The 110557-nt window shown below is 72.0% G+C and carries 110 protein-coding genes, 2 tRNA genes and 2 riboswitches (2 of these 114 running past the window's edge); of the genes, 58 read left to right on the top strand and 54 right to left on the bottom strand.

Annotated features, from left to right (window positions below):
* Positions 1–324 carry the beginning of an arginine/lysine/ornithine decarboxylase gene (locus tag G5B56_RS03085; protein WP_206023472.1) on the bottom strand. It extends 1944 nt beyond the left edge of the window, so the window shows 324 of its 2268 coding nt (coding positions 1–324); it begins with the start codon at positions 322–324; its stop codon lies beyond the left edge, outside the window.
* A gap of 113 nt (positions 325–437) precedes the next feature.
* Between G5B56_RS03085 and G5B56_RS03080 the strand changes: the two genes are divergently transcribed.
* Both G5B56_RS03080 and G5B56_RS03075 read left to right on the top strand, forming a co-directional pair.
* The gene (locus G5B56_RS03080) at positions 438–812 is read left to right on the top strand and encodes a DUF2237 family protein (protein ID WP_164962290.1); all 375 of its coding nucleotides are present in this window, start codon (positions 438–440) and stop codon (positions 810–812) included.
* 17 nt (positions 813–829) lie between these two features.
* Positions 830–920 (top strand) — tRNA-Ser (locus tag G5B56_RS03075).
* 51 nt (positions 921–971) lie between these two features.
* Here the strand turns inward: G5B56_RS03075 and G5B56_RS03070 are convergent.
* Positions 972–1913: a DMT family transporter gene (locus tag G5B56_RS03070; protein ID WP_009859067.1), complete on the bottom strand. Its 942-nt coding sequence runs from the start codon at positions 1911–1913 to the stop codon at positions 972–974.
* 138 nt (positions 1914–2051) lie between these two features.
* Between G5B56_RS03070 and G5B56_RS03065 the strand changes: the two genes are divergently transcribed.
* On the top strand, positions 2052–2861 hold the full coding sequence (locus G5B56_RS03065) for a helix-turn-helix domain-containing protein (protein WP_164962289.1): 810 nt from the start codon (positions 2052–2054) through the stop codon (positions 2859–2861).
* Positions 2858–3946, top strand: coding sequence for an FUSC family protein (locus G5B56_RS03060; protein WP_164962288.1), 1089 nt, complete (start codon positions 2858–2860; stop codon positions 3944–3946). The genes G5B56_RS03065 and G5B56_RS03060 overlap by 4 nt, the downstream gene beginning before the upstream one ends.
* On the opposite strand, the gene G5B56_RS03055 is transcribed toward G5B56_RS03060, so the two are convergent.
* Positions 3947–4858, bottom strand: coding sequence for a TIGR01212 family radical SAM protein (locus G5B56_RS03055; protein ID WP_164962287.1), 912 nt, complete (start codon positions 4856–4858; stop codon positions 3947–3949).
* A 183-nt stretch (positions 4859–5041) separates the two neighbouring features.
* Between G5B56_RS03055 and G5B56_RS03050 the strand changes: the two genes are divergently transcribed.
* The gene (locus tag G5B56_RS03050) at positions 5042–6877 is read left to right on the top strand and encodes an AI-2E family transporter (RefSeq protein WP_164962286.1); all 1836 of its coding nucleotides are present in this window, start codon (positions 5042–5044) and stop codon (positions 6875–6877) included.
* A gap of 113 nt (positions 6878–6990) precedes the next feature.
* Entirely contained in the window at positions 6991–7155 is a 165-nt protein-coding gene (locus tag G5B56_RS03045; protein WP_009859075.1) for a hypothetical protein, read from the top strand.
* 216 nt (positions 7156–7371) lie between these two features.
* Here G5B56_RS03045 and G5B56_RS03040 read toward each other — a convergent pair whose 3' ends face one another.
* The gene (locus tag G5B56_RS03040) at positions 7372–7698 is read right to left on the bottom strand and encodes a hypothetical protein (protein ID WP_164962285.1); all 327 of its coding nucleotides are present in this window, start codon (positions 7696–7698) and stop codon (positions 7372–7374) included.
* Complete coding sequence (locus G5B56_RS03035; protein WP_009859077.1) at positions 7695–7880, bottom strand: DUF1328 family protein; 186 nt, start codon at positions 7878–7880, stop codon at positions 7695–7697. The genes G5B56_RS03040 and G5B56_RS03035 overlap by 4 nt, the downstream gene beginning before the upstream one ends.
* Positions 7881–8201: 321 nt before the next feature.
* On the opposite strand from G5B56_RS03035, the gene G5B56_RS03030 reads away from it, so the two are divergent.
* Genes G5B56_RS03030 through G5B56_RS03015 form a run of 4 tightly spaced genes read left to right on the top strand, consistent with a single transcriptional unit; the run spans position 8202 to position 9374 of the window.
* A complete protein-coding gene (locus tag G5B56_RS03030) occupies positions 8202–8366 on the top strand; it encodes a DUF1328 domain-containing protein (RefSeq protein ID WP_009859078.1) in 165 nt (54 codons plus the stop codon).
* An 11-nt stretch (positions 8367–8377) separates the two neighbouring features.
* Positions 8378–8761, top strand: coding sequence for a hypothetical protein (locus G5B56_RS03025; RefSeq protein ID WP_009859079.1), 384 nt, complete (start codon positions 8378–8380; stop codon positions 8759–8761).
* 8 nt (positions 8762–8769) lie between these two features.
* A complete protein-coding gene (locus G5B56_RS03020) occupies positions 8770–8937 on the top strand; it encodes a hypothetical protein (protein WP_164962284.1) in 168 nt (55 codons plus the stop codon).
* Positions 8934–9374 carry a BON domain-containing protein gene (locus G5B56_RS03015; RefSeq protein ID WP_009859081.1) on the top strand — a complete coding sequence of 147 codons (441 nt, stop codon included), beginning with the start codon at positions 8934–8936 and terminating at the stop codon, positions 9372–9374. The genes G5B56_RS03020 and G5B56_RS03015 overlap by 4 nt, the downstream gene beginning before the upstream one ends.
* Positions 9375–9423: 49 nt before the next feature.
* Here the strand turns inward: G5B56_RS03015 and G5B56_RS03010 are convergent, their stop codons facing one another.
* Both G5B56_RS03010 and G5B56_RS03005 read right to left on the bottom strand, forming a co-directional pair.
* On the bottom strand, positions 9424–10788 hold the full coding sequence (locus G5B56_RS03010) for a CHASE3 domain-containing protein (RefSeq protein WP_164962283.1): 1365 nt from the start codon (positions 10786–10788) through the stop codon (positions 9424–9426).
* 87 nt (positions 10789–10875) lie between these two features.
* Positions 10876–11283, bottom strand: coding sequence for a response regulator transcription factor (locus G5B56_RS03005; RefSeq protein ID WP_009859083.1), 408 nt, complete (start codon positions 11281–11283; stop codon positions 10876–10878).
* Positions 11284–11569: 286 nt separating this feature from the next.
* Between G5B56_RS03005 and G5B56_RS03000 the strand changes: the two genes are divergently transcribed.
* The 10 genes from G5B56_RS03000 to G5B56_RS02955 all read left to right on the top strand — a co-directional run bounded on the left by G5B56_RS03000 (position 11570) and on the right by G5B56_RS02955 (position 22464).
* Positions 11570–11791, top strand: coding sequence for a hypothetical protein (locus tag G5B56_RS03000; protein WP_009859084.1), 222 nt, complete (start codon positions 11570–11572; stop codon positions 11789–11791).
* Between the two features lie 94 nt (positions 11792–11885).
* On the top strand, positions 11886–12467 hold the full coding sequence (locus G5B56_RS02995; protein WP_164962282.1) for a 2-oxoacid:acceptor oxidoreductase family protein: 582 nt from the start codon (positions 11886–11888) through the stop codon (positions 12465–12467).
* Positions 12461–13714: a transketolase C-terminal domain-containing protein gene (locus tag G5B56_RS02990; RefSeq protein ID WP_164962281.1), complete on the top strand. Its 1254-nt coding sequence runs from the start codon at positions 12461–12463 to the stop codon at positions 13712–13714. Before G5B56_RS02995 ends, G5B56_RS02990 begins: the two co-directional genes overlap by 7 nt.
* A 2-nt stretch (positions 13715–13716) precedes the next feature.
* Positions 13717–14703, top strand: a complete 987-nt coding sequence (locus tag G5B56_RS02985; RefSeq protein ID WP_009859087.1) for a thiamine pyrophosphate-dependent enzyme — start codon at positions 13717–13719, stop codon at positions 14701–14703.
* 2 nt (positions 14704–14705) lie between these two features.
* The gene (locus G5B56_RS02980) at positions 14706–16331 is read left to right on the top strand and encodes an NAD(P)-binding protein (protein WP_164962280.1); all 1626 of its coding nucleotides are present in this window, start codon (positions 14706–14708) and stop codon (positions 16329–16331) included.
* A 152-nt stretch (positions 16332–16483) separates the two neighbouring features.
* The gene (locus tag G5B56_RS02975) at positions 16484–17773 is read left to right on the top strand and encodes a toll/interleukin-1 receptor domain-containing protein (RefSeq protein ID WP_164962279.1); all 1290 of its coding nucleotides are present in this window, start codon (positions 16484–16486) and stop codon (positions 17771–17773) included.
* Positions 17774–17784: 11 nt separating this feature from the next.
* Complete coding sequence (locus G5B56_RS02970; protein WP_230247796.1) at positions 17785–20139, top strand: PAS domain-containing protein; 2355 nt, start codon at positions 17785–17787, stop codon at positions 20137–20139.
* 1 nt (position 20140) lies between these two features.
* Positions 20141–21775, top strand: a complete 1635-nt coding sequence (locus G5B56_RS02965) for a CHAT domain-containing protein (protein WP_164962278.1) — start codon at positions 20141–20143, stop codon at positions 21773–21775.
* 296 nt (positions 21776–22071) lie between these two features.
* Entirely contained in the window at positions 22072–22227 is a 156-nt protein-coding gene (pufB, locus tag G5B56_RS02960) for a light-harvesting antenna LH1, beta subunit (RefSeq protein ID WP_009859092.1), read from the top strand.
* A 21-nt stretch (positions 22228–22248) separates the two neighbouring features.
* A complete protein-coding gene (locus G5B56_RS02955) occupies positions 22249–22464 on the top strand; it encodes a light-harvesting protein (protein WP_009859093.1) in 216 nt (71 codons plus the stop codon).
* A 583-nt stretch (positions 22465–23047) separates the two neighbouring features.
* Here the strand turns inward: G5B56_RS02955 and G5B56_RS02950 are convergent.
* Both G5B56_RS02950 and G5B56_RS02945 read right to left on the bottom strand, forming a co-directional pair.
* A complete protein-coding gene (locus tag G5B56_RS02950) occupies positions 23048–24460 on the bottom strand; it encodes a PucC family protein (protein ID WP_029718315.1) in 1413 nt (470 codons plus the stop codon).
* 216 nt (positions 24461–24676) lie between these two features.
* Complete coding sequence (locus G5B56_RS02945) at positions 24677–26704, bottom strand: diguanylate cyclase domain-containing protein (RefSeq protein WP_240920636.1); 2028 nt, start codon at positions 26702–26704, stop codon at positions 24677–24679.
* Positions 26705–26981: 277 nt separating this feature from the next.
* Here G5B56_RS02945 and G5B56_RS02940 point away from each other — a divergent pair, with 277 nt between their 5' ends.
* Both G5B56_RS02940 and G5B56_RS02935 read left to right on the top strand, forming a co-directional pair.
* Entirely contained in the window at positions 26982–27683 is a 702-nt protein-coding gene (locus G5B56_RS02940; RefSeq protein WP_164962276.1) for a glutathione S-transferase N-terminal domain-containing protein, read from the top strand.
* A gap of 56 nt (positions 27684–27739) precedes the next feature.
* Positions 27740–28102 (top strand): hypothetical protein, encoded by a 363-nt coding sequence (locus G5B56_RS02935; protein WP_009859097.1) that lies wholly within the window; start codon positions 27740–27742, stop codon positions 28100–28102.
* Position 28103: 1 nt separating this feature from the next.
* Here the strand turns inward: G5B56_RS02935 and G5B56_RS02930 are convergent, their stop codons facing one another.
* The 3 genes from G5B56_RS02930 to G5B56_RS02920 are packed head-to-tail and all read right to left on the bottom strand — an operon-like array spanning position 28104 to position 32607.
* A complete protein-coding gene (locus tag G5B56_RS02930) occupies positions 28104–28730 on the bottom strand; it encodes a response regulator transcription factor (RefSeq protein ID WP_009859098.1) in 627 nt (208 codons plus the stop codon).
* On the bottom strand, positions 28727–30484 hold the full coding sequence (locus tag G5B56_RS02925; RefSeq protein ID WP_164962275.1) for a PhnD/SsuA/transferrin family substrate-binding protein: 1758 nt from the start codon (positions 30482–30484) through the stop codon (positions 28727–28729). Before G5B56_RS02925 ends, G5B56_RS02930 begins: the two co-directional genes overlap by 4 nt.
* Before the next feature lie 53 nt (positions 30485–30537).
* Positions 30538–32607, bottom strand: a complete 2070-nt coding sequence (locus tag G5B56_RS02920) for a c-type cytochrome (protein ID WP_164962274.1) — start codon at positions 32605–32607, stop codon at positions 30538–30540.
* A gap of 156 nt (positions 32608–32763) precedes the next feature.
* Between G5B56_RS02920 and murI the strand changes: the two genes are divergently transcribed.
* Positions 32764–33588: a glutamate racemase gene (gene murI / locus G5B56_RS02915; protein ID WP_164962273.1), complete on the top strand. Its 825-nt coding sequence runs from the start codon at positions 32764–32766 to the stop codon at positions 33586–33588.
* Positions 33589–33704: 116 nt separating this feature from the next.
* Positions 33705–34328, top strand: a complete 624-nt coding sequence (locus G5B56_RS02910; RefSeq protein ID WP_009859102.1) for a YitT family protein — start codon at positions 33705–33707, stop codon at positions 34326–34328.
* A gap of 2 nt (positions 34329–34330) precedes the next feature.
* On the opposite strand, the gene G5B56_RS20010 is transcribed toward G5B56_RS02910, so the two are convergent.
* The 7 genes from G5B56_RS20010 to G5B56_RS02880 form a co-directional block, all read right to left on the bottom strand.
* Positions 34331–34465 carry a hypothetical protein gene (locus tag G5B56_RS20010; RefSeq protein WP_009859103.1) on the bottom strand — a complete coding sequence of 45 codons (135 nt, stop codon included), beginning with the start codon at positions 34463–34465 and terminating at the stop codon, positions 34331–34333.
* Positions 34466–34476: 11 nt separating this feature from the next.
* Positions 34477–34779, bottom strand: coding sequence for a hypothetical protein (locus tag G5B56_RS02905; protein WP_009859104.1), 303 nt, complete (start codon positions 34777–34779; stop codon positions 34477–34479).
* 96 nt (positions 34780–34875) lie between these two features.
* Positions 34876–35877: an aminotransferase class I/II-fold pyridoxal phosphate-dependent enzyme gene (locus G5B56_RS02900; RefSeq protein ID WP_009859105.1), complete on the bottom strand. Its 1002-nt coding sequence runs from the start codon at positions 35875–35877 to the stop codon at positions 34876–34878.
* Positions 35865–36785: an adenosylcobinamide-phosphate synthase CbiB gene (gene cbiB, locus G5B56_RS02895; protein ID WP_164962272.1), complete on the bottom strand. Its 921-nt coding sequence runs from the start codon at positions 36783–36785 to the stop codon at positions 35865–35867. The genes G5B56_RS02900 and cbiB overlap by 13 nt, the downstream gene beginning before the upstream one ends.
* Complete coding sequence (locus G5B56_RS02890) at positions 36782–37669, bottom strand: ABC transporter substrate-binding protein (RefSeq protein ID WP_164962271.1); 888 nt, start codon at positions 37667–37669, stop codon at positions 36782–36784. Before G5B56_RS02890 ends, cbiB begins: the two co-directional genes overlap by 4 nt.
* Positions 37666–38985, bottom strand: coding sequence for a cobyrinate a,c-diamide synthase (locus tag G5B56_RS02885; protein ID WP_164962270.1), 1320 nt, complete (start codon positions 38983–38985; stop codon positions 37666–37668). The genes G5B56_RS02890 and G5B56_RS02885 overlap by 4 nt, the downstream gene beginning before the upstream one ends.
* A 17-nt stretch (positions 38986–39002) precedes the next feature.
* Complete coding sequence (locus G5B56_RS02880; protein WP_240920630.1) at positions 39003–40844, bottom strand: TonB-dependent receptor domain-containing protein; 1842 nt, start codon at positions 40842–40844, stop codon at positions 39003–39005.
* Positions 40845–40914: 70 nt separating this feature from the next.
* A riboswitch (cobalamin riboswitch) is annotated at positions 40915–41152 on the bottom strand.
* A gap of 153 nt (positions 41153–41305) precedes the next feature.
* Between G5B56_RS02880 and G5B56_RS02875 the strand changes: the two genes are divergently transcribed.
* From G5B56_RS02875 to G5B56_RS02865, 3 genes are read left to right on the top strand one after another with little or no spacing between them, the layout of a single operon-like run.
* On the top strand, positions 41306–42421 hold the full coding sequence (locus G5B56_RS02875; RefSeq protein ID WP_230763308.1) for a YeeE/YedE family protein: 1116 nt from the start codon (positions 41306–41308) through the stop codon (positions 42419–42421).
* Between the two features lie 46 nt (positions 42422–42467).
* Positions 42468–42794, top strand: coding sequence for a cytochrome C (locus G5B56_RS02870; protein ID WP_230763306.1), 327 nt, complete (start codon positions 42468–42470; stop codon positions 42792–42794).
* 10 nt (positions 42795–42804) lie between these two features.
* The gene (locus G5B56_RS02865) at positions 42805–44091 is read left to right on the top strand and encodes an NAD(P)/FAD-dependent oxidoreductase (protein ID WP_164962267.1); all 1287 of its coding nucleotides are present in this window, start codon (positions 42805–42807) and stop codon (positions 44089–44091) included.
* Positions 44092–44134: 43 nt separating this feature from the next.
* On the opposite strand, the gene G5B56_RS02860 is transcribed toward G5B56_RS02865, so the two are convergent.
* The 3 genes from G5B56_RS02860 to soxY form a co-directional block, all read right to left on the bottom strand.
* A complete protein-coding gene (locus G5B56_RS02860; RefSeq protein ID WP_164962266.1) occupies positions 44135–45277 on the bottom strand; it encodes a branched-chain amino acid ABC transporter substrate-binding protein in 1143 nt (380 codons plus the stop codon).
* A gap of 166 nt (positions 45278–45443) precedes the next feature.
* Positions 45444–45543, bottom strand: a riboswitch (glycine riboswitch).
* A 103-nt stretch (positions 45544–45646) separates the two neighbouring features.
* Positions 45647–45961 (bottom strand): thiosulfate oxidation carrier complex protein SoxZ, encoded by a 315-nt coding sequence (soxZ, locus tag G5B56_RS02855; protein WP_164962265.1) that lies wholly within the window; start codon positions 45959–45961, stop codon positions 45647–45649.
* Positions 45962–45971: 10 nt separating this feature from the next.
* Positions 45972–46448, bottom strand: a complete 477-nt coding sequence (gene soxY / locus G5B56_RS02850) for a thiosulfate oxidation carrier protein SoxY (protein WP_009855963.1) — start codon at positions 46446–46448, stop codon at positions 45972–45974.
* A 153-nt stretch (positions 46449–46601) separates the two neighbouring features.
* On the opposite strand from soxY, the gene G5B56_RS02845 reads away from it, so the two are divergent.
* Entirely contained in the window at positions 46602–46766 is a 165-nt protein-coding gene (locus tag G5B56_RS02845; protein WP_009855964.1) for a DUF3149 domain-containing protein, read from the top strand.
* A gap of 61 nt (positions 46767–46827) precedes the next feature.
* On the opposite strand, the gene G5B56_RS02840 is transcribed toward G5B56_RS02845, so the two are convergent.
* The 3 genes from G5B56_RS02840 to G5B56_RS02830 are packed head-to-tail and all read right to left on the bottom strand — an operon-like array spanning position 46828 to position 50505.
* Complete coding sequence (locus tag G5B56_RS02840) at positions 46828–47808, bottom strand: 2-dehydropantoate 2-reductase (protein ID WP_164962264.1); 981 nt, start codon at positions 47806–47808, stop codon at positions 46828–46830.
* The gene (locus tag G5B56_RS02835) at positions 47805–48818 is read right to left on the bottom strand and encodes a YafY family protein (protein WP_009855966.1); all 1014 of its coding nucleotides are present in this window, start codon (positions 48816–48818) and stop codon (positions 47805–47807) included. The genes G5B56_RS02840 and G5B56_RS02835 overlap by 4 nt, the downstream gene beginning before the upstream one ends.
* A 13-nt stretch (positions 48819–48831) precedes the next feature.
* On the bottom strand, positions 48832–50505 hold the full coding sequence (locus G5B56_RS02830) for a formate--tetrahydrofolate ligase (protein WP_164962263.1): 1674 nt from the start codon (positions 50503–50505) through the stop codon (positions 48832–48834).
* A 183-nt stretch (positions 50506–50688) separates the two neighbouring features.
* On the opposite strand from G5B56_RS02830, the gene G5B56_RS02825 reads away from it, so the two are divergent.
* Positions 50689–51306, top strand: coding sequence for a UPF0149 family protein (locus G5B56_RS02825; protein WP_009855968.1), 618 nt, complete (start codon positions 50689–50691; stop codon positions 51304–51306).
* A 4-nt stretch (positions 51307–51310) separates the two neighbouring features.
* Here G5B56_RS02825 and G5B56_RS02820 read toward each other — a convergent pair whose 3' ends face one another.
* Positions 51311–53992 carry a response regulator gene (locus G5B56_RS02820; protein WP_164962262.1) on the bottom strand — a complete coding sequence of 894 codons (2682 nt, stop codon included), beginning with the start codon at positions 53990–53992 and terminating at the stop codon, positions 51311–51313.
* Positions 53993–54075: 83 nt separating this feature from the next.
* On the opposite strand from G5B56_RS02820, the gene G5B56_RS02815 reads away from it, so the two are divergent.
* Complete coding sequence (locus tag G5B56_RS02815; RefSeq protein ID WP_164962261.1) at positions 54076–54378, top strand: ATPase with chaperone activity; 303 nt, start codon at positions 54076–54078, stop codon at positions 54376–54378.
* A gap of 9 nt (positions 54379–54387) precedes the next feature.
* Here G5B56_RS02815 and glgA read toward each other — a convergent pair whose 3' ends face one another.
* Together glgA and glgC are read right to left on the bottom strand one after the other, a co-directional pair.
* The gene (gene glgA, locus G5B56_RS02810) at positions 54388–55863 is read right to left on the bottom strand and encodes a glycogen synthase GlgA (RefSeq protein WP_164962368.1); all 1476 of its coding nucleotides are present in this window, start codon (positions 55861–55863) and stop codon (positions 54388–54390) included.
* Positions 55864–55874: 11 nt separating this feature from the next.
* On the bottom strand, positions 55875–57140 hold the full coding sequence (gene glgC / locus G5B56_RS02805; RefSeq protein ID WP_009855972.1) for a glucose-1-phosphate adenylyltransferase: 1266 nt from the start codon (positions 57138–57140) through the stop codon (positions 55875–55877).
* A 345-nt stretch (positions 57141–57485) separates the two neighbouring features.
* On the opposite strand from glgC, the gene G5B56_RS02800 reads away from it, so the two are divergent.
* The 4 genes from G5B56_RS02800 (at position 57486) to malQ (ending at position 65732) form a co-directional block, all read left to right on the top strand.
* Entirely contained in the window at positions 57486–59930 is a 2445-nt protein-coding gene (locus G5B56_RS02800; protein ID WP_164962260.1) for a glycogen/starch/alpha-glucan phosphorylase, read from the top strand.
* Positions 59931–59993: 63 nt separating this feature from the next.
* A complete protein-coding gene (glgB, locus tag G5B56_RS02795) occupies positions 59994–62165 on the top strand; it encodes a 1,4-alpha-glucan branching protein GlgB (protein WP_164962259.1) in 2172 nt (723 codons plus the stop codon).
* Entirely contained in the window at positions 62153–64219 is a 2067-nt protein-coding gene (gene glgX / locus G5B56_RS02790) for a glycogen debranching protein GlgX (protein WP_009855975.1), read from the top strand. Before glgB ends, glgX begins: the two co-directional genes overlap by 13 nt.
* A 13-nt stretch (positions 64220–64232) precedes the next feature.
* Positions 64233–65732: a 4-alpha-glucanotransferase gene (gene malQ / locus G5B56_RS02785; RefSeq protein ID WP_009855976.1), complete on the top strand. Its 1500-nt coding sequence runs from the start codon at positions 64233–64235 to the stop codon at positions 65730–65732.
* Positions 65733–65795: 63 nt separating this feature from the next.
* Here the strand turns inward: malQ and G5B56_RS02780 are convergent, their stop codons facing one another.
* From G5B56_RS02780 to G5B56_RS02770, 3 genes are all read right to left on the bottom strand, one after another.
* Positions 65796–66938: a branched-chain amino acid ABC transporter substrate-binding protein gene (locus G5B56_RS02780; protein WP_009855977.1), complete on the bottom strand. Its 1143-nt coding sequence runs from the start codon at positions 66936–66938 to the stop codon at positions 65796–65798.
* A gap of 172 nt (positions 66939–67110) precedes the next feature.
* Complete coding sequence (locus G5B56_RS02775; RefSeq protein ID WP_009855978.1) at positions 67111–67545, bottom strand: DNA polymerase III subunit chi; 435 nt, start codon at positions 67543–67545, stop codon at positions 67111–67113.
* A 14-nt stretch (positions 67546–67559) separates the two neighbouring features.
* Positions 67560–69029: a leucyl aminopeptidase gene (locus G5B56_RS02770; protein ID WP_164962258.1), complete on the bottom strand. Its 1470-nt coding sequence runs from the start codon at positions 69027–69029 to the stop codon at positions 67560–67562.
* 27 nt (positions 69030–69056) lie between these two features.
* On the opposite strand from G5B56_RS02770, the gene lptF reads away from it, so the two are divergent.
* The 5 genes from lptF to G5B56_RS02745 are packed head-to-tail and all read left to right on the top strand — an operon-like array spanning position 69057 to position 73750.
* On the top strand, positions 69057–70151 hold the full coding sequence (gene lptF / locus G5B56_RS02765) for an LPS export ABC transporter permease LptF (RefSeq protein WP_029718308.1): 1095 nt from the start codon (positions 69057–69059) through the stop codon (positions 70149–70151).
* A complete protein-coding gene (gene lptG, locus G5B56_RS02760; protein ID WP_009855981.1) occupies positions 70148–71260 on the top strand; it encodes an LPS export ABC transporter permease LptG in 1113 nt (370 codons plus the stop codon). The genes lptF and lptG overlap by 4 nt, the downstream gene beginning before the upstream one ends.
* Entirely contained in the window at positions 71257–71628 is a 372-nt protein-coding gene (locus G5B56_RS02755) for a sirohydrochlorin chelatase (protein ID WP_009855982.1), read from the top strand. The genes lptG and G5B56_RS02755 overlap by 4 nt, the downstream gene beginning before the upstream one ends.
* A 17-nt stretch (positions 71629–71645) precedes the next feature.
* Entirely contained in the window at positions 71646–72590 is a 945-nt protein-coding gene (locus tag G5B56_RS02750; protein WP_164962257.1) for a CysB family HTH-type transcriptional regulator, read from the top strand.
* Positions 72590–73750, top strand: a complete 1161-nt coding sequence (locus G5B56_RS02745) for a pyridoxal phosphate-dependent aminotransferase (RefSeq protein WP_164962256.1) — start codon at positions 72590–72592, stop codon at positions 73748–73750. Before G5B56_RS02750 ends, G5B56_RS02745 begins: the two co-directional genes overlap by 1 nt.
* Before the next feature lie 22 nt (positions 73751–73772).
* Here the strand turns inward: G5B56_RS02745 and G5B56_RS02740 are convergent, their stop codons facing one another.
* Positions 73773–75509 (bottom strand): hypothetical protein, encoded by a 1737-nt coding sequence (locus G5B56_RS02740; protein ID WP_164962255.1) that lies wholly within the window; start codon positions 75507–75509, stop codon positions 73773–73775.
* Positions 75510–76047: 538 nt separating this feature from the next.
* Between G5B56_RS02740 and G5B56_RS02735 the strand changes: the two genes are divergently transcribed.
* Genes G5B56_RS02735 through G5B56_RS02725 form a run of 3 tightly spaced genes read left to right on the top strand, consistent with a single transcriptional unit; the run spans position 76048 to position 79113 of the window.
* Entirely contained in the window at positions 76048–76752 is a 705-nt protein-coding gene (locus G5B56_RS02735) for a Crp/Fnr family transcriptional regulator (RefSeq protein ID WP_009855919.1), read from the top strand.
* Between the two features lie 59 nt (positions 76753–76811).
* Positions 76812–77861, top strand: a complete 1050-nt coding sequence (locus tag G5B56_RS02730; protein ID WP_164962367.1) for a phosphotransferase — start codon at positions 76812–76814, stop codon at positions 77859–77861.
* Positions 77862–77883: 22 nt separating this feature from the next.
* Complete coding sequence (locus tag G5B56_RS02725; RefSeq protein WP_164962254.1) at positions 77884–79113, top strand: acyl-CoA dehydrogenase family protein; 1230 nt, start codon at positions 77884–77886, stop codon at positions 79111–79113.
* Here the strand turns inward: G5B56_RS02725 and G5B56_RS02720 are convergent.
* On the bottom strand, positions 79110–79814 hold the full coding sequence (locus tag G5B56_RS02720; RefSeq protein ID WP_164962253.1) for a hypothetical protein: 705 nt from the start codon (positions 79812–79814) through the stop codon (positions 79110–79112). The two genes, G5B56_RS02725 and G5B56_RS02720, sit on opposite strands and share 4 nt — an antisense overlap.
* 52 nt (positions 79815–79866) lie before the next feature.
* Here G5B56_RS02720 and G5B56_RS02715 point away from each other — a divergent pair, with 52 nt between their 5' ends.
* Positions 79867–80559, top strand: coding sequence for a glutathione binding-like protein (locus tag G5B56_RS02715; protein WP_164962252.1), 693 nt, complete (start codon positions 79867–79869; stop codon positions 80557–80559).
* A gap of 57 nt (positions 80560–80616) precedes the next feature.
* On the opposite strand, the gene G5B56_RS02710 is transcribed toward G5B56_RS02715, so the two are convergent.
* Both G5B56_RS02710 and G5B56_RS20060 read right to left on the bottom strand, forming a co-directional pair.
* On the bottom strand, positions 80617–81405 hold the full coding sequence (locus G5B56_RS02710) for a MetQ/NlpA family ABC transporter substrate-binding protein (protein ID WP_164962251.1): 789 nt from the start codon (positions 81403–81405) through the stop codon (positions 80617–80619).
* A 142-nt stretch (positions 81406–81547) separates the two neighbouring features.
* Positions 81548–81931: a flagellar basal body protein gene (locus tag G5B56_RS20060; protein WP_310733796.1), complete on the bottom strand. Its 384-nt coding sequence runs from the start codon at positions 81929–81931 to the stop codon at positions 81548–81550.
* A gap of 249 nt (positions 81932–82180) precedes the next feature.
* Here G5B56_RS20060 and G5B56_RS02700 point away from each other — a divergent pair, with 249 nt between their 5' ends.
* Both G5B56_RS02700 and G5B56_RS02695 read left to right on the top strand, forming a co-directional pair.
* Positions 82181–82393 (top strand): cold-shock protein, encoded by a 213-nt coding sequence (locus tag G5B56_RS02700; protein ID WP_009855926.1) that lies wholly within the window; start codon positions 82181–82183, stop codon positions 82391–82393.
* A 98-nt stretch (positions 82394–82491) separates the two neighbouring features.
* Entirely contained in the window at positions 82492–83490 is a 999-nt protein-coding gene (locus G5B56_RS02695; protein ID WP_206023471.1) for a trypsin-like peptidase domain-containing protein, read from the top strand.
* 13 nt (positions 83491–83503) lie between these two features.
* Here G5B56_RS02695 and G5B56_RS02690 read toward each other — a convergent pair whose 3' ends face one another.
* From G5B56_RS02690 to G5B56_RS02670, 5 genes are all read right to left on the bottom strand, one after another.
* Complete coding sequence (locus G5B56_RS02690) at positions 83504–84880, bottom strand: diguanylate cyclase domain-containing protein (protein ID WP_164962250.1); 1377 nt, start codon at positions 84878–84880, stop codon at positions 83504–83506.
* Between the two features lie 477 nt (positions 84881–85357).
* Positions 85358–85786, bottom strand: a complete 429-nt coding sequence (locus G5B56_RS02685; protein WP_164962249.1) for a hypothetical protein — start codon at positions 85784–85786, stop codon at positions 85358–85360.
* Positions 85787–86272: 486 nt separating this feature from the next.
* A complete protein-coding gene (locus G5B56_RS02680; RefSeq protein ID WP_164962248.1) occupies positions 86273–86614 on the bottom strand; it encodes a type II toxin-antitoxin system RelE/ParE family toxin in 342 nt (113 codons plus the stop codon).
* Positions 86614–86889, bottom strand: a complete 276-nt coding sequence (locus G5B56_RS02675) for a type II toxin-antitoxin system Phd/YefM family antitoxin (RefSeq protein ID WP_164962247.1) — start codon at positions 86887–86889, stop codon at positions 86614–86616. Before G5B56_RS02675 ends, G5B56_RS02680 begins: the two co-directional genes overlap by 1 nt.
* A 118-nt stretch (positions 86890–87007) precedes the next feature.
* Entirely contained in the window at positions 87008–87898 is an 891-nt protein-coding gene (locus G5B56_RS02670; RefSeq protein WP_164962246.1) for a restriction endonuclease, read from the bottom strand.
* Positions 87899–88274: 376 nt separating this feature from the next.
* Here G5B56_RS02670 and G5B56_RS02665 point away from each other — a divergent pair, with 376 nt between their 5' ends.
* Entirely contained in the window at positions 88275–88592 is a 318-nt protein-coding gene (locus tag G5B56_RS02665; protein ID WP_164962245.1) for a nucleotide pyrophosphohydrolase, read from the top strand.
* A 252-nt stretch (positions 88593–88844) separates the two neighbouring features.
* Here the strand turns inward: G5B56_RS02665 and G5B56_RS02660 are convergent, their stop codons facing one another.
* From G5B56_RS02660 to G5B56_RS02650, 3 genes are all read right to left on the bottom strand, one after another.
* A complete protein-coding gene (locus G5B56_RS02660) occupies positions 88845–89798 on the bottom strand; it encodes an IS1595 family transposase (protein WP_164962244.1) in 954 nt (317 codons plus the stop codon).
* Positions 89799–89952: 154 nt separating this feature from the next.
* Complete coding sequence (locus G5B56_RS02655) at positions 89953–90342, bottom strand: hypothetical protein (protein WP_164962243.1); 390 nt, start codon at positions 90340–90342, stop codon at positions 89953–89955.
* Positions 90343–90554: 212 nt separating this feature from the next.
* Entirely contained in the window at positions 90555–90746 is a 192-nt protein-coding gene (locus G5B56_RS02650; protein ID WP_164962242.1) for a hypothetical protein, read from the bottom strand.
* 659 nt (positions 90747–91405) lie between these two features.
* On the opposite strand from G5B56_RS02650, the gene G5B56_RS02645 reads away from it, so the two are divergent.
* Positions 91406–92920: a DDE-type integrase/transposase/recombinase gene (locus tag G5B56_RS02645; RefSeq protein ID WP_206023470.1), complete on the top strand. Its 1515-nt coding sequence runs from the start codon at positions 91406–91408 to the stop codon at positions 92918–92920.
* A gap of 253 nt (positions 92921–93173) precedes the next feature.
* Here G5B56_RS02645 and G5B56_RS02640 read toward each other — a convergent pair.
* Both G5B56_RS02640 and G5B56_RS02635 read right to left on the bottom strand, forming a co-directional pair.
* Positions 93174–93250, bottom strand: a tRNA-Arg gene (locus G5B56_RS02640).
* A 78-nt stretch (positions 93251–93328) separates the two neighbouring features.
* On the bottom strand, positions 93329–93790 hold the full coding sequence (locus tag G5B56_RS02635) for an Lrp/AsnC family transcriptional regulator (protein WP_164962364.1): 462 nt from the start codon (positions 93788–93790) through the stop codon (positions 93329–93331).
* Between the two features lie 163 nt (positions 93791–93953).
* Here G5B56_RS02635 and G5B56_RS02630 point away from each other — a divergent pair, with 163 nt between their 5' ends.
* Positions 93954–94670 carry an aspartate/glutamate racemase family protein gene (locus G5B56_RS02630; RefSeq protein ID WP_164962241.1) on the top strand — a complete coding sequence of 239 codons (717 nt, stop codon included), beginning with the start codon at positions 93954–93956 and terminating at the stop codon, positions 94668–94670.
* A 6-nt stretch (positions 94671–94676) separates the two neighbouring features.
* On the opposite strand, the gene G5B56_RS02625 is transcribed toward G5B56_RS02630, so the two are convergent.
* Both G5B56_RS02625 and G5B56_RS02620 read right to left on the bottom strand, forming a co-directional pair.
* On the bottom strand, positions 94677–95702 hold the full coding sequence (locus G5B56_RS02625; RefSeq protein WP_164962240.1) for an AraC family transcriptional regulator: 1026 nt from the start codon (positions 95700–95702) through the stop codon (positions 94677–94679).
* Positions 95703–95710: 8 nt separating this feature from the next.
* The gene (locus G5B56_RS02620) at positions 95711–96619 is read right to left on the bottom strand and encodes a diguanylate cyclase domain-containing protein (RefSeq protein ID WP_164962239.1); all 909 of its coding nucleotides are present in this window, start codon (positions 96617–96619) and stop codon (positions 95711–95713) included.
* A 271-nt stretch (positions 96620–96890) separates the two neighbouring features.
* On the opposite strand from G5B56_RS02620, the gene G5B56_RS02615 reads away from it, so the two are divergent.
* The 7 genes from G5B56_RS02615 (at position 96891) to G5B56_RS02585 (ending at position 105922) form a co-directional block, all read left to right on the top strand.
* A complete protein-coding gene (locus G5B56_RS02615) occupies positions 96891–99365 on the top strand; it encodes a TonB-dependent receptor (protein ID WP_164962238.1) in 2475 nt (824 codons plus the stop codon).
* A gap of 80 nt (positions 99366–99445) precedes the next feature.
* Positions 99446–101329, top strand: coding sequence for a phytase (locus G5B56_RS02610; protein ID WP_164962237.1), 1884 nt, complete (start codon positions 99446–99448; stop codon positions 101327–101329).
* A 36-nt stretch (positions 101330–101365) separates the two neighbouring features.
* Positions 101366–102043: a response regulator gene (locus G5B56_RS02605; protein ID WP_164962236.1), complete on the top strand. Its 678-nt coding sequence runs from the start codon at positions 101366–101368 to the stop codon at positions 102041–102043.
* Positions 102040–103431: an ATP-binding protein gene (locus G5B56_RS02600; RefSeq protein ID WP_164962235.1), complete on the top strand. Its 1392-nt coding sequence runs from the start codon at positions 102040–102042 to the stop codon at positions 103429–103431. The genes G5B56_RS02605 and G5B56_RS02600 overlap by 4 nt, the downstream gene beginning before the upstream one ends.
* A 69-nt stretch (positions 103432–103500) precedes the next feature.
* Positions 103501–104718 (top strand): hypothetical protein, encoded by a 1218-nt coding sequence (locus tag G5B56_RS02595; protein ID WP_164962234.1) that lies wholly within the window; start codon positions 103501–103503, stop codon positions 104716–104718.
* A 90-nt stretch (positions 104719–104808) separates the two neighbouring features.
* Entirely contained in the window at positions 104809–105204 is a 396-nt protein-coding gene (locus G5B56_RS02590; protein ID WP_009856444.1) for a GFA family protein, read from the top strand.
* Positions 105205–105229: 25 nt separating this feature from the next.
* Entirely contained in the window at positions 105230–105922 is a 693-nt protein-coding gene (locus G5B56_RS02585; RefSeq protein WP_164962233.1) for a hypothetical protein, read from the top strand.
* 37 nt (positions 105923–105959) lie between these two features.
* Here the strand turns inward: G5B56_RS02585 and G5B56_RS02580 are convergent, their stop codons facing one another.
* The 3 genes from G5B56_RS02580 to G5B56_RS02570 all read right to left on the bottom strand — a co-directional run bounded on the left by G5B56_RS02580 (position 105960) and on the right by G5B56_RS02570 (position 106887).
* A complete protein-coding gene (locus G5B56_RS02580; RefSeq protein ID WP_164962232.1) occupies positions 105960–106247 on the bottom strand; it encodes a type II toxin-antitoxin system HicA family toxin in 288 nt (95 codons plus the stop codon).
* Positions 106248–106309: 62 nt separating this feature from the next.
* A complete protein-coding gene (locus tag G5B56_RS02575) occupies positions 106310–106639 on the bottom strand; it encodes a type II toxin-antitoxin system RelE/ParE family toxin (protein ID WP_164962231.1) in 330 nt (109 codons plus the stop codon).
* The gene (locus G5B56_RS02570) at positions 106636–106887 is read right to left on the bottom strand and encodes a type II toxin-antitoxin system ParD family antitoxin (protein ID WP_164962230.1); all 252 of its coding nucleotides are present in this window, start codon (positions 106885–106887) and stop codon (positions 106636–106638) included. The genes G5B56_RS02575 and G5B56_RS02570 overlap by 4 nt, the downstream gene beginning before the upstream one ends.
* 187 nt (positions 106888–107074) lie before the next feature.
* Here G5B56_RS02570 and G5B56_RS02565 point away from each other — a divergent pair, with 187 nt between their 5' ends.
* The 3 genes from G5B56_RS02565 to G5B56_RS02555 all read left to right on the top strand — a co-directional run bounded on the left by G5B56_RS02565 (position 107075) and on the right by G5B56_RS02555 (position 109126).
* The gene (locus G5B56_RS02565) at positions 107075–107938 is read left to right on the top strand and encodes a hypothetical protein (RefSeq protein ID WP_164962229.1); all 864 of its coding nucleotides are present in this window, start codon (positions 107075–107077) and stop codon (positions 107936–107938) included.
* 24 nt (positions 107939–107962) lie between these two features.
* Positions 107963–108733 carry a hypothetical protein gene (locus G5B56_RS02560; RefSeq protein ID WP_164962228.1) on the top strand — a complete coding sequence of 257 codons (771 nt, stop codon included), beginning with the start codon at positions 107963–107965 and terminating at the stop codon, positions 108731–108733.
* Between the two features lie 69 nt (positions 108734–108802).
* Positions 108803–109126 carry a hypothetical protein gene (locus G5B56_RS02555; RefSeq protein WP_164962227.1) on the top strand — a complete coding sequence of 108 codons (324 nt, stop codon included), beginning with the start codon at positions 108803–108805 and terminating at the stop codon, positions 109124–109126.
* Positions 109127–109140: 14 nt separating this feature from the next.
* Here the strand turns inward: G5B56_RS02555 and G5B56_RS02550 are convergent, their stop codons facing one another.
* The 4 genes from G5B56_RS02550 to G5B56_RS02535 form a co-directional block, all read right to left on the bottom strand.
* Positions 109141–109539, bottom strand: coding sequence for a PIN domain nuclease (locus tag G5B56_RS02550; protein WP_164962226.1), 399 nt, complete (start codon positions 109537–109539; stop codon positions 109141–109143).
* Positions 109536–109730 carry a type II toxin-antitoxin system VapB family antitoxin gene (locus G5B56_RS02545; protein ID WP_132646477.1) on the bottom strand — a complete coding sequence of 65 codons (195 nt, stop codon included), beginning with the start codon at positions 109728–109730 and terminating at the stop codon, positions 109536–109538. The genes G5B56_RS02550 and G5B56_RS02545 overlap by 4 nt, the downstream gene beginning before the upstream one ends.
* Positions 109731–109815: 85 nt before the next feature.
* Positions 109816–110466 (bottom strand): tetratricopeptide repeat protein, encoded by a 651-nt coding sequence (locus tag G5B56_RS02540; protein WP_164962225.1) that lies wholly within the window; start codon positions 110464–110466, stop codon positions 109816–109818.
* Positions 110463–110557: the 3' end of an SDR family oxidoreductase gene (locus G5B56_RS02535; protein ID WP_009856452.1), read on the bottom strand. It continues 676 nt past the right edge of the window; 95 of the gene's 771 nt are visible here — the last part of the coding sequence; its start codon lies off the right edge, out of view; the stop codon is at positions 110463–110465. The genes G5B56_RS02540 and G5B56_RS02535 overlap by 4 nt, the downstream gene beginning before the upstream one ends.

The raw sequence follows: 110557 nt of genomic DNA, 5'->3' as shown, positions 1-110557 counted from the left end.
GCTGGTGCGCGTCTCGCCGTACAGGTAGATCGGGATGTCCGCGTTCTTGAAGCGGATCTCCTCGATGAACTTGCGCAGGTTCAGCACCGCCGGGTCGAGCTCGGGGCCGGGCGTGAACTCGTTGTCGTCGATCGACAGGATGAAGGCGCTGGCGCGGCTTTGCTGCTGCGCGAACTGCGACAGGTCGCCGTAGCTGGTGGCGCCGACAACCTCGAAGCCCTCTTTCTCGATGGCCTCGGCGAGCGCGCGGATGCCGAAACCCGAGGTGTTCTCGGAGCGGAAGTCCTCGTCGATGATGACGATGGGAAAGCGAAAGCGCAGCATGGGCCGGGGCCTCGTCGGAGCGACAGGGGTGAAACGAGGCGCGAAGTGTAGAGGCCGACGGGGACGAACGCCGTGACGAACAATCGGCGCGTCTGCATGACCCGGCCCGCACCATGCCCCAAGACATCAACGTGCTCGGCAGCAAGCTCGTGCCCTGCTCCTACGACCCGCTGACCGGCTGGCGCCGCGACGGCTGCTGCCACGGCGACGCCGACGACCCCGGCCGCCACCTCGTCTGCGCGCGCATGACGCTGGCTTTCCTGAACTTCCAGATGGAACAGGGCAACGACCTGATCACGCCGCGGCCCGAGCTGCGCTTCGCCGGCCTGAAGCCCGGCGACCGCTGGTGCGTCTGCGTGCTGCGCTGGCGCGAGGCCTACGAAGCCGGCTGCGCGCCGCCGGCGGTGTTGGAAAGCACGCACGCCGCAGCGCTCGATTTCGTACCGCTTTCCTGGCTTCAGCGCAGCAACGCTGCGGAGCTGAGGTAGACTCCCGGGTTCTTTCCGGAAGGGTGGATGAGCGGTTTAAGTCGCACGCCTGGAAAGCGTGTGTGGGTTAACAGCCCACCGCGGGTTCGAATCCCGCCCCTTCCGCCAGATCGAAGCAAAACGGCCCCTCTGCGGGCCGTTTTGTTTTTCCGGGCCGGCTCAGCGGCTCGCCGCGCCGCGCGACGCCCACCCGCGCAGCAGCCCTTCCAGCCAGCCGTGCGCGCTGACGACCAGCACCCCGGCCAGCACCAGCCCGGCGCCGGCGACGAAGGCCGCGTCCAGGCGCTCGGCGAGCAGCCAGGCGCCGAAGACGACACCGAGGATCGGCGTCAGGAACGCCAGCACGCCCAGGCGCGACGCGAGGTAGTGGCGCAGCAGCCAGAACCAGACCAGGAAGCTGGCGAACGAGACGATCAGCGCCTGGAAACCCAGGTGCGCCCAGAACGCCGGTGTCGCCTGCAGCGCGGTCTGGCCGGTGACGAGCGCGCCGGCGCCCAGCAGCACGCAGGCGCCGAGCAGTTGGTACAGCAGCGTCTCGGTGGCCGGTGCCTCGCTGAGCCGCGAGCAGCGGATGACGACCGTCGTCGCCCCCCAGGACGCGCCGGCGGCCAGCGCCAGCAGGTCGCCCCAGAGCATCGTCATGCCCATCGCCGTGCCGCCACCGCGCCCGCCGAAGGCCAGCGCGATGCCGCCGAAGGCGATGGCGATGCCGGCCCACTGCAGCGGCCGCAGCCGCTCGGCCGGCAGCCGCAGGTGCAGCCCGACCGCGGCGAAGATCGGCGAGGTGTAGAGGAAGACCACCACGTGCGAGGCATGCGTGTGGCGCAGCGCCTCGGCGACGAACAGGTACTCCAGCGCGAACAGCAGCCCGACCACCAGCCCGGCGCGCCAGCGCCCGGTCGCCAGCGCCACACGCTCGCGCCGCCAGGCCATCACGCCGGCCACCAGCAGCGCCGCGACGGCCGAGCGCAGCGCCACCATCAGCATCGGCGAGACGTCGGCCGCGGCGGCCTTCAGCGAGATCTGCTGCAGGCTCCACAGCATGCAAAGCAGCACCATCACGCCGACGGCGAGGCCGTCGAGGTTCTTGCGGGAATCCATCGGGGGGAGCAGCGCGTCGCACGCGCAAGGCGGGAGAGAACGCCCCCAGTGTCATGCTGTCGGAAGCTCGACGCATAACGAATATCGGACAATGTGCAGCGAGGGCCAGCCAGCCGCGCCACGCCCGCCACCTCCGCAATGGACACCGAAGACCCACCGCGCCACCTGCTGCAGCCCTACGCCGGCACGATCGACACGCCGGTCTGGTTCCGCGCTGCACGCGTGCCGGCCGACGCCGGCTATCCGGCGCACCGCCATGACGGCGGCGAGCTGGTCTACGCCTTCAGCGGCGTGCTCGAGATCGAGATCGCCGGCGCGCTGTACCTCGCGCCGCCGCAGTACGCGCTGTGGCTGCCGCCGGGCGTCGAGCACCGCGCGCTGAACCGGCGCGAGGCGCACCACGCCTCGGTCTACGTCGCCGCTGCGCTGTGCGCGACGATGCCGGGCGAGGCCGCGGCGATCACCGTCGACCCGCTGCTGCGCGCGCTGCTCGCCCATCTGGACCGCCATCCGCCGGCCGAGCCGCCCACCGAGGCCGAGGCCCGCCTGCTGCAGGTGCTGGTCGACCGCCTGGTCGCCGCGCCGCGTTCGGGCAGCTACCTGCCCGTGTCGCGCGACCCGCTGCTGGCGCCGGTGCTGCAGGCGCTGCAGGCCGACCCGGCCGACGAACGCAGCGTCGGCGAACTGGCCGCCGCCGTCGGCACGACCGAACGCACGCTGGCGCGGCGCTGCCAGCGTGAACTGGGCATGCCGCTGGCCGCCTGGCGCCAGCGCCTGCGCGTGCTGCGCGCGCTGGCGCTGCTCGACGACGGGCGCAAGGTCGAGGCCATCGCGCTGGACCTGGGCTACGCCAGTGCGTCGGCCTTCATCGCGATGTTCCGCCGGCTGATGGGCACCACGCCCGACGACTACCGCAGCCGGCGTGCCGAGCCGGGGACCTGCCGATGAGCGCCTGGCCCACCCGCCTGGCCGAGCTGGCGCGTGCCGAATGGCAGCACCTGACGAAGATCCAGCGCAGCGACCGCCTCTGGCAGATGCCGGTGGCCGCGGCGCTGGCCACCGGGCTGCCGCTGCTCGTCGGCGCCTGGTTCGGCCACCTCGAGTTCGGCCTCGTGTCCTCGCTCGGCGGCCTGGTCTTCGTGCACACGCCGAACACGCCGATGCAGCACCGCATGGTCGTGCTGATGGCCTGCGCCTTCGCGATGACGGCCTGCTACGCCACCGGCGTCCTGTGCCACTTCGCGCCCGGCTGGGCGGTGCCGGCGATCGCCTTCCTCACCGCCGTCGTGACGATGCTGGTGCGGCTGTACGCGATGGGGCCGCCGGGCAGCCTGTTCTTCGTGATGGCCGCGGCGATCGGCGCCTACACGCCGGTGCAGGTGGAGGACCTGCCGCGTGCGGTGGGCCTGCTGTTCCTCGGCGCCTTGCTGGCGGTGCTGATCGCCTTCGTCTACAGCCTCTGGGCGCTGCGGCTGCGTGCGCCGCAGGCGCCGCCCGCGCCGGCGCCGCCGAGCTTCGACGACGTCGTCTTCGACTCGGTCGCCATCGGCGCCTTCGTCGGCCTGTCGCTGGCCCTGGCGCAGGTGCTGGGGCTGTCGCGGCCGTACTGGGTGCCGATCACCTGCCTGGCGGTGATCCAGGGTGCGTCGCTGCGCGCGGTGTGGATCCGCCAGCTGCACCGCGTTCTGGGCACCGCCGCCGGGCTGCTGGTCGCCTGGGCCATCCTGTCGCTGCCGCTGGGGCCGTGGAGCGTGGCCTTCGTGCTGATGGGACTCAGCTTCGTCATCGAGATCTGCGTCGTGCGCCACTACGGGCTGGCGGTGATGTTCATCACGCCGCTGACCATCCTGCTGGCCGACGCCGCGCACCTGGGCGCGGTGGCGCCGGGGCCGCTGGTGCAGGCACGCTTCATCGACACCGCGCTGGGCTGCGCCGTCGCGCTGGCCGGCGCGGCCTGCCTGCACGACCGGCGTCTCCGGGTGCTGGTCGGGCGGCCGATGCGGCGGCTGATCCCGCCGCGGCTGCTGCGCTGATCACGCCGGGGCGGGCAGATGCGCGCCCTGGCCGCCGTGCAGATCGAGGTCGGCGCGGATCGCCTGCATCGCCGGCCAGACCGTGCTGCACCAGGCGGGCGCGACCAGCGTCGGCGCGCGCGCGGTGGCGCTGACGCGGTGGAACACCAGCTCCGGCGGCGTGCGCCGGATCAGCTCGCCGACCAGCGCCGCGTAGGCCGGCAGCTCGGGCGGCGCGATCTCGCCGCGTTTGTGCGCCACGGCCAGCCGGCTGCCGCGCGTGATCATCAGCGGGTGCAGCTTCAGACCCTCGGCGCCGGCGTCGAGCACACGCTCCAGCGTCGTGAAGGCGTGGGCGTCGGTCTCGCCGGGCAGGCCGAGGATCAGGTGGGTGCAGACCGGCACGCCGGCGGCGCGCGCGCGCGCCACCGCATCGGCATAGGCTGCCCAGCCGTGGCCGCGGTTCACACGCGCCAGCGTCTCGTCGTGCGCGCTCTGCAGGCCCAGCTCCAGCCAGACCTCGTAGCCACGTTCGCGGTAGCCGGCCAGCAGCGCCAGCACCGCGTCGGGCACGCAGTCGGGCCGCGTGCCCACCGCCAGGCCGACGACATCGGGGCTGGCGGTGGCCTCGGCGTACAGCCGCGTCAGCGTCTCGACCTCGGCATAGGTGTTGGTGTAGGCCTGGAAGTAGGCGATGTAGCGCGCCGCACGCTTCAGCTCGGCGCGGCGTTCGGCGAGCTGCTGCGCCAGCGGCGCGTCACCGTCGTCGGCGGCGAAGGACAGCACGCTGCAGAAGGTGCAGCCGCCGCGGCCCAGCGTGCCGTCGCGGTTGGGGCAGCCGAAGCCGGCGTTCAGAGACAGCTTGCGCACACGTTCGCCGTAGCGCGCCTTCAGGTGGCGGCCCAGCGTGTTGACGAGGTCATCGAGGTTCACGGCCGCGATTGTCCGCCGTGGCGCGGCACGCCCCGGTCGGCAACGCCGGGGCCGAGCCGGCGCCGCGGAGCGCGGCGCGCCTGATCCGCGCCCGGGGCGCCGTCCTACAGCACCCGACGCGCTGCGCCGACGCGGCCGGCCCGCCCCCCGGCGCCCAATCGGAGCGCCACGACCGGAGCCCCGATGCCCGCCGACGACGCCGCCGAACCCGCCCGAGGCGAACGCCTCGTCGCCCTGCCCGCCGCGCTGGCGATGGCGATCGCGATCGCGCTCGTCGTCGCCGCGCTCTATCTGGGCCAAGCGATCCTGGTGCCGTTCGCGCTGGCGGTGCTGCTGGCCTTCGTGCTCGACCCGCTGGTCACGCGGCTGCGCCGGCCCTGGCTGCCGCGCGCCGCGGCGGTCGGTCTGGTCATCGCGACGATGGTCGCGCTGCTCGGCGGGCTGTCGCTCTACGTCGGCTCGCAGGTCGCCGAACTGGGGCGCGACCTGCCCCGCTACCAGAGCACGATCCAGAAGAAGCTGCGCATGCTGCGCCAGGCGGTTGTCGACCGCGGCGGCTCGCTGGGCGGCGCCTCGCGCGTCGTCGACGTCGTCGAGCGCGAGTTCGACGCCGCGCGACGGGCGCTGCAGCCGGGCCCGGCCAGCGCCGGCCGCACGCCGCTGCCGGTGCGTGTCGACCCGACACCGGCCTCGCCGCTGCAGGCGCTGGCCGACGTCGCGCTGCCGGTGCTGACACCGCTGGCCACCGCCGCCATGTCGCTGGTCTTCCTGATCTTCATCCTGATCGACCGCAGCGACCTGCGCGAGCGCCTGCTGCGTTTTGCCGGCGCCGACCTGCGCCGCGCCACCGCCGCGGTGGACGAGGCGGCACGCCGCGTCAGCCGCTATCTGACGGTGCAGCTCGGCCTGAACCTGGCCTTCGGCTGCGCACTGGGCCTGGGGCTGTGGTTGATCGGCGTGCCGGGTGCGCTGCTGTGGGGCGTGCTCGGCGCGGTGCTGCGCTACGTGCCTTACGTCGGCGGCCTGGTGGCCGCGGTGTGCCCGGCGCTGATGGCCTTCGCCGTCGACGACGGCTGGAGCCTGCTGCTGTGGACGGTGACGCTGGTGCTGGTGCTGGAGATCCTCATCAACAGCGTCGTCGAGCCTTGGCTGTACGGCGCCAGCGCCGGCATCGCGCGTGTCGCGCTGCTGCTGTCGGCGGCGTTCTGGGCCGCGCTCTGGGGCCCCGTCGGCCTGCTGCTGGCAACGCCGGTCACGGTCTGCCTGGTCGTCATGGGCCGGCATCTTCGGCCGCTGCGTTTCCTCGACCACCTGCTCGGCTCGACGCCGGTCTTCGACGCGCCGACCCGTCTGTACCAGCGCCTGCTGGCCGGCGACGTCGAGGAGGCGATCGAGCTGGCCGAGCAGGAGCTGCGCAGCGGCTCGCTGAGCGGCTTCCTGCGCGACACCGGCGTGCCGGCGCTGCAGCAGGCGAGCCGGGCACACGCACGCAGCGGCGCCGAGCACCGCCACCGCGTCGTCTCCGGCATGGCCGCGCTGCTGCGCGAGCTGCGCCAGGCCTCGCCGGCACCGGCCGCCGGCGCGGCGCGTGTGCTGTGCATCGGCCTGCGCTGCGAACTCGATTCGCTGGCCGCGGAGATGCTCGCCCTGGCGCTGGCCGCGGCCGGCACCGACGCGCGCCATCTGCCGGCAGCGGCGCTGGGCGTCGAGCAGATCGGCCGCCAGCCGCTGGACGGCGTCGACGCGGTCGTGCTGTCGAGCTTCAACCCGGCGCCGCAGACCAACACACGCCTGGTCTGCCGGCGGCTGCGCCGCCGCCACCCCGGGCTGCGCATCGTGCTGGCACCGTGGAACGCGCCGGCCGCGCTGCGCACGCCGGAGGCCGCGGCCGAACTCGGCGTCGACCACGTCGCCGCGACGCTGGACGAGGCCGCGCTGCAGGCCCGGCCGCCTTCACGCGCTGCCGCGGACCGCGGCAGCGCCACGCCGGCGACGCTGGGCGAGCCCTCGCCGGCCTGACGGCGTCTTGTCCGACAAGGCACGGCGGCGCCTCCCGACGCCGGCCACCCGGCCTGGCCGCCGACGATGTGCACCACCGTGGCCCGTCCGGGCCCGCAGCAGAGGAGCCGCAGATGAACGAGGGCCAGCACGACGACCCCCGCCCCGCCGACGAGCCCTGGGACCCTGAAGACGCCGCCTGGGCGCTGGGCTGCGAAGCCGCCCTGCCCTTCCTGACCGACGCCGGCGCGCCGCAGGACGACGGCCGCGGCGCGCAACGGCTGCCGCACCGGGACTGAAACCCCGCACCCGGCGCGACGAAGCGGCGGCAGACGGCTCCCATCACGCTTGCAGTCGCAGCCGGCAGCGTTCAGCGGGGCCACCTGCGGCCTGGCGGCCGGCCCCGGGGCACGTGCCGGCAAGCGGAACACAACGCGCGTCATGCGCCGGGCGACCCGGTCGCCCGACTGCCCCCGCCCGGCCTCCGGTGCGGGGGCCTTTTTTCGCGGGGCCGCTCAGAAGCGCTTGCGCCAGGCGATCGCCAGGCCGTCGCGGCGCGGCCGCAGCGTCAACGATGCGTCACCCGACAGCTGCACCCGCAGCGCGCCACGCGGCAGCACGACCGGCCCCTCGCCGTCCTCGAACGCGAGCACCGGGCGCGCGGCCAGCGCGGCCTGCGGCGATGCGAATGCCGGCTCGGGCACGATCATCAGACGCGGCCCGGCAGCGGACGGATGGCGCGACGTGCGCAGGTCCGGCACCGCGCTGCGCGGCTCGGCGGCCAGCGTGGCGCCCGCCAGCGGCAGCAGCAGCACGATGGCCAGGCGGCCGGCGGCGTTCATCGCGACACCTTGCGTGCCCGGCGCCGGCGCAGCAGGTCAAGCGCGAAGCTGCCCAGCGCCAGCACCAGGAAGAGCACGAACAGCAGCTGCGCCACCTGCGCGGCGCCGACGGCCACACCGGTGAAGCCCAGCGCGCCCGCGACCAGCGCGATGACGAAGAAGACGACGGCCAGTTGCAGCATGAGCCACCTCGCGTCCGGCTGGGGCCAGGGTGTCCGGCCCCGGGTCGACAGCGTAGGCAGCGCCGGCGGCGGCCCGGGTGGGAAGCGGCCACACGCCGCTGTCGGTGGCCTACGAGCGGCCCTGTAGGAGGCGGCCGATCACGCGGCCGAGGGGCGGGGCCGGCGGGTCGAGCGCCGGCGGCGAGGTAGTCCGCCTCCTACCGGCGGCCGCTTCGCGCGCCGACACGGCCGCGGGGCCGAGGCCGCTGCCGCGCCGGCGGCGGCGCTCCAAAAATGGTTTCACCGCGGCAGCCTGCCGCATGACGCACAGAGGAGACCCCGATGCTTCACTACGCGCTCGCCTTCCTGGTCGTGGCCCTGATCGCCGCGGTCCTCGGCTTCGGCGGCATCGCGGCCGGCGCCGCCGGCATCGCCAAGATCCTGTTCTTCGTCTTCCTGGTGCTGGCGATCGGCGGTTTCGTCGCCAGCCTGATGCGCAAACCCTGAAGGAGACCCCGATGAACCGACACGAGCACTCCAACCGCACCGACGAACTCGCTTCGCGCGCGCAATCGGCCTGGGACGAAGGCCGCCGCTTCGCCAGCGAGGCGCACGAAGCCCTGGACGACGGGGCACGCGCGGCACGCCAGGAGGCCGCCGAGGCCTTCGGCCGCGCCCGCAGCCAGGTCGGCGACGCCGCCCGGCGCGGCTGGGACAGCGCCCGCGAACTCGGCGCCAGCGTGCGCCACCGCGTCGACCTGGCCGGCGAGCGCACGACGGCGAAGATCCAGGAGCAGCCGGTGAAGGCGGTGCTGGTGGCCGCGACCGCCGGCGCCCTCGTCGCGCTGCTGCTCGGCGCGCTGGCCTCCCAGCGCCGCGACGGCTCGCGCCACCTGCGCTGAGGCCGCCGATGCAAGACGACCGAGACGCCTGGCTGGACGACGTGCGCCGCTGGTACTACGGCGGCTCGCCGCCGGCCGGCGACCTCCTGCCCGCACCGGCCACGCGCGACGCCCCGGCGGCGCGCCGCAGCCCGCCCGCATCCGATAGCGCCCACCAACGAAAGGAAGCCCGATGAACACCCCCCGACGCCCGCTCGCCGCCACCGTGATCGCCGCCGCCGTCGCAGCCCTGGCCCTGACGGCCTGCGGCCGCCAGGACGAGCAGACCGCCGGCGAGAAGCTGGACTCGGCCACCGCCGCCGCCGGCAACGCCGCCGAACGCGCCGGCAACGCCATCGAGAACGCGGCCGAACGCACCGGCGAGGCGATCGGCAACGCCTCCGAGCGTGCCGGCGCGGCGATCGACGACGCGACGGTCACCGCGCGTGTCAACGCCGAGCTGGCCAAGGACCCCGACCTCAGCGCGCTGCGCATCGACGTCGACACCGAGTCCGGCCGCGTCGTGCTCAAGGGCAGCGCACCCGACGTGGCGGCACGCGAACGGGCGACGCAGATCGCCGCCCGGGTCGACGGCGTCAAGGGCGTCGACAACCGTCTGGAAGTGAAGAGCTGAGGCCGCAGGCGGCGGCCCGCCGCCGCCCCGATCTGGCGGACTCCGCGGATCAGGCGGTGGCGGTCTCGGCGGCCAGCGGCAGCCAGGCCTCGATCAGCGTGCCTTCGCCGGGCCGCGAGTGCACGCGCATCGCCCCGCCCTGCGACTCGACGCGATAGCGCATGCCCATCAGGCCGTGCGCCGTGCCGCTGACGGTCTCGGGGTCGAAGCCGCGGCCGTCGTCGCGCACGGCGATGCGTGCGCGGTCGCCGTCGCGCGCCAGCGTCAGCGTCACGCGGCGCGCGGCGGCGTACTTCGCGATGTTGGTCAGCGACTCCTGGACGAGGCGGAAGGTGGTGATCTGCGCGCTGTCGGCCAGCGGCACGTCCTCCAGCTCGACCTGCACCGGCAGCTCCGAGCGCTGCGAGAACTCGCGCGCCTGGATCTCCAGCGCCGCGACCAGGCCCAGGTTGCTCAGCGACGAAGGCCGCAGGTCCTCGATGATGCGGCGCTTCAGGCCGATGCCGTCGTTGATCGTGTCGTTGAGGTGCTTGAGCCGCGCCTCGGCCTCGGGCGACATCGTGCCGAGGCTGCGCTTGAGGCGCGCGGCGTCGAGCTTGGCCGCCGTCAGCAGCGCGCCGAGTTCGTCGTGCAGCTCGCGCGCCAGGCGGCTGCGTTCGTCCTCGCGTGCGGTCTGCAGGTAGTTCGCGAGGTCGGTGAGGTCGCGGGTGCGGCGCGCGACCTCGGTCTCGAGATGGTCCTTCTCGGCCTGCAGCGCCAGCGCATGGCGGCGCTGGACCTCGTCGAAGCTGGCCGTCTGGCGCAGGAACAGCATCAGCGCCAGCAGGCTCAGCGCGGTCATCGCGTTGACGCCGATGCGCTGCAGGCGCAGCGTCTCGTAGACGTCGGCCCGGTCGGCGCGGATCAGCTGCGACTCGTGGTCGAGCAGCTGCTGCCCGAGCGTGCGGATGCGCTCCATCTTGTCCAGGCCGATGTTGGACATCAGCAGCTCGTGCCAGGCCTCGTGGCGGCCTTCGTCGTACAGCCGCACCGCGGTGGCCAGGTCCGACAGGCGCTGGTCGACGGTGGTGACGATGCCCTGCATCAGCGCGGTGGCCTCCGGGTCGCCGGCGAAGTAGGTGCGCAGCCGCTCGACACTGGCCGGCACCGAGGCCGCGGCCTTCTCGTACGGGTCCAGGTACTCCTTGCGCCCGGTGAGCAGGTAGCCGCGCTCGCCGGTCTCGGCATCGACGAGCGCGCCGCGCAGCATCTGCAGCTCGACGCGGGCGCTGCCGCGTGTGCCCAGCTGGTCCAGCGAGGCCACCGAGTCGCGGTAGGCGAGTTCGTTGATGAAGAGGATGACCAGCGCCGCCACCGCCGCCAGCGGCAGCGCCAGCGCGCTGCGGCGCAAGCGCGAGACCAGACCGAAACGCATCGCCACATCCTCCCGCGCCGCCCTGGCGCCCGTTCGTGTTGTACGCGCCGCGGCGCCGTCCGGGTGGCGGACGGTGCCGGCGCCAGCTCAGTTCAGCGCGCCGGGCACCGTCGCGCCGCCGCCTTCGGACAGGCGCAGGCAGTAGCTGATCAGTTCGTCGAGCTCGTTGGACTTGTCGAACACGCGGTGCGCGCCGAGCGCCTGGCACTTCTCGCGCATGTCGGGCGTGGCGTAGTTGGTCAGCACGACGCGGCGGCCGCGAACGCCGGACTGCGCCGCCTGGCGCAGCACGCCCAGGCCCGAGCCCGACTTCAGGAAGATGTCGATGATCAGCAGGTCGCAGTCCTCGGGGCGGGTGCGCAGCCACTGCAGCGCGCTCGACTCGTCGGCGGCGGTGCCGACGACCTTCACCGGCGCGAGCTCCTCGAGCGTGGCGACGAGGCTCTCGAGGATGATGGGGCTGTCTTCGACGATGAAGGCGTTGACTTCGGGCATGGGGGGCCGGCAGCTCGCGGCTGCCGCAGGGTCGGGAACGGGGCTCCGGGGCACTCGGACTGCAGTGTGGCGGATGGCGGCCGAGGCGGCCATCACCACCCGCCGCCATCGGATGTCGGAAACGTCCTACGTCAGCGCGGCCACGGCGCAGGCGACGGCGGCAAGGCGGCGGGTTCGGCTCACGGCGGGCTCCGGGGCTTCCGCTCGTCCTACACGCCGCCGCGCCGGACTCCGATACGGCGGCCGCGGCCGCGGCGCGACAGTGCAGGCGCCCATTGGAGCCGCCATGAACCTGCACCTGATCCGTCTGCACGCGACGACGCCGTGGCTGCTGTTTGGCGCGGCCCTCGTGCCGGCCCTGCTCGCCGCCTGCGTGCACCTGCTGATCTCGGCCGTCGAGCGCGAAGCGGCGCCGCGGTCGGGCGCCGACCGGCAGGGACCACCCGCCGCGCAGGCGCCTGCGGCGTCGATCCCGGACTCGCACCTCGCCTTCATCGTCGTGCCCTGATCCGGGGCGCCGCCCCGGGCCGCTTGACGTCGCTCAAAGTCAAGCCCCGAGACCGGCGAAGAATGGCCCGCGGATCCATCCGCGGAGGAGCGACATGCTGCAGATCCGACTGCACGGGCGCGGCGGCCAGGGCACGGTGACGGCAGCGGAGATGCTGTCGCTCGCGGCCTTCGAGCAGGGCCGCCATGCCCAGGCCTTCCCCAGCTTCGGCTCCGAACGCACCGGTGCGCCGGTCGTCGCGTTCTGCCGCATCGGCGAGCGCGAGATCCGCTCGCGCGAGCCGGTGATGGCGCCCGACGTGCTCGTCGTGCAGGACCCGACGCTGCTGCACCAGGTCGACGTCTTCCAGGGGCTCAAGCCCGACGGCTGGGTGCTGATCAACTCCGGCCGCGACCTCGCCGCGCTGGGCCTGGCCGAACTGGCCGCACGGCTGCCGCCGGGCCACGCGGCCACGGTGCCGGCCAGCGACATCGCGCTGGCGCGCCTGGGCCGGCCGCTGCCCAACGCAGCGCTGCTGGGCGGGCTGGCGGCGCTGGCCGGCATCGTCTCGCTGGAGGCGGTGGCGCAGGCCATTCGCCACACCTTCGCCGGCCGCGTCGCCGACGCCAACATCCTGGCCGGCGCCGAGGCCCATGCCTGGGTGCTGGAGCACGCCGAAGGAGCGGTGCCATGCTGAAGCAGATCGAAGGCTCGCGCGCCGTCGCGCAGGCGGTGGCGCTGGCCCGCCCCGAGGTCATCTGCGCCTACCCGATCTCGCCGCAGACGCACATCGTCGAGGGGCTGGGCGAGCTGGTGAAGTCCGGGGCGCTGGCACCGTGCGAGTTCGTCAACGTCGAGAGCGAGTTCGCGGCGATGAGCGTGGCCATCGGCGCCAGTGCCGCTGGCGCGCGCAGCTACACCGCCACCGCCAGCCAGGGCCTGCTGTTCATGGCCGAGGCGGTCTACAACGCCTCGGGCCTGGGGCTGCCGATCGTGATGACGGTGGCCAACCGCGCGATCGGCGCGCCGATCAACATCTGGAACGACCACAGCGACTCGATGAGCCAGCGCGACTGCGGCTGGATCCAGCTCTTCGCCGAGACCAACCAGGAGGCTGCCGACCTGCACCTGCAGGCCTTCAAGCTCGGCGAGGAGCTGTCGATGCCGGTGATGGTCTGCATGGACGGCTTCATCCTGACCCACGCCGTCGAGCGTGTGGACCTGCCGGAGCAGGCCGAGGTCGACGCCTTCCTGCCGCCCTACGAGCCGCGCCAGCTGCTCGACCCGGCCGAGCCGGTGTCGATCGGCGCGATGGTGGGCCCGGAGGCCTTCATGGAGGTGCGCTACATCGCCCACGCCAAGCAGACGATGGCCCTCGACCGCATCCCGCAGATCGCCGCCGAGTTCCAGGCACGTTTCGGCCGCGACTCCGGCGGCCTGGTGCGCGGCTACCGGCTGGACGGCGCGAAGACCGTCGTCGTCGCGCTCGGCTCGGTGCTGGGCACGCTGAAGGACGCGGTCGACGTGCTGCGCGACGACGGCGTGGCGGTCGGCGTGCTCGGCATCACGTCGTTCAGACCCTTCCCGCTGGCCGCGGTGCGTGCCGCGCTCGAAGGCGCCGAACGTGTCGTCGTGCTGGAGAAGAGCTTCTCGGTCGGGCTGGGCGGCGTCGTCTCGACCGACGTGCGGCTGGCGCTGTCGGGCCTCGCGCTGCACGGCCACACGGTCGTCGCCGGGCTCGGCGGGCGGCCGATCACGCAGGCTTCGCTGGAGCGCACGCTGCGCGACGCGGTCGCCGGCAAGCTGGGGCCCCTGACCTTCATGGACCTGGACTGGCGCATCGTCGAGCGCCAGCTGGCACGCGAGGCCGCGGTGCGCCGCAGCGGCCCGATCGCCGAGAACCTGCTGCGCGACCTGGGCGCCGCCGCGCCGCGTGGGAGCTGAGCATGGACGAGCCCGTCAAGTTCTACCAGACCGGCACCTTCACCGTCGGCAACCGCCTGCTGCCGAAGGAGCAGCGCACCGTGCAGGCCTCGCGCCAGCGCGGCAACGCGCTGAACTCGGGCCACCGCGCCTGCCAGGGCTGCGGCGAGGCGCTGGGCGCACGCTACGTCGTCGACGCCGCGCTGCGCGCCGCCGAGGGGCGGCTGATCGCCGCCAACGCCACCGGCTGCCTGGAAGTCTTCTCCACGCCCTACCCCGAGACCTCGTGGCAGCTGCCGTGGATCCACTCGCTGTTCGGCAACGCCGCCGCGGTGGGCACCGGCATCGCCGCGGCGCTGAAGGTCAAGGGCCGGCGCGACGTGCGTGTCATCGCCCAGGGCGGCGACGGCGGCACCACCGACATCGGCTTCGGCTGCCTGTCGGGCATGTTCGAGCGCAACGACGACGTGCTCTACGTCTGCTACGACAACCAGGGCTACATGAACACCGGCGTGCAGCGCAGTTCGGCGACGCCGCCGGGCGCCCGCACCGCGACGACGATGGCCGTCGGCCCCGAGCCCGGCGCGCCCTTCGGCCAGGGCAAGAACCTGCCGCTGATCGCGATGGCCCATGCCATTCCCTACGTCGCCACCGCGACGGTGGCCGACCTGCACGACCTGGAGGCCAAGGTCGAGCGCGCGATGGCGCTGCACGGCGCGCGCTACCTGCACGTGCTGGTGCCCTGCCCGCTGGGCTGGGGCGCGGCCAGCCACGACACCGTGCGCCTGGCGCGGCTGGCCAAGGAGAGCGGCATCTTCCCGGTGTTCGAGGCCGAACATGGCGAGCTGACGGCGGTCTCGAAGATCCGCCGCCGCGTGCCGGCGGCCGAGTACCTGCGGCTGCAGAAACGTTTCGCCCACCTGTTCGGCGAGCCCGGCCACCCCGAGATGCTGGCCGCCATCCAGGCCGGCGCCGACCGCAACGTGCGCCGTTTCGCGCTGGAGGACTGAGCATGGACAAGCCCTTCGCGATCACGCTGGACCCGGGCTCCTCGCTGGCCAACAAGACCGGCAGCTGGCGCACCGAACGCCCGGTCTACACCGACCGCCTGCCGCCCTGCAACGCCACCTGCCCGGCCGGCGAGGACATCCAGGGCTGGCTGTTCCGCGCCGAGAGCGGCGACTACGAAGCCGCCTGGCGCCATCTGGTGCGCGACAACCCGCTGCCGGCGGTGATGGGCCGCGTCTGCTATCACGGCTGCGAGGGCGCTTGCAACCGCGCCAAGCTCGACGAGGCGGTGGGCATCAACTCGGTCGAACGTTTCCTCGGCGACGAGGCCATCCGCCGCGGCTGGGCCTTCGAGCCGCCGGCAGCCGAGAGCGGCAAGCGTGTGCTCGTCGTCGGCTCCGGGCCTTCGGGGCTGTCGGCCGCTTACCACCTGCGCCGGCTGGGGCACGCGGTGACGATCGCCGAAGCCGGCGCGGCGGCCGGCGGCATGATGCGCTACGGCATCCCCAAGTACCGTCTGCCGCGCGAGGTGCTGGACGCCGAGGTCGCGCGCATCGTCGCGCTCGGTGTCGAGCTGAAGCTGGGCACCCGCGTCGACCGCATCGCCGAGGCGATGCAGGCCGGCGGCTACGACGCCGCCTTCCTCGCCGTCGGCGCGCACATCGCCAAACGCGCCTTCATCCCGGCCGGCGACTCGGCACGCATCCTCGACGCGGTGGCCGTGCTGCGTTCGATGGAAGACGGCGAACCGCCCTTCCTGGGCCGGCGTGTCGCCGTCTATGGCGGCGGCAACACCGCGCTGGACGTCGCGCGCACCGCCAAGCGCCTGGGCGCGACCGAGGCCGTCATCGTCTACCGCCGCACGCGCGAACGCATGCCGGCGCACGACCTCGAGGTCGAGGAGGCGCTGGAGGAAGGCGTGCAGGTCAAGTGGCTGTCGACTGTCGCCCACGCCGAAGCCGGCGCGCTGACGATCGAGAAGATGCGCCTGGACGAACACGGCAAGCCGCAGCCGACCGGCGAGTACGAGACGCTGGAGGCCGACTCGCTGGTGCTGGCGCTGGGCCAGGACGTCGACCTCGGCCTGCTGGCCGGCGTGCCCGGGCTGGAGTTGCGCGACGGCGTCGTGCAGGTCGACCCGGCGACGATGATGACCGGCCACCCGGGCCTGTTCGCCGGCGGCGACATGGTGCCGGCCGAACGCAACGTGACGGTCGCCGTCGGCCACGGCAAACGCGCCGCGCGCCACATCGACGCCTGGCTGCGCGGCACGGTGCTGGAGCCGGCGGCCAAACACGGCCCGGCGCTGTTCGAGCGCCTGAACCCCTGGTACTACAGCGACGCGCCGAAGACCGAACGCGAGCAGCTCGAACTCGCCCGCCGCACCGACGGCTTCGACGAGGTGCAGCATGGCCTGACCGAGGAGAACGCGCTGTTCGAGGCGCGGCGCTGCCTGAGCTGCGGCAACTGCCTGCAGTGCGACAACTGCTACGGCGTCTGCCCCGACAACGCGGTGAAGAAGCTCGCTCCCGGGCGCTACGCGGTCGACTACGACTATTGCAAGGGCTGCGGCCTGTGCGCCGTCGAGTGCCCTTGCGGCGCGATCGACATGGTGGCCGAGAGCACCTGAGGCAGCCCCTGAAGCCGGGCCAGGCGGCGTCGGCCGCGCCTGCGGCAACGGCGGCGCGCTGACGCACTCCGTTACCTTTGTTCCCTACGCTCGCGGATGTCGCGTCAAGCGGCACGGCGGTTCAATGCCTTCATCACTCCGATGGAGAGTTCATGGACCCGGCCGAAACCACCGCGATCGTCGCGGCACTGCGCCGCCTGCAGGACGACCTCGGGCAGCCGCTGGCCCGCCGCGCCGCGCTGATGCGCCTGGCCGACGCGCTGGAGTTCCTCGCGGCGACGCTGGCGCTGCCGGCACAAGGCGGGCCCGGCGCCCATCCGGCCCAGGCGGCGCAGCGCGAGTGCAGCCGCGCCTGGCAGGCGCTGCAGGACACGCTGCCGCCGCCGCTGCAGGAGCGCGTGGCGGCGTGGCTGGCCGCCGCCGCCCGGGCCGCGGCGGTGCTGGCCGGACACGGCCGCGGGGCCGAGCCGGCGAGACGTTCGCCCCCGCCGTCGGCAGCGCCGCCGATGCCCTCGCCGCCGCCGCAGTTCGCCTACCTCGCCACCGCGCCGGTCTTCGAGCTGCCCGAGGCGGCGGCCGACCGTGCGCCGCCCGAGCCGGCGGCTCCCGAGACCGCGGTGCCGATGGACGACGCCCGCTTCGGCGCCAGCGCACCGGCCGTCGTGCCGCCCGGCCGCGAGTTCATCGCCGAGTTCGTCGCCTACCCCGCCGGGGCGCAGGAGCAGGCGCGTGCGCTGCTGTCGCGGCCGCACGCGACGCTGGAGGTCGGCGCGGCCACGCCGCTGCAGCGCGGCACGCGCCTGGACGTCGAAGTGCGCGGCAGCGGCTTCATGCCGGCCGACGGCGAGAGCGCACGCCAGTCCTTCGTCTGGCAGGGCACGCCGGTCAAGCTGGCCTGGGCGCTGCAGGCCGCGGACGGCGCGCACGGCGAGTCGCTGCTGCGCCTGGACGTCGCGATCGACGGCATCGTCGTCGCCCGCGTGCGGCTGCCGATCGAGGTGGCCGCCGCCGCGCCGGCAGCGCCGCCGCCGGTGCAGGCCGAGGAGGCGGCGATCGCCCGGCGGGCCTTCGCGTCCTACGCCTCGGCCGACCGGCTGCGGGTGCTTGACCGCGTCGCGTCGATCCGGCTGGCCGCCGGCATCCGCGTCTTCCTCGACTGCCACGACCTGCACCCGGGCAAGGCCTGGCAGCCGCAGCTCGAGCGCGAGATCGACGCCAGCGAGCTGTTCCTGCTGTTCTGGTCGGCGGCGGCGGCCAAGTCGGGCTGGGTGCGCTGGGAGTACGAGCGCGCGATCGAGCGCCTGGGCGAGCAGTGCCTGCAGATCCACCCGCTGGACAACGGCGTGGCGCCGCCGCGCGCCCTGGCCCACCTGCACCTGGGTGACCCGATGATGGACCTGCGCCAGGCCGAGGCGCAGCGCCGCGGCAGCAGCCCGAGCTGAAGGGGAAGGCGATGGACGATGGAGCCGGGGACACGATGCTGGGCCTGCGCGTGCGCGCCGACGCGCTCGACGACCTGCCGTTCGGCGTGCTGCGCCTGGGGCTGGACGGCCGCATCCGCTACGTCAACCGCGCCGCCGCCCGCCTCGCGGGCCCGGAACTGCAGCCCGGCGCGGCGCTGCGCGGGCTGCCTTTCGACGCCGAGAGCGCACGGCGGCTGGACAGCGAGATCGAGCGCCGCCACCGCGCCCAGCGCGCCGGCAGCTACGCGCTGACGCTCGAACGCCCGGATCTCGGCCCCGGGGTGCGGGTGCACCTGGGCGTCGTCGGCGTGCCCGAGTACGACGCGGCCGGTGCGCTGGCCGGCTCGCTGGGCTTCATCGAGGACCGCACGCTGGAGCGCGCCACGCTGGCGATCCACGAGGCGATCGGCATCGCCGACGACTGCGAGCGCCTGCTCGACGCGCTGGCCGCGCGCCTGGGCGAGGTGATGCACTTCGACGCGATGCTGGTCAGCATGATCAGCGAGGACCGCGCCGCGGTGCGCCTGCTGCACGCCCATCCCGGCGTCGCGGTGTCGCCGTCCTGGGGCTGGTGGCCGATGCCGGCGATGGTGAGCGCCGACCTGGACCGGCTGCTGCTGCCGCGCGCCGACGCCGTCGCCGAGCTCTTCGCCGAGGAGCCTTACGCCGCGCTCGCCCGCGACGACGACGCGACCCGGGAGTTCCTCGCACAGGGCTGGCGCCACCTGCTGCGCCGGCCGGTGTTCCGCGACGGTGCGCTGGCGGCGATCCTGACGCTGCTGCGGCGTGACGACCGGCGTTTCGACGAACGCGAGACCACGCAGCTCGGCCGGCTGCCGGTCGGCGAGGCTGTCAACATGGCGCTGGCGCTGGACCGCCAGCGCGCGCTGGAGTTCGAGCTGGAGCTCATCGGCAGCATGGGCCAGGCCGCGGGCAACCTGTCGGACGTGGCCCGCGTGCTCGTCGACGGCCTGCGCCACACGCGCGGCTGGGACCACGTCTCGCTGTTCCGGGTCGACCACGACGAGGGCCGCGTGTCGCTGGTGCACCAGTCGGCGCTGCCGGGCGCCGAACTGCCCGCCGACTACCGCCAGGACCTCGGCGAAGGCGTGCTCGGCGAGGTCGCGCTGTGGGCGCGCGCGGTGCGGCTGGACGACGTGCGCACGCGCCAGCGCTACACCGGCAGCGTGGCCGGCACGCGCTCGGAGATGTGCCTGCCGGTGCCCGGGCAGCCGGTGCGCTGGATCCTGAACCTGGAGTCGTCCAAGACCCACGCCTTCGCCGCGGCCGAGCAGCACTCGATCGAACGCACGCTGAAGGTCGCGGGGCTGATCCTCGACCGCTCCTGGGCGCTGGAGTTCAACACCGCGGTGCTCGACACGGTGGCCGACGCGGTGATCCAGACCACCGCGCGCGGCGAGATCCAGGCCGTCAACCCGGCCTGCGAGGCGCTGCTGGGCTTCGAGCCGGGCTCGCTGCCGGGCCGCCGGCTCGCCGACCTGATCGGCGCCCCGGGCGCCGACCCCGACCCGCCCGGCTACGCCGAGCGCCTGGTGGCGATGCCTCGCCTGCTGTCCAGCGAGGTGGAGCTGCTCGCCGCCGACGGCAGCCACCTGCCGGTGCTGCTGTCGGGCGCGTCGCTCCCGCCGCAGATCGGCGGCAAGGTCTACGTCGCCAGCGACCTGCGCTTCAGGCGCGAAGCCCAGCGCATGGACGCGCTGCGCCACGTCTACGCCCAGGTGGCCAACGAGATCCGCGTGCCGCTGTCGCTGGCCGCCACCTACCTGCGCACCCACGCCGGCGAAGGCGGCCACGGCGCCGACGTGCTCGACAAGTCGCTGCGCCAGCTGGTGCGTGCCGACCTGTCGCTCGAGCGTGTCGCGCGGCTGGCCTCGACGCCCGAGGACGGCGAGCTGCCGCTGCGCATCGTCAGCCTGGACCAGCTCGCCGCGCAGCTGCACGACGACCTGCCGCGTGGCCAGCAGAAGACGGTGGACGTGCTGCCCGATCCGCTGGCGCCGCCGGTGCTGGCGGCGCCGCCCGAGCTGGCGTTCTGCGCCTCGAGCCTGCTCGCCTTCCTGCTGCGCATGCGCGCCCAGGACGACCGCATCCGCATCCGCGTCGACGCCAGCCATGCCCAGCCGCGGCTGTGCTTCGAGCTCGCCGACGAACGCGGCGACCCGAGCCCGACGCGGCTGGCGCCGCGCAGCGACGACGAACGCGAGTTCGCGCTCGCCGAAGGCGTGGTGCGCACGCTGATGCGGCGCATGCGCGGCCAGCTCGTGCTGCAGCAGCACGCCGGGCTGTCGCTGGCGCTGCGGCTGAGCGCCGCCGAAGGAGCCTGAGGTGCTGTGGCAGCTGATCGTCCACCACGACGAGGACATGCGCGAGATGCTGGAGGACGGCGTGCGTGCCGCCTTCGCCTCGCTGCGCCTGCCCGCGCGCCCGATCGACAAGGGCAACATCGAACGCGCCGGCCGGGCGCTGGAGGACCACGGGCTGGACACCTGCAGCCTGGTCGTCATCGGCTCGAGCACGCCCGCGGATGCGGCCTCGAGCATCGGCCTGACCGGGCGCGATCCGACGATGCAGTTCGTCCGCCAGATCAAGGGCTTCTGGCAGCAGCTGCCGGTGGTCGTGATCTCCAATGCGCCGGACGAACGCCTGGCCGGCTTCCTCGAGGCCTACGACCGCACGGCGCTGCTGGCCGCCGACGCCCGCCTGGCCGAGACCCTGCGCGAGGCGGTGCGCACGCTGGTCGGCGGCCAGCCGCGGCTGAGCTCGGCCTGCGTGCGGCTGCACATCCACCTGCGCGACCGGCGCAGCGCGAGCTGGGAGATGCTGCGCACCGGCGGCGCCAAGCTGCGCACCTTCCGCGCCAGCGGCACACTGGCCATCGACAGCCGCAAGCTCGAGGACATCCTCGACGAGTCGGCGCGGCTGGACGCCGAGGTCTCGCAGAACAGCTTCCGCCCGCGTTCGTTCGCGCGGCTGTCGCGCGACCTGTCGGATCTGCTGTTCAGCGGCGCGGCCGACAACGCCGACTGCTGGAGCAAGTTCAGCCGCCAGCGCGAGGAAGCCGGCGGCATGGGCCACATGCGCGTGCGCGTCACCGTCGACGACGAGATGCACACGCTGATGCTGGAGGCGCTGCGCGACCCGAGCGCCGCCAGCCTGGCCGACTGCTGGATCCTCAACGCGCCGATGTACCGCCACGCGATGCCGCGCGGCAACGAGCCGCTGTTCCGCGACGCCGAGAGCCGCAACGGGCCGGTCAACGCGCTCGTCGTCCAGGCCGACGCGGCGCCGGGCAACATCCCGCTGGGCGACGACCGCGTGCTGGAACTCGACGAGCTGCCGCACGCCGCGACCGAGGCCGCCGAACTCGAGGCGCTGTTGCGCCGGCATGCCGGCGGCAGCGTGCGCCGGCTCGACCTCGGCGACGCCGACCCGGCGCCACCGGCCGAGCGGCTGCTGCGTGCGCTGGTCGACGAAGCGCCGCCGCAGGGCTGGCATCTGGTGCACTTCTGCGGCCACGCGGTCAACGTCCGGCCGCTGGGCGCGAGCCTGGTGCTGCGCGCCGACCGCGGCGGCGCGCTGCCGGTGCACCGCCTGGCGACGGCGCTGGCCCACACGCAGTTCCTGTTCCTCAGCGCCTGCCACAGCACCAAGGACCCGACGGTGCTGCGGGCCCTCGAACAGCAGGTGCCGGCGGTGCTGGGCTACCAGTGGAAGGTGCGCGACGAACGCGCCTGCAACTTCGCGCGCCTGTTCTACGGCGCGCTGTTCGAGCGCGGTGCGCCCTCGTACCGCTACCTCGAGTACGCCTTCATGCGGGCCCGTCGCCGCGCCTACGAGGAAGCGGTGCACGACGCCGAGGCACGGCTGATGGCCGACGGCGCGGACCCCGGCGCCGGGATCGAGGACGCCTTGCGCGACCACTCCTGGATCTCGCCGGTGCTCGTGATGCAGATGGACTGACGCGGCCCGGCCGCGGCGGTTTCCGCGCCGTCACGCGCCGTGCCCGCGACGGGCTCGCTGGGCGCGTCCGACACCGCCGGAAAGCGCCAAAACGGCGCTTGTGACCCCGGCACTTTGTGATAGATCAGTTTCGCGACACATTCAGCGTTGCGGGGGTGTCACGGCATGTTGACGCCTCCACCCTGTCAGCGTAGCGTTACACATGTCGGTAGGGAGTGATCCCCGAGGGCTACAGAAGCCAACCCACGTGCGGGTAGAGCACGGAAACTGGTCCATGTCTCTGAAGGAGAAACGCAATGGCAGATGATGCAAACAAGGTTTGGCCGTCCGGCCTGACCACGGCGGAAGCCGAAGAGCTGCAAAAGGGTCTGGTTGATGGCACCCGTGTTTTCGGTGTCATCGCTGTTCTGGCTCACATCCTGGCGTATGCCTATACGCCGTGGCTCCACTAAGTCACTAGCAGGAACTAAAAAATGAACCAAGGCAAAATCTGGCGCGTCGTCAAGCCGACCGTTGGTATCCCCGTCTACCTGGGCGCCGTCGCCGTCACCGGCCTGATCCTGCACGGCGGCCTGATGGCCAACACCGACTGGTTCCCGGCCTACTGGAACGGTGGCAAGAAGGCTGCCGCGGCTGCTGCCGCCGCCGCCCCGGCCCCGGTCGCGGCCCCGCAGGCCCCGGCGCAGTAAAAAGCGTCTGTCAGCGTATGTCCGGCATGGGGCTGAGGTTCGCGGACCTCGGCCCCATGTAGTTTCAAGAGCGGCGCAGTGCCCCTGGCTTCTGTGAAAAGGCGCCGCCACATGAACCGGACACGTTTGGCGGGTTGAGCCCGGCAAACGAAGTTCTCCCCACCATCGCCCTCGGTAGCGCCGGCCTCGTGCCGGCGTTTCTGTTTCCGCGTCTGACCGCCGTCCGGCGCCGAAGCGCGCCCGCCGGTCGACGATCACGGCGCAGCCTGCGCCGTCGGCGCGCTCCCGGCCCCGCATCCGGACACGGCCCCGAGGTCAGCGGGCTGGCCGACGGGAGGCGAGTCCTCCAGGGCCTTGCCCCGGACCCCGGCCCTTCATCGCGCCCGGCGCGTGCCGCAGACCTGTCGCGCCACCAGGCGGGCCGCCGACACACGGCCACTCCCGACGATCGGCCACCGCCGCTGCCCCCGCCGGCGCCGACCAGGACTCCGCGCGCGGCGAACCGCGGGAACCAGCTGCCCCAAAACGAACGCCCCGCACGAGGCGGGGCGCCGGCAGTGGAAACGGGAGACTCAGGCCGCCATCAGGCCGGGGCGCGCCGCAACGTGCGGCCGATCAGCGGCACCATCGCCGCCAGCGTAGCGAACAGCAGGCCGAGCTCGATCACGTAGACGACGACATAGCCGGTGGCCGGCACCGAGATCCAGTGCGTCAACGGGTGGTCGTTCACCAGCGCCTGGACGACGTCGCGCAGGATGCCGCCGAGCGCCATGCCGAGGCCGGCCGCGGTGGCCTGCACCGCACCCCAGGCGCCCAGCGCCAGGCCGGCCTGGTTGGGCGGCGCCATGTTCATCGTCGCGGTCAGCGTGCCGTGGCCGAACAGGCCGCCGCCGAAACCGATCAGCGCGACGCCGGCGGCGAACACCAGCGGCGAGTTCAGCGGCGCCGCGATGATCACCAGCACGAAAGCCGGGATGCCGACCAGGGCGCCGTAGCAGGCCATGCGGAACGGGTCCATGCCGCGGCTCAGCACGCGCGAGGCGAGGCCGAAGCCGAACAGGCCGCCGAGCGCCAGCGTCGCCGTCAGCCGGGTCGTCTCGCCCACCGCCATGCCCAGGACCTCGCCGCCATACGGCTCGAGCAGCACGTCCTCCATCGTGAAGGCTGCCGTGCCCAGGCCGATGGTCAGCAGGCGGCGCACGACCTGATCGCCGCTGCCGACGAAGTGGCGCCAGGCCTCGAGGAAGGACGGGTCGTCGTCGCGCCGCTGCGCGCCGCGGCGCGGGAAACGCGACTCCTGCTTCCACAGCGCGATGACGTTGAGGATCATCGTCGTCAGCGCCGCGCCCTGGATCACCTGGATCAGCCGCCCGGGCGTGAAGTCGACGAGGATCCAGCCGAAGAAGAACGCGCTGACGATGGTGCCGACCAGCAGCATCACGTACATCAGGCCGACGACCTTGGGCCGCGCCTCGGGCTCGGCGAGGTCGGTGGCCAGCGCCAGGCCCACCGTCTGCACGGTGTGCATGCCGGCGCCGACGAGCAGGAAGGCGATCGCCGCGCCGAGCTGGCCGATCCACGGCGGCAGGTGCCCGGACTCGCCGCCACCGGAAAGCACCAGCAGCGCGAACGGCATCATCGCGAAGCCGCCGAACTGCAGCAGCGTGCCCTTCCAGATGTAGGGCACGCGGCGCCAGCCCAGCGCCGACTGGTGGTTGTCGGACTTGAATCCGATCAGCGCGCGGAACGGCGCGAACAGCAGCGGCAGCGCCACCATCACCGCGACGATCGTCGCCGGCACGCCGAGCTCGACGATCATCACCCGGTTCAGCGTGCCGACCAGCAGCGTCACCGCCATGCCGACGGTGATCTGGAACAGGGACAGCCGCAGCAGCCGGGACAGCGGGAGTTCAGGCGTCGCCGCGTCGGCGAAGGGCAGGTAACGGGTACCGAACCCCGTCCAGACCTGCATCAGTTTCCGGCCAATCGTGCTCATCGGGTGAAGCGCTCCGCCAGCACCAGCGCCGGCATGGACAACCGTCGGACGCTAACCCGGGCCGGCCGCGACAGGCATGCTTTTTGTCAAACCGAGACGGAAGGCCGACGCGGCCGGCCCGTCGGGCGTGCCGGGGCGAGTCGTTCACGCGACACGGTGCCGCGCGTGGCGCGGGGCCGCCGCGGCGTCGCCGCGCTGCAGCCGGTACGCAGCCGATCAGGCCATCGCCACGCCACCGCCGGCGCGCTTGGCGTCGTAGCAGGCGGCATCGGCCGCCGCCAGCCACTGGTCGGCGCTGCTGCCGGCGCACAGTTCGGCCACGCCGAGGCTGGCGCCGACCTGCAGCGGCTGGCCGTCGTGGACCAGCTGCAGCGCGCAGATCGCCCGGCCGACCTTGGCGGCGACGGCCTGCCCCTGGCGGCCGTCGCAGTGCGGCAGCAGCAGCGCGAACTCGTCGCCGCCGATGCGCGCCGCCGAGTCGCTGCTGCGCACGCTCTCCAGGATCGCCGCGGCGACTCGGCGCAGCATGGTGTCGCCGGCGGCATGACCGGCCAGGTCGTTGACCGGCTTGAAGCGGTCGAGGTCGATCATCACCAGCGTCGCCGGCCGGGCGTCGGCGCCGGCCTGGGCGCGCGCGGCGAGCACCTGCTGCACCGCCTTGGCCAGGCCGTCGCGGTTGAGCAGGCCGGTGAGCGGATCGTGGCGGGCCGCGTGCTCCAGTTGCTGGCGGGCGTCGACCTGGCCGCTGATGTCGTACATGCACCAGATCGTGCCGGCGCGGGGGTCGGCAGCGTCGACCGGGCGGGCACGCAGCCGGCTCCAGAACAGCAGGCCGTCGGCACCGACCAGGCGCCACTCGCCTTCGTAGACGCCGCCGGCGGCAAACGCGGCGGCGGCCTCCTGGCGCATCGTGCGGTCCTCGGCCGGCACGGCGAACAGAATCTCGGTCGAGGCGCCGATCAGGCGCGACTCGTCGCGGCCCAGCAACCGGCAGACCTCGGCGCTGACGAGTTCGAGCCGGCCGTCACGCTCGAACATCAGGCCCACCGGCGACGCCTCCAGCACCGAACCCAGACGCCGCAGCACGACCGCCCGGGCCTCCTCGGCGCGCATGCGCTCGGCGACGACCTGGCGCAGCGTCGCCGCCAGGCGGCCGATCTCGCCGTCGGCCTCCGGCCAGGCGGCACGCTGGTCGCCGGCCAGCAGCCGTGCGGCGCGGCGCTGCAGGCGCTCCAGCGGCCTGAGCTGCAGACTCAGGAACCACACCAGCAGCAGCGCCATCGCCAGCGAGAACAGCATGCCGACGCGGAAGGCCTCGGCGCGCGCATCACGCAGCGGCGCCTGCAGCTGCGCACGCGGCAGGACGCGCCAGACCTGCCAGCCGGTCTCGGGCTCGCCAGCCATCGCGACGACCCCCGCCTCGTCCGACCAGGTGCCGGCCTGGGCCGACAGCGGCCGTCCGGCCTCGACCCAGCGCGCATGGGCCGGCGCCAGCCGGGGTTCGGCCGACGCCGGCCGCAGCACGAAGGCCGGATCGGGATGCGAGACGATGCGGCCTTCGGCGTCGGTGACGACGGTCACCTCGCCGTCTTCGGTGTTCGAGCCTTCCGAATCAGCGAGGTCGGCAGCCAGGCCGCCTTCCATCAACGCCAGCGAACCGAACAGCACGCCGTACACACGGTCCTCGGCATCGATCAGCGGATGCGCCAGCACGACCACCGGCCGGCCGCTGACCACGCCGAGCGTGGGGCTGGAAATCACCGGCCGGCGCAGGCGCCGGGCCCGCTCGAAGGTCGCCGTGCGGGCGACGTCGGCCTGCGGCACGGCGACGCCGTCGCGCGTGGCGGCCAGCACGACCCGGCCCTCGCCGTCGGCGACGACGACGGCGACGAAGCTCGCGCGCAGCGAGGCCTGCGAGAGCAGGAACTCGCGCAGCCGGCGGGTGTCGGCCACCAGCTCGGGCGACAGCAGCGGCGCCGTCGCCGACAGCGCGAGCTGCATCGAACGCACCCGGCGGCCGACGATGTCGGCGTTGTGCTGCACCTCGAACTGCTGCTGCTGCTCGACCGCGGCCTCGGTGTGCTCCTCGGCCACCCGCAGCATCTGCGCGAGCGTCAGCACGATGGTCGCGAACAGCACCAGCGTGGAGCCGACCGCCAGTCGCGCCTTGAGCGTCGGCAGCCAGCGCGCGACAACGCCGACGCGGCGGCCCTGCACCGCCCGCGCCGCGTCATCCGCCGCCACCGAGGAACCCGCCCAAGCCTGCAACCGTCGCCTCCCACGCTCCTGCCCGCGCCGACCGGACGGCCCACGCGTGCCGCGATTCTGGACAGATGCGGCCAGACTGCGGCGGCGAAAAGACGGCAGGCGACCCGCCATCTCGCCGGCCGGAGGGACGTGGTGCGACGAAAGTCTCGTTTGCCGCCCCCCGGCCGCGGCCAAGGTCGGCCCGGGACGCCGGGCCGGCCGCCGAGACGGCGGGCAACTCGCGCGCCAGAATGGCTGCACAGGAGATGCCGACATGACGCTGCACGACTTCCCGATCACCACCAAGTGGCCGCCCCGGCACCCCGAGCGGCTGCAGCTGTACTCGCTGCCGACGCCCAACGGCGTGAAGGTCTCGATCATGCTGGAGGAGACCGGCCTGCCCTACGAGGTGCACCGCGTGTCCTTCGACAAGCAGGACCAGCTCTCGCCCGAGTTCCTGTCGCTGAACCCGAACAACAAGATCCCGGCGATCCTCGACCCCGACGGCCCGGGCGGCAGGCCGCTGGCGCTGTTCGAGTCGGGCGCGATCCTGCTGTACCTGGCCGAGAAGACCGGTCAGTGCCTGCCGCGCGACCCGGCGGCCCGGTGGCAGGCCGTGCAGTGGCTGATGTTCCAGATGGGCGGGGTCGGGCCGATGTTCGGCCAGCTCGGTTTCTTCCACAAGTTCGCCGGCAAGGACTGGGAAGACAAGCGCCCGCGCGAACGCTACGCCAGCGAGTCGCGCCGCCTGCTCGCCGTGCTCGACGGCCACCTCGCGGCCCGCGCCTGGATGATGGGCGACGAGTTCAGCGTCGCCGACATCGCGATCTTCCCGTGGGTCAACAACCTCGTCGGCTTCTACGACGCCGGCGACCTGGTCGGCTTCAGCGGCTTCGCCAACGTGCAGCGGGCGCTCGAGGCCTTCATGAACCGGCCCGGCGTGGCGCGCGGCATGAAGGTGCCGGCGACACGCTGAGTCCGCTCGGGCTGGCGGCGCTAGCATCGGCAGCACCGCACTTCGCCGAGCCCGCCATGTCCCCGCGCCGCCTGTTCACCACCCTGCTCTGCGCCGCCCCGCTGGCCACGATCGCGGCGCCGATCTGGCAGCAGTCGGCCAGCGCCGAGGTCGAGCTCGGCGTGCGCGACAAGTACGGCGAGACCCCGTTCCGCGCCGAGTTCGTCGTCGTCGGCCCCGAAGGCCGGCGCGAGACGAAGGCGATCACCGTCGAAGGCGGTGCCTTCGGCCTGGTGCGTTATCCGGCCGACTTCGAGGGCTACCTCGCGCCGGGCGCCTACCGCTGGACGGCGCGTGTCGGCGGCAAGGTCGTCGCCAGCGGCCGCTTCAGCTTCGAGCAGGACGAGCGCGGGCGGCAGCGGCTGGTGGTCGAGGACTGAATCAGCCCTCGACCGAAGCCACCATGCGCGCCAGCTCGGCCACCGAGCCGGCTTCCATCTTCGCCATGATCGACGCGCGGTAGGCCTCGACCGTCTTCACCGACAGCTCCAGCTCCCAGGCCACGGTCTTGTTCAGCTTGCCGGCGAGGATGCCGCCCAGCACCTCGCGTTCGCGCCGGCCCAGGCGCGCCAGGCGCTCCTCGATCGTGCGCCGGCGCGTCTGCCGCGCCAGCGTCTCGCGTGACAGCTCGATGGCCGCGGCGACGCGGTCCAGCAGGTACTGCTCCTGGAACGGCTTCTCGATGAAGTCGTAGGCGCCGGCCTTCAGCGCCTCCACCGCCATCGGCACGTCGCCGTGGCCGGTGACGACGAGGATCGGCAGCGGGAAGTCGCGTTCGGCCAGCCGGCGCTGCAGCTCCAGCCCGCTCATGCCCGGCATGCGCACGTCCAGCACCAGCGCGCCCGGGCGCTGGGCCTCGCGCAGCGGCAGCGCGGCGAGGAACTCGTCGGCCCCGGCGTGGCAGGCCGAGTCCAGGCCGACCGAGGCGAACAGGAACTGCATCGAGCGGCGCATCGCGTCGTCGTCGTCGACGACGAGGATCAGCGGCGTGTCTTCGGCGGCACTCATCTCGGCTCCTCGGTGGCGGGCGGCAGCACGACGCGCATCGTCGCGCCGCCGTCGGCTTCGGCGCTGGCGGTCAGCCGGCCGCCGTGGCTCTCGACGATCGTGCGGCAGATCGACAGCCCCAGCCCCAGGCCCTGCGGCTTGGTCGTGAAGAAGGGGTCGAAGAGCCGCGCCTGGACCTCGGGCGGCAGGCCGCTGCCGTGGTCGCGCACGGTGAGCTCGACGCCGGCCTCGCCCTGCGCCGTCGTGACGACGATGCCGCGTTCGTGCGCCACGCCGTCGGGCGTCGCGTCGAGCGCGTTCTGCAGCAGGTTCAACAGCACCTGCTCGATCTCGATGCGGTCGGCGTTGACCGCCGGCAGCGCGCCGTGCGGACGCCAGACCAGCGGGATCGCGCGGCGCGCGGCGGCGTGCGCGAACAGCGGCAGCGTCTCGCCGACGACGACATCCAGGTCCAGCGGCTCGCGCCGCGCGTCGCGCCGGCGCACGAAGCCGCGGATGCGGCGGATGATGACCGCGGCACGTTCGGCCTGGCCGGCGATGCCGCGTGCGCCGTCGCGCAGGAAGGCGGTGTCGCTGCGGCCGGCGTCGATGTAGCGTGTCATGCCTTCGGCGTAGTTGGTGATCGCCGCCAGCGGCTGGTTCAGCTCGTGGGCGATGTTCGAGGCCATCTCGCCGAGGATGCCCAGGCGCGAGAACTGGTCGCGCTGCTCGCGGTGCAGGCGCGCGGCCTGCTCGGCTTTCTCGCGCTCCTGGATCTCGCGTGTCAGCTCGGCGGTGCGCCGGCGCACCAGGCTCTCGACCCGCGCGACGTGCACCAGCCACCAGGCCAGCGCCGCCGCAGCCGCCGCGAACCACGGCCAGTAGCCGGCGACCAGGCCGCGCAGCGTGGTGTGCGACAGGTACTCGTAGGGGCCGATCTTCAGCGTGCGGAACAAGGCGTGCACCGAGCTGTAGTCCTGCGGCGCGGTCCAGGCGCGGCCGTCGACCGGGGCCATCGTCAGCAGGCTGGCGGTGACCGCCTTGGCGAGGTCGGGCGAGGTGCCGGCCAGGCGCGCGAACGGCCAGTCGGGGTACAGGCGCGAGGACAGCCGGCACGGGAAGTGGCCGGCCGCGCGCTCGCCGACGACGGCGAACTCGTCGGCCCGCACGCGGCCGGCGGCGATCTGCTCTTCGAGAAGACAGGTGCGCAGCACGCCGGCGTCGGCGCGGCCGCTGCGCAGCGCGTCGATCACACGTTCCATCGGGAAGCCGGTCTCGACCAGCGCTTCCAGCCGCGTGACGTCGACCCCGGCCTCGGCCATCTCGCGCCAGACGACACGCCAGCCGCCAAAGGCATCCGCCGCGACGACGGCGACGCGGCGCCCCGCCAGGTCCTCGAAACGTTCGGCGTGGCCCGGCCGGTTGGGCACGACGACGGTCGAGCCGACGCTGTCGGTCGGCACCGCGTGCTCGCGGCTTTCCAGCGTCGCCAGCCGCGTGACACCGTGCGCCGACTCCAGTTCGACGTAGTAGCCGGGGTTGGTGACGACGAAGTCGAGTTCGCCGCGGCCGACGGCGGCGGCCAGGCCGGCCGCGTCCAGCGGCTGCAGCGTGAAGCGGTGCTCGGGCAGCGTGCGCCGCAGCTGCGCCACCGTCGGCTCGAAGTCGCGTGCCGCACGTTCCGAACCCTGGTATGCGAGCACGCCGATGCGCACCTCGTCGGCGCGGGCGACGGCGGCGGCGAGCAGGCAGCAGAAGACGATCAGCAGGCGCACGGAGGAAGGAGGCGAAAAACGAAAAGGCCGGCTCGTCGAGCCGGCCCAGGGGGTCAGTAGCGTGCGTCCTTGGGCTTGGGATCCTTGGGCCAGTCCTTCACCTTGTCGGGGAAGTCGGGCCGCGGCTGGTGCGAGAAGTACTCGGCCACGTCCAGCGCCTCCTGGTCCGACAGCCCGCCCTGGCCCAGCGGGAACTTCTCGTGGAAGCCGACCGGCATATTACGCTTGACGAAGGCGGCGGCCGTGTAGGTGCGGGCCATGCCGGCGCCGAGGTTGAACGAACGTTCGCCCCACAGCGGCGGGTAGACCATGCGCCCGGCTTCGTCGTGCAGGCCCTCGCCGTTGGCGCCGTGGCAGACCGCGCACTGCGTCGTGTAGACCTTCTCGCCGTTGATCGGGTCCGGCCGCAGCTTCGGGTCGATCTTGCCGATGCCGCGGCCAGGCACCTGGTCGCCCTTCTGCGTCGCGCCGCGCATCCAGTCGAAGTAGGCGACCATGGCCTTCAGGTCGGGCGAGTCGGCCGGCAGCGGCTTGCCGTTCATCGAGCGGCGGAAGCAGCCGTTGATGCGGTCCTCCATCGTGATGACCTTGCCGGCGCGCGGCGCGTACGACGGGAAGAAGGCGCTGACGCCGACGTAGGGCGAGCCGCCGGCCACCGTGCCGGCGTTCAGGTGGCAAGACGAGCAGTTCATGTCGGCGCCGACGTGTTCGGGCAGCAGCTCGCGCGTCTGGGCGTTGAGCCGCATGCCACGCACCAGCTGTTCGGCGTTGGGCTCGGCCAGCAGTGCCGCCAGGCGCGGCGTCTCGAACTTCGAGGCTTCGACCGTCGGGTCCAGGCGCGTGCGCGCCTGCCTGACCTGCTCGGTGCTGACCGGGCCGGCACCGTTGCCCCAGCTGGCGCGCACGAAGCTCAGGATCTCGGCGATCTCGTCGTCGCCCAGGCGGGCGAAGCCGGGCATCGTGTAGACACGCGGATGGCGCTCGGTGGCGGCGGTCTTCCAGCCGGTCAGCGTCAGGTGCAGCAGCGTCGCCGGGTCGCGCGCGGCGACCGTCGGGTTGCCGTCCAGCGCCGGGAACACGCTCTTGACGCCGCGGCCGTCGGCGCGGTGGCAGTCGGTGCAGAACTGCGTGTAGCCCAGGCCGCCGCGTGTCGTGTAGCTCGTCTCGGGCGTGCCGCGCGAGGCGCGGCGTTCGGCCGGCGCCGGGCGCTCGCCGGGCAGCGCGGCCAGGTAGGTGGCGATGGCCAGCAGGTCCTCGTCGGCGAAGTGCTGCGTCGAGTGCAGGATGACCTCGGTCATGCTGCCCGAGACGGCGCCGAAGCGGTTCTGGCCGGTCTTCAGCAGCTCGACGGTGTCGGCCACCGGGCCCAGGCCGCGCAGGTCGACGGCGTGCCAGTCCTCGACGACCGAGCCGGCGAGGAACTGCCGGCCGCCGGTGCCGCCGTCGCCCATCGCCTTCTCCTGGAAGGCCAGGCCACGCGGCGTGTGACAGGCGCCGCAGTGGCCGGGGCCTTGCACGAGGTAGGCGCCGCGGTTCCACAGCGCGTCCTTGGAGGCGTCGGGCACGAAGGGCGTGGTATCGGCGAAGACCGCGTTCCACAGCGCCAGACCGGCGCGCAGGTTGAACGGGAAACGCATCGTCGCTTCGCGGTTGGCCGCCGCCACCGGCGTCACCTCGTCGCGCAGATAGGCCCACAGCGCGCGCATGTCCTCGTCGCTGAGCTTGGCGTAGGACGGGTAAGGCATCGCCGGATACAGGCGGTGGCCGTCGGCGGCGACGCCGTGGCGCATCGCACGCTCGAAGGCGCCGAAGCTCCAGCCGCCCAGGCCGGTGGCGGCGTCGGGCGTGATGTTGGTCGACCAGATCGTGCCGAACGGCGATTCGAGCGCGCGCCCGCCGGCGAGCGCGGCGCCACCGGGCGCGGTGTGGCAGGCGACGCAGTCGCCGAGCTGGGCGACGTAGCGGCCGCGTTCGATCAGCGCGGCGTCGTGCTGCGGCACGGCGGCGCCTTCGACGACGGCCGGCGCACGCGCGATCCAGGCCGCGGCGGCGCCGCCGACGAGCACGATCGCTGCCGCGGCCAGCGCCAGGCGCCGCGGGAGTCGGGAGGGGGTGGTGGTCATGGTCCGGGGACTTCTGGTTCTCGTGGGTTCGAGCCTAGGGTTCACCCTCGGTCGGGGCGAGCCGGGCTTCCACGCCGCCCGACCCGGGTTTCCCCGGGTTTCCCGAGCGGCACGCTCGGCGACCCGGCGCCGCGCTGGCCTAAGATCGCGCCCGTCTTGCCTGCCGTCCCCACTCCTCCCCTGCCCGCCCACGACGCGCCGATCGGGGTCTACGACTCCGGCGTCGGCGGCCTGTCGGTGCTGCGTGCGCTGCGCGCGCGCCTGCCGGCCGAACGTTTCGTCTACGTCGCCGACAGCGGCCACGCGCCGTACGGCGACCGGCCGCGGCCTTATCTGCTCGGCCGCGCCGGCGCGGTGGCCGGCTTCTTCGTCGCCCAGCGCGCCAAGGCGCTGGTGCTGGCCTGCAACACGATCAGCGTCGTCGCCGCCGAGACGCTGCGCGCGCACCATGCGCTGCCGATCGTCGCGATGGAGCCGGCGATCAAACCCGCCGTCGCCGCGACACGCAGCGGCATCGTGCTGGTGCTGGCGACCACCGCGACGGTGCACAGCCCGGCGGTCGAGCGCCTGTGCCGCATCTGGGGGCGCGAGGTCGAGATCCTGCTGCAGCCCTGCCCCGGCCTCGTCGAGCTGATCGAGCAGGGGCGTTTCGCCGACCCGGCGACACGCACGCTGCTGGAACGTTATCTGCGCCCGGCGCTGGACGCCGGCGCCGACATGGTGGTGCTCGGCTGCACGCACTACGCCTTCGTGCAGGACGAGATCCGGCGCCTGGCCGGCGCGGCGGTGCAGGTCATCGAGCCGTCGGATGCCGTCGCGCGCCAGCTCGTGCACCGGCTCGGCCCGGCGCTGGCGCCGGCCGGCGCGGCGGGAGCGTCGACCTGCTACTACAGCTCGGGCGACCCCGAGGCGCTGCGCCGTTTTCTCGAGCTGATGGGGCGGCCGGGCGCCGTCGTGCACACGCTGCCGCAGGACGGCTGATCGGCGCCGCCACCGCTGGCGCAAATCCTGCTCGCCGGAAATCGGGACAATCCCGTCCTTTCGCGCCGCCGGGGCCACAAGCCCCAAGGCGGTGAACACGTGCCCCACCCACGCACATGGCCGCCAGTTCCTCCGCTCCCCATCCCCCCGTCGCCCACAGCCGGCTCGACGACGCACACGCGCTGATCGCCGGCTCGCTGTTCGTCGCGCTGGGCATGACGATGTTCGCCCACGTCGGGCTGCTGACCGGCGGTGTCGCCGGCGTCGCCTACCTGCTGCGCTACGCCTTCGGCGTCGACCTGTCGCTCGCCTTCTTCGTCCTGAACCTGCCGTTCTACTGGCTGGCCTGGCGCCAGCTCGGCGGCGAGTTCACGCTGAAGAGTTTCGTCGCCGTCGCGCTGGTCTCGGCGTTCACGGCGGCGGCGCCGCGTTTCGTGCGCTTCGAGCTGCTGGACCCGTGGGTGGCCTCGATCGTCGGCGGGCTGCTGATCGGCTTCGGCCTGCTGGCGCTGCTGCGCCACCGTGCCAGCGTCGGCGGCGTCAACATCCTCGCGCAGTTCCTGCAGCAGAAACGCGGCTTCAGCGCCGGCAAGGTGCAGATGTCGGTCGACGTCTGCGTCGTGCTCGCGGCACTGGCGACCGTTTCGCCCGAAAGGGTGCTGCAGTCGGCCGTCGGCGCGGTGGCGATCGGCGCCTTCCTGACGCTGAACCACCGGCCCGGGCGTTACCTCGGCGTCTAGGCTCAGGCCATCAGCGGCACGGCCCAGTAGACCAGGCTGACCGCGGCGCCCAGCAGCACGGCAGCCGTGAGGTCCAGCCGGCGCTGGCGGCGGCGCCATTCCAGACGCTGGATCGACAGGCGGATCGGGTCGTTCATCACCAGCTCCGTCAGTGCATGCGCGCGGCAAGGCCGCTGGGTTCGCCCGGCGGCGGCACCGGCGGACGCGCCGCGATCTCGCGCCACTGCGCCAGCGCACGGCGCACCGACTGGCGCACCGGCGGCGCCAGCGCCTCGGCCCGGGAGTCGACGAAGGCGAGGTTCTCGACGACACGAGAGGCCACCAGGCCACGCTCGCCGCCGTGCGCGGTGCTCGCGCAGCGGCCCAGCGCGACCCAGGTCGCCATCAGCACGGAGGTGGAGGCCAGCAGGGCGTCGGCGACGTCGGGGTCGGCAAGAGGATCGGCGTGCATGGTGCGGCAGGAGCAAACGGCGATCTCATCGTATTGAGAACCGTTCTCAACTGCAACCGTATCCCTGACGTCGAGGCGGTGACCCCGCCGGGTGCATCAGCCGCGGCGCAGCGCCACGCGCAGTGCCTCGACGGCCGCCGGCGGCTGCGCCGACAGCCGCCACCGGCCCGGCAGGCCGAACGACGTGGTGTCGCGCACCGCGACGCCGTGCGCACGCAAGGCCGCCGCGTCGGGCACGCCGGCCGGCGGGCGTGCGCAGAGGAAGTTGGCGACACCAGGCTCGGCCTCGAAGCCGAGCTGCTCCAGCGCCAGGCGCAAGCCGGCCATCCACTCGCCCAGCGTCAGCCGGGCGCCGGCCAGCCAGCGCTGCGTCGCCGGCTCGACCCAGGTCTCGAGCATCGCGACGGCGTGCGCGCCCAGCGGCCACGAGGGCTCGGCCGCGGCCAGCGCCGCAACCCAGGCACCGACATCCCAGTCGACGGCTTCGGGAGCCGGCGCGACGACGTAGGCGCCGCGCAGCCCGCACAGGCCCAGCGCCTTGTTCGGGCTGTGCAGCACGAAGGCCGCATGGCGGTCGGCAGCGCTCCAGCGGCTGGCGCCGCCCAGGCGCAGCGGGGCGTAGACCGAATCGAGCACGGTCGGCACACGCGCCAGGTCGCGCGGCGGCGGCGCGTCCTGGCCCAGCGGGCTCGAGGGCTCGCCGATCCAGCGCAGCGTGGCGTCGGAGCCGGTGGTGACGCCACGCCCCGCGGCGCGCGCCGCGGCCGCGTAGTCGCCGTAGGCATGCGCCGGCAGCGCCACGGCACCCGGCGCCAGGCGCGCACCGACGACGGTGACGCGCTGGATGAACTCGCTCGCGCTGGCCGCCAGCACGATGCGCGCGGGCTCGACACGGTGCCAGTCGGCCAGGCGCTCGCGCAGCGCGTGGTAACCGGGGTCGGGGTAGCGTGTCGGGTCGACACGCTGCAAGGCCGAGACGGCGGCCGGACAAGGGCCGGCGGCGTTGGCGCAGGTCGAGAAGTCCCAGGGCGCGGGCCCGTGGCGGTCGGGGCCGCCGTGCACCCGGTCGGGCTCCGGCAAGGTCCTCAGGCGGTCCATGCAAACTCCAGCAGCAGCCACAGCAGCGCCACGGCCAGCGCGGCACCGGCGGCCTGGCCGGCGAACGCCAGCGCCCGCGCCAGCGCCGTCGTGTCGGCCTCGGCTCCCTGATCGTTGAGCGTGTAGACGCCCGGTTTGCCCAGGCGTACCCCCAGGCGCAGCGCCATCGCGCCCATCGGCCAGCCGCCGTTGGGCGACGGCGTGCGCGCGGCTTCGCGCGCCAGCGGCGCCCAGCCCAGCGACGGCCGCCACAGCAGCGCCGCGGTCAGCCGCGCCGGCAGCCAGCCGAGCAGATCGTCGGCACGCGCCGACCACTTGCCGGCCCATTCCCAGCGGCCGCGGTAGCCCCACATCGCGTCCAGCGTGTTGACCGCGCGCCAGGCCCAGGCGCCCGGCAGACCGGCGACGCAGAACCAGAACAGCGGCGCGACGAACGAGTCGTTGAGATTCTCGGCCAGGGTCTCGATCGCCGTCTCGCGGACCTCGCGTGCGTCGAGCTGCTCGACGTCGCGGCTGCACAGGCTGCGCAGCCGCTGCCGTGCCGCCGGCAGGCCGCCGTTGGCGAACGCGGCATCGACGCCGGCAACCTCGTCGCGCAGCATGCGCCAGGCGAACGAGGGCTTGAGCGCCAGCGCCAGCAGCGGCACCGCGGCCCAGGCCGGCAGCATGAACAGCGCCGCCTGCAGCGCCCAGGCCAGCGCCGCGACGCCGCCGACCACCGCCCACCACGCCAGCGTGCCGGCCAGCAGCGCGGCGCGCGGCGCCAGCGTCGGCAGCCGGCGGTGCAGCGGCATGATCGTGTGGCCCAGCCAGGCCACCGGGTGCCAGGCGTCGCGCGGCTCGCCGAAGCGCCGGTCGATCCACCAGGCCAGCAGCAGCGCGGCGGCGAGGACGAGGGCCGTGTTCATCGTGTCGTGGCAGCGGGCTCGGAGGCCAGGCGCTGCAGACAGTCGACGATCGCCGCGGCGCCTTCGCCCAGGCGCGGGCCGGGGCGGATCAGCAGCTCGAAGCGCTCCGGGGCGAAACCGCAGACGCGGCCGCCGCGCACCGCCGACATCGCCGCCCAGCCCGGCCGCGCGGCCAGCCCGACGACGTCGCGCTGCTGCATCAGCAGCAGGTCGGGGTCGGCGCGCACGACGAACTCCGGGTTGAGCCGGGGGAAGGGTCCGAGCTCGGCCGGCACGACGTTCACCAGGCCCAGCCGGGCCAGCGTGTCGCCGACGAAGGACCCGGCGCCGGCGCCCCAGCTGCCGCCGTGGATCTCGAAGTACACGCGCCGGCCGCGCAGCGCCGCCGGCACACGCGCCGCCGCGGCGGCCAGCTCGCGGTCCAGCCGCACGAGCAGGCGCTCGGCCTCGGCACGCCGGCCGAGCGCCAGGCCCAGCGTGCGCATCGCCTCGACCATGTCGTCATGGCGCTCGGCGTGCACACGCAGCACGCGCAGGCCCAGCGCCTCGAGCCGGTCGCTGGCGCGCGAACGATCGGACGCCAGCACCAGGTCGGGCCGCAGCGCGACCACCGCCTCGATGATCGCGTCCTCCATGCCGCCGACACGCGGCAGCGCTGCCAGCGCCGGCGGCCAGTTGGAGAAACGGTCGACGCCGACCAGCCGGTCGCCGGCCCCGAGCACCCAGACCGTCTCGGTCAGCGACGGCAGCAGCGAGACGATGCGCTGCGGCGGCGCCTGCAGCCGCAGCTCGGTGCCGCGTGCGTCGCGCACGACGACCGGCGCCGCGGCCGCCCCGGCCGCCAGCGCCAGCGCCGCCAGCAGGATCAGCAGGCGCCGGATCATGCGAGCGCTCCCGGGGAGAACAGCCGCGCCGTCAGCTCGGGCGACGAGGCGAACCACGGGTGGAACCAGCTCGCCTTCAGCGCGCCGAGTTCGTACACCGGCTCGCCCGGCGGCAGCGGCAGGCCGGCGCCGGCACGCGCCGGTTCGGTGTGCAGGGCGGCCACCAGCCCGGTCTCGAAGCGCGACCAGTGGAAGCTGTGGCCACGCAGCTCGCCACGGCCGAAGACGAGGCAGTGCGGGCCCAGCGCGGCGACACGCTGGCCGAGCACCGCGCGGCCGGGCAGCAGGCCCCAGAGGCGGTGCTGCCGGCCCTGGCCGTCGACGAGGGTCTCGGCCAGCGCCATCATGCCGCCGCACTCGGCCCAGACCGGGCGGTCGGCCGCCAGGTGCGCCGCGAGTTGCGCCGCCAGGTCGCGGCGGGCGGCCAGCGCCTCGGCGTGCAGCTCCGGGTAGCCGCCGGGCAGCCAGACGGCGTCGCAGTCGGGCAGCGCGTCGCCGGCCAGCGGCGAGAAGAACACCGTCTCGGCGCCGAGCGCGTGCAGGGTCTGCAGATTCGCCGGATAGACGAACGCGAACGCCGCGTCGTGCGCGACGGCGATGCGCCGGCCGTCGAGCCGGCGTTGCGGCGCGGCCGGCGCGGCGACCGGCGGCGGCACCCACTGCGGCCAGTCGGCCAGGGCCCGCGCGCCCAGCGGTGTCGAGGCCAGCGCGTCGGCGGCGGCGTCGAGCCGGGTCAGCGCATCGGGCAGCTCGCCGGCGGCGCTCAGGCCGAGATGGCGCTCCGGCAGCGCGAAGCGGCCGTCGGCCGGCAGCGCGCCGGCCCAGCCGGCCTCGGGCGGCAGCGCCGCCTGCAGCATCGCCGCGTGGCGCGCGCCGCCGACGCGGTTGGCCAGCACACCGGCCCAGCGCAGCTCGCGCCAGCTGCGCAGCCCGTGCACGAGGGCGCCGAAGGTGGCGGCCATCTTCGCCGCGTCGATGACCGCCAGCACCGGCAGGCCGAAACGCTGCGCCAGGTCGGCCGCGCTGGGCTCGCCGTCGTACAGGCCCATCACGCCCTCGACGACGACGAGCTCGGCCTCGGCCGCCGCCTGTGCCAGACGCGCCGCGCAGTCGGCTTCGCCGTTGATCCACAGGTCCAGCGTGTCGACGCTGGCGCCGCTGGCCAGCGCCAGCCATTGGGGATCGAGGAAGTCGGGACCGCACTTGAAGGCCCGCACGCGCGCGCCGCGGCGCGCGTGCAGCCGCGCCAGCGCGCAGGCGACGGTGGTCTTGCCCTGGCCGGAGGCCGGGGCGGCGACGAGCACGACGGCGGCCATCGTCCCGGTCCCCGCGCTCAGACCGCCCAGCGCAGCACGACGAGCGCGCTGCGGCCGGCGACGTTGTAGCTGCGCGCGAGCGCGTAGTCCTTGTCGCCCGCGTTGTCGAGGCGCGCCTGCAGCGTCAGGCCCTTGCCGAGCTTGGTCTCGGCGCTCAGGTTGACGAGGCCGTAGCCGCCCAGGCGCCGGGTGTTGGCGGCGTCGTCCCAGCGTTCGCCGGCGGCCTGGACCTCGGCGCCGAGGCGCCAGCCGGCGAGCACGGTGTCCGCGCCCAGCGTCGCCAGGCGGCGCGCACGGCGGGCGATCAGCTTGTCGGTGGCCTCGTTCCTCGGGTCGTGGAAGTCCGCCGAGGCGCGCAGCGCGACGGCACCGACGCGCGTGCGGCCGGACAGCGTCAGCCCCTCGTAGCTCGCCTGGCCGACGTTCTCGTAGCAGCCGAAGCTCGAGGCGCAGGGGCCGGCGGCGCCGAAGACGATCAGGTCCTCGACCTTGTTGCGCCAGGCGACGAGGCCGATCTCGTGCTCGCCGGCGCTGCGGCGCAGGCCGATCTCGAGGTTGCGGCCGCTCTCGGGCACCAGGTTCGGGACGCCGTAGTCGCTGAAGCGCTGGTACAGCGTCGGCGCGCGGAACGAGGTCGCGGCCGACGCCGTCAGGCGCCAGGCCGGCGCGAAGCGCCAGCCCCAGGCCAGGCTGCCGGTGCCCTTGCCGCCGAACTCGCTGTCGTCGTCGTGGCGGGCGTGGGCCTGCAGCGAATGCACGCCGAACTCGCCGCGCCAGCCCAGCGCGACGCCGTCCTGCGAACGTTCGTCCTGCAGCCGCACGGCCGTGGCCGAGGCCAGGTTGTCCAGGCGGTCCTCGCGCCGCTCCAGCGTCAGCGAGACCCGCTGGCCGGGCCGCAACTGCTGCTCGTGCTGCAGCGTCAGGTCGCGCAAGCGCGTGCGCGTCTGGTAGATGCTCGGCTCGGTCTCGTAGAGGCTGCGCGACTCGGACAGCCGGGCGCTGCTCAGCGCCTGCTCGTTCCACTGGCCGCGCCAGGACAGCGCGGCGGTGCGCAGTTCGTGATGCGAGCGGTCGTCGCGCGTCGAGCTGCCGTCGTAGCGGGCGTTCAGGTGGCTGTCGGTCATCGAGGCCTCGACACGGTGCTCGGGCGCGAGCTGCCAGCCCACGCGGGCCTGCAGCGAACCGCGGCGCCAGCCGTCGGTATCGGGATTCTGGCCGTCGCGCGCATCGAAGCCGTTGCTGTCGCTCCAGCCGGCCGACAGCGCGTAGTCCAGGCGCCCGTCCGAGCCCGAGAGCCCGGCGTCGGCGAGCCGGCTGCCGCGGCTGCCCCAGCCCAGGCCGCCGCTGGCGCGCAGCGCGCCCTGGCCGCGGCGGGTGAAGACCTGCACCACGCCGCCGACGGCGTCCGAGCCGTAGACCGCGGCCGCCGGACCGCGCAGCACCTCGACGCGTTCGATGCGGTCCAGCGCGATCTGCTCCCAGGCGGCGCCGCCGGTGCTCTGCGAGTCGACGCGCACGCCGTCGACGTAGACCGCGGTGTGGCGCGTCTCGCCGCCGCGGATGTAGACGCTGGTGCTGCCGCCGGGGCCGCCGTTGCGGCTGATCTCGATGCCGGGCAGGCGGGCGAGCAGGTCGGCGACGCTGCTCGCGCCGCTGCGCTCGATCGCCGCGCGGTCGACGAGCGAGACGTCGGCCAGCGTCTGCGACAGACGCTCTTCGAGACGGCTGGCGGTGATGACGATCGGGTCTTCGCCGGCCTGGGCGAAGGCCGCCGGCGCGACGGCGGCGGCGACGGCGAGACGGGTGGCGAGAGCGCAGGCGCGCAGCGGGGCGTTCAAGCCCGGGACGGAAGTCGACATGAAAAAAGTCAGAGTCGGCGCGGCCGACCACCTCCCCGCAGCCGCCGCTGTACGGTGCCCGCGCCGCAGGCGCACGCACCCCCACGTTGGCCGGTATCCGGGCTGGCGGCGCGACCCGTGTGCCCTTCCCAGGCGCTTGACCCAGTGGATTCGACACGAGCGGAAGCCTGCGAGGGCTCCGACCGCTTACCGTTGCGGGGGCAGCTCAGGTTGGGGGCGAACCGGCGACACCGTGTCGCCCCTTCCTGATTCCCGTTGAACTGTCCCGGCAGACGCCGGGGACGAGCACCAACGGGGCGCATGATAGGCAAGGCCTCGGCAGCGCCGGGGCACGTTGCGCGATTCCTTGATGACAATCAAGCGAACGCCTCGACCGTCTTCCTTGCCTGGCGCAGAAGCACATGCGCATCGCGCACAAGCCGTGCGCCGGGACGGCCGGCAGCCGCCGCGACAATGCCGCCATGCCCACCGCGGAAGAACTCGACGCCCACCTGCGCCTGCTGCTGGCCGGCGCCTTCGTCATCGGCGCGGCTTTCGGCGCCGTCTCGCAGCGAACCCACTTCTGCACGATGGGCGCGCTGGCCGACGTCTTCGCCTTCGGCGACCGCACCCGGCTGCGGGCCTGGGTCGCCGCCGTCGCCGTCGCGGTGCTGGGCTTTCACCTGATGGTGGGCCTGGGCTGGGTGCGTGCGGCCGACAGCCTGTACGGCGGCACGCGCGTGGGCTGGCTGTCGGCGATCGTCGGTGGCGCGATGTTCGGCCTGGGCATGGTGCTGGCGTCGGGCTGCGCGGCACGCAACCTGGTGCGCCTGGGCGGCGGCAGCCTGAAGTCGCTGGTCGTCGTGCTCGTCGTCGGCGCCAGCGGCTTCGCGGCGATGAAAGGCGTCAGCGCCGTGCTGCGCGTGGCCAGCGTCGACCGCGTCGGCTTCGAGCTGCCGGCCGGCCAGGACGCGGCCGGTGCGCTGGCCGCCGCCACCGGCCTGCCGCTGCAGACGCTCGCCCCCTGGCTCGGCGCGGCGGTGGCCGCGGCGCTGCTGGCCTGGGTGCTGGCACGGCCCGAAGGCCGCGGCCGCGAGGTCGCCGGCGGCGCCGCGATCGGGGTGCTGGTGGTCGCCGCCTGGTGGCTGTCGGGCCGGCTGGGTTTCGTGCCCGAACACCCCGAGACGCTGGAGCCGGCCTTCCTGGCGACGAACTCGCGGCGCATGGAGTCGCTGAGCCTGGTCGCGCCACTGGCCTGGGGCCTGGACTGGCTGCTGTTCTTCAGCGACAGCCGCAAGACGCTGACGATCGGCATCTGCAGCGCCGCCGGCATCGTCGCCGGCTCGGCCGCGGTCGCGCTGGCCACACGCAGCTTTCGCTGGCAGGGTTTCGCCGGCACCGAGGACACGGCCGGCCATCTCGTCGGCGCGGTCCTGATGGGCACCGGCGGCGTCACCGCGCTGGGCTGCACCGTCGGGCAAGGAATCGCAGGTCTATCGACGCTTTCCGCGCATAGCGCCATCGCCGTCTCGGCTATGGTCCTCGGCGGCTTCGCAGGCTTGGCGCTGCAGCGCCGGCGCATCGAACGCTGCGGCTGAACCCACCACCCCACCACGATCGGAGGACAACGACATGAGATCGCCGATGCGACCGCTGCTGGTCGCGCTGGGCGCCGCGAGCCTGGCACTGCCGGCCGCCGCCGACCTGCGGGCCGACGAGGCGCTGGCCGCGCGCTCGGTCGCCGCCACCTGCGCCAACTGCCACGGCACCGACGGCCACTCGCGCACGGCGATCAAGTCGCTGGCGGGCCAGCCGGCCGAGCGCATCCTGCAGTCGATCGCCGACTACCGCAGCGGCGCGCAGCCGTCGACGATCATGGCGCAGATCCTGCGCGGCTACAGCGACGAGCAGCTGCGGCTGGCGGCGCACTGGTTCGCGGCGCAGCCGGCCCGGCCGGCCGACGCCCGCTAGGAGCGACACGATGCAGCAACCCGATCGTTTCGCCCTCTCGCGCCGCCGCCTGCTGGGCGCGGGGCTGGCCGGCGGCACGCTGGCGCTGGCCGGCTGCGCCGGCAACCGCGTCGTCAAGCCGACACCCGGACGTGTCGTCGTCGTCGGCGGCGGTTTCGGCGGCGCCACCGCGGCACGCTACCTGCGGCTGTGGGGCGGCGTCGACGTCACGCTGGTCGAACGCGAGGCGGCGTTCGTCTCCTGCCCGATCTCCAACCTGGTGCTCGGCGGCTGGCGCACGCTGGACGACATCACGCGCGGCTACGACGGCCTGGCCGCCGCCGGCGTCAAGCGGGTGCGCGGCGAGGCCGTGGCGATCGACCCCGAACGCCGCCTGCTGCGCCTGGCCGACGGCAGCACCCTGCCCTGGGACCGGCTGATCGTCGCGCCCGGCATCGACTTCGACACCGCCGCGATCCCCGGCCTGCAGCCGGCACTCGACGCCGGCACCGTGACGCACGCCTGGAAGGCCGGGCCGCAGACCGTCGCGCTGCGCCGCCAGCTCGAGGCCCTGCCCGACGGCGGTGTCGTCGCGATGACGATCCCGCGCGCCCCTTACCGCTGCCCGCCGGGGCCTTACGAACGCGCCGCCGTCATCGCCGGCTGGCTGAAGCAGGCGCGGCCGCGCGCCAAGCTGCTGGTGCTCGACGCCAATGCCGAGATCCAGTCGAAGAAGGCGCTGTTCGAGCGCGCGTTCAAGGAGCACTACGCCGGCATCGTCGAGTACCGGCCGAACGCCGAGCTGCGCGAGGTCTCGGGGCGGCTCGCGCGTTTCGACTTCGAGGACGTGAAGGCCGACGTGCTCAACGTCATCCCGCCGCAGCGCGCCGGCCGGCTGGCGCAGGACGCGGGGCTGGTGACGGTCAACGGGCGCTGGGTGGGTGTCGACTGGCTGACGCTGGAGTCGCAGGCGCTGCCGGGCGTGCACGTGCTCGGCGACGCCACCTTCTCGGCGCCGCTGATGCCCAAGAGCGGACACATGGCCAACCAGCACGCCAAGGTGGCGGCGGCGGCGGTGATCCAGCGGCTGCGCGGCGAGCCGGTGAACCCGGCGCCGCTGGTGATGAACACCTGCTACAGCTACCTGTCGGCGACGCACGCGGTGCACGTCGCCTCGGTGCACCCTTACGACGCCGCCGAGAAGACCTTCAAGGCGGTGCCGGCCTCGGTCGGCGTGTCCAAGGACTGGAACACCGCCGAGGCGCTGTACGCGCAGGCCTGGGCCGAGAACATCTGGGCCGACGCGCTGGCGCTGTGAGCTTGCGGGCGGCCCCCGCGGGGGGTGCCGCCCGCCGCCGCCGTCAGCGAACGACGGCGATCTCTTCGCGCTGGCCGCCCTTGAAGGTGTAGAGCGTCAGCGCGCCGTTCTTGATGTCGCCCTTCTCGTCGAAGGCGATCGTGCCGGTGACGCCCGGGACGCTGATCTTGGCCAGCACCGGCAGGTACTTCGCCGGGTCGGCCGAGCCGGCCTTGACCATCGCCTCGACCATCACCTTGGTCGCGTCGTAGGTGTAGGGCGAGTAGATCTGCACTTCGGTGCCGAACTTCTTCTTGAAGTCGGCCTTGAACTTGTCCATCACCGGCTTCTGCGCGCCTTCGACACCGCCGGCGATCGCGCAGACCACCTGGCCGTCGGGCACCTGGCCCGAAGCCAGCTTCGGCAGCTCGGCGGTGCAGACGCCGTCGCCGCCCATGAACTTCGACGTGATGCCGAGCTGCTTCATCTGGCGCAGCATCGGGCCACCGACGGCGTCCATGCCGCCGTAGAAGATGACGTCGGGCTTGGCGGCCTTGATGCCGGTGAGGATGCCGGTGAAGTCGGTCGCCTTGTCGTTGGTGAACTCGCGCTTGACGATGTTCGCGCCGGCGGCCTTGGCGGCCTTCTCGAACTCGGTGGCCACGCCCTGGCCGTAGGCGGTGCGGTCGTCGATGACGGCGACGGTCTTGGCCTTCAGCGTCTGCACCGCGTAGCGGCCCAGCGTGCCGCCGAGCTGGGCGTCGTCGGCGACCATGCGGAAGGTCGTCTTGAAGCCCTGGCGGGTGTAGCGCGGGTTGGTCACCGACGGCGCGATCTGCGGGATGCCGGCGTCGCTGTAGATGCGTGCGGCCGGGATCGCGGTGCCGGAGTTCAGGTGGCCGACGACGCCGTTGACCTTGCTGTCGACGAGCTTCTGCGCCGCCGCGGTGCCCTGCTTCGGGTCGCCGCCGTCGTCTTCGGCGAGCAGCTCGAACTTCACCGGGCGGCCGCCGATCTGCACGCCCTTGGCGCTCAGCTCCTGGATCGCCATGCGCACGCCGTTCTCGTTGTCGCGGCCGAGGTGGGCGGCGGGGCCGCTGAGCGCGGCGACGTGGCCGATCTTGACGACGATCGGCTCGGCGGCCGACGCGGAAACGGCCACGCAGGCCAGGGCAAGCAGGGAAAGGCGCGGATGGAAGGCAGTCATGTTCGGGTCTCTCAGCAGGACGTCGTAGGCATGCCGGCGCCGCGCCCCTTGCGCAGCGTCACCCCCTCTGTCCTGACACCTGAGAGATTCACAGCGGCCGCCCGGCGCCGTTTGCTCCTTCGGCGCACCGGCGGACGTCACGCAGCCGGCGCTTCTTCAGAGTTCATCCAGGGCATCGGTCCGTGGTGCCTGAGAGTTTCCGGGGTGGTTGCTCCTTCGGCGCCGCGCGAAAAGGGTGGACGCGCGGGCTCTCCCGATGCCATTCGGGCTTTTGGCCTGCCCGGCTGCGGATTCACCACCAGCCGGGCTAGAAGTAGTCGATTATGCCAGCGAACTACGGGGAAACCCGCAGCAAGCTCCCACGCCGTATCAGGCGATCACGGCCTCGGCGCTGCGGCGCTCGCCACGTGTGTCGACCCAGGAGACGCCGACCCGGTCGCCGGCCTTGCCGCCCCGGAGCGCGAAACGCAGGAAGGGGTTCTTCGACACCGACGGGCCGAAGCGCAGCGTCAGCACCGGGCGGCCTTCCAGCGTCACGGCGACGTCCTGGATATGCCAGGCCGGGATCGGCCGGCCGTCGCCGTCCTTGCGCTGGCCGGACTCCATCTCGTGGGCCATCAGCACGCGCACGACGGTGCGCTCGCCCTGCAGCTGGGCGCGAAGAAGGATGGGGGCGCTGGCCATGTCCTGCCCTTCAGGCGGCGCAGCCGCCGAGCGTCACGCGGATGTCCCGGCGCGCGTAGAACACGCGGCCGTCGGCGGTGGTGGCCACCGCCCAGACGTTGGACGACTGCGCCATCTTGACGCGGATGACGAACTCCGGGACCACGGCCTCGCCGAGCTCGAACAGCGCCGACAGCACCGCCGGGTTCTTCTCGACCAGCAGCAGCAGGCGGCGTGCGCCGGGCAGCGTCGTGGCCAGCGTCAGCTCGACGGCGGCGCCGTTCTCGGCGATGTCCGGGCCGGCGAGCGTGACCGCCGGGCTCGGCACCGGCGCCGGCCAGCCGAGCGCGGCGTTCAGCTCGGCCAGCGAACGGGCCTCGAAGGCCTGAGACAGCGACGCGGCAGCCGCCGGGCGGGGCCACAGCCCCTGCGCCAGCAGCAGTGCCGCGACGGCGGCGGAAGCGGTCAGCGCCTCGCGGCGCCGCGGGTCCGGCAGGGTCTGGTCCATCGTGCCATTGTGGCCCAGCCGGGTGCCGCGGCGGGATCTGGAACGAGTCCGAGAGCTGGGCTCGTTCTTTGAGTTATGACAAGTTTCTTGCCTTGTGTCGGGCGCCCAATGTCACCGATCAATACAGATCAAGCCCGCCGAGGAGCCCCTGACATGAATGCGATGACCGTCCTCTTTTCCACCGACGTCGGCCTGATGAGTCTGGCCGTGATCGTCGTGACGCTGGGAATGGGCGCGTTCTACTTGCGTTATTTCCTGAAGCACATGCGCGAAGACAGCGCACGCGCCGCCGCCGAGGCGGCCCAGGCCCGCCGCTGAGCCCGGGCGGCGCCTCCCGAGTCGCCTCAGCCACCAGAACGCCGGCCTCGAGCCGGCGTTTTCATGTGTACAGCCCGCGCTGGCGCGCGAACAGCCGCGTCAGCCCGAACAGCGCGTCGATCGCCGGCGTCGGCCGGCCCAGGCGCTGGCCGAGTTCACGCACCGCGCCGACGATGGCGTCGAGCTCGATCGACCGGCCGGCTTCGACGTCCTGCAGCATCGAGGTCTTGAAGGCGCCGAGCCTGGCGGTGATCGCATGCCGGTCTTCCGGCGTCTGCTCGATCGGGCAGCCGACGAGCGCGCCGATCGCCGCGGCTTCCTGCATCGCCTGCGAGCAGAACGCGCGCACCAGCGGATCGGCGAGCACACGGTCGGCGGTGGCGCCGGTGATGGCGCTGACCGGGTTCATCGTCAGGTTGCCCCAGAGCTTGTACCAGACCTCGCGGCGCACGTCGGCCGAGGCGGTGACGTCGAAGCCGGCGTCGCGCAGCAGCGCCGCCACCGTGTCGACACGCGCACTGGCGCCGCCGCCCGGCTCGCCGACGATCAGCCCGGCACCCATCCTGTGCACGACGAGACCGGGCTCGGCGGTGAAGGCCGCGGCGTGCACGACGCAGCCGAGCACGGCCTCGTGCGGGATCGCCGCGCCGACGACACCGCCGGGGTCGACCGACTCCAGCGGTGCCTCACCGAGCGCGGCGACACCGTGGCCGAACCACCACGGCACGCCGTTCATCGCCGGCAGCACGACGGTGCGCGGGCCGATCAGCGGCGCGATGCCGCGCGCGACCGGGGTCAGCGCCGGGCCCTTGACGGCGATGACGACGAGGTCCTGGACACCGAGTTCGGCGGCGTCGGCCGACGCCGCCGCGCACGGCGCCTGGATCAGTTCGCCGCCCTGCTGCAGCCGCCAGCCGTGACGGCGCAGCGCCTCCAGCGTCGCGCCGCGCGCGAGGGCCGCGATCTGCGCCTGGCCACGCGCCGCGAGCCGGGTGCCGATGAAGCCGCCGATCGCGCCGGCGCCGAGGATGCAGACCTTCATGTCGTCGAGCCGCCCGCGGCGGTGCTGGAGGAAGACGGGGCGTCGCCGGCGTAGACCGCGGCCGCGGCACGCAGCCGCGCGGCGACCTTGGCGCGCAGTTCGGGCGGCGACAGCACCTCGGCGTCGGCGCCGTGGCGCATCAGGTCCATCACCAGCTCGGTGTCGTCGGTGTAGGGCAGCTGCAGCTCGTAGCGGCCGTCGTCCAGCCAGCGCCCCTGCTGTTCGGGGTGCCAGGCCTCGCGGCTCACCCAGGCCGCCGCGGACGCGGCGAAGGCCACCGTCGCCCAGCGCCGCGTGCCGCCGGCGTAGATGCCGTAGCCGGCGTCCATCTCGGCCTGCACACGCGCCAGCGGCAGCTCGAGCGCCGGGCGCTCCAGCACCGCGGCCTGCTCCATCGCGTCAAGCGCAAAACGGCGCAGCCCGTCGGCGCGGTGGCACCAGGCGTCCAGATACCAGGTGTTGCGGTAGTGCACCAGGCGCTGCGGCGAGACCTCGCGTTCGCCGAGCTCGCCACGCGTGCGGGTCAGGTAACGCAGGTGCAGCCGGCGGCGTTCCAGCAGCGCCTCGGCGACACGTTCGAAATGGCGCGCCGGCACCGCACGGCGCGCCGCGGCGACGATCCTCACGCGCTGCATCAGCGTCTTGTCCTCGGCGCCGCCGATCATCTCGCGCACGCGTTCGAGCAGCGGCTGCAGATGGCGCGCCAGCGTGCCGTCGTCGTCCAGGCTGGCCAGCAGCTGGTGCGCGGCGAGCAGCGAGTACAGCTCGCGCTCGTCGAACCACAGGCCGGGCAGCTCGTGGCGCGTGCCGCGCGCGCCTTCGTCGAGCCGGTAGCCGTTGAGCTCGCGGTCGTAGACGATGGGCGCGCCCAGGCGGCTGCGCAGGTACTCCAGGTCGCGCTTGAGCGTGGCGCGCGAGACCTCCAGCTCGTCGAGCAGCGTCTGGAAGGCGACGTGCCCGCGCTGGCGGATCAGGCGCTCGATCTTGTAGAGGCGTTCGGCGTTGGACATGGCGCAGCGACGGTCAGAATAAACCGACGACGCGCCCGTCCTCCGTGAGGTCGATCACCTCGGCCGCGGGTGTCTTGGGCAGGCCGGGCATGGTCATCACGTCGCCGCAGACCATGACGATGAACTCGGCGCCGGCGGCCAGGCGCACCTCGCGCACGTCGAGCACGTGGCCCTCGGGCGCGCCGCGGCGCTTGGCGTCGGTGGAGAAGCTGTACTGCGTCTTGGCGATGCAGATCGGCCAGCGGCCATAACCCTCGGCCTGCAGATGCTCGATGCGCGCGCGCACCGCCGCCGGCGCCTCGACGCCGGCGGCGCCGTAGACGCGTGTCGCGACCTTGCGCAGCTTCTCCCACAGCGTGTCGTCGTCGTCGTAGACGAAACGCGGCGTGCTCGGCTGCTCGAACAGGCGCACGACCTCGCGCGCCAGGTCCTCGGCGCCGGCACCGCCCTCGGCCCAGTGGCGCGCCAGCGCGATCGGCACGCCCCAGCTCCGCACACGCTCGCGCAGCAGCGCGTGCTCGGCGTCGGTGTCGGCGCTGAAATGGTTGACGGCGACGACACAGGGCAGGCCGTAGACGCCGCGCACGTTGTCGACGTGGCGGCGCAGGTTGTCCAGGCCGCGCTCGAGCGCACCGAGGTCCTCGCGGCCGAGCTCGGCCAGCGCCGCGCCGCCGTGGTGCTTCAGCGCGCGCACGGTGGCGACGATGACCGCCGCGTCGGGCCGCAGCCCCGACTTGCGGCACTTGATGTCGAGGAACTTCTCGGCGCCCAGGTCGGCGCCAAAACCGGCCTCGGTGACGACGACGTCGGCGAGCTTCAGCGCCGTCTTCGTCGCCAGCACCGAATTGCAGCCGTGGGCGATGTTGGCGAACGGGCCGCCGTGCAGGATGGCCGGCGTGTGCTCCAGCGTCTGCACGAGGTTGGGCGCGAAGGCGTCCTTCAGCAGCACCGCCATCGCGCCGTGCACCTTCAGATCGCGGGCGCGCACCGGCAGCCGCGAGCGCGTCTCGGCGACGACGATGTTGCCCAGACGCTGCTTCAGGTCGGCCAGCGACGTGGCCAGGCAGAAGATGGCCATCACCTCGCTGGCGACGACGATGTCGAAGCCGTCCTCGCGGGGCACGCCGTTGCCCGGGCCGCCGAGGCCGGCGGTGATGTGGCGCAGCGCGCGGTCGTTCATGTCCATCACGCGCTTGAAGCCGATGCGGCGCACGTCGATGTCCAGCGCATTGCCGTGGTGCACGTGGTTGTCGATCGCCGCGGCCAGCAGGTTGTTGGCCAGCGCGATGGCGGCGAAGTCGCCGGTGAAGTGCAGGTTGATGTCCTCCATCGGCACCACCTGCGCGTGGCCGCCGCCGGCGGCCCCGCCCTTCATGCCGAAGACCGGACCCAGCGAGGGCTCGCGCAGCGCGACGATGGTCTTGCGGCCGATGCGGTTGAGCGCGTCGCCGAGGCCGACGGTGGTCGTCGTCTTGCCCTCGCCGGCCGGCGTCGGCGTGATCGCCGTCACCAGCACCAGCTTGCCGTCGGGACGCGACTCCAGGCTGCGCAGGTAGTCCAGCGAGAGCTTGGCCTTGTAGTGGCCGTAAGGCACGAGGTGCTCGTCGGCGATGCCCAGGCGGTCGCGGGCCAGGTCGGTGATGCGTTGCAGGCGGGCGTTCTGGGCGATGTCGATGTCGCTCGGCACGGGCACTCCGGATCAGGGGTCGGGCAAAGCGGGCGATTGTGCTGCCGAAGCCCGCGTTTTGCCGTGCCGACGTCCGTTTGCCGGCACGCGGGCGTCGGGCGGGAACGACGCGTGCACCGTCCGGCGGCGACCGGCTTGATCGACAACGCCAAAAACCGCCCGCGTCATAGGACAATCCCTAGTGTGGACTATCCCGAATACGACCCTTCCCTGCAGACCACGCCGCTCGCCGACGAGGAGCTCGACGAGCTGGACGCGCTGCTGCAGGAACTCCCCGCCGACGAGGCGATGAACGTCGAGGCGCTCGACGGTTACCTGACGGCTCTGGCCGTCAGCCCCGGCAGCCTCGCACGGCTGCACACCCGCGAGTGGATGCCGGTGATCTGGGGCGGCGACGGCGACGGGCCCGCACCGTTTGCCAGCGGCAAGCGGCGCAAGCGCGTCGTCTTCCTCGTGCTGCGCCATCTGCACGCCATCGAGAGCGTGCTGAAGACGCGCCCTGACGACTGGCAGCCGGTGTTCAGCGTCGCCGAGACCGAAGACGGCGAGATCATCGACGCCGAAGACTGGTGCATCGGCTTCCTGGCCGCTGTCGGCCTGGACGCCGCGGCCTGGGAACCGCTGTTCGACGACCCGGCCTACGGCCCGGCGCTGGTGCCGCTGGCCCTGCTCGGCGGCGACGACGAGTCGCTGACGAGCGCCGATCGCGAACGGCTGCAGGACCCGCTGGAGCGCGACGAACTGTCGCGTGCGGTCGCCGACGTCGTGCCGCGCATCCCCGAGTTCGCCGCCGCCGTCTGACGGGTCAACCGCGCCCGGCCGCCTGGCGGCCGAGCCAGTGCAGCAGCACCGAGTACAGCTGCGCCGGGTCGACGGGCTTGGCGACGTGGTCGTCCATGCCGGCGTCCAGGCAGGCCTGGCGGTCCTCGCCGAAGGCGTTGGCCGTCATCGCGACGATCGGCGTCGCGGCGTGGGCCGGCAGCGCACGGATGCGGCGCGTGGCCTCCAGCCCGTCGACGCCGGGCATCTGCATGTCCATCAGGATCGCGGCGTAGTCGCCGGCCGCAGCGCAGGCCACCGCCGCCTCGCCGTCGTCGGCGACGTCGACGCACAGGCCGGCCATCTCCAGCAGCTCGCGGCCGACCTCCTGGTTCACCGGGTTGTCCTCGGCCAGCAGCACGCGCGCGCCGGCATGGCGCTGACGCAGTTCGGCCTCGCCGTCGACGGCCGGGCAGGCCGTGGCGACGACCGTCTCGCCGAGGCGCAGCCGCACGCTGAACGAGAAGCGGCTGCCCTCGCCGACGCGGCTGTCGACCGCGACGTCGCCGCCCATCAGCAGCGCCAGCCGGCGCGTGATCGCCAGCCCCAGGCCGGTGCCGCCGAAGCGCCGCGCCATCGTGGCGTCGGCCTGGGCGAAGGCGGTGAACAGCTGGCCGAGCTTGGCCGCCTCGATGCCGATGCCGGTGTCGGCCACCGTGAAGCCGAGCTGCAGCCACGGGCCCTCGCGCGCGAGCAGCCGCACCTGCAGCGACACGCCGCCCTGCTCGGTGAACTTGACGGCGTTGCTCAGCAGGTTGAGCAGCGCCTGCGCGATGCGCATCGAGTCGCCGAACAGCACGTCGGGCACGTCGTCGACATCGGACTCGAGCCGCAGCGCCTTGGTGCGCGCGCGCTCGGCCACCTGCTCGATGCAGCGGCTCACGAGTTCACGCAGCGAGAAGTCGTGCTCGTGCAGCTCGAGACGGCCGGCCTCGATCTTGGACAGGTCCAGGATGTCGTTGAGCACCGCCAGCAGGTGCTGGGCCGCGCCGTCCACACGCGCCAGGCGCTCGGCGGTCACGGCGTCGGGCGCGTCGCGGCGCATCAGGTGGGTGAAGCCGAGGATGGCGTTCAGCGGCGTGCGGATCTCGTGGCTCATGTTGGCCAGGAAGGCGCTCTTGGCCTGGCTGGCGGCGTCGGCCTGCGCCCGCGCGGCCTCGAGCTCGGCGGTGCGGCTGGCCACCAGCATCTCGAGGTGGTGGCGGTGGCCGTCGAGTTCGCGCTCCAGCCGCCGCCGCTCGGTGATGTCCTCGCTGACGGCAACGAAGTGCGTGACGCGCCCCTCGGGCGAGCGCAGCGGCGTGACGACGGCCGACTCGACGTACTCGCTGCCGTCCTTGCGCCGGTTGACGAACTCGCCGCGCCAGGTCTCGCCGGCCTGCAGCGTGCGCCACAGCGAGGCCACCGTGTCGGCCGGCGTGCGCGCCGAGCGCAGGCGCTCGGGCGTGCTGCCCAGGATCTCCTCGCGCGAGTAGCCGGTCTGGTCGAGAAAGGCCTGGTTGACGTACTGGATGCGCGCCTCCGGGTCGGTGATGACGATGCTGCTGGAGGTCTGCTCGACGGCCAGCGAGAGCTCGCGCAGGCTGGCGGCGGCGGCCTCGGCACGGGCGCGAGCCGACACCGCCTCGTCCATCGACAGCTGGGTCTGCAGCTGGCTGCGGCGCAGCGCGTCCTCGGACAGGCGGCGGCGCTGCGCGGCGTCGTCGAGCTGGCGACGCACGGCGGCGATCTCGGCGACACCACTCTGCGCTTCGGGCGTGCCGGCCGGCGCGGCCAGCGAGGCGACGTCGCGGCCGAGCCGGCGCCCGGCGATGGTGCCGCCGAGCACGCCGATCAGCGTCGCACCGAGCACACCCGCGACCAGCGGCAGCGCCTCGGCAGCCACCGCGTCGTGCAGCACCTGCGGCGGGATGCGCACCACCGCCGTCCACGAGGCCCGCTCGAGCGCGGCGCTGCGCAGCCGGCCGTCTTCGCCGACGATCGGCTCGCCGCGCCGGGCGACGGCCTGGCCGGCGGCGTCGCGCAGCTCCAGCGACCAGCCCGGCGGCAGCAGCAGGCGTTCGAGCAAGGGCTGGAACTGGCTCGCCTCGATGGTGCTCAGCAGCAGGCGCGGACTGCGCCCCGGCTCGGGCGGCAGCGGCACCGCCACGCTGACGATCGGCACCCCGGCGATGGGCCCCACGAACAGGTTGCCGACCACCGGGCGACCCTCGCGCAGCGCGGCCTGCGCCGCGTCCAGCGCCGCCGGCCGCGGCAGCGGCGGCTGCTCGACGTCCTGCGGCAGGCGGCTGTTCATCGCCACCCGGCCGTCGGCGTCGACGAGCAGCACGTGGCTGCCGTAGCCGCGCGCGTAGCTCTCGCCCAGGCGGCGCATCTCGTCCAGAGACGCCGACGGATCGACACCCTGCGCCAGCATCATCAGCCCGGCCAGGCGCGACTCGAGCATCTGGTCGGCCAGCAGCGTCAGGCGGGCGACGATGCGTTCGGCCGCCTGCTGGCGCTGCTCGAGGCTGGACTGCACGCGGTAGAACGCGATCGCCGCGCCGAGCAGCAGCATCGGCCCGACGCACAGCCAGATCAGGCGGCGCAGGAAGACACGCAGCGGCAGCACCTGCCCGGCGGCCGGGGAGGCGTCGGGTGATGCGGCGTGGGCATGATCGCTCGACATGGGCGGCGTGTGCGGCCCATCATAGGCAGGGACGCCGCCGCGGGCGGCTCAGGCCCATCCCGAACCCGCCACCCCTCCCCCGAGTGAACGACGCCTTCGCCCTTCCCCCGTCCTTCGTCGCGCTGTACCTGCAGGAGGGCCGCACGCGGGCGGACCGGCCGCTGCGCGAGATCGCCGACCGCCACGAGCTCTGCGAGGACATGGCCCAGATGCTGGCCGAGCCGGCACGCACGCTGCCGCTGGCGCTGGGCATCACCGAGGCCGACGTGCTCGAGCGCATGCGCGCCGTCGCCGGCGCCGAGGACACCGGCCTGGCACCGGCCGAGGCCGGGTGGGTCGTGCGCCGGCTGGCCGAACTGCTGGGCTGGCCGGACCCGGGACCCTGAGCGCGCCGCTCAGCGCGCCCGGCCGTCGGCGCGCAGCGGCGCCAGGGCCTCGTCGTACAACGCGAGGTACTCGCGCGCCGGCCCTTCCCAGGAATGCTGCTGGGCCATCGCACGATCACGCAGCCGCGCCCACAGCACCGGCTGGCGCCGCGCCTCCAGCGCCCGCTGCACCGCCTGGGCGAAAGCCTGCGGGCTGGGCGCGTCGAAGACGAAGCCGGTGGCGCGGTCCTCGGCCACGGCCGCGGCGCTGGCGTCGACCACCGTGTCGGCCAGCCCGCCGACGCGGCGCACGATCGGCAGCGTGCCGTAGCGCAGGCCGTAGAGCTGGGTCAGCCCGCAGGGTTCGAAGCGCGACGGCACGGCGATCGCGTCGGCGCCGGCGATCAGCCGGTGCGCCCGCGCCTCGTCGTAGCCGGTGAAGACCTGCACCCGGCCCGGGGACTGGCCCTGCGCGGCGCGGAAAGCCGACTCCAGCGCCGCGTCGCCGGTGCCCTGGATCGCGAACTGCACGCCCTGGGCGAGCAGCTCGGGCAGCGCCGCGAGCACCAGGTCCAGCCCCTTCTGCGAGGTCAGGCGCGAGACGATGGCGACGACGAGCGCGGCGTCGTCGAGGTCCAGCCCGGCCTCGGCCTGCAGCGCGCGCCGGCAGGCGGCCTTGCCATCGGGGCGCGCGGCGTCGTAGACGGCGGCGATCGCCGGGTCGGTGGCCGGGTTCCAGACCGCGGTGTCGATGCCGTTGAGGATGCCGCGCACCTGCGCCGCGCGCGAGCGCACGACGCCGTCCAGGCCGCAGCCGAACTCGATCGTCGAGATCTCGCGGGCGTAGCTCGGGCTGACCGTGGTCACGCGGTCGGAGAACTTCAGCCCGGCCTTCATGAAGCTGAGCTGGCCGTGGTACTCCAGGCCGGCCGGCGACATCAGCCGCGAGGCCAGCCCCAGCGTCGCCCAGTCGTGCATCGGGAACAGGCCCTGGTAGGCCAGGTTGTGCACGGTGTAGACCGAGGCCGCCGGCGTCGCCGCGTGGTCGGCGATGTAGGCGCAGCTCATCGCGGCGTGCCAGTCGTGGGCGTGCACGACGTCGGGCGCCCAGTCCGGGTCGGCGTCGCCGGCGGCCAGGTGGGCGGCGATCCAGCCCAGCAGCGCGAAACGCTGCAGGTTGTCGGGCCACTCCTCGCCATGCGCGTTCTGGTACGGATTGCCGCCGCGCTTGTAGAGGTAAGGCGCCTCGACGACATAGACCACCAGCCCGTCGCCGGGCAGCCGCGCGCGCAGCAGGCGCACACGCAGCGCGCCAAAGCAGGCGCCGATATCGATGACGCAGCGCAGGCCGCTGACCTGGTCCAGGATCGCCGGCAGGCCCGGCAGCAGCAGGCGCACGTCCGCGCCCTGCTGCGCCTGGGCCACCGGCAGCGCGGCCACCACGTCGGCCAGCCCGCCGGTCTTGACCAGCGGGAACACCTCGGCTGCGACGTGCAGCACCTTCATCGCGGGGGTCGTCATTGCAGCGCGCGCAGCATCTCCCGCGTGACGAGCACGATGCCGGATTCGGTACGGTAGAAACGCGCCGCGTCGGCGGCCGGGTCCTCGCCGATGACCATGCCGTCGGGGATCACGCAGTCGCGGTCGACGACGACGCGCGTGACGCGCGCATGGCGCCCGATCTGCACGCCGGGCAGCAGCACCGCCCAGTTGACCGCGGCATACGAGTGCACACGCACCTGCGAGAACAGCACCGAGCGGTAGACCGCACCCGACACGATGCAACCGCCGGAGACCATCGACTCGATCGCCAGCCCGCGCCGGTCGTCCTGGTTGTGCACGAACTTCGCCGGCGGCAGCTGCGGCTGGTAGGTCCAGATCGGCCAGTTGGTGTCGTACAGGTTGAGCAGCGGGTCGGTGGCCGTGAGGTCGATGTTGGCGTCCCAGTAGGCGTCGATCGTGCCGACGTCGCGCCAGTACGGGCCGGTGCCGGCACGCGTGCCGACGCAGCTCAGCTCGAACGGGTGCGCCACGGCGACGCCGGCGCGCACCATCTTGGGGATGATGTCCTTGCCGAAGTCGTGGCTCGAGTTCGGGTCGGCCATGTCGCGCTCGAGCTCGCGGTACAGGAAGCGCGCGTTGAAGACGTAGATGCCCATGCTGGCCAGCGCCTTGTCGGGCTTGCCCGGCATCGGCGGCGGATCGGCCGGCTTCTCGACGAAGTCCAGGATGCGCCGGTTGTCGTCGACGTGCATGACGCCGAAGCCCACCGCCTCCATGCGCGGCACCTCGATGCAGCCGACGGTGCACTCGCGGCCCTGGGCGACGTGGTCGGCCAGCATCAGCGCGTAGTTCTGCTTGTAGACGTGGTCGCCGGCCAGCACCACGACGTAGTCCGCCTTGTAGGCCGCCAGGATGTCCTGGTTCTGGTAGACGGCGTCGGCGGTGCCGCGGTACCAGCTCTCCTCGTCGACCCGCTGCTGCGCCGGCAGCAGGTCGACGAACTCGTTCATCTCGGACTTCAGGAAGGCCCAGCCGCGCTGCAGGTGGCGCAGCAGGCTGTGGCTCTTGTACTGGGTGATGACGCCGATGCGGCGGATGCCCGAGTTCAGGCAGTTGGACAGCGCGAAGTCGACGATCCGGAACTTGCCGCCGAAGTACACCGCGGGTTTGGCGCGGTTGTCGGTGAGGTTCTTCAGGCGGCTGCCGCGCCCCCCGGCAAGGACCAGCGCGATCGAACGTCGCGGAAGGTCGAAGCTGGAGGCGGGATCGATCGGTTTCATGGCTGTCTCCTGGCCGGTAGAACGTACGGTTGAAGCAACGGAATTACAGAATGGGGATGCGGCGGACGGCGGCACGTGGCCAACGCAGCACCGGGCCGGATCTTGTGGAGAGGAAGAGCGCAGGCGGCCAAGGCCCTGTCGGACCGACGTTTCGGCGCCTGGGCGTGGCTAGAATCGTTGTCGGACACCGAAAGCAGGCCGCCATTTTCTGTAGTTTTACTACATGAAGAGATCGGCAAGAGGCGTCGTGACCGACGCGCCCCCCGCACGCGGGGCGCGCACGGCACGGCGCGTGCATCGGTGCCCACCATCGGCCCCGTGTTCGCCCAACCGCTGCAGACCGCCATGAATACCTCGACTGCCGCCCCGACCGCCCCGGACCGTTTCGGAGCCCAGGTCGATCGCCACCTGCTTTCGACCGTCGGCGTCACGCCGGCCGATGCCTCGCACTCCGACATCATGCATGCGGTCGCGCAGGTGGCTCGTGAAGCATTGTCCCGCCGCTGGGTCGCCTCCGATGCGACCGATCGCAAAGCGCGTGCCCGCCGCGTCTGCTACCTGTCCATGGAGTTCCTGATCGGGCGCACGCTGGGCAACGCGCTGGCCGCGCTCGGCATGGAAGGCGAGGCCGCCGCCGCGGCGCGCCAGCACGCCGCGTCGTTCGAGGACGTGGCCGCGACCGAACTCGACGCCGCGCTCGGCAACGGCGGCCTCGGCCGGCTGGCGGCGTGTTTCCTGGACTCGATGGCCACGCTGGGCCTGCCCTCCTTCGGCTACGGCATCCGCTACGAATACGGCATGTTCGCCCAGGCCATCGCCGGCGGGCGTCAGGTCGAGCACCCGGACCCCTGGGTCGAGGACGGCACGCCGTGGGAGTTCCCGCGCCAGGCGGTGGCCTACCCGGTGCGTTTCGGCGGCTGGGTCGAGCACCCCGAGTCGCCGGCCGCGGCACCGGTGTGGCGCCACGCCGGCCAGGTCAGCGCCAAGGCCTACGACATGGTGATCCCCGGCCACGGCACCGATCGCGTCAGCACGCTCAGGCTGTGGAAGGCCGTGGCGCCGGCGCAGATCGACCTGCACGCCTTCAACAGCGGCGACTACCAGCGCGCCGCCGAGTACAAGAACCAGTTCGAGAACATCTCCTGGGTGCTCTACCCGAACGACAGCACGCCGGCCGGCCGCGAGCTGCGCCTGCGCCAGGAGTACTTCTTCACCAGCGCGTCGATCCAGGACATCGTCGCCCGCCACCTCGCCGAGCACGGCCGGCTGGACAACCTCGCCGAGCAGGTCGCGATCCACCTCAACGACACCCACCCGGCGATCGGCGTGGCCGAGCTGATGCGCCTGCTCGTCGACGAACAGCGCATGGCCTGGGCCGAGGCCTGGGCGATCACGCAGCAGGTCTTCAGCTACACCAACCACACGCTGATGCCCGAGGCGCTGGAGACCTGGCCGGTGTCGCTGATCCAGCACGTGCTGCCGCGCCACCTCGAGATCATCTTCCGCATCAACCACGACTTCCTCGTGATGGCGGCCGAGGCGCGCCCCGGCGACGACGCCTTCCTGCGCCGCCTGTCGCTGATCGACGAGGGCGGCGAACGCCGCGTGCGCATGGCCCACCTGGCGGTGGTCGGCAGCCACAAGGTCAACGGCGTCTCGGCGCTGCACTCGAAGCTGCTGGTCGAGACCATCTTCGCCGACTTCGCGCGGCTCTGGCCCGAACGTTTCATCAACATCACCAACGGCGTGACGCCGCGGCGCTGGCTGGCGCAGGCCAACCCGGGGCTGGCCGGGCTGCTGGACCGCACGATCGGCGACGGCTGGCGGCTGCACCTGGAGCAGTTGGCCAAGCTGGCGCCGCACGCCGAGGACAAGGCCTTCCGCCAGGAGTTCCTGGCCGTCAAGCGCGCCAACAAGGTCCGCCTGGCCGACCACATCCGCACCGCCACGCGCATCGTCGTCGACCCGGACAGCCTGTTCGACGTGCAGGTCAAGCGCATCCACGAGTACAAGCGCCAGCTGCTCAACGTGCTGCAGATCGTCGCGCGCTACCAGGCGATGCTGGCCGACCCCGACCGCGACTGGGTGCCGCGCACGGCGATCTTCGCCGGCAAGGCGGCGTCGAGCTACGCGATGGCCAAGAACATCATCCGGCTGATCAACGACGTCGGCGCGGTCGTCAACCACGACCCGCGGCTGCGCGGGCGGCTGAAGGTGGTGTTCGTGCCGAACTACGGCGTCTCGGTGGCCGAGGTCATCATGCCCGGCGCCGACGTCTCCGAGCAGATCTCCACCGCCGGCACCGAGGCCTCGGGCACCGGCAACATGAAGCTGGCGATGAACGGCGCGCTGACCGTCGGCACCGACGACGGCGCCAACATCGAGATCCGCGAGAACGTCGGCGACGACAACATCTTCATCTTCGGCCTGAAGACGCCCGAGGTGGAGGCCACGCGCGCCGCCGGCTACCAGCCGCTGCGCATCTACGAGGGCAACCCGAAGCTCAAGGCGGTGCTCGACGCGATCGCCGGCGGCGCCTTCTCGCCCGACGAGCCGGCGCGCTACCGCGGCCTCGTCGACTCGCTGCTGTGGGGCGGCGACCACTACCTGCTGCTCGCCGACTTCGACGCCTACTGCGAGGCGCAGGCACGGGTCGACACGCTGTACCGCGACCGCGATGCCTGGGCGCGCAAGGCGATCGCCAACGTCGCCGGGATGGGCACGTTCTCGTCAGACCGTACGATCGCCGAATACGCCCGGGAGGTCTGGAAGCTGCCGACCGACCGATAGACCGTCACCGAGGGGCGCGATGATCGCCCCGCTGCCCCGCCCGTCCGAGGAGAAAGCGTCTTGATGCTCGAGCCCCATGTCGTCGATCTGGTCTGCAGCGGGCGCCACGGCGATCCGTTCTCGGTGCTCGGGCCGCATGCCGACGAGGCGGGAACGACCTGGGTCCGGGCCTTCCTGCCGGGTGCGGCGGCGGTCGAGGCGCTGGGCGTCAAGGGCGGCAAACGCGGCAAGCTCGCGCTGCGCCACCCCGACGGCTTCTTTGAAGGCAAGCTGCGCAACGGCGGCCACTACCGCCTGGGCGTGACCTGGCATGACGGCAGCACCGCGGTCATCGAGGACCCGTACCGCTTCGGCGCCGTGCTCGGCGAGATGGACGTCTGGCTGCTCGGCGAAGGCTCGCACCTGCGGCCCTTCGAGGTGCTGGGAGCGACGCCGCGCACCTTCGACGGTGTCGACGGCACCGCGTTCGCGGTCTGGGCGCCCAACGCCGAGCGCGTCTCGGTCGTCGGCGACTTCAACTTCTGGGACGGCCGCCGCCACCCGATGCGGCTGCGGCGCGAGTGCGGCGTCTGGGAGCTGTTCCTGCCCGGCGTCGGCGCCGGCGCACGCTACAAGTTCGAGATCGTGTCGCGCTCGGGCGAGCGGCTGCCGCAGAAGGCCGACCCGTACGCACGCCAGTCCGAGCTGCGCCCGGCGACGGCCAGCGTCGTGTCCCCCATGCCGCTGCCGGTGGCGCCGTCGTCGCAGCGCCAGCACGCCAACGCACTCGACGCGCCGCTGTCGATCTACGAGGTCCATCTGGGCAGCTGGCGGCGCCGGCCCGAGGACGGCAACCGCTGGCTGAACTGGGACGAGCTCGCCGACGAGCTGATCGCCTACGCCCAGGACATGGGCTTCACGCACCTGGAACTGCTGCCGATCAGCGAACACCCGTTCGACGGCTCCTGGGGCTACCAGCCGCTCGGGATGTACGCGCCGACCTCGCGCTTCGGCGACGCCGCAGGCTTCCGCCGCTTCGTCGATCGCGCCCACGAGGCCGGCATCGGCGTGCTGCTGGACTGGGTGCCGGCGCACTTCCCCGGCGACTCCCACGGCCTGGCGCAGTTCGACGGCACCCACCTCTACGAGTACGCCGACCCGCGCGAAGGCTTCCACAACGACTGGAACTCGCTGATCTACAACTACGGCCGCACCGAGGTGCGCAACTTCCTCGTCGGCAGCGCCCTGTACTGGCTGGAGCGCTACGGCGTCGACGGCCTGCGTGTCGACGCGGTGGCCTCGATGCTCTACCGCGACTACAGCCGCAAGGCCGGCGAGTGGATTCCCAACGTGCACGGCGGGCGCGAGAACCTCGAGGCCATCGCCTTCGTCAGGCGCACCAACGAGGTCATCGGCAACGAGCGCGCGCAGGCGGTGACGATCGCCGAGGAGTCGACCGCCTTCCCGGCCGTCTCGCGGCCGACCTACGCCGGCGGCCTGGGCTTCCACTACAAGTGGAACATGGGCTGGATGCACGACACGCTGCAGTACATGTCGCGCGAGCCGGTGCACCGCCGCTTCCACCACGGCGAGATGACCTTCGGCCTGGTCTACGCCTTCCACGAGAACTTCATCCTGCCGCTCTCGCACGACGAGGTCGTGCACGGCAAGGGCTCGCTGCTGGGCAAGATGCCGGGCGACCGCTGGCAGAAGTTCGCCAACCTGCGCGCCTACTACGGTTTCATGTGGGGCCACCCGGGCAAGAAGCTGCTGTTCATGGGCGGCGAGTTCGCCCAGCAGGCCGAGTGGAACCACGACCAGAGCCTGGACTGGCACCTGCTGGCCGACGACCACCACGCCGGCATGCAGCGCCTGGTGCGCGACCTCAACCGCCTCTACCGCGGCAGCCCGGCGCTGTACACGCGCGACTTCAGCGGCGACGGCTTCGAGTGGATCTGCCACGACGCCGCCGACGAGAGCCTGCTGAGCTTCGTGCGCCGCGGCCGCGACGGCCAGCTGATGCTGGTCGTCAGCAACTTCACGCCGGTCGTGCGCCACGCCTACCGCGTCGGCGTGCCGGCCGCCGGGCGCTGGGTCGAACGGCTGAACACCGACTCCGGCTACTACGGCGGCGGCAACGTCGGCACGCCGTTCGGCGCCGCGGCCAGCGAGCCGCAGCCGTGGCAGGGCCGCGACCAGTCCATCGTGGTGACGATCCCGCCGCTGGCCACGGTGTTCTTCGAATGGACCGCCTGACCGGCATGCTCCAGGCCGGCCGCTCGTGGCCGCTGGGCGCGAGCTGGGACGGCCAGGGCGTCAACTTCGCCGTCTTCTCGGCGCACGCCAGCGCCGTCGAGCTGTGCCTGTTCGACGCCGAGGGGGCGCACGAGATCGCACGCGCGGCGCTGCCGGCGCAAAGCAGCGACATCTGGCACGGCTACCTGCCGGGCGCCAAGCCGGGGCTGATCTACGGCCTGCGTGTGCACGGCCCCTGGCGCCCCGAACGCGGCCACCGCTTCAACCCGCACAAGGTGCTGCTGGACCCCTGGGCGCGCGAGATCGTCGGCCGCTTCGACTGGAGCGGCCCGCACTTCGCCAACGACCTCGAGCACCCGGCCGACCTGGACCTGCAGGACAACGCGCGCCAGGCGCTGAAGGCGCGTGTCGTGCACGACCACTATGACTGGCACGGCGACCGCCACCCGCGCACGCCGCTGGCCGACACCGTGATCTACGAACTGCACGTCAAGGGCTTCACGCGGCGCATGCCCGGCGTGCCCGAGGCGGTGCGCGGCAGCTACGCCGGGCTGGCCTCGGACGCGGCGATCAGCCACCTGCGCCGGCTGGGCGTCACCGCGGTCGAGTTGCTGCCGGTGCACCAGCACCTGGACGAGCAGCGGCTGGTCGCCGGCGGGCTCAGCAACTACTGGGGCTACAACACCGTCGGCTTCTTCTGCCCCGAGCCGCGTTATGCCGCCACCGGCCACCCGCGCGACGAGTTCCGCACGATGGTGCGGCGGCTGCACGCCGCGGGCATCGAGGTCATCCTCGACGTCGTCTTCAACCACACCGCCGAGAGCGACGAACGCGGCCCGACGATCAGCTGGCGCGGGCTGGACAACGCCAGCTGGTACCGGTTGCCGGCCGAGCAACGCTCGGCCTACGAGAACATCACCGGCACCGGCAACGCGCTGGACCTGCGCCACCCGCGCGTGCTGCAGATGGTGCTCGACAGCCTGCGCTACTGGGTGCAGGAGATGCATGTCGACGGCTTCCGCTTCGACCTCGCGCCGGTGCTGGCGCGCGGCGACTGGGGTTTCGAGGCCTCGGGCGCCTTCTTCAAGACACTGGCCCAGGACCCGGTGCTCGCCGGCGCCAAGCTGATCGCCGAGCCCTGGGACATCGGCCCGGGCGGCTACCAGCTCGGCCACTTCCCGAGCGACTGGCTGGAGTGGAACGACCGCTTCCGCGACTGCACACGCGCCTTCTGGCTCGGCGGCGACTGCACGCGCGGCGAACTCGCGCTGCGCCTGGCCGGCTCGTCGGACATCTTCCAGGCGCGGCGGCGGCCGCCCGCCGAGTCGGTGAACTACGTCGTCTCGCACGACGGCTTCACGCTCGCCGACCTGGTGTCCTACGACTTCCGCCACAACGAGGCCAACCTCGAGGGCAACCGAGACGGCCACGGCCACAACCTCAGCTGGAACTGCGGCGTCGAGGGCCCGACCGACGACCCCGACGTGCTGCGCCTGCGCCAGCGGCTGCAGCGCGCGCTGCTGGCCACGGCGCTGCTGTCGCAGGGCACGCCGATGCTCGCCGCCGGCGACGAGCTCGGCCACACCCAGCACGGCAACAACAACCCCTACTGCCAGGACAACGAGACCACCTGGATCGACTGGAGCCGCGCCGACGAGTCGCTGATCGCCTTCACCGCCCACGTCATCGCGCTCAGGCGGCGCTACCTGCCGCTGGCCCAGCGCTGGTACACCGGGCTGCAGGACATGCGCGGCCGCCACGACCTCAGCTGGCTGCGCCGCGACGGCCAGGTGATGTCGCTGGCCGACTGGAACGACCGCGTCTCGCGTGTGCTCGGCGCCTACATCGGTGCGCCCGGGCGCACCGACTCGCCGCTGCTGCTGCTGGTCAACGCCGTCGACGCCGACACCGGTTTCCGGCTCCCGCCGGGCGACTGGCACGCCGAGCTCGACACCGCCGAGGCCGACGGCCGCAGCCACTGGCGCGGCGGCGACGTCGACTTCCCGCTGCGCGCACGCAGCCTCGTGCTGCTGCGCAACGCCGCGGCCACCTGACGCGGAGGACACCATGCGCCTGCCCCGATCCAGCGGCATCCTCCTGCACCCCACGTCGCTGCCCGGCCCGCACGGCTCGGGCGACCTGGGGCCGGCGGCCTATCACTTCGTCGACTGGCTCGCGGGTGCCGGCCAGCAGTTGTGGCAGGTGCTGCCGCTGGGCGGCATCGGCCCCGGCGACTCGCCGTACATGAGCCCGTCGGCCTTCGCCGGCAACGTGCTGCTGATCGACCTGGGCGAGTTGCACACCCAGGGCTGGCTGGATGCCGCCGACATCGAGGCGACCTCCGGCCTGTTCGCGACCCACGTCGACTACGGCCGCGTCGGGGCCTTCCGCATGGAGCGGCTGGCACGCGCCGCGGGGCGTTTCGCCGCGGCGGCCGGCGACGAGCAGCGCGAAGCCTTCGACGCCTTCTGCGAGTCGCAGCGCGCCTGGCTCGACGACTACGCGCTGTTCATGGCGCTGAGCGAGGCGCACCAGGGCGCCGACTGGTGCGACTGGGCCCCGGGCCTGGCGCTGCGCCGCCCCGGCGCGCTGTCTGCCGCACGGCGCACGCATGCCGAGCGCATCGGCTTCTGGCGCTTCTGCCAGTGGAGCTTCTTCCGCCAGTGGGCGCAGCTGCGCGCGTACGCCGCGCGCAAGGGCGTGAAGATCGTCGGCGACGCGCCGATCTTCATCGCCCACCACAGCGCCGACGTCTGGGCCCGGCCCGAGCTCTTCGAGCTCGACGCCGAAGGCCGGCCGACCGTCGTCGCCGGCGTGCCGCCGGACTTCTTCAGCGCCACCGGCCAGCGCTGGGGCAACCCGCTGTACCGCTGGAGCGCGCACGCCGCCGAAGGCTACGCGTGGTGGATCGAGCGCCTGCGGCGAACGCTCGAGCTCGTCGACATCGTGCGCATCGACCACTTCCGCGGTTTCGCGGCGCACTGGGAGATCCCGGCCGCGGAGCCGACGGCGGTCAACGGCCGCTGGGTGCCGGGGCCCGGCGCGGCGCTGTTCGAGGCCGTGCAGCAGGCGCTGGGCACGCTGCCGCTGCTGGCCGAGGACCTGGGCGTGATCACGCCCGACGTCGAGGCGCTGCGCCGGCGCTTCGAGCTGCCCGGCATGCTGATCCTGCAGTTCGCGTTCGGCGGCGACGCCGGCAACCGCTACCTGCCGCACCACCACGAACACGACGCCGTGGTCTACACCGGCACGCACGACAACGACACCGTCGCCGGCTGGTGGGCCGGCGCCTCGGACGCCGAGCGCCACTTCGCGCGCGGCTACTGCGGCGTCGACGGCCACGACATGCCGTGGACGCTGATCCGCGCCGCCAGCATGAGCGTCGCCGACACCGCGATCCACCCGATGCAGGACGTGCTCGGCCTGGGCAGTGAACACCGCATGAACCGCCCCGGCGCCCAGGAAGGCTGCTGGCGCTGGCGCTTCCAGTGGCACGACGTGCAGCCATGGCACGGGCGCCGGCTGCTGGAGTTCAGCCGCCTGTACGGGCGCCTGCCGGCCGCCTGAGGCGGCGCCAGCGCCACGAAAAAGGGCGCCCGAGGGCGCCCTTCGTGTCTGCGCGGAGAAGGCTCAGCGCACGACAGCGATCTGCTCGCGCTTGCCCGCCTTGTAGGTGTAGAGCGTCAGGGCGCCGTTCTTGATGTCGCCCTTCTCGTCGAAGGCGATCGTGCCGGTCACGCCTTCGTAGCCGGAGGTCTTGGCCAGCACCGGCAGGTACTTGGCCGGGTCGGCGGAGCCGGCCTTGATCATCGCGTCGGCCATCACCATCGTGGCGTCGTAGACGTACGGGGCGTAGATCTGGACGTCGGCGTTGAACTTCTTCTTGAAGTCGGCCTTGAACTTGTCGAGCTTGACCTTGCCCGAGCCGTCGACACCGCCGGCTTCGGCGCAGAAGACCTGGCTGTCGGCCATCGTGCCGGCGGCCAGCTTGGGCAGCTCGCCCGAGCAGATGCCGTCGCCGCCCATGAACTTGGCGGTGATGCCCAGCTGCTTCATCTGGCGCAGCATCGGGCCGGCCACGGCGTCCATGCCGCCGAAGAAGATGACGTCGGGCTTCTTGGCCTTCAGGCCGGTCAGGATGGCGGTGAAGTCGGTCGCCTTGTCGTTCGTGAACTCGCGGCCGACGACGTTGCCGCCGGCAGCCTTCACGCCCTTGGCGAACTCTTCGGCGACGCCCTGGCCGTAGGCGGTGCGGTCGTCGATGACGGCGATGTTCTTGCCCTTGAGTTCGGTGACGGCGTACTTGCCGAGCGTGCCGCCCAGGTGCACGTCGTCGGCGACGACGCGGAAGGTCGTCTTGTAGCCGTTACGCGTGTACTTCGGGTTGGTGGCCGACGGGCTGATCTGCGGAATGCCGGCGTCCGAGTAGATCTTCGAGGCCGGGATCGTGGTGCCCGAGTTCAGGTGGCCGATGACGCCGTTGACCTTGCTGTCGACGAGCTTCTGCGCCGCGGCGGTGCCTTGCTTCGGGTCGGCCGCATCGTCTTCGGCCAGCAGTTCCCACTTGACCTTCTTGCCGCCGATCGTCGCGCCCTTGGCGTTGAGCTCGTCGATGGCCATGCGGGCGCCGTTCTCGTTGTCCTTGCCCAGGTGCGCGATGCCACCGCTGGTCGGGCCGACGTGGCCGATCTTGACGACCACGTCCTGGGCGTACACCGCGCCGGTCATCAGGATGGCGGCCGCGCCGACGACCACATTGAGCTTGAATTGCATGCTGGAGAGCCTCCGGTGAAGGTTGTCGAATATCTCGACACTAAGGATGTAAGCGTTGGAACAATACTCGAAAAGCGCCTGCGGCCGACTCCGTGACAGCCCGCGGACGACAAGCGGCGTTTCAGTCCCGCCACAACGCAACAGCCGTGCCCTGTGAATACAGGGTAAATGCCTAGTTATTCGCTGCCGAATGGTGCGTCGGCGCCCATCCGTGCGCTTTCCAGGTGCGCCAGCGCTCCCGCGCTGCACCGGCTTCGTCCGGGCCGTCACCGACGATCTCGATGACGCGCGAAAAGCGTGCAGTCGAGGCCGGCACCTCGGCGCCCAGGTTGACGAGGATGTCGGGGGCCTGGTCGGGCGGTTCGCCGTCGACCAGCCAAATCGGCGTGCGCGCGGCCTGCGCCGTCCCGGCGTTGGCCGCGCTCACGCGCAGGTGGGGCACGAAGTCGCGTTCGTCGAAGGTCCACAGCGCGCGGTCCAGCGCCGCGAGCGTGGGCCCGGGCGCGGTGACGACGACACGCGCGCCCTGGCGGCAGGCCTTTCGCAGCAGCCGGCACGCGAAGCCCAGAGGCTCGGCGATGCCGGTGTGGAAGACGACCTCGGCCACGGCCCCGCGCCGGGTCAGCGCGCGGCGGCGCGCTGCAGCAGGAAGTGCGTCAGCAGCGGCACCGGGCGGCCGGTGGCGCCCTTGGCGGCGCCCGACTTCCAGGCCGTGCCGGCGATGTCCAGGTGCGCCCAGCGCTGGTTGGCGGTGAAGCGCTTGAGGAACATCGCCGCCGTGATCGAGCCACCGGCACGCGGGCCGACGTTGCCCATGTCGGCGAAGCTGCTCTTCAGGCCGTCGTCGTACTCCTCGTCCAGCGGCAGGCGCCAGGCCGGGTCGGCCGCGGCCTCGCCGGCGGCCAGCAGCTCGGCAGCGAGCGCGTCGTCCGGGCTGAAGAGGCCCGAGCGGTGGTGGCCCAGCGCGATGACGCAGGCGCCAGTCAGCGTCGCGACGTCGACGATGGCCGCGGGCTTGAAGCGCTCGGCGTAGGTCAGCGCGTCGCACAGGATCAGCCGGCCCTCGGCGTCGGTGTTGAGGATCTCGATCGTCTGGCCCGACAGGCTGGTGACGACGTCGCCCGGCTTCACGGCGCGGCCGCTGGGCAGGTTCTCGCAGGCCGGCACGATGGCCACGACGTTGAGCTTCAGGCCCAGCTCGGCGACGGCGCGCATCGTGCCCAGCACGCTGGCAGCGCCGCCCATGTCGAACTTCATCTCGTCCATCTCGGCCGACGGCTTGATCGAGATGCCGCCGGAGTCGAAGGTGATGCCCTTGCCGACCAGCACCACCGGCGCCTCGGTCTTGGCCGCGCCCTGCCAGCGCGCGACGATGAACATCAGCGGCTCGTCGGAGCCCTGGGCGACGGCCAGGAAGGCGCCCATGCCCAGCTTCTCGACGTCCTTGCGCTCGAGCACCTCGACCTTCAGGCCGTGTTCCTTGCCCAGCGACTTGGCAGTCTGCGCGAGGTAGGTCGGCGTGCAGTGGTTGCCCGGGCGGTTGGCGCACTCGCGCGCCAGCTCGACGCCGGCGGCAACGGCACGGCCGATGCGCAGGCCTTCGTCGACGGCAGCGGCTTCGGCCTTGGTGCAGACCAGCGTCACCGACGCCAGCTTGGGCGCGGCCGGCGCGCTGGGCTTGGTCGCGCGGTAGACGTACAGGGTGTCGGCGACGGCGGCGACGACGGCCTCGCCGTGCGCGGCCTCCAGCGCCTCGAAGCCGACCGTGGCGATCGCCAGGTCCTTCGTGCCGCCGCTCTTCAGCGCGGCGACGCCCGCGGCGACGGCCTTGCGCAGCGCCTTGGCGCTGGCGGTCTCGCCGGCGGCGACGACGGCCAGGCGGGCGGCCTTCAGGCCCGACACGCGGTGGGCATAGAACACATGACCCGGCTTGAACACGAAGTCACCGGCCTCGACCGCGCTCTCCAGCACCGCCGCGACAGCCTTGGGCAGTCCTTGCGGCAGCGACGCGCCGGCCAGCACGACCAGCAGCGCGTCGGCGCTCGTGGCGCCCCAGCCTGCCGAACCTGCAACCTGCGTCTTGAAGTCCATAATTACCCCCATTCAGAAGAGCCGCGGATGTTATTCGATTCAACTGTGCGTCGCGAGCTGGCGCGGACCTTCGGCGCCACCCTCGTCGTGATCCTGACCATCGTGCTGACGATGTTCCTGATCCGCACGATCGGCCAGGCGGCCGGCGGCGTCGTCGCCCCGCAGGACGTCGTGCTGCTGCTGGGCTACGTCGCGCTGGGCCATCTGCCGACGATGCTCGCGCTGTCGCTGTTCGTCGCCGTCGTCGTGACGCTCGGGCGCATGTACCGCGACAGCGAGATGGTGATCTGGTTCGCCGGCGGCATCGGCCTGTCGCGCTTCGTGCGGCCGGTGCTGCGCACGAGCTGGCCGGTGCTGCTGGTCATCGCCGCGCTGCTGCTCTTCGTCTGGCCCTGGGGCAACCGCAACAGCCTCGAGCTGCGCCAGCGCTACGAGCAGCGCTCGGACCTGTCGCGCGTGACGCCCGGCGTCTTCCAGACCTCCAGCGACGGCAGCCGCGTCTTCTTCATCGAGCGCGACACGCGCGAAGGCGCCGACGCGCGCAACGTCTTCATCGTCGCCCAGACCGGCGAGACCGAGAGCGTCACCTCGGCGCGCAGCGGCCGGCTCGAACGCGACGGCGACGACCGCTTCGTCGTGCTCGAGCGCGGCCAGCGCAACGACGTCGACCTGAAGACCGGCGAGAAGGCGCAGTCGAGCTTCGAGACCTACCGCGTCCTGGCCGACGAGAAGCGTGCCCGCGAAGCCGAGCGCCAGCCGCCGAAGGCGATGGACACGCTGGACCTGCTGCAGGACCCGACCCGCCCCAACCAGGGCGAGCTGACCTGGCGCTTCGGCCTGCTGACCGGCGCCGGCAACATGCTGCTGCTGGGCATCGGCCTGGCGGCGACGAACCCGCGGCGCGCGAGCAACTGGAACCTGCTGCTGGCGCTGCTCGGCTTCGTCGTCTACTTCAACCTCATCAACCTGTCCCAGGCCTGGGTGGCCAGCGGCCGCCTGGGCATGGGCGCGGCGCTGGCCGTCGTGCACGGCAGCGCCTTCGCGATCGCGCTGGGCTTGCTGTGGTGGCGCGACCATGCCGCCGTGTTCGCCTGGGGACGCCGCCGGGGAGCCCAGGCATGAGAACCGTCCGCCGCCTGCTCTACCGCGACATCGTCGCCTCGGTGGTCTTCGTCGCGCTGGCCTTCCTGTCGCTGTTCTTCTTCATCGACCTGGTCGAGAAGATGGGCAACGTCGGCCGCGCCGGGCGCACCACCGGCGTCGCGGTGATGTCCGCGCTGCTGGAGCTGCCCGGCCACTTCTACGAGCTGATGCCGATCGCGGTGCTGATCGGCACGATCTATTCGCTGGCGCGGCTGGCTCAGTCCTCCGAGTTCACGATCCTGCGCACCGGCGGCCTGGGGCCGGGCCGGGCGCTGTCGCTGTTGGCGGTGCTGGGCGTCGTCTTCGGCGCCATCACCTTCGCCGTCGGCGACTACGTCGTGCCGGTGGCCGAGCGCAAGGCCGTGGCCGTCAAGGCCCTGGCCGCCGGCGGCATGCGCGTCGGGCGCACCGGCGCCTGGCTGAAGGAGAAGCGCATGACGCCCGAGGGCGAGCGCAGCTACTCGGTCAACCTCGCCGGCACGACGCCCGACGGGCGCCTGAGCGGCATCCGCATCTTCGAGTTCGACGCCGACGGACGGCTGTCGGTGCGCATCGCGGCAAAGACCGGCACCGTCGCCGCCGACGGCACCTGGACGCTGTCGGAGGCCGAGGTCACGCGCTGGCCCGACGTGCGCCTGCGCGAGCCTGCCGGCGTCGTCGAGCAGCGCCTGCCCGAGCTGCGCTGGGCCAGCACGCTGACGCCCGAGGTCGTCGCCGCCGCGGTCATGCCGCGCGAGACCATGACCACCGCCGACCTGTGGCGCTACAGCGTGCACCTGTCGGACCAGGCGCAGGCCACGCAGAGCTACGAGATCCTGTTCTGGAAGAAGGCGCTGTACCCGCTGGCCTGCCTGGTGATGACGGCGCTGGCCCTGCCCTTCGCCTACCTGCACGCACGCGCCGGCAGCGTCAGCCTGAAGGTCTTTGGCGGCATCATGCTGGGCATCAGCTTCGTGCTGCTGAACAACCTCGCCGGCCACGTCGGGCTGCTGCGCGACTGGACCCCCTGGATCGCCGCGGCCACGCCCAGCCTGCTGTACCTGCTGATGTCGCTGGCCGCCTTCACCTGGCTGGTGCGCTACCGATGAGCCGCGGCCTGATCCTCTTCGCCCACGGTGCACGCGACCCGCGCTGGGCCGAGCCTTTCGAGGCCGTCGCCGCCCAGGTGCGCGCCGCGCGCCCCGGTGTCGCGGTGCGTCTGGCCTTCCTGGAGTTCATGGCGCCGGACCTGGCGAGCGCCGGCGACGAGCTGGCCGCCGCGGGCTGCACCGAGGTCGCCGTCGTGCCGCTGTTCCTGGGCGCCGGCGGCCATGTGCGCCGCGACGTGCCGGGCCTGCTGCAGGCCCTGGCCGAACGCCACCCGGGCACACGCTTCACGCTGCAGCCGGCCGTCGGCGAAGCGCCGGAAGTCGTCGCCGCGATGGCCGCGGCAGCCGCGCGTGCGCTCGGCACCTGACCCATGACGAGGCCTGGATGAACCTGCACCAGTTCCGATTCGTCCAGGAGGCGGTGCGCCGCAACCTGAACCTCACCGAGACCGCCAAGGCGCTGTTCACCTCGCAGCCCGGCATCAGCAAGGCGATCCTCGAACTCGAGGAGGAGCTCGGCGTCGACATCTTCGCCCGCCACGGCAAGCGCCTGCGCCGCGTCACCGAGCCCGGCCAGGAGGTGCTGAAGTCGATCGAGATCATCATGCGCGAGGTCAGCAACCTCAAGCGCATCGGCGAGCAGTTCTCCAAGCAGGACGCGGGCACGCTGTCGATCGCGACGACGCACACCCAGGCGCGCTACTTCCTGCCCGGGCCGGTGGCCCAGCTGCGCAAGCGTTTCCCCAAGGTGCAGGTCGTGCTGCACCAGGGCATGCCCGAGCAGGTGGCGCGCATGCTGCTGGACGACGTCGCCGAGATCGGCCTGGCGACCGAGGCGCTGTCCCACTACGACGACCTCGTCACCCTGCCCTGCTACGAATGGCAGCACGTGATGGTGGTGCCGCCGGATCACCCGCTGGCCAGCGTGGAGCGCATCACGCTGGAGCAGCTGGCCGCCGAGCCGCTGGTGCTCTACCACGCCACCGTCTCGGGCCGCACGCGCATCGACCAGGCCTTCGCACGCGCCCGGCTCAAGCCTTCGGTGGCGCTGGAGGCGATCGACTCCGACGTCATCAAGACCTACGTGCGCCTCGGGCTGGGTGTCGGCATCGTCGCCGAGACCGCGGTGCGCGAAGACCCGCCCGGCGGCGACCTCGTCTGGCGCCCGCTGGGCCAGCTCTTCGGCGCCAACGTCACGCGCGTGGCCTTCAAGCGCGGCGCCTACCTGCGCCACTTCGTCTACGCCTTCGCCGAACAGCTGTCCGACCGCCTGACCGCCTCGCTGGTGCAGCGCGCGATGGCCGGCGAAGGCAGCGACTACGACCTCTGATGACCGCACCCCGCACCCCGCAGCTGCCCAGCCGCCTGCCCCACGTCGGCACGACGATCTTCAGCGTGATGTCGGCGCTGGCCGCCGAGTGCGGCGCCGTCAACCTCGGCCAGGGCTTCCCCGACTTCGACTGCGACCCGGCGCTGCTCGACCGCGTCAACGACGCGATGCGCGAGGGCCTGAACCAGTACCCGCCGATGGCCGGCGTGCCGGCGCTGCGCCAGGCCGTCGCGGCCAAGATCGCGGCGCTGTACGGCCGCGCCTACGACCCCGAGCGCGAGATCACCGTCACCGCCGGCGCCACCCAGGCCATCCTGACCGCGGTGCTGGCCTGCGTGCACCCGGGCGACGAGGTCGTCGTGCTCGAACCCTGCTACGACAGCTACGCGCCGAACATCGAGCTGGCCGGCGGCACCGTGGTGCGCGTGCCGCTGACGCCGGGCACCTTCCGCCCCGACTTCGCGCGCATCGCCGCGGCGATCGGGCCGCGCACCCGCGCGATCATCGTCAACACGCCGCACAACCCGGCGGCGGTGGTCTGGACCCGCGCCGAGATGCTGCGCCTGGCCGAGATCCTGGCGCCGACCGAGGTGCTGCTGATCGCCGACGAGGTCTACGAACACATGGTGTTCGACGGCGCCGAGCACGTCAGCGCCTCGGCTATCCCCGAGCTGGCGGCGCGCGCCTTCGTCGTCTCCAGCTTCGGCAAGACCTTCCACGTCACCGGCTGGAAGGTCGGCACTGTGGCGGCACCCGCGGCGCTGACGGCCGAGTTCCGCAAGGTGCACCAGTTCAACGTCTTCACGGTGAACACGCCGATGCAGCACGCGCTGGCGCGTTACCTCGCCGACCCGGCGCCCTACCTCGGCCTGGCGGCCTTCTACCAGCGCAAGCGCGACCTGTTCCGCGCCGGGCTGGCCGCCAGCCGGCTGAAGCTGCTGCCCTGCGAAGGCAGCTACTTCCAGAGCGTCGACTACTCGGCCGTGTCGGACCTGTCCGAAGCCGAGTTCTGCCGCTGGCTGACGCGCGAGGTCGGCGTCGCGGCGATCCCGATCTCGGCCTTCTACGACGGCGGCTTCGAGCAGCGCATCGCGCGGCTGTGCTTCGCCAAGCGCGACGACACGCTCGAACGCGCGCTCGAGCGGCTGGCGCGGCTCTAGGCCCGGCGCTGCGGGCGCCGGTTCAGTCGCTGCGTGGCGGAGCCGGGTCGACGCCCGGGCGCGCCGCAGCGTCGGGCTCGGCGTCCAGAACGCTGAGGTCCAGGTCCAGCGACGGCGGCGCCACCGGCTCGACGACGCCGGGATCGAAGACCGACTCGCGCTCCAGCGTCAGGTACGGGTGCGGCGACGTCGCGCCGAACTCGACCTGGTCGGTCTCGGCCAGCGGCAGCAGCAGGTCGACGGCACCGCTCTCGACCGCCTCGCGGTCCAGCAGGTCACGCGCCAGCGAGTACAGGAACAGCACCTCGCGGTAGGCCGGCAGCTCGAACAGGTCGCCACGCGACTTGCGGAACAGCAGCGCCTCGAGCTCGGCCATCGCGTCCACCGGACGCGGCCAGACCTGCTGCAGGCGCGGCAGCACGCCGGGGTAGTCCTCGAGCGAACGGCCCTGCTGCAGGTCGGCGTCCCAGTCGGGCGCGTAGCCGTTGAAGCGGCGGTTGAAACGCTCGCGCGTGCGTTCGTAGGCCTCGCGCTCGCCACGGCGGCGGTAGATCTCCAGCAGCTTCAGGTAGGGCAGCGGGCTGCCGCCGCCGGTGTCGCGCAGGTGCTCCACCAGCAGGTCGACGGCGGCCTCGTCCTGGCCGAGCACGATGAAGAACTCGGCCTGCTGCTCCAGGTCGAGCAGCTCCTCGATCGTCACGTCGCGCGGCGCGGCCTCGTCCAGGCGCGGCGCTGCCGCCTGCACCTGGGTGCGCTCGGGGTGGAACTCGTGGACCTCCGGGACCGGCGACGCCGGCAGCGGCGGCCGCGGCGCCGGCGTGGCGACCGGCGGCGGCATCTGGATCTCGCTGGTCATCAGCGGCAGCTGCGAGGTCGGCGTCGGCGGGCGCGGCGGCGCCTCGGCCGCGGCGGCCCGGCGCCAGGCGCGCTCGCGCTCCTGCTGCAGCGCACGCAGCCGCCACCACAGGCCGCCGGCCAGCGCCAGCAGCGCCGCGATGGCCAGCAGCAGCGGCAGCCGCCAGTGGTCCTCGCGCGCGGCAGCGAGCTCGCGCCGCAGTTCGGCGACGAGCTTGCGGCTCTGTTCGGCCTCGCTGCGCAGTTGGCCGACCGTCTGTTCCATCGCCGCCAGGCGGACCTCGGCGGCGGACGCCGCGGCGGTGGCCGCCTCGGCGGCACTGGCGGCGCGGGCGACTGCCTCGATGGCGTCCTGGACCGCGCTGGCCGCCGCGGCCGTGGCCTGGGCACGCGCCGGCACGGGCTCGACCGGGTCGAGCCTCAGGCGCGGAGCGGCGGCCGCGGCACGCGGTGCGGCCGGCCGGCGCGGCTGCGCCTCGGCGGCCGGCGCCGGGCGGCGCGTCGTGCCGTCGGCGCGCGCGGCGGGCGCTCGCGCGGCAGGCGTCGCGTCGGCCCTCGCGGGCGGCAGCACCGCGGGCGCGGCCGGCGCAGACGCGGCGACCGGCGGCGCGAGCTCGACCGGCCGCGCCTGCGGCACCGCCGCGGCGATCGCCGTCGCGGCGACGGGCGGCGGGTCGGCGAACAGCACGAAACGGCGCGACAGCCGCGACGGGCAGCCGACGGCCAGCGTCACGGTGACCACCGGCTCGTCGATCGTCGTCTCGGTGAGCACGCGCATGCGCAGCGCGTCGGGGCCGGCCTCGGCCTGCACGCGCACCAGCGCCGCCGGCAGCACGCGGTCGCCGGAGATGACCTCGGCGCGCACGCACTCGGGGGCCAGCTCGTCGCCCGGGTCCAGCCGCATCGTCGCGGCAAAGGACAGGGGCCGGCCCAGGACCGCGCCCTGGTCGGCATGCGCCCACCCGAGCGCTGAGGCGCTCTGGGCTGCCGACAACAGGGCAGTGGCGATCCAGAGCGTTGACGTTGGCCGCTTCTCTTGCATTCTTGGTTTGGTCGCGGGCGAGGCGCGGGGCACTCTATCACGAAGGGTTACAACTGGGACCTCAAGCGCCGCGCCCGGCCGCCGAAGGACGAAAGCGTCCGGGAGCACCCCGGGCACGGCCCGGCGGATCGAGCGCATCCTAGCCCAGGCCCATCGCGGCGCACCCGCTGCCCGCCGCATCGAGCCGGCTGCCGGCGAACCGAAGTCACGAACCGCCCTCCCGCGTGCATTGCACGCCATGGCCCGGCGCGCGCCGCTCCCCGATTCGGGGCGTCGGCCGCGCCGCAAGGCAACAAACTGTAAACCAGCGCCGGACACGCCCCGGCGCCGCGGCGACAGGCGGGCGCCCGGCGAGGCCGCAGAATCGGCAGGCCCCTTTTTGTCGCCGCCGAGACAAGACATGCCGACCCCGGTTCTTACACTCGAAGAGCGCCAGAACGTCGAAACCGGCGCCTGGTTTGCCAAGCTCTCGCCCACCCTGCGCCATGACATCCTCGAACGCTCGCACGTGCGCCGCCTGCCCGACGGTGCGCCGCTGGTGGCGCGCGGCGCCCGCGCCGAGGAATGGTGCGGCGTCGCCCGCGGCGCGGTGCGCATCAGCACCATCTCGCTGGGCGGCAAGCAGGTGACGCTGACCTACGCCGAGCCGGGCGTCTGGTTCGGCGACATCGCGCTGTTCGACGGCCTGCCGCGCACCCATGACGCCGACGCCCACGGCGAGACCACGCTGCTCGTCGTGCGCAAGCCCGACTTCCGCGAGCTGCTGGCCCGCCACGTCGAGCTCTACGAGGCGCTGCTGCGCCTGAACTGCCGCCGCCTGCGGCTGATGTTCGACCACTTCGAGGACGTCAACACGCGCCCGCTGCAGGCCCGGCTGGCGCGCCAGCTGCTGCTGCTGGCGCGCAGCTACGGCGTCGAGGAAGGCGACGAGCTGCGCATCGGCCTGCAGCTCGCGCAGGAAGACCTGGCGCAACTGCTCGGCGCCTCGCGCCAGCGCGTGAACCAGGAGCTGAAGGGCTTCGAGCGCGACGGCGCGATCCGCGTCGAACCGACGCGGCTGGTCGTGCTGGCGCGCGAGAAGCTGATGGAGATCGCCGAGCGCTGAGCCGCGACGCCGAACGAACACAGGAGACCCCCTTGGACACCTACACCGGCACCCGCCCGATGGCCGCCAGCCATGCCTTCGACGTCGCCGCGCTCGAGCGCTGGCTGGCGCACGAGCAGCCCGGCTTCCAGGGCCCGCTGAGCGTCGAGCAGTTCAAGGGCGGGCAGTCCAACCCGACCTACAAGCTCGTCACGCCCGGGGGCGCCTGGGTGATGCGCACCAAGCCGGGCCCGGCGGCGAAGCTGCTGCCGTCGGCGCACGCCATCGAACGCGAGTTCCGCGTCATGCAGGCGCTGGCCGCCACCGAGGTGCCGGTGCCGCGCATGGTCGCGCTGTGCGAGGACGAGTCGGTCATCGGCCGGGCCTTCTACCTGATGGGCTTCGTCGAGGGCCGGGTCTTCTGGGAGCAGTCGCTGCCGGGCATGACGCCGGCCGAACGTGCCGCGATCTACGACGAGAGCAACCGCGTCATCGCGGCGCTGCACCGCGTCGACGTCGCCGCTGCCGGCCTGGCCGACTATGGCCGCCCGGGCAGCTACTTCGAGCGCCAGATCGCGCGCTGGAGCAAGCAGTACCAGGCCTCGGTCACCGAGCCGATCGCCGAGATGGACCGGCTGATCGACTGGCTGCCCGCGCACCTGCCGGCCAGCGCCCGCGACGAGACGCAGGTCTCGGTGGTGCACGGCGACTTCCGCCTCGACAACCTCGTCTTCGCGCCCGACGCGCCGCGTGTCGTCGCCGTGCTCGACTGGGAGCTGTCGACGCTGGGCCACCCGCTGGCCGACTTCAGCTACCACTGCATGGCCTGGCACATCCCGCCGGGCACCTTCCGCGGCATCGGCGGGCTGGACCTGGCCGCGCTGGGCATCCCGACGGAGGCCGAGTACGTGCGCCGCTACGCCGAACGCACCGGCCGCGCCGACCCCGACACGCTGATGGCCGACTGGGACTTCTACCTCGCCTACAACCTGTTCCGGCTGGCCTCGATCACGCAGGGCATCGCCAAGCGCGTCGTCGACGGCACGGCGTCCAGCGCCCAGGCCAAGGCCACCGGCGCCGCCACGCGGCCGCTGGCGGAGATGGCCTGGCTGTTCGCGTCGCGCGCCTGAGCGCCCGCAGCCGGAGGAACGCATGGACTTCGCCTACTCGCCCCGCACCCAGGCGCTGCGCACGCAGCTGTCGGCCTTCATGGCCGAACACGTCGAACCGGCCGAAGCCGAGTTCGCGGCCGAGATCCGCGCCAACACCGAGGCCGGCCGGCGCTGGACGCCGCTGCAGACCCTCGAGCGCCTGAAGCCGAAGGCCCAGGCCGCGGGCCTGTGGAACCTGTTCCTGCCCGAGAGCGAATACGGCGCCGGGCTGACGAACTCCGAGTACGCGCCGCTGGCCGAGATCATGGGCCGCGTGCCCTGGGCCAGCGAGGTCTTCAACTGCTCGGCACCCGACACCGGCAACATGGAAGTGCTGGTGCGCTACGGCACGCCCGAGCAGAAGCGCCGGTGGCTGGAGCCGCTGCTGCGCGGCGAGATCCGCAGCGGCTTCGCGATGACCGAGCCAGCCGTCGCCTCGTCCGACGCGACCAACATCGAGGCGCGCATCGAGCGCGACGGCGATGACTACGTCGTCAACGGCCGCAAGTGGTGGACCAGCGGCGCCGGCGACCCGCGCTGCAAGGTGCTGATCTTCATGGGCAAGACCGACCCGCAGGCGGCGAAACACGCGCAGCAGTCGATGATCCTGGTGCCGATGGACACACCGGGCGTCACGGTGCTGCGGCCGCTGGGCGTCTTCGGCTACGACGACGCGCCGCACGGCCACATGGAGGTCGACTTCGTCGACGTGCGCGTGCCGGCCGACCACCTGCTGCTCGGCGAAGGCCGCGGCTTCGAGATCGCCCAGGGCCGGCTGGGCCCGGGCCGCATCCACCACTGCATGCGGCTGATCGGCCTGGCCGAGCGCGCGCTGGAGCTGATGTGCCGGCGCGCCGCCGCACGCAGCGCCTTCGGCCGCACGATCGCCCAGCAGACCGTGACCCAGGAGCGCATCGCCGAGGCGCGCTGCCGCATCGAGCAGGCGCGGCTGCTGACGCTGAAGGCGGCGTGGATGATGGACACCGTCGGCAACAAGGCGGCCAAGGCCGAGATCGCGATGATCAAGGTCGTCGCGCCGACGATGGCCGGCCAGGTGATCGACTGGGCGATCCAGGCCCACGGCGGCGCCGGGGTCTGCGACGACTTCCCGCTGGCCTACGCCTGGGCCAACGCGCGCACGCTGCGTTTTGCCGACGGGCCCGACGAGGTGCACCGCAACGCGATCGCCAAGATCGAGTTCGCACGGCACCTGCCGGCCAGCGCGCGCTAACGCTGCGTCGAGCGGGCGACGCCGGGCTGCATGGCCTCGGCGCCGAAGACCTCGACGCCGGTGCGCCAGGCTTCGGACACCGCGGTCTCGAACAGCGCCAGCCAGGCCTCGAGCACCGCGCCGGACGGCTCGGCGACCGCGGTGCGCAATGTCAGCCGGCCGCGGGCGGCCATCAGCACGAACGGGCGGTCACCGGCCGGCGACGCCGCCAGCCGGGCGGCCAGCGGCCCGCCCAGCCACTGCTGCAGCCAGGGCTTGGCGCTGGCCATCGCGACGTACTGCTCGCGCAGCGCGCCCATCTCGGCCGGCGTCAGGCGCGGGAACATCACCAGCCAGCGCATCTCAGGCGGCGTCTGGTCGTCGATGCGCGTCTGCACGCCCTCGACGTACTGGTCGAAGACCTGGCGCTCGAGCTGCTGCTGCAGCGTGCGGTCCATCACCAGGGCCTGCAGGTCGGCCGGCAGCCCGACCTCGGAGCGCAGGCGAAGCTCGGCGCCGTCGATGTAGGGGCGCTGCGACGGGCCCCACTCCAGCCGCCACGGCCGCGTGCCGCCGAAACGGCCCTCGACGACGAAGCCGTCGTGGTCGCGCACGCCGCGGAAGGCCCACTGCCGCGTCTCGGCCCAGGTCGACACGGCGTCCCAGCGGCGTGAGCCGGACGACGGACGCGACGTGAACAGACGTTTCAGGCCTTCGAGCATGTCTTAGAGTCCGCACGAGGCGGCCGACGGTCCGGCCGCGACGGGGGACGGGATGATCGAAGTGTATTCGTGGGCCACGCCCAACGGGCACAAGGTGCACGTGATGCTGGAGGAGTGCGGCCTGCCCTACCGCGTGCATGCGGTGGACATCGGTGCCGGCGAGCAGTTCGCGCCGGAGTTCCTGGCGATCAGCCCGAACAACAAGATCCCGGCCATCGTCGACCCCGACGGGCCCGACGGCCAGCCGATCTCGCTGTTCGAGTCGGGCGCGATCCTGCTGTACCTGGCCGGCAAGACCGGGCGTTTCCTGCCCGACAGCGTGCGCGGCCGGTACGAGACGCTGGAATGGCTGATGTTCCAGATGGGCGGCGTCGGCCCGATGCTAGGCCAGGCGCACCACTTCCGCCTCTACGCGCCGGAGAAGATCGCCTACGCCGTCGAGCGCTACACCAACGAGGCCAAGCGCCTGTACGGCGTGATGAACCGCAAGCTGGCGAAGACGCGCTACATCGCCGGCGACGAGTACACGATCGCCGACATCGCGATCTTTCCCTGGCTGCGCAGCTGGAAGAACCAGGGCATCGATTGGAACGACTACCCGCACCTCAAGGGCTGGTTCGACGAGATCGGCGCGCGCCCGGCGGTGCAGCGCGGCTGCGAGGTGCTGGCCGACCGGCGCAAGCCGATCACCGACGACAAGTCGCGCGAGATGCTGTTCGGCAAGACGCAGTACCGCCAGCGCTGAAACGACGACGGCCGCCCCGCAGGGCGGCCGTTGCAGCCGGCTTCCGGCGTCAGGACATCAGAACGCCGGCACCACCGCGCCCTTGTACTGGTCCTGGATGAACTTCTTCACCTCGGGCGAGTGCAGCGCGGCGACGAGCTTCCTGATCGCCGGCGAGTTGGCGTTGTCCGGCCGCGCCGAGACGAAGTTGGCGTACGGCGAATCGGCGCCTTCGATGAACAGCGCGTCCTTCGTCGGCACCAGCTTGGCTTCGAGCGCGTAGTTGGTGTTGATCAGCGCGAGGTCGACGTCGTCCAGCGCGCGCGGCAGCTGCGCCGCCTCGAGCTCGCGGAACACCAGCTTCTTCGGGTTGGCCGTCACGTCCTTGGCGGTGGCGAGGATGTTGGCCGGGTCCTTCAGCTGGATCAGGCCCTGCTTCTGCAGCAGCACCAGCGCGCGGCCCGAGTTCGACGGGTCGTTGGGGATCGCCACCGTCGCGCCGTCGCGCAGCTCGGCGATCTTGCGGATCTTCTTCGAGTAGGCGCCGAAGGGCTCGACGTGCACCGTGCCGCCCGGCACGGCGACGATGTGCGTGCCGCGGTCCTTGTTGAAGCTGTCCAGATACGGCTTGTGCTGGAAGAAGTTGGCGTCGAGCTGCTTCTCCTCGACAGCCAGGTTGGGCTGCACGTAGTCGGTGAAGACCTTGACCTGCAGGTCCACGCCCTGTTTCTTCAACGCCGGCTTGACGAACTCCAGGATCTGGGCGTGCGGCACCGGCGAAGCGGCGACCTTCAGCACCTCGTCGGCCTGGGCCGTGAACGGCAGTACGGCGACGACCAGCGCCGACAGCGCATGTTTGAACGACATCTTGATTCCTTGCGTAGCGGTTGAACGGATGCCGCGGTCATCGACCACGGCGTGCGCCCAGGCTACGCAGCACCGCTTATCCGGTGAACGGACGTTTGGCTGTTTGCAAACTCGCTTCCCGCATGCTGCGGGCCGGCAACGCTCAGGCCCGGATGTCGAGCAGGCTGGAGCTCATCGCGTCCTGCGCGCGGAAGACCATCAGGTTGGCGCCGAAGGCATGCCGGGCCTCGATCATGCCGACGGTGTCGGCGGCGAGGTCGTGGCCGGCCTCGGGCATCTGCGCGATCGAGACCGTGACGCCGACGGGCTGCGCCGTGGCGGGCTGCGCCACCTGGCGCCGGAAGCCCTCGGTCAGCGAGTTGGCGACGTTGTGGCCGGCGACGTCCAGGCGGGTCTGGGCGGCGTTCAGGCCGGAGAGGCTGGCGGAGGCGGCGGGAGTCACGACGTCGTGGGCGGGGCGCGGCAGTGCCGACATGATGACGCCGATCGTGCCGCCGGCGGCAGCGCCGGGCGCGACACTGTTCACGCCAGGCGGCAGATCGGCCAGGCCGCGGCGGCGGCCGGGCGCCGGGAGTCCGGCGCAAATCTCCCGGCGCTCGCCGCGGCATTCGTGTACGATGGCCTCGCTGATCTGCACAAGACCGTCCGCTCATAGGTCTTTCTTCACGCCCCGGTGCTCTACCGGCCGTCGCGTCGAATCCCCTCTTGAAGATTTTCTTGGCGTTTCTCCGCTGGGTGCGATCTTGCGCCCCGCAAACTTCGAAAGGTATTCGACATGACGACTCAAACCGGCACCGTGAAGTGGTTCAACGAAGGCAAGGGCTTCGGTTTCATCGCCCCCGACGACGGCGGCAAGGACCTGTTCGCCCACTTCAAGGAAATCCAGGGCAGCGGCTTCAAGACCCTGGTCGAGAACCAGCGCGTCGAGTTCGAGGTGACCCAGGGCCAGAAGGGCCCGCAGGCCTCCAAGATCCGCACGCTGGGCTGATCCCAGGCGGCACAGCGGGACGGCGGGCGCGAGCCCGGCGTCCCGGCAACGAAAGCGCGGCCCGGCCGCGCTTTTTCGTTTCTGGCGAAAGGGTGTCCGTGAAGAACCTGCAAGAAGCCACCGAACGCATCTGCGAGTTGAAGGGCAGCCTGGTCGCCCTGGACGCGCTGGTGCCGGCGGTGCTCGAGGCCCTGTCGGAGCCCACGCGAGCGCGGCTGTCGGCGACGTTCGACGCCTATGCCGAAGCGGCGCGCACCGTGCTGCTGCACGCCGAGATCTCCGACGTCGTGCTGGCCAGTTTCGAGCGCGACGTCGCGCGCAACCGCGCCGTGCTGCAGGGCAGCCGCCGGGCCGACGCGCCGGCAGTGGACGCGCTGCTGCTGGCCACCACGCGCGTGGCCACCTTCGACGGCAGCCGGGCGCTGACCAGCGCCAGCGGCTTCTTCTTCCGCCGCGGCGAGCGGCTGTTCCTGGTCAGCAGCGCCCACGTGTTCGCCGACACGGCGAGCGCGCACCACCCCGACCGTCTCGAGATCGTGCTGCACACCGACACGCAGGACCTCTCGCGGCACGCCGTCGTGTCGCTGCCGCTGTACGACGACGGGCTCGGCCTGTGGCGCCAGGGCCGTGACGGCGGCGGCGCGGTCGACGTCGCCGTGATCGAGATCCCGCCGGGGCTGCTGCCGGCCGACGCCACGCTGCAGGCCTTCGACGAGAGCCATCTCGAGGCGCGCGGCGAGGAGGTCGCCGCCGGCGACACGCTGAGCATCGCCGGCTTCCCGCTCGGCTTCCACGACACGGTGCACCACCTGGCGGTGCTGCGCAGCGCGTCCATCGCCTCGGCCTACGGCGTGCGCTTCCAGCGCCAGGGCTGTTTCCTGACCGACGCGCGCACCCACCGCGGCAGCAGCGGCTCGCCGGTGGTGCGCCGGCGCAGCCGCGCCGGCGACCAGGCCTCGCCGCTGGCCTGGCAGCTGCTGGGCGTGCACTCGACACGCATGGACATGCGCTCGCGCGACCTGGCCGAGGACGAGTCTCTGGGGCTGAACTGCGCCTGGTACGCCGACGTGCTGCTGACGCTGACCGAGGCGCGCTGAGCGCCCGCGGGCCTCAGCCGCCGGGCGGCCGGCCGCCGCCGGCCACGCAGACCCGGTTGCCCCCTGCCCGCTTGGCGGCGTACATCGCCTCGTCGGCGCGCTGCACGAGCTGGTCGGCGTCCTCGCCGTGCGCGGGGTAGCCGACGAGGCCGATGCTGGGCGACACCAGCACCGTGTGCCCGGCCACCTCGAAAGGCCGGCACAGCGCCTGGCGGATCTTCTCGGCCACGCCCGGCGCGTCGTCGGGCGCGTGCAGGTGCGACAGCAGCACCACGAACTCGTCGCCCGCCATGCGGCCGACGGTGTCCGACGCCCGCACGCAGTGCTTCAGGCGCTGCGCCACCTGCTGCAGCAGGCCGTCGCCGACGGCATGGCCGCAGCGGTCGTTCACCGGCTTGAACTGGTCGAGGTCCAGGTACAGCAGCGCCAGGCCGGCGCCGTCGCGCCGCGCGCGCGCCAGCGCCGTCGCCACGCGGTCGCGCACCAGGCTGCGGTTGGGCAGCCCGGTCAGCGCGTCGTGCTGCGCCACGTGCAGCAGGCGCAGCTGGCTCTGCTTGCGCTCGATCGCGGCGGCCACCTGGGCCGACACGAACTTCAGCAGCTCGACGTCGGCCGGGCCGTAGCGCACCTCTTGCGAGTGGCTCTTCAGCACCAGCGCGCCGATGACGCCCTGCGAACCGCTCAGCGGCACCCCCAGCCAGTCGACCGCGCTGCGGCCGACGTCCGGGTGCACGGCCGACGTCGCCGCGTCGGCGCTGTCGCGGCTGAGCAGCCGCTCGCGCCCGCTGCGGATGAGCTCGGCGCACAGCGTCTCGGCGTCGAGCGCACCCGGCGGCGGCGCGGCGTCGTGCTCGTCGACGAAGTACGGGAAGCTCAGCCAGTCCCCCGGGGCGTCGTAGAGCGCGACGAAGAAGTTCTCCGCCGGCAGCAGGCCGCCGATGATGCGGTGGATCTGCGCGAACAGCGCCATCAGGTCCTCGGCCGCGTGCGCCGCCTCGGAGATCGCGTACAGCGCGGCCTGCACCGACTCGGCGCGCTTGCGCGCGCTGACGTCGCGCGCCACCGCCACCCGCACGCCGTCGGCCGGCGACCAGCGCGCCGACCACATGAGGTGCACCACGCGGCCGTCCTTGCGCAGGTAGCGGTTCTCGAAGATCGGCAGGTGCCGGTCGGCGACGACCTCGGCCACCGCGTTCAGCGTGCGTTCGCGGTCATCCGGATGCACCAGCTCGATCATCGGCCGGCCGATCAGCTCCTGCGGCGTGTAGCCGAAGATGCGTTCGCCGGCGGCGCTGACGAAGACGAAGCGGCCCTCGCCGTCGACGACGCAGACGGCGTCGAGCATGAGGTCCATCACGTTCGCCAGGAACGCGCGGTCGATGGGGTCCATGGGTACTGCAGGCTTGGGCGACGCGTCGATTGTGGGGCGGGTGTGCGACACGACGCTGGTGCTGCGGCATGCGGTGGCGGTGGGGCGCAGGCCGTCGAGCCTCGACGCCCAGCCATCTTGCAGCCGCGCGCGCACGTGCAGCAAACCGGTGACCGCGCGTCAGCGCGCCTTCCAACAGTGGCAAGGTGCTCGTGCGGAGGCCGATCGTCAGGCACATCGCGCCGCGGCAGGCATCCGCGGCGCTGTGGCCCCGGAGGGACTCGAAGGATTGGCTAAAGCGTTGTCGGAGCTTGGTTTTTTCTGCGCACGGCCCGACGTTTGTGCCCCAGGGCGTTCCCCCGTCGGGAAAGTTACAGATTGGAGGACTCGAACTGAGAGCCGGCATGCGCCTCAACAATGCTGGCCGGATGATGAACCCCTCCCGGAGGCAGCGCTGGTGACACGCAGCCTCCCGGCAGGCCAGGCGACGACTGGACCTTATCGGGGCACAGCGCCGACAGGCTTGACGACGCCTGGATCGGTTGCCAGGAACCGAAAGACCTCGGCTCTCGCCCCCGTCATCTGGTTGGACCGAGCGACAAGGCGGACTTCGATCGCATCAGACTTGGTACGGCGCGCCGTGGCGTCGATGACCGATGTACCAGGATCACGGGGCAGCAGTTCGACGCTCTGCGATGGAGTAGGCGTCGCATCCCGCGAAGCCGGCTCAGGCAACCACTCGATGAAGACTCGGGACCAGACGTGTTCCCACCCCTCGCGGGTGGTGATGACCCGATAGGTGCCAGATTGGCCGTCGTGCCGCCAATATCCGATGGTCTGCACACTCGTGACATTGGATGGCACTGCCGGGACCTGGGCGGACGCCTCAATGCAAACCAAAGCCAACGCGAGGATCGCTTTTTTCATGACTCCACCAGGTTACAGATCCATCTGGCTATGGAAAGTCATCATCATAAGAAGCGCAGCCTGACAATGCATGTCAAAAACTTGAGCACACCGCCAATCAACGGCCAAATCTATTGCGTTGCGCCCTCTCATGCTGGGACATGCGTCGAGCGCGATCAGCAATCATCGACACCCCCCCAATACACACCACCACCAACCCAGCCCAGTGGAGTACCGCACCGACCGCTTCATTGCTTACTTGCCGCCCCACGAATATTGAGGCCAGCCCAGCCATCGTGATAAACCAGAAGAAGCGCATCGCGCGAATGGCCTGCTTTAGCAGAAGTCTTTTCACGACGAATTTCCCCATTATTCTGGCGTCACCCACTGCGGCGTGCTGATCGAGTCGAACGGGTCATTTTGATGTCCCGCGTCTGGCCGAGGCTTGTCGCTCGCAATGCATGAGCGGCTTCCACTCGTCACCCGACGCCTCGCCAACGCTTCAGGTCAAGCTCCCAACAGCCGCCGCGCCAGCACCGACTGCATGTCCCGTCGGCCATCGACGATGAGGTAGATGACGACCCGACCGCCCAGGACTCGACAGATTACGCGGTACGGCTTGAACGCCGTCTGGCGATAGTCCTTGATGCCCAGCGCGACGAGTTCTTTCGGATAGGAGCCTCGCTCGGGGAACCGGGCGAGCCCCTCCACGGCCGCCATCAAGCCATCAAGCACGTGGTGGGCGTTGGCGACGCTGTCGAACTCGGCGATGTAGTCGTGGATGGCCTCCAGGTCCTGCTCGGCACCCCGAGTCAGCACGACCTCGTGGCGCGTCGACTTGGCAACCATCAGGGCGCGGCCCGCTTCGCGCGCAGGCGCGCCACGACGTCGGCCACCGGCTTGAGCCTGCCCGCGTCGACGTCCTGCTGGCCCAGCGCCAGGATCTTCAGCAGTGCCAGGGTCTCCTGCGTCTCCTCGTAGGACGCGACATCCTGAAGGACGGCCTTGGCCTCGCCGTTCTGCGTGATGACCAAGGGCTCGCGCTGCTCGGCCAGTTGGGCCAGCACCTCTGCGGCGTTCGCCTTCAGGTAGCTGATGGGCTTGACTTGCGAGGAGTAGCGCATGGTTCCGCTCCGGTTAGGACGAGACTGAATTCAGTCCATTATCGGTCCTGGGCGCCGATGCGCGGTGGGTGGAAGCAACTGCCTTCGGACGATGGAGCGCCCGTCGACCTTGCCGGCATCACCCCATCCCCCGCGTCCCCTTGCACCCCGGATAGTCGACACAGCCCCAGAACGCCGCCCCGGCGCTCGCGCCGCGCTTGGCGACGCGCCGCACCATGCGCTTTCCGCAGACCGGGCAGGTCGGCCGCTCGTCGCCATCCCGCTGCACGGGCGCTGAAGCGACGGGAGCCGCTGGCGTCTGCAGCGCCGGCTCCTGCCTCGCAGGCTGCGCGCCCCCTCCCCTCGCCTTCTGGAGCAACTGCCGCAAGCGCGGCCCGTCGACCAGTTCGACGTTGCGCCCGCTGGCGAAGCGCCGCGCCTCGTCGGTGAAGCGCCCTGAGGTCACGACGAAGCCGCCGGCCGCGCCCCTGGCGGCCATGACGCCGTACAGCTCGCGCACCACGTCGACGCCCACCTTGTAGGCGCGCCACTGCTTGCACTGCACGAGGTACTTCTCGCTGCCGTTCTGGCCCGGCCGCGACAGCACGAGATCGGCCCCGCCGTCGGCACCACCGCCGCCGGTCTCGACGACGCGGAAGCCCTGCAGCCGGAAGCCCTCGCCGACCAGCATCTCGAACTCGCGCCAGCTCATGCCGTCGAGCGCATCGGCCGACGGGTTCTGGGCCACTTCCGCGGCCAGGCGGCTGCGCTGGCGACGGCGCGCTCCAGCTACCGCGGCGAACAGCAGACAAATAATCGGCAGCAGGTACTGCCCGAATCCAGCCCAGGTCTTCAGCACCGTCCGAACGGCCACGCTGCCGAACTCACCGACCTTGATCGCAACGGGCATCGGCTGCGACGCGAGGCCGTGCAGCACCAGGTAGAACACCGGCGCTGCGATCAACCAAGCCCACCAGGGCAGCAGCCCCGCCAATGCCTGAGTGAGGCCTCCTCGGTTTCGCCTGGCCATTTCGTGTTTCTCCCTGCGCCGATTCTGGCGCGCGGAAACCGGCGCAAGCGCCTGCCACACCCGCGGCCGTCGTCCCATCCGCCGAGGCGGATGGCAGCCATTTGCTGGCGGTCAGCCTATCCTGCCATCCCAATCTTTCGGCCTCTGTCTTCTCTCTCTGGACCGGCGCGGACATGCCGGTGCGGCCCCGCGTTCACACCCATCCACGGGGTCGGACAGTCCGCCCCCCGCGTGAATCGACCACCCGCAGGCGGCGGCTGGCGACGCAGAAGGCGTCGAGAACGCTGGCGGAGCCGTCCCGCTGACGGCCGACCGGTTGCACCGTCGACGCCCCAGACGCTGGCAAGATCGCTGCAAAGAACGAGGGAGGCTCCGCATGAACGTGTCCGAGCTGCAGGCCGAGTTGCGCCACTTCGCCGCCGAGCGCGACTGGCAGCCGTTCCACACGCCGAAGAACCTGAGTACGGCGCTGATGGTGGAGGCAGCGGAGCTGGCCGAGATCTTCCAGTGGATGACGCCCGAGCAATCGGCCTGCGCCCACGAGGACCCCGCCGTCAAGCAGCGCATCGGCGAGGAGGTGGCCGACGTGCTGCTCTACCTGCTGCAACTGGCCGACCACAGCCGCGTCGACATCGCGCAGGCGGTGAAGGACAAGCTGGGGGTGAATGCGGCGAAGTACCCAGCAAAACGGTAGCGGCGATTCGGAGGCGATACTCTGCGAGCGGTTTTAACTGGCGCGACAGGGTCAAGAGGCGTTCAACGACCCGTTTGCGAAGCGGCTGTTTACAAAACCCCAGTCATCCACCTCAAGAACCAACATAGCGCCTATTAACCGCGCAGTCCATTACTTCGTCATTGACAGCATAAATTATATTTAGCAAACAATCAATCCGCTCAATGAGATCAGATCGCGCCACCGGCATTCCGCCCCCATGAACAATTCTGATTAGCAATGTTCGTCAGCCTTCCTGATGGCCTTGGCGGTTCTCGGTGCGGCGCGGCAGACGTCGACAACGAGACGAGCGACGAGGCCCTTGAGATCGAAGCGGCGGTTGAAACGGTAGGCGAAGCCGGCGAGGTAGGCGTCGGCGTACTTGCCGAATTTGAAGCTGTGGTGTGCGCCAGCCAGCGTGCGCTTGAGGTTGCCCAGCACGGTGTTGACCCAATGGAAGTCGGGCAAGGCAGCGGGCTTCGCGCGGCCGGCGACGATGGGAGCATGCAGGCATTGAGCGGCCGAGACGCCGGCAAAGCAGCCCAGGCCGTCACTGCGGACGAGAGAGCCGGGCACGAGGTTGCGGCAGGCCCACAGGGCGATGGCCTCGTAGGAGAAGGCCGGGACGGTGGAGAGCTTGACGAACAGCGGGTGGCCTGCGGCGTTGACGCTGACGGCGGCGACGAAGGGCGTCTTGCCAGTGGTCCCTCGCCCGGTGCTGCCGTCGCTGCGCTCGCCGCCGAGGTAGGCGTCATCGAACTGGATCTGGCCGTCGAGGCGGTGCAGTTGTTCGTGCTCGGCCATGGCGTGCAGGATCTTGTGGTGCATCAGCCAGGCCGTCGGGTAACTCACGCCGAGTTGGCGCTTGAGCGCCAGCGCCGACAGGCCCGTCTTGGCCTGGCTGAGCAGGTACATCGCCAGGAACCAGGTCGTCAGCGGCAGCTTGGTGCATGCGAACAGCGTGCCGGCCGTCAGCGAGGTCTGGTGGCGGCACGCGTTGCACTGCAGAAGCCGACGGCCTTGGTGTCGGATCGCGCAGTGCGCCGTGGTGCCGCAACGCGGGCAGGCAAAGCCGTTGGGCCAGCGCGCCGCCGCCACCGCAGCGGCGCATTGCTCCTCGGTGCCGAAGCAGCGCTGGAACTCCGGCATCGACAGGCCGGGCTGGAACTGGATTCGGTTCATCGCCATCAGCGTCTCCTCGTGAGCGGTGCTGCCAGCGTAGACGTTCACTGGCTCACTGCGTGAGACTGCTGAGGCACGTTGCTAATCAGGAGCTGCGTTGGCTCATGGATTGATGATGCCGACTCTGCAGCGATCGCGCATCGAGGTCAGCCCCGATAAATCAGTGCTTCCTTAGGGCGCTTTCGGCTACCGAGATCACCTCGTCGGTGCGCTTGAGTAGCCACACTTCAGCGAAGATACCCATCAGGAAGTAAGACATTGATCTTGGAAGAAGTGCCCAGTTTAAGTAGTCATGGCCTAGCAACATTAGGCTGAGTAGTGCGTAAGCCGGTGGGGCAACCGCGGCTGCTATTCCGCCCCGGAGAATCCCAAGCCGCACACTGAGAGTCTCGCGAAATGCAAAGGCAAGAGAGCCGGCGATGGCTGCAGCAAAGGCCTGAATGGCGAAAGAGCCTGGAGTCATAACAAACAGAAGGCCATTTGCGACCCCAGCCAAGTAGCCAAGCCCGGCCCCAAACGCCGCGGCCAGGGCGATTCTGGTGTTGTTCATGAGATTTAACCCTTACCCCAAAGAACCTGGAACTTCTAATCGAGCGAGTCGGGACTATGGCGAACGAGGTGCTTGAGCGCAGGCGCAAAAAGATCTAGGAATAATGCCCATCGCACTTGGATAAGATCTTCTCGCGGAAGGCAACCGGACTCAAGGCGGACCGTATCCGAAGCTTGCCGGACACGGTCGCCAGCTTCACGCTATATGTTACCTCACTTCGCTACAAGCTTCTCGAAAGCAAGCTCGCTGAGCTTGCCGGCTGCGCCAAGTGCGACGCCAACTGCCAATCCCTTTCCGAATGAAACCGCGTGTACGGCGATGGGGATAAAGATGAGGCCCCCAGAGACTTCATCTACCTCGGTCTGGGATAGGTCGGTAATTGATGTGTTGAGATCGACGTTCATTTTGCGACAAGATAAGTGATCAATGCTGCTCCAATTCCCGTGCCAATTGCGCCGCCAACAGCGCCCGCAACGCTAGCCGTAGAACTGGATTTCCAAATGGCGACTGCAACGATTGCAACGGCAGGTGGAATGCCCCCGAGGCCTGTTCGACCTCGTCTGCAGATAGTTCTTTCACGTTTTCTCCCAAGCTATCACTCGCGCTTGGCTTCCGGAGGCGAGCAAGGTCCGGTTTGCTAGAAAAACCTGTGTTTGACACTTTGTGCGGCCACTGCCAAAAGCGCCTTCTTACGCCACTTTCTTGACTGTTCGGGGCTCGGTGCAGCTCCGTGCAAATCTTGCGAACCTACGTTTCGCGCCCTGTAAAGAGATGCTTGGCGAATGAGCGGATAGCTTCTCCCCACCCAGGGTCTGCAGCCAGTTAGGTGAAGAGATCAGATCAAACTGATCAAAATACTTAAGCCGCTGCTCTCTATCGAGTTGCGTGCTCGGCCGTCATGACTCCTTTAGTTCTTGAATTCCGAAGAGCCAATGGTTTGTCGGGCGCATTGACTCATCCGAACTGCTACCTGCAGGTTCGCTGGGCATCGCCTCGCCTCACGCCACTAGCCTCCGGCCCGGGCAACCGGCCGGAGCCGAGGAACGTGACAAGGAAAGTCAGCATGACAACGCGCAGGGAGCTCATCGACGCGGTCGGTGCGCGGTACCGAGCGACGCCGGCCGCCGAACGCGGAGCCATCCTGGACGAGTTCGTAGCCATCACGGGCTACCACCGCAAGCACGCCATACGGCGGCTGACCCGACCGGTTGGTGAGCCGCGCAAGCGCACGCCCAGCGTCCGCTACGGAACCGAGGTGCGTGAGGCCTTGCGCGTTCTCTGGGAGGTCTCGGACCGGGTGTGCTCCAAACGGCTGAAGGCGATGATTCCCGCCGTTCTACCGGCGCTCGTGAAGCACGGCCGGCTGTCGGACTGCGCGGAGCTCCGAGCGCAGTTGCTCGCCATCAGCCCGGCGACGATTGACCGGCTGCTCGCGCCGGTCCGGCTGGCTGCTGCCAAGGGGCGAAGGCGCGCCGCTGGGCATAGCTCGGCCATCCGTCGTGCGGTGCCGGTTCGCACCTTCGGCGACTGGGGCGACCCCGTCCCGGGCTACGTCGAGGTGGACTTCGTCGCGCACAGCGGCCCGCAACTGGCCGGCAGCTTCATCCAGACGCTCGTGCTTACGGACGTGGCGACCGGCTGGACCGAATGCCTGCCGGTCCTCACGCGCGACGGCACCTGGGTCATCGACGCCATCGAGCGGGCACGCGAGCTGTTCCCGTTCCCGCTGCGCGGCGTCGACTTCGACAACGACAGCGCGTTCATGAACGAGAAGGTCGTCAACTGGTGCCGCGGCCAGGGGCTGGAAGTTACGCGGGCACGCGCCTACCGGAAGAACGACCAGGCGTGGGTGGAGCAGAAGAACGGTGCCATCGTGCGCAGGCTGGTCGGCTACGGACGATTCGAAGGCCTCGAGTCGCTGCAGTTGCTCTCGCGCCTATACGCGGCCGCGCGGCTGCATACGAACGTGCTGCAGCCGTCCTTCAAGCTCCGGACCAAGGCGCGCATCGGCGCCAAGGTCGTCAAGCAGTACCACCCGCCGGTTCCCCCGGCGCGGCGCGTCCTGGCGCACGAGGCGGTGACGGCCGATGCGAAGGCCGTCTTGCGCGAGCTGGCCGCCTCGGCGGACCCGGTCATGCTGTTCGCTGAAATCCGCGCCGCGCAGGACGCTCTCGGCAGTCGCGTCGACCGCCGCGGCATCGAGCCCGAACTGTCCGAGGCGCCGCCTCCATGGGCCGAGCCGCTGGCACCTTCCGTGCCGGCTGCAGGCCATGGCGAGCAGCGCGAGATCCATCGTCGGCCGTACAGGCGGCGCAAGCCGCTGGCACCGAGGCCCGGCATGCTGGGCGCGCACGAAGCCACCATCCGAAGCTGGCTGCAGGCCGAGCCTGGCATCACCGCGGTGGAAGCGCTGCGCCGGTTGCAGAACATGACGCCTCCCGGCGAGTTCACCGACCGGCATCTGCGCACGGTGCAGCGCGCGCTCCAGGCCTGGCGGGCCGATGCCATTCGACAGTGGATTGACCGATGCCGTCGAGAGACGGAGTCCCAAGCCCTGGCTTGTGCACCAGCCGCCTGAAAGGGCCGGGCGCTTGCGCGCCCGGTGACTCAAAGAAGGCACGGGACACGGGCCGTGGACAACGCTTCGCGTTGCCCACCGCCTGTGGAGTCCACGGGTCTTCAAGGAAAGAACGCGTCAGCGCGCCGGTAGCATCCTTGCGTGAGGCAACACGGGGGGTCAGTTCTCGATGTCGCTTGACACGATCGTCAGACCCGCCGCACCCCCGGCAGACATCCACAGCACCGCCGCCTCGCCAAGACCCGTGTTTGGCTGGCCTGCCCGGAGGGACTCGAACCCCCGACCTGTTGCTTAGAAGGCAACTGCTCTATCCAGTTGAGCTACGGGCAGCCGGCGGCGATTCTACGGGGCGCGTCGGCGGCTTCCCCGGGCCGCATCAAGCTGCAGCGCCGCCACGCAACCCGGCCCTCACAGCGCGTACTTCAGCGGCAGCGCCGTCGTGTACTTCAGCTGCTCCATCGCGAAGCTGGAACTCACGTCGTGCAGGTTGGTGCCGGCGATCAAGCGCTTGTAGACGGCGTCGTAGGCCTTGATGTCGGGCACGACGACACGCAGCAGGTAGTCGACGTCGCCGCTCATCCGGTAGAACTCGACGACCTCGGGGATCGCTTCGCAGGTCGCGCGGAAGCGCTCGAACCACTCCTCGGTGTGCACCGCCGTGCGCACGCTGACGATCACCGTCACGCCGACGTTCACACGCTCGGCGTCGACCAGCGCCACCTGGCGCGTGATGACACCCGCCTCCTTCAGCCGCTGCAGCCGCCGCCAGCACGGCGTGCTGGACAAGCCCACGGCCTCGGCCAGCTGCGCCAGTGGCGTCGTCGCGTCTTCCTGCACCAGCTCCAGCAGGCGGCGGTCGATGGCATCCAGCGAAATGGCGGCGTTCACGGCGTCCTTGGAATCTGATTCCTGAAACTTGATTCTACGGAGCACCGGTTTGCGCCAAGCGGCGCCAAGGCGCGAAATTCAGCAATCACCTGCCCCGCCCTGGCGCGCACAGTGTCGCCATCGTCAACCTCTTTCGTTTCGCATCTTGAAGACCATCGGCCTGATCGGCGGCATGAGCTGGGAAAGCACCCTGCTCTACTACCAGACCCTCAACCGCGAGGTCGCCCGCCGCCTCGGCGGCCTGCACTCGGCGCGTGTGCTGATGCACAGCCTGGACTTCGAGGAAGTGGTGCGCGGCCAGCGGTCCGGCGACTGGGACGCGCTCGCCGCGCTGCTGCGCCAGGCCGCCGAAGGCCTGGCCGCGGCGGGGGCCGACTGCCTGCTGATCTGCACGAACACGATGCACAAGATCGCCGCCCAGGTGGCCGGCGAAGGCCTGCCGCCGCTGCTGCACATCGCCGACGTCACCGCCAGCGCCATCCGCGCCCGCGGCCTGCGCCGCGTGGCGTTGCTGGGCACGCGCTACACGATGGAGCAGCCGTTCTACGCCGAGCACCTGGCCCGCCTGGGTGTCGAGTGCATCGTGCCGCCCGAGGACGAACGCGCCGAGGTGCACCGCATCATCTTCGACGAGCTCTGCCGCGGCCAGGTGCTGCCGGCCTCGCGCCAGAGGCTGCAGCTCATCGTCGCCGGGCTCACGGCGCGCGGCGCCGAAGGCGTGGTGCTCGGCTGCACCGAGCTGCCGCTGATCCTGGCCGAGGACGACGTCGCGCTGCCGGTCTTCGACACGACGACGCTGCATGCGCTGGCCGCAGTCGACTTCGCGCTGCAGGACAGGCTGCCGGCGCTGGCCGCGGCCTGAGCGCGCTCAGACCGAAAAGTCGAACAGCCCCCGGCGCAGCAGCGCCGGTGTCGAGCCGGTCCAGCGCTTGAACGAGCGCCGGAAGTTGGCCGCGTCGTGAAAGCCCAGGTGGCGCGCCGCGGCCTCGTTGTCCAGGCCGCCGAAGCGGAACAGCCGCAGGCACTCGTGGCGGCGCACCTGGTCCAGCTCGGCCTGGTAGTGCGTGCCTTCCTGCGCCAGCCGGCGCTTGAAGGTGGCGGGGCTGAAGCCGAAGGCGGCCGCCGCCTCCTCCAGCGCCGGCGGGTCGCCGATGCGGTCCAGCAGCAGGTCGTACAGCGCGGCCAGCAGCGCGCGCGGCATGGCCTCGGCGCCGGCGGCCTGCTCGGCGGCGCGGCTGGCGGCCACCGCACCGGGGTGCGCGGCGGCGGGCCAGGGCTCGTCCAGCCAGTGCGCGTCGATCAGCATCGCGTCGAGCTGGCAGCCGAAACGCAGCGCCGTGCCCAGGTGCACCTCGTGCTGCTCGGCGTGGCGCGCGGCGGCGCGGTCGAAGCAGAAGGTCCAGGGCAGCGCGCGCCCGGCCAGCCAGCGGCAGCACGAGGCCACCGCGCTCATCTGCATCTCCACCAGCGCCGGGCGCAGCGCGCCCAGGCGGCAGGCGTCGGTCCAGTACAGCACCGCCAGGCCGCCTTCGACGTGCAGCCGCGGCACCAGCAGCGGCGACAGCCGGGGCTGGAAGCGCACCAGGCGCTCCAGCGCGTCGCGCAGGCTGGCGGCTTCACGCAGCGCGTGGCTGGCGGCGCCGTAGTGGCCGGGCAGCAGGTGGCGGCCCAGCACGAACGGCGCTTCTGCAGAGCCGAAGGCGCGCAGCGTGGCGGCCAGCAGCTCGCGCCACTGCGCCAGCGTCAGCGCCGCCGGCATGTCGGCCAGGCCGGCGGCGGCACGGATGGCCCCGACGTCCAGCTCCTGCGCACGCGCCAGCTCCAGCACCAGCGCCGGCTGGTGCGTGAACGGCACCGTGGCCGCGGTGTCGCCGGCGGGTGCGGCGGCGCGCATGCCGGCGCTCAGGACGCGGCCCGCGCCGTGCGGGCGCCGGCCAGGTCCAGCGCCTCGAGCTCGCGGTTCAGGCGCGTCAGCAGCGCCTGGGCGTCGTCGTCACCCAGCGCGACGGCGCTGCGCATCGCCAGCGCCAGCGGGTGCTCGGCGTCGCGCGGGCTGAAGCGCATGGCCTCGACCATGCCGACGAGGTGCTGGGCGCGCCGGCGCGCCGTGCCCAGCTCGGCCTGCGGCATCAGCAGCACGAAGCGCGCGCCGGCGTAGCGGCACAGCAGCTCGCGCGGCGGCAGGTTCAGCAGCAGCTGGTGGGCCACGGCCTGCAGCACGCGGTCGGCCTCGGCGCGGCCGTGCGTGCGCTCGATCTCGGCCCAATGGGCCAGCTCCAGCACCGCCACGGCGCAGGGCCGGCCGGGGTGCGCGGCGCGCTCCAGCTCGATCTGGCGGCGCAGGTAGTCGGCGTCGGCGAGCTGGGTCACGCGGTCGTAGGCGCGGTGGTCGCGGAAGACCCGTTCGCGGCGCTGCAGCTGCTCGCTCAGCGCGGCCTGCTCCTGGCGCCACAGCAGCAGGCCCCAGGTCAGCGCGGCCATGCCCGCCGGCGACAACACCGATTCGATCCAGTGCAGCGGCAGCGTCGCCGCCGACACGACGAAGAGCTCGTCCAGGCAATCGGCGGTAGCGCCGAGCATGATCGCCGCCAGCCCGCCGGCCAGCCACAGCGTCACGCGCCCGCCGGGCCGGCTGCCCAGCACCAGCCAGGCCCAGACGCCGGCCATCAGCGCGGTGCCGCCTTCGGCGGCGATGTCCAGCCACTGCCAGCTGGCCACCGGCTTGGCCGGCGCGAAGGCGGCAAACAGCGCCAGCAGCAGCGTGGCGCCCAGCGGCAGCAGCGGCTGCCAGGAACGGGGTGAGGTCGACATCGGGGGCCAAGCTAGCGGCCGCCGATGACAGGCGTGCGTCAGCGCGGGGGTCCGAACAGCTCAGCACCGCCGCCGTCACCGCCGCCGCGGGCCCGCGCTGCGAGGGTGCAGGCCCGGGGCGCGCCAGCTCAGGCGGCCGCCGCGGGCGCTGCCGCGGCCGCCACGGCGCCGCCACCGTCACCGGACCGACACGCGGCCTGCCTACCGTGCGGCGCCGAACACCCACCCGCTGCCGGCGTCGACAGAACGCCGCGGCCCACAGGAGTCTTCCGTGTCCCACACCCCCAAGCGGCCGCGCACGCCGCACACGCTGCTGGCGCTGGCCGCCGCGGCCGCCTTCCCGGCCCTGGCCCAGACCCTGCCGGTCGAGACCATCGTCATCACCGGCCCCTCGCTGGCCACCGACCGTGCGCTGAAGGACCAGGCCGCCGCCGACAACGTGGTCAGCGTCGTGCGCGACGACGGCATCGGCCGCCTGCCCGACAAGAACACCGCCGAGGCGCTGCAGCGCCTGCCCGGCGTGTCGATCGAGCGCGACCAGGGCGAAGGCCGCTACGTGCGCATCCGCGGCCTGGGCCCGGACCTCAACAGCGTCACCTTCGACGGCAGCCTGCTGCCGTCGCCCGAGCGCGACCGCCGCGCGGTGATGCTCGACGTGCTGCCGTCGGCGCTGGTGCGCTCGCTGACCGTCAGCAAGACGCTGCTGCCCGAGCAGGACGCCAACTCGATCGGCGGCACGGTGGACGTGCAGACCGTCTCGGCCTTCGACCGCCCGGGGCGTTTCGTCGCCGCCGAGCTGGGTGCGTCCCACGAGACCAACACCGAACGCTCCAGCCCCAACGGCTCGCTGCTGTGGAGCGACCGCTTCCTCGGCGGCAAGCTGGGCCTGGCCGCCGGCTTCAGCCACGAGGTGCGCAAGTTCGGCTCGGACAACGTCGAGACCGGCGGCGCCTGGGACGGCGACGCGCTGGAGGAGTTCGAGCGCCGCGACTACCGCATCACGCGCGAGCGCACCGGCCTGGCGCTGAACGCCGAGTACCGCCCCGCGGCCGGCACCGAGTACCACGCCCGCTACCTGCACAGCCGCTTCAGCGACGACGAGCAGCGCCAGGCGCACGTCATCGAGTTCGACGAGGCCCAGGAGCCCGGCGCCGTCGGCGAGGCCGAGTCCACGCGCGAGCTGAAGGACCGCAAGGAGACGCAGACCATCCGCTCCTTCGTTCTGGGCACGACGCAGGCGCTGGGCGACTGGAAGCTCAAGGCCGAGGCCGGCAGCAGCAGCTCGGAGGAAGACACGCCGCTGCACATCGCCAAGGCCAAGTTCGAGGCCGGGGACAGCTTCGACGGCGTCGGCTACACCGGGCGCTCGCGCCCGCGGCTGGTGGCGCCGGCCGGCATCCATGACGCCGCGGCCTACGAGCTCGACGAGATCGAGATGGAGAAGTCGCTGGTGCAGGACCGCGAGCACAACCTGCGCCTGGACCTGTCGCGCCCGTTCGAGCTGGCCGGCGTCGACGGCGAGCTCAAGTTCGGCGCCAAGACCAGCCGGCGCAAGAAGACCAGCGAGCAGACCACCTGGGTGATCGACGACTTCGGCAGCGCCGACACCGGCCTGGCGGCCTGTGCCTCGGGCAGCGTCGACTACCCCTGGGGCACGTTCGGGCCGCGCATCGCCGCCAGCCCGCTGTACGCCCTGGCGCGTTCTGTCGACCTGGGCGACTTCGTCGACGACGAGGAGTCGACCGTCAACGACTACCGCATCGACGAGCGGGTCGACGCCGCCTACCTGCAGAGCACCTTCGACATCGGCGCCACGCATCTGATCGCCGGCCTGCGCCACGAACGCACGCGTCTGGACGCCGCCGGCACCGGCGTCACCGACGGCGTGTTCGAGCCGATCCGCGCGCGCCGCGACGACCACCACTGGCTGCCCGGCCTGCACCTGCGCCACGACCTGGACAAGCGCACCACGCTGCGCGCCGCCTGGAGCAACTCGGTCGTGCGCCCGGCCTTCGGCCAGATCGCGCCGGGCTACGTCATCGACGGCGACGAGGCCAGCTTCGGCAATCCGGACCTGAAGCCACTGCGCTCGGCCAACCTCGACCTGGGCGTCGAACGCAGCCTGGGTTATGCCGGCGTCGCGTCGGCCTACGTCTTCCACAAGCGCATCCGCGACTTCTCGTACCAGACCGACGTCGCCGGCACCGGCGCCTGGGCCGACTTCGACGAAGCCGTCACCTGGGCCAACGGCGACACGGCGCGGGTCAGCGGCATCGAGCTCGCGTACTCCAAGGCGCTGCGCGAGCTGCCGGCACCGTGGAACGGGCTGGTGGTCGGCGCCAACGCCACCTTTTCGAGCTCGCGCGCGAGGATCGCCGGCGTCGACGGCGGCTCGAGCGTGTCGCGCAACATCCCGCTGCCCAGCCAGTCCAAGCGTGTGTTCAACGCCGTCGTCGGCTACGAGGCCGCCGACTGGAGCCTGCGCCTGGCCGCCAACTACAAGTCGCGCTACCTGCTGGAAGTGGGCGACACCACCGACGCCGACCAGGACCTCTACGTGAAGGCCCAGACGCAGTGGGACCTGTCGGCCCGATACTCGCTGACCAAGAACCTCTCGCTGGGCCTGGAGGCGCTGAACCTCACCGACCAGCCCTACGAGGTGACGACCGGCCGCAGCGACCGCAACGCGCAGTACGAGACCTACGGCCGCACCGTTCGAGTCAATCTGAAGTGGGCGATGCAATGAACCACCCCCGCAGCGCCTTCGGCGCTCCCCCTCAAGGGGGCGCCGCCGGTGGTCCGGCAAAGCCGGCCCACGGCGGCAGCTTGACCCATCCGGCACAAGCCGGGCTTCGTTCGGCGATCTGCGCGCTGGCACTGGCCGCCGCCACCGCAGCCCAGGCCGCACCCGCGGCGCCGCCGGCCGCCGTGGCCGGCGCACGCGAGATCGCCGCGCTGCCCGACGGCGCCTGGCTGGCGCTGGACAAGAAGGCGCTGCGCCTGCTGGATGCCGACGGCAGCGAACGCGCCCGCCTGGCGCTGCGTGGCAAGCAGCTCGACACGCGCGCCGCGCCGCATGGCGCGCTGGCCGTCGTGCTGGACGCCGACACCCAGCGCACGCTGGCCATCACCGTCGACACGCGGGCGATGACGCTGGCCGCGCGGCCGGCGGTCGAGTCGCCGGCCTTCCCGGTCGAAGCGAGCTGCCTGTTCCGCGACGCCCAGGGGCTGGACCACCTGTTCGTCGTCGGTGACGAAGGCCTGGCCGAGCAGTGGCTGCTGGGCGCCCAGGGCGCACGCCTGGTGCGCCGGCTGGCGCTGCCGCCGCAGACCCAGACCTGCCGCGTCGACGACGCCGCCGGCTGGCTGTACGCGCAGGAGGAGGACGCCGGCGTCTGGGCCTACCGCGCCGAAGCCGAAGGCGTGCCGCAGCGGCGCGCCGTGGCGCTGGCCGACCCGCTGGGCCCGCTGCGTGGCGGCGCCCGCGCGCTGGCCGTCGTGCCCGGCGGCCTGGCCACCGTCGACGGCCGCGGCCGGCTGCAGCTCTGGCGCGAGGCCGACGGCCGCTGGCGTGCCGAAGGCAAGGCGCAGCCCACCGGCGGCCAAGCCGTGGAAGCGCTCGCAGCCAAGGCCGACACCAGCGGCCTGCTGCTGGCCTGGCACGACGAGGCCGCCGGCCGCTGGGCCACACGCGCCCTGCCCTGGGCCGCGCCGGCACCGCGCGCCGTACTGCCGGTGGTGCGCGCCGTCGCCCAGACCGACCCGGTGCCGCGTTTCGGCGACGCCGCCGACGACCCGGCGATCTGGGTGAACCCGGCCGACCCGGCGAAGTCGCTGGTGCTGGGCACGAACAAGAAGCAGGGCCTGTTCGTCTACGGCCTGGACGGCCGCCAGCGCCAGGTGCTCGAAGCCGGGCGGCTGAACAACGTCGACGTGCGCCAGGGCCTGCGTTTCGGCGCACTGACGCTGGACCTGGCGCTGGCCACGCAGCGCGACGAGAAGGCGCTGGCGGTGTTCACCATCGCCGCCGACGGCACGCTGGCCGACGCGGGCCGCATCGCCACCGGGCTGGACGAGGTCTATGGCACCTGCCTGTACGCGCCGCCGGCCGGCGGGCTGGAGGCGCTGGTCAACGACAAGGACGGGCGCGTGGAGCGCATCCGCGTCGAGGCGGCGCCGGGCGCCGACGGCCGGCCGGTCTTCAGCGGGCGCGTCGTGCAGCGTTTCAGGCTGGCGACGCAACCCGAAGGCTGCGTCGCCGACGACGACAGCGGCCGGCTCTTCATCGGCGAGGAGGACCGCGGCGTCTGGATGCTGGACCTGAACGCTGCCGAGCCCAAGCCGCAACTCGTGCTGAAGATCGGCGGCCTGCTGCAGGCCGACGTCGAAGGCCTGGCGCTGTACCACGACCGCGAGACCGGGCGCCGCTGGCTCGTCATCAGCAGCCAGGGCAACGACAGCTACGTCGTGGCCGAGGCCGCGCCGCCCTGGCGCCTGAAGGGCGCGTTCCGCATCGGCCTGAACCCGGTGGCCGGCATCGACGGCGTGTCCGAGACCGACGGCCTGGAAGTCACCAGCACGCCGCTGGGCCCGGCGCTGCCGCGCGGCGCGCTCGTCGTGCAGGACGGCTTCAAGCGCCTGCCCGACGGCGCGCAGAACTTCAAGATCGTCGACTGGCGCGAGGTGGAGCGCGTGCTCGGCCTGCGCTGAACACGCGCAAGGCGGCGGCCGATAATGGCCGTCGCCATGCGACTGCTCATCGTCGAAGACGACCCCGACCTCGGCGACGCGCTGCGCGCCGGCCTGCGCCAGGCCGGCCACGCCGTCGATCTCTTCCCCGACGGCCAGCAGGCCGACGCCGCGTTGCGCGGCGCGCCCTACGACGCCGTCGTGCTCGACCTGGGCCTGCCCGGCACCGACGGCGTGACCTGGCTGCGGCGCTGGCGCGAGCGCGGCCTGGACAGCCCGGTGCTGATCCTCACCGCACGCGACGGCATCGAGCAGCGCATCGAGGGCCTGGACAGCGGCGCCGACGACTACCTCGTCAAGCCGATCGCCATCGCCGAGCTGGCGGCCCGGCTGCGCGCGATGGCGCGGCGCAGCGCCGGGCGCTCGCAGTCGGTGTGGACGCACGGCGCGCTGCGTTACGACCCGGCCAGCAAGCAGGTGCACTGGCGCGGCCAGCCGGTGGAGCTGCGCGGGCGCGAGCTGGCGCTGCTGGAGGTGCTGCTGATGAACCCGCAGCGCGTGCTGAGCAAGGTGCAACTGCAGGAGAAGCTCTACGACTGGGGCGGCGCCGAGCCCGAGAGCAATGCGCTGGAGGTGCACATCCACCACCTGCGCCGCAAGATAGCCCCCGGCATCGTGCGCACCGTGCGCGGCGTGGGTTACGCGCTGGGCGCGGCCGAAGGAGACGAGGCGTGAGCGGCGACGCCGGCCGCCGGCCGCAGAGCCTGCAACGCCGGCTGCTGCTGGCGGTGCTGGTGGCCGCGCCGCTGCTGTGGGCCATCACCGTCGGCGTGGCCACCGACAGCGCGCAGACCGAGGTCGACGAGATGTTCGACAGCGAGCTGATCCGCCTGGCCGGCACCGTGCACGGCGCGCTGTCGGGCATGGCGGCCAAGGGCGAGCTGACCGAGATCGAGCTCAAGCCGCCGGCCGAAGGCGGCACTGGCGCCGCCGAGCTGGAGGACATGGGCCTGGCCGCCTGGGACGCCGAGGGCCGGCCGTTGCTGTACGACGAGCAGGGTGCGCGCCTGCCCTGGCGGCGCGACGCCAGCGGCTTCGTCGACCTGCAGGTCGACGGCATCGCCTGGCGCGTGTACTACCAGCAGGCCGCCGACGGCCGCTGGAGCGTGGCCGCCGCCCAGCGCCAGGAGGAGCGTGACGAGCTCATCTGGGGCCTGCTGTCGGGCCAGCTCGCACCCTGGCTGCTGATGCTGCCGGCGCTGCTGCTGGCGCTGGCCTGGGCCTCGCGGCGCGCGCTGGAGCCGGTGCGCCGCATCGCCGGCGACCTGGAAGGCCGCGACGCCGACAGCCTGCGCCCGCTGCCGCTGGACGAGACGCCGTCGGAGCTGCGGCCGATCGTCGGCTCGATGAACGCTCTGTTCGAGCGCATCGAGGCCGCGCGCCAGCGCGAGCGGCGTTTCACCGCCGATGCCGCGCACGAGCTGCGCACGCCGCTGGCGCTGCTGCGCGCGCAATGGGACGTGGCGCGCAACAGCAGCGACCCCGGCGAGCGCGCGCACGCCGAAGGCCGGCTCGAAGCCGGCATCGCACGCATGGACCGGCTGGTGTCGCAGATGCTGGCGCTGTCGCGCGTGGAGGCGGCCGAAGGCCTGCCGCAGCGCCGCCCGGTCGACTGGGTGCCGATCGTCGGCCAGGTGATGAGCGACACGCTGCCGCTGGCCGAGCGCCGCCGCATCGAGCTGGGCTGCGACTGGCCCGAGCCGCCAGCGCAGCCGCTGCCGCTGGACGGCGACCCGGCGCTGCTGGAGATCCTGCTGCGCAACCTGGTCGACAACGCCACGCGCTACGCCCCGGAAGGCGGCAGCGTGACGGTGGTCTTCGAGCCCGACGCGCTGCGTGTCGAGAACGACGGCCCGCCGCTGGTGCCCGAGCTGCTGCAGCGCCTGGGCGAACGTTTCCGCCGCCCCGAAGGCCAGGCCGAGAGCGGCAGCGGCCTGGGCGTGTCCATCGTGCAGCGCATCGCGGTGCTGCACGGGCTGGAGATGCGCTACGGGGCGCGGGCGGACGGGACGGGGGTGGTGGCGCGGGTGGGGCGCGGGGCGAGCCTGAGGTCCCACGAGTAGATATCGCGCCTGTTGGCGGGCACGACGGCAGACGCCAAGCCGCCGCCTGACAATCTGCGAAGGAGAAACTTGAACTCGCGTCTCGATAGCTTCCTGCTCCGTGCCGAGCAGACACTCGACAAGTACGCACTGGCTCTGCGATCCATTGCCTCGGGCTTCCTGCTCGGTCGCTTCACCAACGAGGTCAACGAGAGCAACACGACTTTCTTCAAGGCCATTCGCGGGACTTTCGACTTCTCCCAGCGCGACAACAACACCCTGTCGTGGATCGCCCTTATCGTGGTTATCGGACTGCCGTTCGGCATCAGGAAACTGATGCTTTTCAACAGGCGACGGCAACGTACTGAAGTGTTCTCGAAGATCCTGAAGAAGTACCGATCGGAGCTGGTCGCTCCGATCTCGGGGATGGCCTGGGGCAGTTCGGTGACGCTGCAGTCAGCTCCAAACATCTACAGCGGCTGGCGTCACGACGAAGTCAGTTTTGACCACCGGGCGCAGCACTTCAGCTTCCCCCAAGATGTGCAGGAAGCCTACGCCACCTTTTGCGGAGACAACCATGACAGGCACCGGCTGGCAGATGACGGCGTCAAAGTCTGGTTGACCCGCAATCCGGTTTCGTTCGTCGATAGTCCCAGGCTCGTACTCGAAACTCGTCTGGCACGGTACAGCCAGTGCAAGTTCAAGGAGGAACGCCTGGTACCGGACGCGGAGTGGCGTGAAGCGATGCTTCGCGAGGTAGTCAACGGGACCATCGGCTTCCCGCACGCGCTATGCCTTCACGCTATCGTCACGACGGCCGACGACCGAGTCCTGTTGACGAAGCGATCCAGCAAGGTCGCCTACTACCCCGGGAACTGGTCGTGCTCGCTGGAAGAACAACTCATTCCCGAGGACCTCGTTCGCAATGATTCGGTCATCCTGTACTGGTCACATCGGATGCTCGACGAGGAACTCGGCATAGGACCGAGCGAACTCAACGAAGAGGATGTCAGGGTAATGTCTGTCTTCCTCGAAGCCGACACGATGAACGTCTCCCTTTGCGCATCGATCGCCCTGGCAATCGATTCATCGGAGCTCGACAACCGCCTCAAGTTGCTCCCGCGAAAAGACTATGAGTTCGTCGACTGGCAATTCATGACCTACGATGAGCTGGCCGAGGAACTACGGTCGCCCAGTAACCATCACCATGGCTCTGCCGGCTACCGCATGTTGTTCGCCCTGATCCGACGACTGGGCAACCCTGGCGCGATCGAGCGAATCCTGAGGCAGCGCGGCTTCTCAAGTTAGCGAAGGCTTTTTGGCGCATACCGGGAGGGCCTCGGCGATATCAACGCGTTCGACACCCCGCCATCATTGCCCATCAGTCGAAGTGCCGCCATGCCCACCCGCCTCGCCTCCTGCTCCTGCGGCCGCCTCACCGCCACGGTGAGCGGCGAGCCGCTGCGCGTCTCGATCTGCCACTGCCTGGCCTGCCAGCGCCGCACCGGCAGCGTGTTCGGGCAGCAGGCGCGCTTCCGGCGCGAGGACGTGGTGCTCGCCGGCGCCTCGACCGAGTTCGTGCGTGTCGGCGACGACGGCGGCCGGGTGCGTTTCCACTTCTGCCCGGCCTGCGGCGCGACGGTCTGGTACGTCGTCGACGACATGCCGGAGGCGGTCGCGATCCCCGTCGGCGCGTTTGCCGACCCGGCTTTCCCGCCGCCCACCGTCTCGGTCTACGAAGAGCGAAAACACGGCTGGGTGCAGCCGCCGCCCGAGGCCGAACACATCCCCTGAGACCGGCGCCGCCGGCCCATAGAAGATGAAACCCCTGCTCGTCTCGCTCGCCCTGGCGCTGGCCTCGGCGTCGGCCACGGCCGCCGAACCGGTGCGCCGCATCGGCGTCTACGTGCTGCCCTACTACGCCGCCGCGGCCGACGACGGCGGCCGCCCGCAGGTGGCGGTCGGCAAGGCCTTCGACGAACGGCTGGCGAGCCACGATCCGGCCGTCATCGCCGACGTCGCGAGGTCCATCCGCGCGACACCCGAGCTCGTCACGCCGATGACGCTGATGGTGCTGGCGATCCGGCTCTACGACGTCGGCCTGCGCGACGAGGCCGTGTTCTGGTTCTACGCCGCCAAGGACCGCTACGCGACGCTGGCCGCGGTGCTGGACATGTCGCATCCGGCGCTCGTCCAGGTGGCCCAGGCGACGAGGGACTTCGCCGTCACCGCCGGGCCCGACCTCAACGGCTACGCCTTCTGCGACCTGGGACGCCAGGCGCGGCAACGCCAGGCGGCGCTGGACTGGGTGGCGGCGCACCCGTACCGGGCGCTGTTGATCGACGCGCTGCCGGCACGCCCGGGGGACCGCCAGGCCCACCTCGAGGCTGCGCTCGCCGATCTGCGCACGCAGGCCGCGCGCGAACGCGACGCGCTGGCGACGCCGGAGCTTCGCGCCCGTGTCGCGGCCACCCGCGAGGCCAACCAGATGCAGGAAAAGTACTGCTGGTGAGGGGGGCAGGGGGCTGGGCCGCCGGGCGCGCCCCGGCTCAGCCCGCCGCGTCGCCGCGCGACTCGTAGGCCGCGGGCGTCACGCCGGCGCGGCCCAGGAAGGTGCGCACGTGCAGCACCGACTGCCGGTCGAGCTCGTCGCCGCCGTGCGGCCGGTGCAGGATGTCTTCCACCTTGCCCAGCGTGACACGCAGGCGCGCGCCGGAGATCGGCTCCAGCGTCGCGCCGACGTGCTTCAGCAGCGACTCGACGTCGCGCCAGTGCAGGTTGTGCGGCGGCGGGTCGTGGAACAGCGCGCGGATCAGGTTCGTGTGATGACGGCTCATGCACGGCTCCTGGAGCTGACGCATGAGCGTAGCCGACGGTCGCGGCGCCGGTCTACGAAGGATCAAGCATCGCCCGGCTCGCGCAGCCAGGCCGGGAGGTCGCGCTGGCCGTGCAGCACGCGCCAGACGTCGACGTGATCGTCGCGCTCGACGTAGAACACGAGGTACGGGTAGCGCTTCAGCGGCCAGGCGCGCAGGCCGGGAAGGCTCAGCTCGTGCCCCAGGCGCGGCGAAGCGCTCGCCGGATGCCGGCCGATGTGCGCGTACGCCTGCTCCAGCGCGTCGACGAAGCCTGCAGCCGCCGTCCCGGCCCCTTCGGCGAGGTAGAAGTCCAGCGCCTGCGCGACATCGTCGACGGCCTGCTGGCGCGCGACGACGGGCTTGCGCTTCACGCTTTGCGGCGCGGTACGGTGGCCGTGCGCACGCGCTCGCGCAGCCCGTCGAAGTAGGCGTCGTCAGCCACCACGGCCGGGGCCGACGCAGCGCCGGCCAGCAGCAGGCCACGCAGCTGCTGGCGCTCCTGGTCCTGGCGGATCAGCTCGCGCACGTACTCGCTGCTGGTGCCGTAGCCTCGCCGGCTGACCTGCTCGTCGACGAAGCTCTTCAGCGCATCGGGGAGGGAGATGTTCATCGTGCCCATCGCATGAGCCTAGGCGCCTTGGCAAAAATTGGCAAACGTGCTGCCTCGAACAGCTTGCCAACCCCGAGGGGCCGAGGGGCGCCACGGCGTCCCTCCGGCAAGCGACGCCCCGGCGCCACGCCACCCGAAGCAGGGGACGCCGCGGCACGGCCGCCGCCTATGCTGTCGGCCGCACGCCCTGCCCACCATGCGCCACCGCCTGCTCGCCCCGCTCGCCCCTCTGGCCCTGTTCCTGGCCACCACCACCGCCGCCGCGCAGCCGGTCCCGCTGGACGAGGAGCCGTTCACGCGCCACGCGGCCGGGCAGTTGCAGCGCACGCTGCCGTCCAGGCCGGTCACCGTGCTGGGCCCGCTGACGCTGGGCCTGGGTGACGCCCAGATCAACCTCGACCGCATCCACGCCTTCTGCCAGCGCAACGCCGAAGGCTGCGCCGAGCGGCTGGAGGCCTTCCTGCACGACATCACCATTGCAATGGGCGACGCCGAGGCCAAGCCCGGCGCCGACGCGCTGCGCATCGTGCTGCGCTCGGCGGCCTACGTCGTCAGCGCCCGGGCGTCGATCGCCGGCGGCCGCGTCCCGGGCCGGCTGGACGCCCGGCCCTTCTTCGGCGGGCTGATGGCCGTGCCAGTGCTCGACGGCGAACGTTCGGTGCAACTGCTGGGCAGCGGGCAGCGTGAAGAGCTCGGGCTCGACGACGATCAGGCCTACGCCCGCGGCCTGCAGAACCTGCGCACGCGCCTGGTGCCGCTGGCGGTGGCGGCGCCGCCGGTCGCGCCAGGCCGGCTGGGCGTGCTGGCCGACGACGTCTACCAGCCCAGCCGGCTGCTGCTGCACGACAGCTGGGCCGGTCTGGCCGAGGCCCAGGACGGCGTGCTCGTCGTCGCGGTGCCGGCCACCGACCTGCTGCTGTACTCGGCCGACGATTCGCCGGCCGGCCTGGCCGCGTTGCGTGCGCTGGTGGCCGACACGATGGCGCGCGCGCCCAACCCGCTGGCCCCGCTGCTGCTGCGCTGGCGGCCCGAGGGCTGGGAACTCGTGCCCGCCCGCTGAAAACCTGTTTCAACGCCGATCGACATGCTCCGACGTCTCGCCACCCTCGCCACGCTGCTCGCCGCCTCGCTGATCGCCGGCTGCGCCGTCACGCTCAACGGCGTGACCGTCCCTCCCGCCACGCTGCAGAAGGCCAAGTCGATCGCCGTCGTCTCGGTGCTCGGCGACACCGTGCGCTACACGCGCCAGGGCTTGCTCCAAAGCGACGACGTTCCGTTCGACGTGCCCGGTTGGGGTTTGGACGAGCGCTATGCCGACCTCTACGCCGAAGCGATCACGCATTCGTTCGGCATCAGCGCCCGGCCCGTGCACGGGCCACTGCAGAAAGACCTGCTGCGCACGCTCTACGTGCGCAAGGGCATCAACGGCAAGGGCCAGCCCGACTGGGAAGCCGCAGCACCGCAGCTGCGGGCCATCGTGCAGCAGACGCAGGCCGACCTGCTGGCCGTCGTGGTGCGCGACTGGACCCAGGCCCCGGTCGCCTTGACCCAGTACCTGGTCGAAGGCCTGGGCTTCACCGGCGGGCGGGGTCTGTGCGCCACGCACGCCTACATGCTGGTGGCGCTGGTCGACGGCAACAGCCTGGAGCCGGTGGCCGGCGCGGCGCTGAGTTGGCGCGATCCGCAATCGCGGTGGCACATGCCCGTCGCGCCGTTGCCACAGGAGATCTGCGCCCACGCCGCAAGCGGCAGCCTGTCGCCGCAGGAGCTGGACATCGTGCATCGGTCCGTCGTGCGGGCCGCCGCGCCGGAGGTCATCGAGCAGACGGTCAAGCGCCTCGTGAAGGCGCGCTGAGGCGAGCCCTTGGCCGGCGCGCGCCGGGTGCTCGGGCAAACTCCCGGTTCACGCCCATCGCCACCCGCCATGCGCATCGACATCGACATCGACACCCTGGACGAAGCCCAACTGCTCGACCTCAACCGCCGCATCGTCGCGCGCCTGAAGCTGCTGCACGACATGAAGGCGCACGTGCAGATGATGGACTTCCGCGTCGGAGAGAAGGTGTCGTTCCAGCCCGACGGGCACCCGGTGCTGTTCGGGATCATCACCAAGTACAACCGCAAGACGGTCACCGTGATCACCGAAACCGGCATGCAGTGGAACGTCGCGCCGGCCTTCCTGCGCAAGCTGAAGACGGTGGACGAAGCCCCGGCCGCGGGTGCCGTGGCCCGGCTTCACCCGGGCTGAAGGCCGGCCCGGCCTCAGCCGCCGCAGTCCACGACGCGCAGGCCCAGACTCTCGAATGCCTCGAAGTCGCGGTCGGCGTGCAGCAGCGTCAGCCCGTCGAGCAGGCAGCGCGTCGCGATCAGCATGTCGACCGTGCCGCGCACGGTGACGCCGGCCGCACGCAGACGGCGGTACAGCCGCGCCGCCTGCACCGCCACCTCGAAGCCGCCGATCTCGACCGGCTCCAGCCGGCCCAGCAGTTGCCGGGCCTCCTCGAAGCCGCGCTCGTCACGAAAGCCCTGCAGCACCTCGGCCAGGATCAGATCGCCGATGGCGAAGCGTTCGAGGCCCAGCTGACGGTCCAGCCACTCGGCCTGGGCCGTGGACTTGCCGCGGAAGAAGTCGATCCAGACGCTGGAGTCGACGAGGATCATGCGTCGCGCCGCATCGCGTCCAGGTCACCGACCCACTCGTACTTGCCACGCAGCCGCCGCAGTTCGGTCTGCTGCTGCAGCCGCAGCAGCGTGCGCAAGCCGGCCTCGACCGCCTCGCGCTTGGTCTTCAGCCCCGTGGCCTTCAGCGTGGCGGCCATCAACTCGTCGTCGATCACGATGTTGGTGCGCATGTGTGTACTCCATGTCGACTGAATACACATCATAGCGCCGCGGGCTTCACGCGAGGCGCTGAGCCTCGCCCCCCCGGGCCCGGCCTCAGCGCTTGATCTTCACCAGCAGCTGCCGCGCCTCCTCGCGCCGCCCGGCGTCGGCGATCTGGCGGCCCGGGCGCGGCGGCGCGTCGATGGCGCGCTGCAGGTAGGTCACGGCGTCGGCCTCGCGGCCGGTCTCGACCAGGTACTCGCCGTAGAAGAAGTTGGCGTCGATGCCCTGCGGGTTCAGCGCCAGCGCCTTCTGCAGCATCTGGCCGGCACGCGCCTTGTCGCCGAAGCCCAGCGGCCAGCCCGGCACCTTGTAGTACAGCACGCCCAGGCTGTTGTAGGCCGAGCCGTCGAGCGTGTTGCCGTCGATCTGGATCGCACGTTCGTACAGCGCCTTGGCCTGCTTGACGAGGCCCAGCGCGCCGAGCCCGCCCTTCTCGCCCGCCAGCGAGCTGACGATGATGCCTTCCCAGACCAGCGGCTCGGCGCGGCCGGGGAAGCTCTCGCTGGTCTTGTGGGCGTTGGCCACCAGGGTCTCGAAACGCTTCTCGCGCTCGGCGGCGGGGGTCTGGTAGCGGATCACCTCCCAGTCGTGCTGCAGCGCGGTGACGGCGTCCTCGACCGGGCCGGCCTGGGCGACCGGCAGCGCAGCCAGCGCGGCGGCGGCGACGACGAGGGAACTCAGCAGGGAGCGGCGGATGTTCATCGGGTCTGTCCTTGGGTGGGGGCCGCCGCCGGCAGGCTGCGGCGATGTTTGCTGAAGCCGGAGTCCATCCAGGCACCCAGCAGGCCGTTCA

The organism is Rubrivivax sp. JA1026, from assembly GCF_011065555.1.
Taxonomy (GTDB): Bacteria; Pseudomonadota; Gammaproteobacteria; order Burkholderiales; family Burkholderiaceae_C; genus Rubrivivax; species Rubrivivax benzoatilyticus.
Note: the sequence above shows the minus strand (reverse complement) of the source record. Positions and strands in the feature narration are given on the sequence as shown.

Coding starts and splice junctions, on each gene's coding strand:
- G5B56_RS02725 (WP_164962254.1), top strand. CDS start 77,884: ATGGACTTCGCCTACTCGCCCCGCACCCAGGCGCTGCGCACGCAGCTG.
- G5B56_RS03030 (WP_009859078.1), top strand. CDS start 8,202: ATGCTTCACTACGCGCTCGCCTTCCTGGTCGTGGCCCTGATCGCCGCG.
- lptF (WP_029718308.1), top strand. CDS start 69,057: ATGTTATTCGATTCAACTGTGCGTCGCGAGCTGGCGCGGACCTTCGGC.
- G5B56_RS02905 (WP_009859104.1), bottom strand. CDS start 34,779: ATGCACGCCGATCCTCTTGCCGACCCCGACGTCGCCGACGCCCTGCTG.
- G5B56_RS02865 (WP_164962267.1), top strand. CDS start 42,805: ATGCAGCAACCCGATCGTTTCGCCCTCTCGCGCCGCCGCCTGCTGGGC.
- G5B56_RS03020 (WP_164962284.1), top strand. CDS start 8,770: ATGCAAGACGACCGAGACGCCTGGCTGGACGACGTGCGCCGCTGGTAC.
- G5B56_RS02940 (WP_164962276.1), top strand. CDS start 26,982: ATGACGCTGCACGACTTCCCGATCACCACCAAGTGGCCGCCCCGGCAC.
- G5B56_RS02690 (WP_164962250.1), bottom strand. CDS start 84,880: ATGGACCCCATCGACCGCGCGTTCCTGGCGAACGTGATGGACCTCATG.
- G5B56_RS02680 (WP_164962248.1), bottom strand. CDS start 86,614: ATGGTTGCCAAGTCGACGCGCCACGAGGTCGTGCTGACTCGGGGTGCC.
- G5B56_RS02835 (WP_009855966.1), bottom strand. CDS start 48,818: ATGTCCAACGCCGAACGCCTCTACAAGATCGAGCGCCTGATCCGCCAG.
- G5B56_RS02750 (WP_164962257.1), top strand. CDS start 71,646: ATGAACCTGCACCAGTTCCGATTCGTCCAGGAGGCGGTGCGCCGCAAC.
- G5B56_RS02550 (WP_164962226.1), bottom strand. CDS start 109,539: ATGATCCTCGTCGACTCCAGCGTCTGGATCGACTTCTTCCGCGGCAAG.
- G5B56_RS02545 (WP_132646477.1), bottom strand. CDS start 109,730: ATGCGCACCAACATCGTGATCGACGACGAGTTGATGGCCGCCACGCTG.
- G5B56_RS02675 (WP_164962247.1), bottom strand. CDS start 86,889: ATGCGCTACTCCTCGCAAGTCAAGCCCATCAGCTACCTGAAGGCGAAC.
- G5B56_RS02650 (WP_164962242.1), bottom strand. CDS start 90,746: ATGAACGTCGATCTCAACACATCAATTACCGACCTATCCCAGACCGAG.
- G5B56_RS02755 (WP_009855982.1), top strand. CDS start 71,257: ATGAGCCGCGGCCTGATCCTCTTCGCCCACGGTGCACGCGACCCGCGC.
- G5B56_RS02540 (WP_164962225.1), bottom strand. CDS start 110,466: ATGAACATCCGCCGCTCCCTGCTGAGTTCCCTCGTCGTCGCCGCCGCC.
- G5B56_RS03080 (WP_164962290.1), top strand. CDS start 438: ATGCCCCAAGACATCAACGTGCTCGGCAGCAAGCTCGTGCCCTGCTCC.
- glgX (WP_009855975.1), top strand. CDS start 62,153: ATGGACCGCCTGACCGGCATGCTCCAGGCCGGCCGCTCGTGGCCGCTG.
- G5B56_RS02800 (WP_164962260.1), top strand. CDS start 57,486: ATGAATACCTCGACTGCCGCCCCGACCGCCCCGGACCGTTTCGGAGCC.
- G5B56_RS02770 (WP_164962258.1), bottom strand. CDS start 69,029: ATGGACTTCAAGACGCAGGTTGCAGGTTCGGCAGGCTGGGGCGCCACG.
- G5B56_RS02990 (WP_164962281.1), top strand. CDS start 12,461: ATGCTGAAGCAGATCGAAGGCTCGCGCGCCGTCGCGCAGGCGGTGGCG.
- G5B56_RS02620 (WP_164962239.1), bottom strand. CDS start 96,619: ATGTCGACCTCACCCCGTTCCTGGCAGCCGCTGCTGCCGCTGGGCGCC.
- G5B56_RS03070 (WP_009859067.1), bottom strand. CDS start 1,913: ATGGATTCCCGCAAGAACCTCGACGGCCTCGCCGTCGGCGTGATGGTG.
- G5B56_RS02920 (WP_164962274.1), bottom strand. CDS start 32,607: ATGACCACCACCCCCTCCCGACTCCCGCGGCGCCTGGCGCTGGCCGCG.
- G5B56_RS02985 (WP_009859087.1), top strand. CDS start 13,717: ATGGACGAGCCCGTCAAGTTCTACCAGACCGGCACCTTCACCGTCGGC.
- G5B56_RS02590 (WP_009856444.1), top strand. CDS start 104,809: ATGCCCACCCGCCTCGCCTCCTGCTCCTGCGGCCGCCTCACCGCCACG.
- G5B56_RS02880 (WP_240920630.1), bottom strand. CDS start 40,844: ATGTCGACTTCCGTCCCGGGCTTGAACGCCCCGCTGCGCGCCTGCGCT.
- G5B56_RS02870 (WP_230763306.1), top strand. CDS start 42,468: ATGCGACCGCTGCTGGTCGCGCTGGGCGCCGCGAGCCTGGCACTGCCG.
- G5B56_RS02740 (WP_164962255.1), bottom strand. CDS start 75,509: ATGCGGCTGGACCCGGGCGACGAGCTGGCCCCCGAGTGCGTGCGCGCC.
- G5B56_RS02560 (WP_164962228.1), top strand. CDS start 107,963: ATGCTCCGACGTCTCGCCACCCTCGCCACGCTGCTCGCCGCCTCGCTG.
- G5B56_RS02585 (WP_164962233.1), top strand. CDS start 105,230: ATGAAACCCCTGCTCGTCTCGCTCGCCCTGGCGCTGGCCTCGGCGTCG.
- G5B56_RS02885 (WP_164962270.1), bottom strand. CDS start 38,985: ATGGCCGCCGTCGTGCTCGTCGCCGCCCCGGCCTCCGGCCAGGGCAAG.
- G5B56_RS02670 (WP_164962246.1), bottom strand. CDS start 87,898: ATGGCCAGGCGAAACCGAGGAGGCCTCACTCAGGCATTGGCGGGGCTG.
- G5B56_RS03065 (WP_164962289.1), top strand. CDS start 2,052: ATGGACACCGAAGACCCACCGCGCCACCTGCTGCAGCCCTACGCCGGC.
- G5B56_RS02665 (WP_164962245.1), top strand. CDS start 88,275: ATGAACGTGTCCGAGCTGCAGGCCGAGTTGCGCCACTTCGCCGCCGAG.
- G5B56_RS02875 (WP_230763308.1), top strand. CDS start 41,306: ATGCCCACCGCGGAAGAACTCGACGCCCACCTGCGCCTGCTGCTGGCC.
- G5B56_RS02840 (WP_164962264.1), bottom strand. CDS start 47,808: ATGAAGGTCTGCATCCTCGGCGCCGGCGCGATCGGCGGCTTCATCGGC.
- G5B56_RS02655 (WP_164962243.1), bottom strand. CDS start 90,342: ATGAACAACACCAGAATCGCCCTGGCCGCGGCGTTTGGGGCCGGGCTT.
- G5B56_RS02970 (WP_230247796.1), top strand. CDS start 17,785: ATGGACGATGGAGCCGGGGACACGATGCTGGGCCTGCGCGTGCGCGCC.
- G5B56_RS02900 (WP_009859105.1), bottom strand. CDS start 35,877: ATGGACCGCCTGAGGACCTTGCCGGAGCCCGACCGGGTGCACGGCGGC.
- G5B56_RS02570 (WP_164962230.1), bottom strand. CDS start 106,887: ATGGGCACGATGAACATCTCCCTCCCCGATGCGCTGAAGAGCTTCGTC.
- G5B56_RS02745 (WP_164962256.1), top strand. CDS start 72,590: ATGACCGCACCCCGCACCCCGCAGCTGCCCAGCCGCCTGCCCCACGTC.
- G5B56_RS02980 (WP_164962280.1), top strand. CDS start 14,706: ATGGACAAGCCCTTCGCGATCACGCTGGACCCGGGCTCCTCGCTGGCC.
- G5B56_RS02580 (WP_164962232.1), bottom strand. CDS start 106,247: ATGAGCCGTCATCACACGAACCTGATCCGCGCGCTGTTCCACGACCCG.
- pufB (WP_009859092.1), top strand. CDS start 22,072: ATGGCAGATGATGCAAACAAGGTTTGGCCGTCCGGCCTGACCACGGCG.
- G5B56_RS02935 (WP_009859097.1), top strand. CDS start 27,740: ATGTCCCCGCGCCGCCTGTTCACCACCCTGCTCTGCGCCGCCCCGCTG.
- G5B56_RS03035 (WP_009859077.1), bottom strand. CDS start 7,880: ATGCTGCAACTGGCCGTCGTCTTCTTCGTCATCGCGCTGGTCGCGGGC.
- G5B56_RS02730 (WP_164962367.1), top strand. CDS start 76,812: ATGGCCGCCAGCCATGCCTTCGACGTCGCCGCGCTCGAGCGCTGGCTG.
- lptG (WP_009855981.1), top strand. CDS start 70,148: ATGAGAACCGTCCGCCGCCTGCTCTACCGCGACATCGTCGCCTCGGTG.
- G5B56_RS03010 (WP_164962283.1), bottom strand. CDS start 10,788: ATGCGTTTCGGTCTGGTCTCGCGCTTGCGCCGCAGCGCGCTGGCGCTG.
- G5B56_RS02720 (WP_164962253.1), bottom strand. CDS start 79,814: ATGCTCGAAGGCCTGAAACGTCTGTTCACGTCGCGTCCGTCGTCCGGC.
- G5B56_RS02645 (WP_206023470.1), top strand. CDS start 91,406: ATGACAACGCGCAGGGAGCTCATCGACGCGGTCGGTGCGCGGTACCGA.
- G5B56_RS02995 (WP_164962282.1), top strand. CDS start 11,886: ATGCTGCAGATCCGACTGCACGGGCGCGGCGGCCAGGGCACGGTGACG.
- G5B56_RS02555 (WP_164962227.1), top strand. CDS start 108,803: ATGCGCATCGACATCGACATCGACACCCTGGACGAAGCCCAACTGCTC.
- G5B56_RS20010 (WP_009859103.1), bottom strand. CDS start 34,465: ATGAACGACCCGATCCGCCTGTCGATCCAGCGTCTGGAATGGCGCCGC.
- G5B56_RS02820 (WP_164962262.1), bottom strand. CDS start 53,992: ATGTCGAGCGATCATGCCCACGCCGCATCACCCGACGCCTCCCCGGCC.
- G5B56_RS02605 (WP_164962236.1), top strand. CDS start 101,366: ATGCGACTGCTCATCGTCGAAGACGACCCCGACCTCGGCGACGCGCTG.
- cbiB (WP_164962272.1), bottom strand. CDS start 36,785: ATGAACACGGCCCTCGTCCTCGCCGCCGCGCTGCTGCTGGCCTGGTGG.
- G5B56_RS03040 (WP_164962285.1), bottom strand. CDS start 7,698: ATGAACGCCGCCGGCCGCCTGGCCATCGTGCTGCTGCTGCCGCTGGCG.
- G5B56_RS02565 (WP_164962229.1), top strand. CDS start 107,075: ATGCGCCACCGCCTGCTCGCCCCGCTCGCCCCTCTGGCCCTGTTCCTG.
- G5B56_RS03000 (WP_009859084.1), top strand. CDS start 11,570: ATGAACCTGCACCTGATCCGTCTGCACGCGACGACGCCGTGGCTGCTG.
- G5B56_RS02975 (WP_164962279.1), top strand. CDS start 16,484: ATGGACCCGGCCGAAACCACCGCGATCGTCGCGGCACTGCGCCGCCTG.
- G5B56_RS02930 (WP_009859098.1), bottom strand. CDS start 28,730: ATGAGTGCCGCCGAAGACACGCCGCTGATCCTCGTCGTCGACGACGAC.
- G5B56_RS02780 (WP_009855977.1), bottom strand. CDS start 66,938: ATGCAATTCAAGCTCAATGTGGTCGTCGGCGCGGCCGCCATCCTGATG.
- glgB (WP_164962259.1), top strand. CDS start 59,994: ATGCTCGAGCCCCATGTCGTCGATCTGGTCTGCAGCGGGCGCCACGGC.
- soxY (WP_009855963.1), bottom strand. CDS start 46,448: ATGGACCAGACCCTGCCGGACCCGCGGCGCCGCGAGGCGCTGACCGCT.
- G5B56_RS02735 (WP_009855919.1), top strand. CDS start 76,048: ATGCCGACCCCGGTTCTTACACTCGAAGAGCGCCAGAACGTCGAAACC.
- G5B56_RS02950 (WP_029718315.1), bottom strand. CDS start 24,460: ATGAGCACGATTGGCCGGAAACTGATGCAGGTCTGGACGGGGTTCGGT.
- G5B56_RS02710 (WP_164962251.1), bottom strand. CDS start 81,405: ATGTCGTTCAAACATGCGCTGTCGGCGCTGGTCGTCGCCGTACTGCCG.
- G5B56_RS02715 (WP_164962252.1), top strand. CDS start 79,867: ATGATCGAAGTGTATTCGTGGGCCACGCCCAACGGGCACAAGGTGCAC.
- G5B56_RS02625 (WP_164962240.1), bottom strand. CDS start 95,702: ATGCGCGCCGCCGCACCCGCCGGCGACACCGCGGCCACGGTGCCGTTC.
- malQ (WP_009855976.1), top strand. CDS start 64,233: ATGCGCCTGCCCCGATCCAGCGGCATCCTCCTGCACCCCACGTCGCTG.
- G5B56_RS03025 (WP_009859079.1), top strand. CDS start 8,378: ATGAACCGACACGAGCACTCCAACCGCACCGACGAACTCGCTTCGCGC.
- G5B56_RS03050 (WP_164962286.1), top strand. CDS start 5,042: ATGCCCGCCGACGACGCCGCCGAACCCGCCCGAGGCGAACGCCTCGTC.
- G5B56_RS03015 (WP_009859081.1), top strand. CDS start 8,934: ATGAACACCCCCCGACGCCCGCTCGCCGCCACCGTGATCGCCGCCGCC.
- G5B56_RS02700 (WP_009855926.1), top strand. CDS start 82,181: ATGACGACTCAAACCGGCACCGTGAAGTGGTTCAACGAAGGCAAGGGC.
- G5B56_RS02660 (WP_164962244.1), bottom strand. CDS start 89,798: ATGGCGATGAACCGAATCCAGTTCCAGCCCGGCCTGTCGATGCCGGAG.
- G5B56_RS03045 (WP_009859075.1), top strand. CDS start 6,991: ATGAACGAGGGCCAGCACGACGACCCCCGCCCCGCCGACGAGCCCTGG.
- glgC (WP_009855972.1), bottom strand. CDS start 57,140: ATGAAACCGATCGATCCCGCCTCCAGCTTCGACCTTCCGCGACGTTCG.
- G5B56_RS02845 (WP_009855964.1), top strand. CDS start 46,602: ATGAATGCGATGACCGTCCTCTTTTCCACCGACGTCGGCCTGATGAGT.
- glgA (WP_164962368.1), bottom strand. CDS start 55,863: ATGAAGGTGCTGCACGTCGCAGCCGAGGTGTTCCCGCTGGTCAAGACC.
- G5B56_RS02685 (WP_164962249.1), bottom strand. CDS start 85,786: ATGAAAAAAGCGATCCTCGCGTTGGCTTTGGTTTGCATTGAGGCGTCC.
- G5B56_RS02860 (WP_164962266.1), bottom strand. CDS start 45,277: ATGACTGCCTTCCATCCGCGCCTTTCCCTGCTTGCCCTGGCCTGCGTG.
- soxZ (WP_164962265.1), bottom strand. CDS start 45,961: ATGGCCAGCGCCCCCATCCTTCTTCGCGCCCAGCTGCAGGGCGAGCGC.
- G5B56_RS02890 (WP_164962271.1), bottom strand. CDS start 37,669: ATGATCCGGCGCCTGCTGATCCTGCTGGCGGCGCTGGCGCTGGCGGCC.
- G5B56_RS03005 (WP_009859083.1), bottom strand. CDS start 11,283: ATGCCCGAAGTCAACGCCTTCATCGTCGAAGACAGCCCCATCATCCTC.
- G5B56_RS02955 (WP_009859093.1), top strand. CDS start 22,249: ATGAACCAAGGCAAAATCTGGCGCGTCGTCAAGCCGACCGTTGGTATC.
- G5B56_RS02910 (WP_009859102.1), top strand. CDS start 33,705: ATGGCCGCCAGTTCCTCCGCTCCCCATCCCCCCGTCGCCCACAGCCGG.
- G5B56_RS03060 (WP_164962288.1), top strand. CDS start 2,858: ATGAGCGCCTGGCCCACCCGCCTGGCCGAGCTGGCGCGTGCCGAATGG.